At 63.2% G+C, this 105,997-nt stretch carries 136 protein-coding genes, 1 tRNA gene and 3 pseudogenes (1 of these 140 cut by a window edge); 85 read left to right on the top strand and 55 right to left on the bottom strand.

Features of this window, described 5'->3' with window-relative positions; translation table 11 throughout:
- The first annotated feature begins 457 nt into the window (after positions 1 to 457).
- The gene (locus tag NKH36_RS16465; RefSeq protein ID WP_352963273.1) at positions 458 to 625 is read left to right on the top strand and encodes a DUF3606 domain-containing protein; all 168 of its coding nucleotides are present in this window, start codon (positions 458 to 460) and stop codon (positions 623 to 625) included.
- A gap of 434 nt (positions 626 to 1,059) precedes the next feature.
- Here NKH36_RS16465 and NKH36_RS16470 read toward each other — a convergent pair whose 3' ends face one another.
- From NKH36_RS16470 to NKH36_RS16510, 9 genes are all read right to left on the bottom strand, one after another.
- Positions 1,060 to 1,923, bottom strand: a complete 864-nt coding sequence (locus tag NKH36_RS16470; protein WP_352963274.1) for a hypothetical protein — start codon at positions 1,921 to 1,923, stop codon at positions 1,060 to 1,062.
- Complete coding sequence (locus tag NKH36_RS16475) at positions 1,924 to 2,442, bottom strand: hypothetical protein (RefSeq protein ID WP_352963276.1); 519 nt, start codon at positions 2,440 to 2,442, stop codon at positions 1,924 to 1,926.
- An 8-nt stretch (positions 2,443 to 2,450) separates the two neighbouring features.
- Positions 2,451 to 2,714: a hypothetical protein gene (locus NKH36_RS16480; protein WP_352963278.1), complete on the bottom strand. Its 264-nt coding sequence runs from the start codon at positions 2,712 to 2,714 to the stop codon at positions 2,451 to 2,453.
- Entirely contained in the window at positions 2,711 to 3,106 is a 396-nt protein-coding gene (locus NKH36_RS16485; protein WP_352963280.1) for a hypothetical protein, read from the bottom strand. The genes NKH36_RS16480 and NKH36_RS16485 overlap by 4 nt, the downstream gene beginning before the upstream one ends.
- Before the next feature lie 243 nt (positions 3,107 to 3,349).
- Positions 3,350 to 5,797: a phage tail protein gene (locus tag NKH36_RS16490; RefSeq protein WP_352963283.1), complete on the bottom strand. Its 2,448-nt coding sequence runs from the start codon at positions 5,795 to 5,797 to the stop codon at positions 3,350 to 3,352.
- Positions 5,797 to 6,396 (bottom strand): phage connector family protein, encoded by a 600-nt coding sequence (locus NKH36_RS16495; RefSeq protein WP_352963284.1) that lies wholly within the window; start codon positions 6,394 to 6,396, stop codon positions 5,797 to 5,799. The genes NKH36_RS16490 and NKH36_RS16495 overlap by 1 nt, the downstream gene beginning before the upstream one ends.
- 296 nt (positions 6,397 to 6,692) lie before the next feature.
- Positions 6,693 to 6,944, bottom strand: a complete 252-nt coding sequence (locus tag NKH36_RS16500; protein WP_352963286.1) for a hypothetical protein — start codon at positions 6,942 to 6,944, stop codon at positions 6,693 to 6,695.
- Positions 6,945 to 7,400: 456 nt separating this feature from the next.
- Positions 7,401 to 7,712: a hypothetical protein gene (locus NKH36_RS16505; RefSeq protein WP_352963288.1), complete on the bottom strand. Its 312-nt coding sequence runs from the start codon at positions 7,710 to 7,712 to the stop codon at positions 7,401 to 7,403.
- 221 nt (positions 7,713 to 7,933) lie between these two features.
- Positions 7,934 to 8,614: a LexA family transcriptional regulator gene (locus NKH36_RS16510; RefSeq protein WP_352963290.1), complete on the bottom strand. Its 681-nt coding sequence runs from the start codon at positions 8,612 to 8,614 to the stop codon at positions 7,934 to 7,936.
- Positions 8,615 to 8,854: 240 nt separating this feature from the next.
- On the opposite strand from NKH36_RS16510, the gene NKH36_RS16515 reads away from it, so the two are divergent.
- From NKH36_RS16515 to NKH36_RS16815, 61 genes are all read left to right on the top strand, one after another.
- Positions 8,855 to 9,160, top strand: a complete 306-nt coding sequence (locus NKH36_RS16515; RefSeq protein WP_292672563.1) for a helix-turn-helix domain-containing protein — start codon at positions 8,855 to 8,857, stop codon at positions 9,158 to 9,160.
- A gap of 61 nt (positions 9,161 to 9,221) precedes the next feature.
- Positions 9,222 to 10,058 carry a ParB/RepB/Spo0J family partition protein gene (locus NKH36_RS16520; protein ID WP_352963291.1) on the top strand — a complete coding sequence of 279 codons (837 nt, stop codon included), beginning with the start codon at positions 9,222 to 9,224 and terminating at the stop codon, positions 10,056 to 10,058.
- The gene (locus tag NKH36_RS16525; protein WP_287151708.1) at positions 10,058 to 10,519 is read left to right on the top strand and encodes a hypothetical protein; all 462 of its coding nucleotides are present in this window, start codon (positions 10,058 to 10,060) and stop codon (positions 10,517 to 10,519) included. The genes NKH36_RS16520 and NKH36_RS16525 overlap by 1 nt, the downstream gene beginning before the upstream one ends.
- A gap of 139 nt (positions 10,520 to 10,658) precedes the next feature.
- The gene (locus NKH36_RS16530; protein WP_352963292.1) at positions 10,659 to 10,823 is read left to right on the top strand and encodes a hypothetical protein; all 165 of its coding nucleotides are present in this window, start codon (positions 10,659 to 10,661) and stop codon (positions 10,821 to 10,823) included.
- A complete protein-coding gene (locus NKH36_RS16535; RefSeq protein WP_352963295.1) occupies positions 10,820 to 11,131 on the top strand; it encodes a hypothetical protein in 312 nt (103 codons plus the stop codon). The genes NKH36_RS16530 and NKH36_RS16535 overlap by 4 nt, the downstream gene beginning before the upstream one ends.
- Entirely contained in the window at positions 11,124 to 12,035 is a 912-nt protein-coding gene (locus NKH36_RS16540; protein WP_352963297.1) for a phage Gp37/Gp68 family protein, read from the top strand. The genes NKH36_RS16535 and NKH36_RS16540 overlap by 8 nt, the downstream gene beginning before the upstream one ends.
- On the top strand, positions 12,032 to 14,284 hold the full coding sequence (locus NKH36_RS16545; RefSeq protein WP_352963299.1) for a DDE-type integrase/transposase/recombinase: 2,253 nt from the start codon (positions 12,032 to 12,034) through the stop codon (positions 14,282 to 14,284). The genes NKH36_RS16540 and NKH36_RS16545 overlap by 4 nt, the downstream gene beginning before the upstream one ends.
- 79 nt (positions 14,285 to 14,363) lie before the next feature.
- Positions 14,364 to 15,113, top strand: a complete 750-nt coding sequence (locus NKH36_RS16550) for an AAA family ATPase (protein WP_352963301.1) — start codon at positions 14,364 to 14,366, stop codon at positions 15,111 to 15,113.
- Positions 15,110 to 15,712, top strand: a complete 603-nt coding sequence (locus NKH36_RS16555; protein WP_352963303.1) for a MarR family transcriptional regulator — start codon at positions 15,110 to 15,112, stop codon at positions 15,710 to 15,712. The genes NKH36_RS16550 and NKH36_RS16555 overlap by 4 nt, the downstream gene beginning before the upstream one ends.
- Complete coding sequence (locus NKH36_RS16560) at positions 15,709 to 16,098, top strand: transcriptional regulator (RefSeq protein WP_352963305.1); 390 nt, start codon at positions 15,709 to 15,711, stop codon at positions 16,096 to 16,098. The genes NKH36_RS16555 and NKH36_RS16560 overlap by 4 nt, the downstream gene beginning before the upstream one ends.
- Positions 16,099 to 16,100: 2 nt before the next feature.
- Positions 16,101 to 16,421 (top strand): hypothetical protein, encoded by a 321-nt coding sequence (locus tag NKH36_RS16565; RefSeq protein WP_352963307.1) that lies wholly within the window; start codon positions 16,101 to 16,103, stop codon positions 16,419 to 16,421.
- A complete protein-coding gene (locus NKH36_RS16570; protein WP_352963309.1) occupies positions 16,418 to 16,705 on the top strand; it encodes a hypothetical protein in 288 nt (95 codons plus the stop codon). Before NKH36_RS16565 ends, NKH36_RS16570 begins: the two co-directional genes overlap by 4 nt.
- A complete protein-coding gene (locus tag NKH36_RS16575; RefSeq protein WP_352963310.1) occupies positions 16,692 to 16,994 on the top strand; it encodes a hypothetical protein in 303 nt (100 codons plus the stop codon). The genes NKH36_RS16570 and NKH36_RS16575 overlap by 14 nt, the downstream gene beginning before the upstream one ends.
- A 2-nt stretch (positions 16,995 to 16,996) precedes the next feature.
- The gene (locus NKH36_RS16580) at positions 16,997 to 17,644 is read left to right on the top strand and encodes a DUF3164 family protein (RefSeq protein WP_352963311.1); all 648 of its coding nucleotides are present in this window, start codon (positions 16,997 to 16,999) and stop codon (positions 17,642 to 17,644) included.
- A complete protein-coding gene (locus NKH36_RS16585; RefSeq protein WP_352963312.1) occupies positions 17,641 to 18,003 on the top strand; it encodes a hypothetical protein in 363 nt (120 codons plus the stop codon). Before NKH36_RS16580 ends, NKH36_RS16585 begins: the two co-directional genes overlap by 4 nt.
- Positions 18,004 to 18,006: 3 nt before the next feature.
- Positions 18,007 to 18,267 carry a hypothetical protein gene (locus NKH36_RS16590; protein ID WP_287093171.1) on the top strand — a complete coding sequence of 87 codons (261 nt, stop codon included), beginning with the start codon at positions 18,007 to 18,009 and terminating at the stop codon, positions 18,265 to 18,267.
- Positions 18,267 to 18,611, top strand: a complete 345-nt coding sequence (locus NKH36_RS16595; protein ID WP_352963314.1) for a hypothetical protein — start codon at positions 18,267 to 18,269, stop codon at positions 18,609 to 18,611. The genes NKH36_RS16590 and NKH36_RS16595 overlap by 1 nt, the downstream gene beginning before the upstream one ends.
- Positions 18,608 to 18,874: a hypothetical protein gene (locus NKH36_RS16600; RefSeq protein ID WP_292672598.1), complete on the top strand. Its 267-nt coding sequence runs from the start codon at positions 18,608 to 18,610 to the stop codon at positions 18,872 to 18,874. Before NKH36_RS16595 ends, NKH36_RS16600 begins: the two co-directional genes overlap by 4 nt.
- Before the next feature lie 262 nt (positions 18,875 to 19,136).
- On the top strand, positions 19,137 to 19,322 hold the full coding sequence (locus tag NKH36_RS16605) for a hypothetical protein (protein WP_292672600.1): 186 nt from the start codon (positions 19,137 to 19,139) through the stop codon (positions 19,320 to 19,322).
- 21 nt (positions 19,323 to 19,343) lie between these two features.
- Positions 19,344 to 19,949 (top strand): phage protein GemA/Gp16 family protein, encoded by a 606-nt coding sequence (locus NKH36_RS16610; RefSeq protein WP_352963316.1) that lies wholly within the window; start codon positions 19,344 to 19,346, stop codon positions 19,947 to 19,949.
- Complete coding sequence (locus NKH36_RS16615) at positions 19,949 to 20,389, top strand: ASCH domain-containing protein (protein WP_352963318.1); 441 nt, start codon at positions 19,949 to 19,951, stop codon at positions 20,387 to 20,389. Before NKH36_RS16610 ends, NKH36_RS16615 begins: the two co-directional genes overlap by 1 nt.
- Positions 20,386 to 20,631, top strand: coding sequence for a hypothetical protein (locus tag NKH36_RS16620; protein WP_287093177.1), 246 nt, complete (start codon positions 20,386 to 20,388; stop codon positions 20,629 to 20,631). Before NKH36_RS16615 ends, NKH36_RS16620 begins: the two co-directional genes overlap by 4 nt.
- A complete protein-coding gene (locus NKH36_RS16625) occupies positions 20,628 to 21,002 on the top strand; it encodes a hypothetical protein (RefSeq protein ID WP_352963320.1) in 375 nt (124 codons plus the stop codon). The genes NKH36_RS16620 and NKH36_RS16625 overlap by 4 nt, the downstream gene beginning before the upstream one ends.
- Positions 21,003 to 21,106: 104 nt before the next feature.
- Positions 21,107 to 21,628, top strand: coding sequence for a peptidoglycan recognition protein family protein (locus tag NKH36_RS16630; RefSeq protein WP_352963323.1), 522 nt, complete (start codon positions 21,107 to 21,109; stop codon positions 21,626 to 21,628).
- Positions 21,628 to 21,915 carry a hypothetical protein gene (locus tag NKH36_RS16635; RefSeq protein WP_292672615.1) on the top strand — a complete coding sequence of 96 codons (288 nt, stop codon included), beginning with the start codon at positions 21,628 to 21,630 and terminating at the stop codon, positions 21,913 to 21,915. The genes NKH36_RS16630 and NKH36_RS16635 overlap by 1 nt, the downstream gene beginning before the upstream one ends.
- A gap of 103 nt (positions 21,916 to 22,018) precedes the next feature.
- Complete coding sequence (locus NKH36_RS16640; protein WP_352963325.1) at positions 22,019 to 22,438, top strand: hypothetical protein; 420 nt, start codon at positions 22,019 to 22,021, stop codon at positions 22,436 to 22,438.
- The gene (locus NKH36_RS16645) at positions 22,416 to 22,709 is read left to right on the top strand and encodes a hypothetical protein (RefSeq protein WP_352963327.1); all 294 of its coding nucleotides are present in this window, start codon (positions 22,416 to 22,418) and stop codon (positions 22,707 to 22,709) included. Before NKH36_RS16640 ends, NKH36_RS16645 begins: the two co-directional genes overlap by 23 nt.
- A complete protein-coding gene (locus NKH36_RS16650) occupies positions 22,706 to 22,942 on the top strand; it encodes a TraR/DksA C4-type zinc finger protein (protein ID WP_352963330.1) in 237 nt (78 codons plus the stop codon). Before NKH36_RS16645 ends, NKH36_RS16650 begins: the two co-directional genes overlap by 4 nt.
- Positions 22,942 to 23,307, top strand: coding sequence for a DUF2730 family protein (locus tag NKH36_RS16655; protein ID WP_292672623.1), 366 nt, complete (start codon positions 22,942 to 22,944; stop codon positions 23,305 to 23,307). The genes NKH36_RS16650 and NKH36_RS16655 overlap by 1 nt, the downstream gene beginning before the upstream one ends.
- Positions 23,304 to 23,603 carry a VpaChn25_0724 family phage protein gene (locus tag NKH36_RS16660; RefSeq protein WP_292672625.1) on the top strand — a complete coding sequence of 100 codons (300 nt, stop codon included), beginning with the start codon at positions 23,304 to 23,306 and terminating at the stop codon, positions 23,601 to 23,603. Before NKH36_RS16655 ends, NKH36_RS16660 begins: the two co-directional genes overlap by 4 nt.
- A gap of 1 nt (position 23,604) precedes the next feature.
- Positions 23,605 to 24,198, top strand: coding sequence for a DUF3486 family protein (locus NKH36_RS16665; RefSeq protein ID WP_352963334.1), 594 nt, complete (start codon positions 23,605 to 23,607; stop codon positions 24,196 to 24,198).
- A complete protein-coding gene (locus NKH36_RS16670) occupies positions 24,195 to 24,413 on the top strand; it encodes a PH domain-containing protein (protein WP_352571303.1) in 219 nt (72 codons plus the stop codon). Before NKH36_RS16665 ends, NKH36_RS16670 begins: the two co-directional genes overlap by 4 nt.
- Positions 24,410 to 24,619 carry a hypothetical protein gene (locus tag NKH36_RS16675; protein ID WP_352571304.1) on the top strand — a complete coding sequence of 70 codons (210 nt, stop codon included), beginning with the start codon at positions 24,410 to 24,412 and terminating at the stop codon, positions 24,617 to 24,619. The genes NKH36_RS16670 and NKH36_RS16675 overlap by 4 nt, the downstream gene beginning before the upstream one ends.
- Complete coding sequence (locus NKH36_RS16680; protein WP_352571305.1) at positions 24,616 to 24,810, top strand: hypothetical protein; 195 nt, start codon at positions 24,616 to 24,618, stop codon at positions 24,808 to 24,810. The genes NKH36_RS16675 and NKH36_RS16680 overlap by 4 nt, the downstream gene beginning before the upstream one ends.
- A complete protein-coding gene (locus NKH36_RS16685) occupies positions 24,807 to 25,121 on the top strand; it encodes a hypothetical protein (protein ID WP_352963338.1) in 315 nt (104 codons plus the stop codon). The genes NKH36_RS16680 and NKH36_RS16685 overlap by 4 nt, the downstream gene beginning before the upstream one ends.
- Positions 25,118 to 25,345 carry a hypothetical protein gene (locus NKH36_RS16690; protein ID WP_352963341.1) on the top strand — a complete coding sequence of 76 codons (228 nt, stop codon included), beginning with the start codon at positions 25,118 to 25,120 and terminating at the stop codon, positions 25,343 to 25,345. The genes NKH36_RS16685 and NKH36_RS16690 overlap by 4 nt, the downstream gene beginning before the upstream one ends.
- Complete coding sequence (locus NKH36_RS16695; protein WP_352963344.1) at positions 25,342 to 27,024, top strand: terminase large subunit domain-containing protein; 1,683 nt, start codon at positions 25,342 to 25,344, stop codon at positions 27,022 to 27,024. The genes NKH36_RS16690 and NKH36_RS16695 overlap by 4 nt, the downstream gene beginning before the upstream one ends.
- Positions 27,024 to 28,595 (top strand): DUF935 domain-containing protein, encoded by a 1,572-nt coding sequence (locus tag NKH36_RS16700; RefSeq protein ID WP_352963346.1) that lies wholly within the window; start codon positions 27,024 to 27,026, stop codon positions 28,593 to 28,595. The genes NKH36_RS16695 and NKH36_RS16700 overlap by 1 nt, the downstream gene beginning before the upstream one ends.
- A gap of 11 nt (positions 28,596 to 28,606) precedes the next feature.
- Positions 28,607 to 28,759, top strand: coding sequence for a hypothetical protein (locus NKH36_RS16705; protein WP_352963348.1), 153 nt, complete (start codon positions 28,607 to 28,609; stop codon positions 28,757 to 28,759).
- Positions 28,760 to 28,763: 4 nt separating this feature from the next.
- A complete protein-coding gene (locus NKH36_RS16710; protein ID WP_352963351.1) occupies positions 28,764 to 29,564 on the top strand; it encodes a phage head morphogenesis protein in 801 nt (266 codons plus the stop codon).
- A gap of 298 nt (positions 29,565 to 29,862) precedes the next feature.
- Positions 29,863 to 31,017 carry a phage protease gene (locus NKH36_RS16715; RefSeq protein ID WP_352963354.1) on the top strand — a complete coding sequence of 385 codons (1,155 nt, stop codon included), beginning with the start codon at positions 29,863 to 29,865 and terminating at the stop codon, positions 31,015 to 31,017.
- Positions 31,017 to 31,751: a hypothetical protein gene (locus NKH36_RS16720; protein WP_352963356.1), complete on the top strand. Its 735-nt coding sequence runs from the start codon at positions 31,017 to 31,019 to the stop codon at positions 31,749 to 31,751. The genes NKH36_RS16715 and NKH36_RS16720 overlap by 1 nt, the downstream gene beginning before the upstream one ends.
- A 14-nt stretch (positions 31,752 to 31,765) precedes the next feature.
- On the top strand, positions 31,766 to 32,659 hold the full coding sequence (locus NKH36_RS16725) for a Mu-like prophage major head subunit gpT family protein (protein ID WP_352453348.1): 894 nt from the start codon (positions 31,766 to 31,768) through the stop codon (positions 32,657 to 32,659).
- 110 nt (positions 32,660 to 32,769) lie between these two features.
- The gene (locus tag NKH36_RS16730; protein ID WP_352963358.1) at positions 32,770 to 33,090 is read left to right on the top strand and encodes a hypothetical protein; all 321 of its coding nucleotides are present in this window, start codon (positions 32,770 to 32,772) and stop codon (positions 33,088 to 33,090) included.
- A gap of 98 nt (positions 33,091 to 33,188) precedes the next feature.
- Complete coding sequence (locus NKH36_RS16735; protein ID WP_352963360.1) at positions 33,189 to 33,674, top strand: HI1506-related protein; 486 nt, start codon at positions 33,189 to 33,191, stop codon at positions 33,672 to 33,674.
- A gap of 23 nt (positions 33,675 to 33,697) precedes the next feature.
- Entirely contained in the window at positions 33,698 to 33,889 is a 192-nt protein-coding gene (locus NKH36_RS16740) for a hypothetical protein (protein WP_352963363.1), read from the top strand.
- Positions 33,890 to 33,899: 10 nt separating this feature from the next.
- Positions 33,900 to 34,331, top strand: coding sequence for a gp436 family protein (locus NKH36_RS16745; RefSeq protein WP_352963366.1), 432 nt, complete (start codon positions 33,900 to 33,902; stop codon positions 34,329 to 34,331).
- Positions 34,331 to 34,921, top strand: coding sequence for a phage virion morphogenesis protein (locus tag NKH36_RS16750; RefSeq protein WP_352963369.1), 591 nt, complete (start codon positions 34,331 to 34,333; stop codon positions 34,919 to 34,921). Before NKH36_RS16745 ends, NKH36_RS16750 begins: the two co-directional genes overlap by 1 nt.
- On the top strand, positions 34,918 to 35,355 hold the full coding sequence (locus NKH36_RS16755) for a phage tail terminator protein (protein ID WP_352963372.1): 438 nt from the start codon (positions 34,918 to 34,920) through the stop codon (positions 35,353 to 35,355). The genes NKH36_RS16750 and NKH36_RS16755 overlap by 4 nt, the downstream gene beginning before the upstream one ends.
- A 1-nt stretch (position 35,356) precedes the next feature.
- Complete coding sequence (locus NKH36_RS16760) at positions 35,357 to 35,539, top strand: hypothetical protein (RefSeq protein WP_352960767.1); 183 nt, start codon at positions 35,357 to 35,359, stop codon at positions 35,537 to 35,539.
- 3 nt (positions 35,540 to 35,542) lie between these two features.
- Positions 35,543 to 36,466 carry a phage tail tube protein gene (locus NKH36_RS16765; protein ID WP_352960768.1) on the top strand — a complete coding sequence of 308 codons (924 nt, stop codon included), beginning with the start codon at positions 35,543 to 35,545 and terminating at the stop codon, positions 36,464 to 36,466.
- Between the two features lie 52 nt (positions 36,467 to 36,518).
- Positions 36,519 to 36,893 (top strand): hypothetical protein, encoded by a 375-nt coding sequence (locus NKH36_RS16770; RefSeq protein ID WP_352960769.1) that lies wholly within the window; start codon positions 36,519 to 36,521, stop codon positions 36,891 to 36,893.
- Between the two features lie 38 nt (positions 36,894 to 36,931).
- Complete coding sequence (locus tag NKH36_RS16775; protein ID WP_352960770.1) at positions 36,932 to 37,300, top strand: DUF1799 domain-containing protein; 369 nt, start codon at positions 36,932 to 36,934, stop codon at positions 37,298 to 37,300.
- Positions 37,297 to 40,527 (top strand): phage tail tip lysozyme, encoded by a 3,231-nt coding sequence (locus NKH36_RS16780; protein ID WP_352960771.1) that lies wholly within the window; start codon positions 37,297 to 37,299, stop codon positions 40,525 to 40,527. Before NKH36_RS16775 ends, NKH36_RS16780 begins: the two co-directional genes overlap by 4 nt.
- Positions 40,524 to 40,955, top strand: coding sequence for a hypothetical protein (locus NKH36_RS16785; RefSeq protein ID WP_352960772.1), 432 nt, complete (start codon positions 40,524 to 40,526; stop codon positions 40,953 to 40,955). The genes NKH36_RS16780 and NKH36_RS16785 overlap by 4 nt, the downstream gene beginning before the upstream one ends.
- Entirely contained in the window at positions 40,952 to 41,470 is a 519-nt protein-coding gene (locus NKH36_RS16790; protein WP_352960773.1) for a hypothetical protein, read from the top strand. The genes NKH36_RS16785 and NKH36_RS16790 overlap by 4 nt, the downstream gene beginning before the upstream one ends.
- Positions 41,467 to 41,898 carry a C40 family peptidase gene (locus tag NKH36_RS16795; protein WP_352960774.1) on the top strand — a complete coding sequence of 144 codons (432 nt, stop codon included), beginning with the start codon at positions 41,467 to 41,469 and terminating at the stop codon, positions 41,896 to 41,898. The genes NKH36_RS16790 and NKH36_RS16795 overlap by 4 nt, the downstream gene beginning before the upstream one ends.
- Complete coding sequence (gene gpJ, locus NKH36_RS16800) at positions 41,895 to 44,609, top strand: TipJ family phage tail tip protein (protein ID WP_352963378.1); 2,715 nt, start codon at positions 41,895 to 41,897, stop codon at positions 44,607 to 44,609. The genes NKH36_RS16795 and gpJ overlap by 4 nt, the downstream gene beginning before the upstream one ends.
- A gap of 9 nt (positions 44,610 to 44,618) precedes the next feature.
- Positions 44,619 to 45,335: a hypothetical protein gene (locus NKH36_RS16805; protein ID WP_352960777.1), complete on the top strand. Its 717-nt coding sequence runs from the start codon at positions 44,619 to 44,621 to the stop codon at positions 45,333 to 45,335.
- A gap of 66 nt (positions 45,336 to 45,401) precedes the next feature.
- On the top strand, positions 45,402 to 47,843 hold the full coding sequence (locus NKH36_RS16810) for an SGNH/GDSL hydrolase family protein (RefSeq protein WP_352960778.1): 2,442 nt from the start codon (positions 45,402 to 45,404) through the stop codon (positions 47,841 to 47,843).
- 173 nt (positions 47,844 to 48,016) lie between these two features.
- Entirely contained in the window at positions 48,017 to 48,589 is a 573-nt protein-coding gene (locus NKH36_RS16815) for an SGNH/GDSL hydrolase family protein (RefSeq protein ID WP_352960779.1), read from the top strand.
- On the opposite strand, the gene NKH36_RS16820 is transcribed toward NKH36_RS16815, so the two are convergent.
- On the bottom strand, positions 48,586 to 49,311 hold the full coding sequence (locus NKH36_RS16820; RefSeq protein WP_352960780.1) for a hypothetical protein: 726 nt from the start codon (positions 49,309 to 49,311) through the stop codon (positions 48,586 to 48,588). The two genes, NKH36_RS16815 and NKH36_RS16820, sit on opposite strands and share 4 nt — an antisense overlap.
- A 160-nt stretch (positions 49,312 to 49,471) precedes the next feature.
- Here NKH36_RS16820 and NKH36_RS16825 point away from each other — a divergent pair, with 160 nt between their 5' ends.
- Complete coding sequence (locus tag NKH36_RS16825) at positions 49,472 to 50,191, top strand: class I SAM-dependent methyltransferase (RefSeq protein WP_352960781.1); 720 nt, start codon at positions 49,472 to 49,474, stop codon at positions 50,189 to 50,191.
- Between the two features lie 86 nt (positions 50,192 to 50,277).
- Here NKH36_RS16825 and NKH36_RS16830 read toward each other — a convergent pair whose 3' ends face one another.
- The 4 genes from NKH36_RS16830 to NKH36_RS16845 all read right to left on the bottom strand — a co-directional run bounded on the left by NKH36_RS16830 (position 50,278) and on the right by NKH36_RS16845 (position 53,293).
- Positions 50,278 to 50,529, bottom strand: a complete 252-nt coding sequence (locus tag NKH36_RS16830; protein ID WP_352960782.1) for a DNA -binding domain-containing protein — start codon at positions 50,527 to 50,529, stop codon at positions 50,278 to 50,280.
- A 189-nt stretch (positions 50,530 to 50,718) separates the two neighbouring features.
- The gene (locus tag NKH36_RS16835) at positions 50,719 to 51,390 is read right to left on the bottom strand and encodes a hypothetical protein (protein ID WP_352960783.1); all 672 of its coding nucleotides are present in this window, start codon (positions 51,388 to 51,390) and stop codon (positions 50,719 to 50,721) included.
- 277 nt (positions 51,391 to 51,667) lie between these two features.
- Positions 51,668 to 52,576, bottom strand: coding sequence for a hypothetical protein (locus NKH36_RS16840; RefSeq protein WP_352960784.1), 909 nt, complete (start codon positions 52,574 to 52,576; stop codon positions 51,668 to 51,670).
- A 144-nt stretch (positions 52,577 to 52,720) separates the two neighbouring features.
- Positions 52,721 to 53,293: a hypothetical protein gene (locus NKH36_RS16845; protein WP_352963385.1), complete on the bottom strand. Its 573-nt coding sequence runs from the start codon at positions 53,291 to 53,293 to the stop codon at positions 52,721 to 52,723.
- Between the two features lie 342 nt (positions 53,294 to 53,635).
- Here NKH36_RS16845 and NKH36_RS16850 point away from each other — a divergent pair, with 342 nt between their 5' ends.
- Positions 53,636 to 53,950: a YMGG-like glycine zipper-containing protein gene (locus tag NKH36_RS16850; protein ID WP_029351756.1), complete on the top strand. Its 315-nt coding sequence runs from the start codon at positions 53,636 to 53,638 to the stop codon at positions 53,948 to 53,950.
- 233 nt (positions 53,951 to 54,183) lie between these two features.
- The gene (locus NKH36_RS16855) at positions 54,184 to 54,498 is read left to right on the top strand and encodes a hypothetical protein (RefSeq protein ID WP_352960786.1); all 315 of its coding nucleotides are present in this window, start codon (positions 54,184 to 54,186) and stop codon (positions 54,496 to 54,498) included.
- Between the two features lie 23 nt (positions 54,499 to 54,521).
- Here the strand turns inward: NKH36_RS16855 and NKH36_RS16860 are convergent, their stop codons facing one another.
- The 9 genes from NKH36_RS16860 to NKH36_RS16900 form a co-directional block, all read right to left on the bottom strand.
- Positions 54,522 to 54,845, bottom strand: a complete 324-nt coding sequence (locus NKH36_RS16860; RefSeq protein ID WP_352960787.1) for a Bbp19 family protein — start codon at positions 54,843 to 54,845, stop codon at positions 54,522 to 54,524.
- Complete coding sequence (locus NKH36_RS16865) at positions 54,842 to 56,566, bottom strand: portal protein (RefSeq protein ID WP_352960788.1); 1,725 nt, start codon at positions 56,564 to 56,566, stop codon at positions 54,842 to 54,844. Before NKH36_RS16865 ends, NKH36_RS16860 begins: the two co-directional genes overlap by 4 nt.
- 254 nt (positions 56,567 to 56,820) lie before the next feature.
- Positions 56,821 to 57,756: an acyltransferase family protein gene (locus NKH36_RS16870; RefSeq protein ID WP_352960891.1), complete on the bottom strand. Its 936-nt coding sequence runs from the start codon at positions 57,754 to 57,756 to the stop codon at positions 56,821 to 56,823.
- Entirely contained in the window at positions 57,644 to 57,985 is a 342-nt protein-coding gene (locus tag NKH36_RS16875; RefSeq protein ID WP_352960789.1) for an acyltransferase family protein, read from the bottom strand. The genes NKH36_RS16870 and NKH36_RS16875 overlap by 113 nt, the downstream gene beginning before the upstream one ends.
- Before the next feature lie 334 nt (positions 57,986 to 58,319).
- Positions 58,320 to 58,889: a hypothetical protein gene (locus NKH36_RS16880; RefSeq protein WP_352963390.1), complete on the bottom strand. Its 570-nt coding sequence runs from the start codon at positions 58,887 to 58,889 to the stop codon at positions 58,320 to 58,322.
- Between the two features lie 29 nt (positions 58,890 to 58,918).
- Positions 58,919 to 59,674, bottom strand: a complete 756-nt coding sequence (locus NKH36_RS16885) for a phage terminase large subunit family protein (protein WP_352960792.1) — start codon at positions 59,672 to 59,674, stop codon at positions 58,919 to 58,921.
- 208 nt (positions 59,675 to 59,882) lie between these two features.
- Positions 59,883 to 60,539 carry a terminase large subunit domain-containing protein gene (locus NKH36_RS16890; protein ID WP_502912052.1) on the bottom strand — a complete coding sequence of 219 codons (657 nt, stop codon included), beginning with the start codon at positions 60,537 to 60,539 and terminating at the stop codon, positions 59,883 to 59,885.
- A complete protein-coding gene (locus NKH36_RS16895; RefSeq protein WP_352960794.1) occupies positions 60,517 to 60,912 on the bottom strand; it encodes a hypothetical protein in 396 nt (131 codons plus the stop codon). Before NKH36_RS16895 ends, NKH36_RS16890 begins: the two co-directional genes overlap by 23 nt.
- A gap of 3 nt (positions 60,913 to 60,915) precedes the next feature.
- Positions 60,916 to 61,614, bottom strand: coding sequence for a hypothetical protein (locus NKH36_RS16900; protein ID WP_352960796.1), 699 nt, complete (start codon positions 61,612 to 61,614; stop codon positions 60,916 to 60,918).
- Between the two features lie 148 nt (positions 61,615 to 61,762).
- Here NKH36_RS16900 and NKH36_RS16905 point away from each other — a divergent pair, with 148 nt between their 5' ends.
- On the top strand, positions 61,763 to 62,068 hold the full coding sequence (locus NKH36_RS16905; protein WP_352956148.1) for a hypothetical protein: 306 nt from the start codon (positions 61,763 to 61,765) through the stop codon (positions 62,066 to 62,068).
- A 38-nt stretch (positions 62,069 to 62,106) separates the two neighbouring features.
- On the opposite strand, the gene NKH36_RS16910 is transcribed toward NKH36_RS16905, so the two are convergent.
- Positions 62,107 to 62,541, bottom strand: a complete 435-nt coding sequence (locus NKH36_RS16910; RefSeq protein ID WP_352960798.1) for a DoxX family protein — start codon at positions 62,539 to 62,541, stop codon at positions 62,107 to 62,109.
- 125 nt (positions 62,542 to 62,666) lie between these two features.
- On the bottom strand, positions 62,667 to 63,413 hold the full coding sequence (locus tag NKH36_RS16915) for a tryptophan 2,3-dioxygenase family protein (protein WP_352960800.1): 747 nt from the start codon (positions 63,411 to 63,413) through the stop codon (positions 62,667 to 62,669).
- 159 nt (positions 63,414 to 63,572) lie between these two features.
- Here NKH36_RS16915 and NKH36_RS16920 point away from each other — a divergent pair, with 159 nt between their 5' ends.
- Positions 63,573 to 64,046 carry an Lrp/AsnC family transcriptional regulator gene (locus NKH36_RS16920; RefSeq protein WP_352960802.1) on the top strand — a complete coding sequence of 158 codons (474 nt, stop codon included), beginning with the start codon at positions 63,573 to 63,575 and terminating at the stop codon, positions 64,044 to 64,046.
- 682 nt (positions 64,047 to 64,728) lie between these two features.
- A complete protein-coding gene (locus NKH36_RS16925) occupies positions 64,729 to 64,977 on the top strand; it encodes a hypothetical protein (protein WP_352963396.1) in 249 nt (82 codons plus the stop codon).
- A gap of 212 nt (positions 64,978 to 65,189) precedes the next feature.
- On the opposite strand, the gene NKH36_RS16930 is transcribed toward NKH36_RS16925, so the two are convergent.
- Positions 65,190 to 65,576 carry an ester cyclase gene (locus tag NKH36_RS16930; RefSeq protein WP_352960806.1) on the bottom strand — a complete coding sequence of 129 codons (387 nt, stop codon included), beginning with the start codon at positions 65,574 to 65,576 and terminating at the stop codon, positions 65,190 to 65,192.
- Between the two features lie 123 nt (positions 65,577 to 65,699).
- On the opposite strand from NKH36_RS16930, the gene NKH36_RS16935 reads away from it, so the two are divergent.
- From NKH36_RS16935 to NKH36_RS16950, 4 genes are all read left to right on the top strand, one after another.
- Positions 65,700 to 65,773: transfer RNA gene (locus NKH36_RS16935), tRNA-Gln, on the top strand.
- Between the two features lie 159 nt (positions 65,774 to 65,932).
- Complete coding sequence (locus NKH36_RS16940) at positions 65,933 to 66,115, top strand: DUF3606 domain-containing protein (RefSeq protein WP_352960808.1); 183 nt, start codon at positions 65,933 to 65,935, stop codon at positions 66,113 to 66,115.
- A 530-nt stretch (positions 66,116 to 66,645) separates the two neighbouring features.
- The gene (locus tag NKH36_RS16945) at positions 66,646 to 66,831 is read left to right on the top strand and encodes a hypothetical protein (RefSeq protein WP_352960810.1); all 186 of its coding nucleotides are present in this window, start codon (positions 66,646 to 66,648) and stop codon (positions 66,829 to 66,831) included.
- 249 nt (positions 66,832 to 67,080) lie between these two features.
- Positions 67,081 to 67,410, top strand: a complete 330-nt coding sequence (locus tag NKH36_RS16950; RefSeq protein WP_352960812.1) for a GYD domain-containing protein — start codon at positions 67,081 to 67,083, stop codon at positions 67,408 to 67,410.
- A 203-nt stretch (positions 67,411 to 67,613) separates the two neighbouring features.
- On the opposite strand, the gene NKH36_RS16955 is transcribed toward NKH36_RS16950, so the two are convergent.
- The 3 genes from NKH36_RS16955 to NKH36_RS16965 form a co-directional block, all read right to left on the bottom strand.
- Positions 67,614 to 69,704 (bottom strand): EAL domain-containing protein, encoded by a 2,091-nt coding sequence (locus tag NKH36_RS16955; RefSeq protein ID WP_352960814.1) that lies wholly within the window; start codon positions 69,702 to 69,704, stop codon positions 67,614 to 67,616.
- Between the two features lie 258 nt (positions 69,705 to 69,962).
- The gene (locus NKH36_RS16960) at positions 69,963 to 71,168 is read right to left on the bottom strand and encodes an NAD-dependent formate dehydrogenase (RefSeq protein WP_352960816.1); all 1,206 of its coding nucleotides are present in this window, start codon (positions 71,166 to 71,168) and stop codon (positions 69,963 to 69,965) included.
- 273 nt (positions 71,169 to 71,441) lie between these two features.
- Positions 71,442 to 72,041, bottom strand: coding sequence for a YdeI/OmpD-associated family protein (locus NKH36_RS16965; RefSeq protein WP_352960818.1), 600 nt, complete (start codon positions 72,039 to 72,041; stop codon positions 71,442 to 71,444).
- A 213-nt stretch (positions 72,042 to 72,254) separates the two neighbouring features.
- Between NKH36_RS16965 and NKH36_RS16970 the strand changes: the two genes are divergently transcribed.
- Positions 72,255 to 72,905, top strand: a complete 651-nt coding sequence (locus tag NKH36_RS16970; protein WP_352960820.1) for a hypothetical protein — start codon at positions 72,255 to 72,257, stop codon at positions 72,903 to 72,905.
- A 51-nt stretch (positions 72,906 to 72,956) separates the two neighbouring features.
- Here the strand turns inward: NKH36_RS16970 and NKH36_RS16975 are convergent, their stop codons facing one another.
- Positions 72,957 to 73,859, bottom strand: a complete 903-nt coding sequence (locus NKH36_RS16975; RefSeq protein ID WP_352960821.1) for a S1C family serine protease — start codon at positions 73,857 to 73,859, stop codon at positions 72,957 to 72,959.
- Positions 73,860 to 74,146: 287 nt separating this feature from the next.
- Between NKH36_RS16975 and yghU the strand changes: the two genes are divergently transcribed.
- A complete protein-coding gene (gene yghU, locus NKH36_RS16980) occupies positions 74,147 to 75,013 on the top strand; it encodes a glutathione-dependent disulfide-bond oxidoreductase (RefSeq protein WP_352960823.1) in 867 nt (288 codons plus the stop codon).
- Positions 75,014 to 75,371: 358 nt separating this feature from the next.
- Here yghU and NKH36_RS34840 read toward each other — a convergent pair whose 3' ends face one another.
- The gene (locus tag NKH36_RS34840) at positions 75,372 to 75,563 is read right to left on the bottom strand and encodes an exopolysaccharide production repressor protein (protein ID WP_502912053.1); all 192 of its coding nucleotides are present in this window, start codon (positions 75,561 to 75,563) and stop codon (positions 75,372 to 75,374) included.
- 307 nt (positions 75,564 to 75,870) lie between these two features.
- On the opposite strand from NKH36_RS34840, the gene NKH36_RS16985 reads away from it, so the two are divergent.
- Positions 75,871 to 76,611 (top strand): sulfotransferase family protein, encoded by a 741-nt coding sequence (locus tag NKH36_RS16985; protein WP_352960825.1) that lies wholly within the window; start codon positions 75,871 to 75,873, stop codon positions 76,609 to 76,611.
- A gap of 403 nt (positions 76,612 to 77,014) precedes the next feature.
- Here the strand turns inward: NKH36_RS16985 and minE are convergent, their stop codons facing one another.
- The 4 genes from minE to NKH36_RS17005 all read right to left on the bottom strand — a co-directional run bounded on the left by minE (position 77,015) and on the right by NKH36_RS17005 (position 79,584).
- Positions 77,015 to 77,287 carry a cell division topological specificity factor MinE gene (gene minE / locus NKH36_RS16990; protein ID WP_029351320.1) on the bottom strand — a complete coding sequence of 91 codons (273 nt, stop codon included), beginning with the start codon at positions 77,285 to 77,287 and terminating at the stop codon, positions 77,015 to 77,017.
- On the bottom strand, positions 77,284 to 78,099 hold the full coding sequence (gene minD / locus NKH36_RS16995) for a septum site-determining protein MinD (RefSeq protein WP_352960827.1): 816 nt from the start codon (positions 78,097 to 78,099) through the stop codon (positions 77,284 to 77,286). The genes minE and minD overlap by 4 nt, the downstream gene beginning before the upstream one ends.
- Positions 78,100 to 78,215: 116 nt before the next feature.
- Positions 78,216 to 78,977 (bottom strand): septum site-determining protein MinC, encoded by a 762-nt coding sequence (gene minC, locus NKH36_RS17000; RefSeq protein WP_352960829.1) that lies wholly within the window; start codon positions 78,975 to 78,977, stop codon positions 78,216 to 78,218.
- Positions 78,978 to 79,143: 166 nt separating this feature from the next.
- Positions 79,144 to 79,584 carry a hypothetical protein gene (locus NKH36_RS17005; RefSeq protein ID WP_352960831.1) on the bottom strand — a complete coding sequence of 147 codons (441 nt, stop codon included), beginning with the start codon at positions 79,582 to 79,584 and terminating at the stop codon, positions 79,144 to 79,146.
- A gap of 270 nt (positions 79,585 to 79,854) precedes the next feature.
- Here NKH36_RS17005 and NKH36_RS17010 point away from each other — a divergent pair, with 270 nt between their 5' ends.
- A complete protein-coding gene (locus NKH36_RS17010) occupies positions 79,855 to 80,574 on the top strand; it encodes an SOS response-associated peptidase (RefSeq protein ID WP_352960833.1) in 720 nt (239 codons plus the stop codon).
- On the opposite strand, the gene NKH36_RS17015 is transcribed toward NKH36_RS17010, so the two are convergent.
- Positions 80,564 to 80,824 (bottom strand): hypothetical protein, encoded by a 261-nt coding sequence (locus tag NKH36_RS17015; protein ID WP_352963405.1) that lies wholly within the window; start codon positions 80,822 to 80,824, stop codon positions 80,564 to 80,566. The genes NKH36_RS17010 and NKH36_RS17015 overlap by 11 nt on opposite strands.
- A gap of 3 nt (positions 80,825 to 80,827) precedes the next feature.
- Positions 80,828 to 81,088, bottom strand: coding sequence for a hypothetical protein (locus NKH36_RS17020; RefSeq protein ID WP_352960837.1), 261 nt, complete (start codon positions 81,086 to 81,088; stop codon positions 80,828 to 80,830).
- A 137-nt stretch (positions 81,089 to 81,225) separates the two neighbouring features.
- Here NKH36_RS17020 and NKH36_RS17025 point away from each other — a divergent pair, with 137 nt between their 5' ends.
- Positions 81,226 to 81,405, top strand: a complete 180-nt coding sequence (locus NKH36_RS17025) for a hypothetical protein (RefSeq protein WP_352960839.1) — start codon at positions 81,226 to 81,228, stop codon at positions 81,403 to 81,405.
- Positions 81,406 to 81,507: 102 nt separating this feature from the next.
- On the opposite strand, the gene NKH36_RS17030 is transcribed toward NKH36_RS17025, so the two are convergent.
- The gene (locus tag NKH36_RS17030; protein WP_352960841.1) at positions 81,508 to 82,329 is read right to left on the bottom strand and encodes a competence protein CoiA; all 822 of its coding nucleotides are present in this window, start codon (positions 82,327 to 82,329) and stop codon (positions 81,508 to 81,510) included.
- A gap of 59 nt (positions 82,330 to 82,388) precedes the next feature.
- On the opposite strand from NKH36_RS17030, the gene NKH36_RS17035 reads away from it, so the two are divergent.
- Positions 82,389 to 82,670, top strand: coding sequence for a hypothetical protein (locus NKH36_RS17035; protein ID WP_352960843.1), 282 nt, complete (start codon positions 82,389 to 82,391; stop codon positions 82,668 to 82,670).
- A gap of 195 nt (positions 82,671 to 82,865) precedes the next feature.
- Here NKH36_RS17035 and NKH36_RS17040 read toward each other — a convergent pair.
- From NKH36_RS17040 to NKH36_RS17050, 3 genes and pseudogenes are all read right to left on the bottom strand, one after another.
- Positions 82,866 to 83,200: pseudogene (locus tag NKH36_RS17040) on the bottom strand (DUF2934 domain-containing protein).
- A gap of 123 nt (positions 83,201 to 83,323) precedes the next feature.
- Positions 83,324 to 84,010 (bottom strand): BA14K family protein, encoded by a 687-nt coding sequence (locus NKH36_RS17045; protein ID WP_352960845.1) that lies wholly within the window; start codon positions 84,008 to 84,010, stop codon positions 83,324 to 83,326.
- A gap of 160 nt (positions 84,011 to 84,170) precedes the next feature.
- Positions 84,171 to 85,289, bottom strand: a complete 1,119-nt coding sequence (locus NKH36_RS17050; protein WP_502912055.1) for a KamA family radical SAM protein — start codon at positions 85,287 to 85,289, stop codon at positions 84,171 to 84,173.
- A 621-nt stretch (positions 85,290 to 85,910) separates the two neighbouring features.
- Between NKH36_RS17050 and NKH36_RS17055 the strand changes: the two are divergent.
- Positions 85,911 to 86,341: pseudogene (locus NKH36_RS17055) on the top strand (SAM-dependent methyltransferase).
- 67 nt (positions 86,342 to 86,408) lie between these two features.
- Here the strand turns inward: NKH36_RS17055 and NKH36_RS17060 are convergent.
- Positions 86,409 to 88,031 carry an ABC-F family ATP-binding cassette domain-containing protein gene (locus NKH36_RS17060; protein ID WP_352960847.1) on the bottom strand — a complete coding sequence of 541 codons (1,623 nt, stop codon included), beginning with the start codon at positions 88,029 to 88,031 and terminating at the stop codon, positions 86,409 to 86,411.
- Positions 88,032 to 88,243: 212 nt separating this feature from the next.
- Between NKH36_RS17060 and NKH36_RS17065 the strand changes: the two genes are divergently transcribed.
- Together NKH36_RS17065 and NKH36_RS17070 are read left to right on the top strand one after the other, a co-directional pair.
- Positions 88,244 to 88,552 carry a hypothetical protein gene (locus tag NKH36_RS17065; protein WP_352960849.1) on the top strand — a complete coding sequence of 103 codons (309 nt, stop codon included), beginning with the start codon at positions 88,244 to 88,246 and terminating at the stop codon, positions 88,550 to 88,552.
- Between the two features lie 167 nt (positions 88,553 to 88,719).
- Positions 88,720 to 88,845, top strand: a complete 126-nt coding sequence (locus NKH36_RS17070; RefSeq protein ID WP_352960851.1) for a hypothetical protein — start codon at positions 88,720 to 88,722, stop codon at positions 88,843 to 88,845.
- Between the two features lie 95 nt (positions 88,846 to 88,940).
- Here the strand turns inward: NKH36_RS17070 and NKH36_RS17075 are convergent, their stop codons facing one another.
- From NKH36_RS17075 to NKH36_RS17120, 10 genes are all read right to left on the bottom strand, one after another.
- A complete protein-coding gene (locus NKH36_RS17075; protein ID WP_352960853.1) occupies positions 88,941 to 90,683 on the bottom strand; it encodes an amidase in 1,743 nt (580 codons plus the stop codon).
- Complete coding sequence (locus tag NKH36_RS17080) at positions 90,671 to 90,946, bottom strand: hypothetical protein (protein WP_352960855.1); 276 nt, start codon at positions 90,944 to 90,946, stop codon at positions 90,671 to 90,673. Before NKH36_RS17080 ends, NKH36_RS17075 begins: the two co-directional genes overlap by 13 nt.
- 53 nt (positions 90,947 to 90,999) lie before the next feature.
- Complete coding sequence (locus NKH36_RS17085) at positions 91,000 to 92,166, bottom strand: tetratricopeptide repeat protein (protein ID WP_352960857.1); 1,167 nt, start codon at positions 92,164 to 92,166, stop codon at positions 91,000 to 91,002.
- Positions 92,167 to 92,247: 81 nt separating this feature from the next.
- Positions 92,248 to 93,885, bottom strand: coding sequence for a WD40 repeat domain-containing protein (locus NKH36_RS17090; RefSeq protein ID WP_352960859.1), 1,638 nt, complete (start codon positions 93,883 to 93,885; stop codon positions 92,248 to 92,250).
- 128 nt (positions 93,886 to 94,013) lie between these two features.
- Positions 94,014 to 94,784 carry an exodeoxyribonuclease III gene (locus NKH36_RS17095; protein ID WP_352960861.1) on the bottom strand — a complete coding sequence of 257 codons (771 nt, stop codon included), beginning with the start codon at positions 94,782 to 94,784 and terminating at the stop codon, positions 94,014 to 94,016.
- A gap of 9 nt (positions 94,785 to 94,793) precedes the next feature.
- Positions 94,794 to 95,438: an alpha/beta hydrolase family protein gene (locus tag NKH36_RS17100; RefSeq protein ID WP_352960863.1), complete on the bottom strand. Its 645-nt coding sequence runs from the start codon at positions 95,436 to 95,438 to the stop codon at positions 94,794 to 94,796.
- 230 nt (positions 95,439 to 95,668) lie between these two features.
- The gene (locus NKH36_RS17105) at positions 95,669 to 96,763 is read right to left on the bottom strand and encodes a tetratricopeptide repeat protein (RefSeq protein ID WP_352963414.1); all 1,095 of its coding nucleotides are present in this window, start codon (positions 96,761 to 96,763) and stop codon (positions 95,669 to 95,671) included.
- The gene (gene ku / locus NKH36_RS17110) at positions 96,760 to 97,674 is read right to left on the bottom strand and encodes a non-homologous end joining protein Ku (protein ID WP_352960867.1); all 915 of its coding nucleotides are present in this window, start codon (positions 97,672 to 97,674) and stop codon (positions 96,760 to 96,762) included. The genes NKH36_RS17105 and ku overlap by 4 nt, the downstream gene beginning before the upstream one ends.
- An 89-nt stretch (positions 97,675 to 97,763) precedes the next feature.
- Positions 97,764 to 100,241, bottom strand: coding sequence for a DNA ligase D (gene ligD / locus NKH36_RS17115; protein ID WP_352960869.1), 2,478 nt, complete (start codon positions 100,239 to 100,241; stop codon positions 97,764 to 97,766).
- A 109-nt stretch (positions 100,242 to 100,350) separates the two neighbouring features.
- Positions 100,351 to 100,575 carry a hypothetical protein gene (locus NKH36_RS17120; RefSeq protein WP_352960871.1) on the bottom strand — a complete coding sequence of 75 codons (225 nt, stop codon included), beginning with the start codon at positions 100,573 to 100,575 and terminating at the stop codon, positions 100,351 to 100,353.
- A gap of 289 nt (positions 100,576 to 100,864) precedes the next feature.
- On the opposite strand from NKH36_RS17120, the gene NKH36_RS17125 reads away from it, so the two are divergent.
- Positions 100,865 to 101,962 (top strand): acyltransferase family protein, encoded by a 1,098-nt coding sequence (locus NKH36_RS17125; protein ID WP_352960873.1) that lies wholly within the window; start codon positions 100,865 to 100,867, stop codon positions 101,960 to 101,962.
- Positions 101,963 to 102,017: 55 nt separating this feature from the next.
- Here the strand turns inward: NKH36_RS17125 and NKH36_RS17130 are convergent.
- Positions 102,018 to 102,167, bottom strand: a pseudogene (locus tag NKH36_RS17130) (sodium-independent anion transporter); the annotation flags it as partial.
- A 181-nt stretch (positions 102,168 to 102,348) separates the two neighbouring features.
- On the opposite strand from NKH36_RS17130, the gene NKH36_RS17135 reads away from it, so the two are divergent.
- Positions 102,349 to 103,356: an aldo/keto reductase gene (locus NKH36_RS17135; protein ID WP_352960875.1), complete on the top strand. Its 1,008-nt coding sequence runs from the start codon at positions 102,349 to 102,351 to the stop codon at positions 103,354 to 103,356.
- Positions 103,357 to 103,362: 6 nt separating this feature from the next.
- Here NKH36_RS17135 and NKH36_RS17140 read toward each other — a convergent pair whose 3' ends face one another.
- Together NKH36_RS17140 and NKH36_RS17145 are read right to left on the bottom strand one after the other, a co-directional pair.
- Positions 103,363 to 104,796 carry a LuxR C-terminal-related transcriptional regulator gene (locus NKH36_RS17140; RefSeq protein ID WP_352963419.1) on the bottom strand — a complete coding sequence of 478 codons (1,434 nt, stop codon included), beginning with the start codon at positions 104,794 to 104,796 and terminating at the stop codon, positions 103,363 to 103,365.
- A gap of 27 nt (positions 104,797 to 104,823) precedes the next feature.
- Positions 104,824 to 105,045, bottom strand: coding sequence for a hypothetical protein (locus tag NKH36_RS17145; protein WP_352960879.1), 222 nt, complete (start codon positions 105,043 to 105,045; stop codon positions 104,824 to 104,826).
- Here NKH36_RS17145 and NKH36_RS17150 point away from each other — a divergent pair.
- Positions 105,029 to 105,235 carry a hypothetical protein gene (locus tag NKH36_RS17150; protein ID WP_352960881.1) on the top strand — a complete coding sequence of 69 codons (207 nt, stop codon included), beginning with the start codon at positions 105,029 to 105,031 and terminating at the stop codon, positions 105,233 to 105,235. The two genes, NKH36_RS17145 and NKH36_RS17150, sit on opposite strands and share 17 nt — an antisense overlap.
- Before the next feature lie 48 nt (positions 105,236 to 105,283).
- Positions 105,284 to 105,997, top strand: partial view of a DMT family transporter gene (locus tag NKH36_RS17155; protein ID WP_352963423.1) — the 5' portion only. Its footprint extends 174 nt past the window's final position; the window shows 714 of its 888 coding nt (coding positions 1-714); the start codon lies at positions 105,284 to 105,286; its stop codon lies off the right edge, out of view.

The raw sequence follows: 105,997 nt of genomic DNA on the forward strand, positions 1-105,997 counted from the left end.
ACAACATCACGCCGGAGCAGGTGCGCGAGCTTATGCGCAAGCACGGCAGCGATCGGGCAACTCTGACCGAGTCCGCGAAGGCATTGCCGACTCAATGACCAAACTCTCCGACCTGGGGCCGCCGATCACTGGCACGCGACACGGCGAACCCTTGAACGATGAGCAGGAGCATTTCTATTTCTGCCCAACCTGCGGCCAGGCAGTTGATCGGCGCGATCTTCGACAGGTCATTTGGCACGAACAGCCTTGTCACACTCGATTGGAATTCGATTCATGAGGAGCGCGCAGGATCGAAGGCTGCCCATGAGGGGATTCGGTCCGATCCTCCACCGGACCTAAGTCTTATCTGTTCGCAAAACAGGCAAAGACGTATCGCCACGAGGAACCGCGGCTGCGCGCAGTCGTTGCTATGGTCCTTTCAACGTGCCGTTCGCTTGAACCCTGGTAGGAATACGGAATGGAAGACAATCAGAATCGTTTGTCGGTCGACGAGTATTACGAGGTAGAACATTTCGCGCGAGAGAATGGCATCTCGCCAAGCCAAGTCAGCAGGCTGATCAAAAAAAACGGTAATGATCGGTCAGCCCTGACAAAAGCCGCGAGGACGCTGCGGGAGCAGAAGTGAGATACCGGATATCGAGGCCATTGACTCGCAAAACCGCAATTCAATTAGCACGCGCTTAATAGTTCCGATTTTAACGAAACGTTGACCGCGCTGTCCTATTCTGGGACAGCGCGGTTAACCCCAAGGGCTGCGCAAGCGGCTCCGGCAATTCAGCACCCCGCCTCACTGCCGGAGCCGCTTCCACACTCCTCTAGAATACCAGCAATGGTTGAATCAACTGTTACCGCACGTGCTTTCCAGTGCGCTTTTCCAGTCGTTAAACTTTGATGGCACAGGCCTCGCCTTCACGGCTTGACGCTGAGACAGTCGATCTCAGCGAGGAAGCTTGAACGGCCAAGATAAAATCTGCAGCGCCAGGGCCGCCCTCAAGCTGGTTCGCGTGGCTATTGAACAGACCTGCCCAGCTGGTGTGTTGCCGAGTGAGGACATCAGTTTTATGCCAACGAGACGCCAGCCTTCGAGGCGAGCGCAACCCTGTCGTCGGGCGTAAGATCAGAAAGGCGGTCGTCGCCCGAAACGGGAGAATTCGCCTCTTTCGCCGACAGATCAGTGCCACCTTCAGCGCCGGTGGTTTCACCGTCACCGGCCTGCGCGGCAGGCACGGCGCCAAGCAGTTCGACAGCGCGGCCCGGGTCTTTGGCGATCATCGCCTGGGCGAGCGCCTTTGCCGTGTTGCTGCGCCAGGCAGTTTCGGCCGCTTGCCTGGCGACCGGGTTGCCCATCTTGCCGATGAAGTCGAACCCGCTCTGCCTGATCGCCGCGAACGCTGCGGTGTCGTCCGGGTCGCTCTGTGCGATGGCGCTTGTGTAGGAATCCTGCGCCTTGGACCATTCGGCCTGCTCATAGTCCTGGCGGCGCGCATATTGCTGTGCGGCCATGCGCGCCGAGCCAGCTTGCCTTAAAGCTTCTTTTTTTCTGATGAAGTTGGCGCGTTCGCTCTCCGGTACTTTCGGCACGGTGCTGTCGAATATCTTGTCGAACAGGCCGGACTTGACGACGCCGTCCGTGCGCGGGTCGACCTGGCCATACATGCTGTCATGCAGGCCGCGACCGTCGGCCGGCGCATTCTGGATCGCGTCATTCTCGGCCTGAGCGATCTGCCCGTTGAGCTCGCGGCCGATGACCTCGGCGTCGAACGCGTCCTGCTGCTCTTTCTGCTGCCGGAAACGCTCGGCGACCGCCGAGAGCTCGTCGCCAAAGCCTTGCATGGCGGTGCCGACCGGCGAGCCACCGGGATAGGAGACCACGCTGCCGGTGTCGAGCCGGCGTTGAGCAAGCTGGAGAGGTATGGTCGCCATCTAGTTGTTCCCTGCCCACGGGGCCCTGAGGGCCGAACTGCCGAAGATCACGGCGCGGGCGGGCGTCGCGCTGGCTGCCGTCATCTTGGTCGGATCGGAGATCTTGGAGAGGCCGCCAACGAGATTGTCGCCGGCCTTGAAGATCGAGGCAGCCACCGCCTGCTTGCCGGAAAAGCGCGAGATGGCGGCCTGCGTAGTCAGATTGTTCTGGCGCAGCTGCGAGCCGTACTGGATCGCCTTGATGTCGAGCTGGCCCTGCCTTGCATTGGCGGCCAGCACCTCGGTCGGAGAGCCTGCCATGCCGACGCCCGAGGCGCCGGCCTGGGCGCGCGCCTGCGCTTGCAGAAGATCCTGCTTGTGGCGTTCCTGGCCCTGCTCGAAGGCCGCGGCTTGCGCGTCGGCCCGCGCCTGCTGCTCATAGGCCTTGGCCTGATAGTCGGCCATCTGCTTCGACTGCTGGCCCTCGACCAGCGCCCCGCCGACCGAAAGAGCCGTGCCGATAAGGGCAAGTGTGCACATGGTCAGCCTCACTCGCTGGCGGCGGGAATGAATTTGCTTTTGACGCCTTTGACCGGCGCGCCGAGCGCCGGGCGCGCCTCGAGCGCGCCGCCGGGACTGAGGAAAGAGAGAAGCAGTCTGTCGGCCTGGATCGCTGGCCGGCTGAGACGGGCCGGTACAGCCGCGCGCGGCTTAGTCATGGCGGCGCGGCGGGTGATGGTCAGATTGATCTTGAGGTCGGCAACGCCGGCGGCATCGAACAGGCCGTTGGCGGTGGCAATGGCGCGGCTCAAGGAATCGGCCTCGAACAGCTCCTGGCGCAGCGTTCGATCAGCCGGTGGACGGTGCGCCATCGCTCGCCGAGGGAAGCGGCCTTGGACCTGATCTCGTCCCCCAGGGCGACGATGTCGGCCCGAGCTTCGCCTTGCGCAGCGGCGGCGCGGCGGCTGTCCGCCGCCTCGATGGTTTTCTCCAGCAGCGCGATCGCAGCGTTGCAGTCGTCTAGCGCGGCGCGCACCTCGCCCAAGTCGCCGTCGCCGAAGATCGCGCTGTCCTCGGCCTGTTCCAGTTCCTGTTTGCGGGCGGCAGCATTGTTGAGGTCGGTGTCGAGCAAGGCGATGACGGCAGCAAAATCGGCAGCCGTCCGCGCCCTGCCGAGATCTTCGGCATGGGGGATCGGGGTCACGGGAGGGTCCTTTTGGGAGGCAGAAATAGCCAAGGCCGCAGGGACAGCACCCCTCTCTGTCCTGCCGGACATCTCCCCCTCTAGGGGGAAGATTGGCAGTTCAGGCGTGGCGGCTATTCCTGCAACGTTTGGTGGTTGGCGAAAGCGGCAATGAGGGCCATCTCCCCCCTCGAGGGCCCTTGAGGGGGAAGATGGCCGGCGGGCCAGAGGGGTGGGCGGGAACGCTACGTTGGTGTTGAGGGCCTACGGCTCGGCATCGAACACCGGCGTGAACGCCCGGATGGTGCATGGTGTCGGGTTGACGTGGCGGATCTTCACTCTGCCCTGGCCTTCCCAGCTGTCGTCGATCGGCACCTCGACATTGCCGGTGAACAGATTGGCCATGCCATCGGGCGAGACGATCGAGGGGATACGGACCGGCTCCCACCGACCGCGCATCAACGACGTGATCTCCAGCCCGGTCGTATCGGTTTCCAACAGGGAGAGGATCACCGCCGCCACCTTCTTTCGACGTCCGACGATCGACCCGTCCTTGCCGCCGACATCAAGCTCCAGCGTGTCGGCGCCCGCCTCATAGGGTAGCCCGACCTGCCATTTGGCCGCCGTTGCCCCGCCGGGCAACGAAACCGCTCCAGCCGCCACGACAAGGCCCTTGTAGACCTTGCCATCCGCCAGAGCGTCGACGCTCTCGCCTTCGAGATGACCTAGGCCTGTGACCATCCCCACGGCCGCGCCGGTGTAGGTCAGGCCGCAATCGACTTCGAACGCGTCGGCGATCTCGCCGTATTCGAACGGAGTGGCCTTGATTTCGATAGTGCGCTTGGTGACTCCGCCGATGGTGCGCTTGACGAACAGCCAGAGGTCATCATTGCCATCCTGCCCCGGCGTGACCACGGCGCTTTCAACGATGCCCCAATTAGAACTGGAGAAAGTGCCGGCGATGCGATGCCGGTGCATGCCGCGGACTTCCTGCGAAGGCTGGTGCGTATAGCCGCCAAGTTCTCCGTTATCCAGCGGGAACCACAGCAGCGGATCGGGATCGGTCTGGAACGCCAGTTCAACGACACCCTTCTTCGGGATGTGCTCGGAAATCTGTCCGACATCATCCGACGTGAAGCGGCCGGTGGCGCTCTGGGTAAGTTCGGCGATCGATTTGCGGGAGCGCGTCACGTAAAGGAACGACTGCCCGGCATCCACCGGACGGACCTTGGCGCAGCCAAACGTGCGAGACCGACGGTTCTTGAAGGACGAAGGGGTCAGTGCTTCGTCGAGGCCCGAACCCGACAGCGCGCGGACCCCGCCAAGCGTTCCGATCAGCAGAGCACCATCGGAATCGGCGATCCACGTAATATCATTGGCCTGCCCGCCGCCGGCCTGGATAAATTCAAGAGCATCGTCGTGCCTTTCCCCAAGCGCGAAATTGTCGAAGTCGCCGGTCGCGGATGCGTAGACGGAGAACTTCCGGCTGAAGGCCAGGCGTTCCTCGTATAGGGAACCGCTCTGGACATACTTGCCGGGAACGAAAGTGCCGAGGCGCCAGCGGGCGATCGGGCTGAGATTGGGAAGCGCATGCCCATACAGCCTGACTTTGACCACAGTCGCGCTGGTGCGGCTCGTGATGCGCGCCCAGCGCCAGATGGCATCCGAGCCGAGCAGCCGAATGGCGCGGCCAACATCGCTGGTTTGGAAACCGGTGCCGTCATTGATGCCGACGATCGAGGACGCCGTGAGATCGAATGGCATCTGTGTATCGCCATCCTCATGCCATCCCATTTCCGCGATCGTAAGATTGGTGTCGTCCTCCGAACCGGTGATGTTCAGCCGATAGGACTGATAGGCCGTCTCATTCTGAAATTCGAAGAAGCGCACCTCGCTACGCGACCAACTTGTCTCTGCTGTCCTGCTGTCAAGCGAGATCGAGTTCGTGCCGTCGAAGGCCTGGAAATCCCATGCGATGGGTGCCTTTGTACCGCCAGTGGAGTTTGCCCGAAGCCAGTAGCCGTCACAAACCTTGGTCGCTGTACCGGCGAAGTCATAGGACAAAAAGCCGATGGTCGTGCCGAACGAAAGGTTTGACCCATTGTCCCGGTCAAACACCTTGTAGGCGTCGGCGGAGCCGCTGCTGTCGGCAGCAGTGCCGCTTGGAGCGGTATTGTTGGTCATAAGAGGATGGACGGCGCCGGTCTCGGCAGGCGCCATCGTAGTCGCGGTTGTGTTGATGTCGTCATAGGGGCCGTCGAGAAAGACGAACTCGGCCAGCGTCCATGTCGTGTGCGCCGTGCGGGTGAGAACCTGCGGCGGGTAATCCTCGTGGGTGATCCACATCTGGTCGGCGGATTGGACGAATTGCAGGTCGAACAGATCGGCTTCGAGATAGGGTGTCGGCACTTCCACCGTGCCGACCCGCGCGCCATAGGCATAGACGCGGATGTAGAGATCGCCGAATTCAAGCATGTAAGCCTGATCTGCCGAGAAGATGAACGGGATGCCGCGCGTCTTCTTCGACGAATCCTTGACCTCGCCGACGAAATACGACCCGCCGCGTTTGCGGATGCCGCCATGCGGCAAGGTGACGAAGTTCTCGCATTTGGAAAGCGCTGCTCGATAGAGATCGAGCGACGCGCGGGCGTGTAGCCGCGGCGAGATCTCGCCACGGGTGAAAACGTCCTGGACTGGATAGAGCGTCGTCATCAGCGCACAAACCTGATATCGCCGCGCTGGATCGCCCAGGACGACGTTGAAAGCCCGCCGCCACGCTGGATGGCGTTGGCGTGGAACGCCGCGTCGAGCGCCCGGTCATAGGCACCGGTGGCGATATCGATCATGCCCGACTTGTGGGTCAGCGGATGCGCGATCTTGATGGCGAGCGCTGCAACCAGCACTTCGGTGAACAGCGCGTCCCAGTCGTTCGGATCGGTCAGGTTGGCGATGTAGCGGATGAGGCGCGGCCCCGACTGGTCGCAATAGATCAGCCCGGCCTCCTGGCGCCACGCGATCGGCATTCCATCCGGCTCGCCATTATGGGTCAGCGGCAAAGGCCGCAGGCAGTCCACGGGCAACTCATAGGCAAAGTTCAGCGTGCCCGCGCCACTGCCGGTATCGGCCCCGGCGACGGCGGCCGCCAGGATTGCGAACACCCAGGCGTGTTTCGTCAGCTCCGCCTCGCGGGTCAGGTCGAAATGCAGGTTGAGCAGGCGGGCCGGTTTCACATCCTGGTCGAGGCTGTCGATCGGCGCCTCGTCGAGAACGCCAAGCGCCATGTTGGCGATGTCGAGCGGGGCAATGGCCATGGTTTAGGCCTCCGTCTGTGTGGGTCGGAAAAGCAGGGCATAGGCCCAACGGCAAAAGCCGCTTCGCAGCGGCTGAGGATTTGGCGATTTTTGCTTGAGCAAAACGCTCGCACGTCTCGTGCGTGGAAACCGCCGCGGGGCCAACCACCACCCGTCAGGAAGCGGGTGGCGTACGCGGCGTTGTCTGTCTCCTGTGCCCGTTCGAGCAAGGAAACGACGATAATATTGTGGCTATTGCAGTTTCACGATATCGCCGCGCAACGCGGCGATGACTTGCGGCCTGAATTCCTGCGGCATCAGCCGAAGCGTGCGCCCGTCGAGATCCGCCGCCCTGTTTCGGGCGACTTTGCAATGGCGCTTGCTTGCTGCTTTCCGGCACTTCTCGCCATCACCAAACCCCGGTCCAGGGCTTCCTGAAGACTTGTCGTATAGTAGGCGGTGTTTTCCAGACCGCTGAAAAAGTTTATGCGGTGAAGTTCACCCTTTTTGCTTATGACAATGCCCGCTTTTCGGAGCACTTCCTGAACTGCCTTGTATGTCATATTCATGGTTACCCCTCTTGCCAAGACAAAGCAGCATCGCTCATATCTGTAACCATTTGGTGACGGCGATTGATTAAAGTGCAACATGGATATGTTGCGAACCCCAAGTCTTGTTTCACTCTGGTGCAGCCCGGTGGGGAATTTGGGATTCGCCACATTGACGACCGGGCCTCCAGAAAGGGCGGGAGTTCTTCACCCCGCCCCTTTCCGGTCCGCTCAGAGAACTGTTTCGAAATTCGCTCTGGCGAGTCATATGGTGGTGGTTTCGAGAACCGGCGCGCAGCGGACATTAGAGCGCCGCGCGTCCAATTGGACGCGCAAAGGACGCTCCAACACTTGCATTTGCGCATGATCCTTTCCGGGAAACGAAATCGGTTTCCGGGGTCATGCGCTGGTCCGTGAGCACCGGAAGCGCAGAAAACGCCATCAGATGGCCGCCAGAGAGAGTTTCCAAACGGTCTCTCAGGCTTCGGTCGTCTTCAGCGCAATGAACGTCATGTTCTTGACGCTCGACGCCGTGCGGTCCCAGTTCGCCGCCAGCGCCAGCTCGGCGTCAGTGGCGAATTCGCCGGCCGAGGAGGCGTCGAGGAAGCGGGTGCCGGGCAAATGCGGAACGAAATGCCGGCGGGCGACCATTTCGGTGACGCCGCCGCCATGGCCCTGGCGCGGCTTGCGGTCGAACTCCAGCGGCCCGCCTTCGGTGTTGACCGGCAGCTCGTTCCACAGGATCGCCTTGTCCTTGAACATGAACGCCGTGTAGACGCCCGCCGCCACCGGGATGTCGTCGTCGTGTAACGCGCAAGATCAGATGGCATCAGCCGCCTAATCCTGGGAAAAGGTGATAATCGCCGGGAAGAGCCGCGAGAAGCCCGGAAAACAAGGCCTTGAGCGGTAATCGGCGGGGCCAGAAAGCCAGAAGGCCAGAAAGCGGCCGCGCAACTTCACTTGGCACCAAAACGGCCGGCGGCGCGAGACCGCGCAAGATCGGATGGCACCTAAACCGAGCCGCCTACCCAGCGAACCCGGCCGCCGATGATCAGCTCTGGCTGCTCGGCCAGCGGCACCTCCTCGGTCTCATAGTGAGCATTGTCGCTTTTCAGCAGCAGCACGCCGGAACGCAGCATTTGCAAGCGTTTGAGCCGCACCAAGCCGCCATAGACCAGGACGTAGATCGCCTCGTCGATAAACTCGCGGATTGAGATGTCGACGATCATCAGGTCGCCATCATTGATTGTTTCCCGCATCGAATCGCCCTGGGCGACCATGAGGCGGGCGTACTTCGGGCTGATACCTAACCGGCGCAGCCAATCCTCACGAAAAGCCACGATATCGGGCTCGCCATCATCATGAAAGGCCATGGTGCCCGCGCCGGCGCTCGGCCGGATGTCGAGTTTCGGAACCGCAAAGAAGCCTTCAGGCGCCTCGCCCGTCACCATCAATCCCGTGGCTGGCTCGCCAGCGCGCATCGGCCCTTTGCCAGTCGCAAGCCAGTCGAGCGTAGCGCCAGTGCCTTCTGCGATCTTAAGGAGCATGTCGAGACCCGGCATCGATCCGAGCTTCAGGTACTTTTGCACCATAGTGTTGGAAATCTCGACGCGCTGGGCGAACGCGTGAGGTGATTCGGCCCCCAGCGCCTGCCTGAAGCGGTCGGCGAAAGTCTCTTCGGTGGTCCCCAACGAACTCCGAACGCCGTTCGGAGTTCGGAGTTCAACGCCGTGATCTGAAAATACCATTTATTTTCCGATGCTTAGCAGTTCCGGACACAAAAGTGTCGAAAGACAAACTCCGAAGTGGAAACGACCGCCACCTAGGTTGCTTTTCCGACACCATCGTGCAACACTCGTCGCCACTAAAGTTGTTTCAAATTTGAACCCATCCGGCCTTCTGCGAAAGGTCGGAAGATCGGTGGAGCCGCCATGAACACGCCGCAGGTGTGGGACCGACACGCCATCAATGCCGAAATTCGGCGCCGTGGTATGACACTGACCGGGATCGCCATTGACGCAGGACTTTACTCCAGCGCCTGCAGGCAAGGCATCATCGGAATGAGCCGCCCTGGCGCGGAGGCCATCGCCGCCGCCTTGGACATCCCCTTCCGTACCCTTTTCCCGACCCTCTACACCCGTGGTCGTCATGACGAGGTCGAGACTACCAGCACGGCCCGTGAGTCTGGAAGTGCAAAAGTTGCACTCATTTTAGACACCGCATCCGGCGCGCCCTGAGGCCACTGTCTAACGCGATCGCATTCGCGGACAGCCGAAAGCCAATGAGGGACCTGCCGACGTGACACCGACCAAGATCAAGATTGCCGACATTAGGGTGCCTGCGAACCGGCGCCGGCTCGATCCCGCGTGGGTCGCGACGCTCATGGCAGACATGCAGACCGGAAACGGCCACATGGTGCCGATCGAGGTCGTCCCCGAGAAGACCGAAGGATATCAATACCGGTTGATTTTCGGTGGCCATCGTCTCGAAGCCGTTGCTCGCCTCGGGCGTACCGAGATCGACGCTTTCGTCAAAGACCCGAAAGAGGTCGGCACGGAGGCGCAGATCCGCAAGCGCGAGATCGCCGAGAACTTAATCCGTCGCCAGCTCTCTGTCCTCGATCGTTCGAAGGATATCGCCGACTGGCGGGACATCTACGATGCTGAGCACGGCACCGGGAAAACCGGCCGCAAGCGCAAGCCCCGCGACGAGGCCGAAGACGACGAGTTGAGTGCAAAGTTTGCACTCAATTTCTCAGAGGCTGCGCAGGCGGTGCTCGGCATTTCGCGCCGCAGCGTGTTCCATGCGCTGAAGATTGCCACCATCCCTGAACAGATCAGGCAGAGCATCTCGCTTCACGCGATCGCCAACAGCCAGACGGACCTTCTGCTGCTCGCCGCCGAGCCGACAGACCGGCAGGCCGAGATCGCCAACCTTTTGCTCGCCGAGCCCGCAGAGGTCTCGACTGTCGCTGACGCCATCGCGCTGCTCGACAAGGTGCCGGCGTCGTCCAAGGAGCCGCGCTGGCAGAAGCTGGCAGGCGATTTCTCCAAGATGAAGGCAAGCGAACAAGACCGGTTCTTCGAGCTGCACGAAGCGGCCATCCAACGGTGGCTGAAAGGCCGGCAGTCCTGATGGCCAAAACCCGCCGTGACCACCCGACACTCGATCTGTTCCGCGACTATCAGCCGGCCCCGGTGGTCGAGCGTTTTGACGCGGACGCGGTGCAGGCTTGGTCGCTGGCGGGCCGTTTGTCCAAAGCCGTGAGCCTCACCCTCAACGAAGCGAAAATGAGCCGCGCGGAAATCGCGAAGGCCATGTCCGAACACCTGAAGGACGAAGTGTCGAAGGCGACGCTCGACGCCTACGCCAGCCAGGCCAAGGAACAGCATTCAATCTCTGCCCTGCGGCTCGCCGCACTCGCGTCGGTCACTAGCGACGTGCGGGCACTCAACACCCTTCTGGAAGATGCCGGGATGATCGTCGTCCCCAAAAAATTCGAGGCGCTGATCATGCGGGAAATGGCCGACGAGGCCATCGAGCGGGCGACCCGAGACAGGCAGGCGTTCGACGCACAGTGGAAAGCAAAGCGATGAAAGGCTTTCACATGAGACGCGCATTTCTCGACCTCGCACAGGACTGTTTGTCGTTGCTGGCAATGGCCGCATTCGTCGGCTTTGCCACCTTCGGCAGCGCTGGCATTTCCGCTGCCGTGATTGCTTGGAGGCTCGGCCAATGAGCTTCCTCGCAATCGCCCTTGGCGGCGCTTCGCTCTACGCCGCATTTCTCTACGGGCTGCACGTATTTTTCACGCGCCAGCAAGGCGCTCGCATCGCGGCCGGCGCGGTGTTTCGTCGCCGCGTGCGCAAGCATGTCCATCGCGGAGGCATCTGGTCATGACCCCGCATCACTGTGCCATGCCGGAATGCCCCGACGTCGCCACCGGCATCTTCTGCCCCGATCACTACATCGCGCTGCCGCCAAAGCAGGCGCAGTGGCTGGTCCGCTGGCAAATCAAGATGATGCGGTGCGAGGACGCCGACACCAAGCAGCACATGCGCGAGCAGCTGCACGGCTACACGCAGGAAGCCGTGCGGACCCTTCAGAATTCCGGGGCGAAGTCCTCCCAAGCCGCTCCGGAGAGCGCCCGCCATCTAAGCCCCACTGCGGTGGCGGGCGCCAACCAACAGGCACACCCGAATGGCTGACGGCACGAACATCGAATGGACCGACGCTACGTGGAACCCGATCACCGGGTGCCAGGTCAAGTCACCGGGCTGCAAGTTCTGCTACGCGATGAAGCTCGCCGGCACGCGGTTGAAGCATCATCCGAGCCGCGAAGGCCTGACGATCGACACCAAGAACGGCCCGGTCTGGAACGGCCGCGTCCGGCTCAATCGCGCGTGGCTCGGACAGCCGAGGAAATGGACCAAGCCGCGCATGATCTTCGTCTGCGCGCATAGCGATCTGTTCTACGAGGAAGTGCCCGACGAGTGGATCGACTGGGTGTTTGTCGCCATGGCGCTGTCGCCCCAGCACATCTTCCAGGTGCTGACGAAACGGCCCGACCGGATGCTGCGGTACCTGAACGCCAGTAGCCGGCTCTACCAGGCCCACGAGCCCCTCAAGAACGTCTGGCTCGGAACCTCGGTCGAGGACCAGCTGCGTGCCGACGAGCGCCGCGCTCCGATGGCAGCTCTGGCCGAGCTCGGCTGGACGACATGGGTCAGCTACGAGCCCGCCATCGGCCAAGTCGACTGGACTGGGTGGGAGTTCCTCCGCTGGATGGTCTCCGGCGGCGAGAGCGGCGAGCACGCGCGGCCTTCATCGCCGAGCTGCCATCGGCAAGCCCGCGATTTCTGCGCGGCAAGCGCCATCCCCTACCTGTTCAAGCAGTGGGGCGCATTTAGGCCAGCCACCGAGGCCGAGTTGGTGGGCGGCAACCGTCGCGCGAAGCTCGTCGATAAGCGGAAGGAGTGTGGTTACTACTGCGATGAAGATGTCGGCCACGTCGACCACGGCGGCGAATGGATGGTGCGTGTCGGCAAGAAAAAAGCCGGCCGCGCGCTCGACGGCGTCATCCATGACGGCTTCCCGCAGGTGCCCGCATGAAAGACTGGCTGACCGCTCGCGAGATCGCCGCCGAGGCCCTGCCGGATATGCCGCGCACCGAGCGCGGCGTCCAGGTGCTTGCAGAGCGCGAGGGCTGGGCAGATCGTCTCACCCAGGCGCGGCCGCGTGCCGGTCGAGGCGGCGCCACCGAGTATCACGTCTCGCTGTTCCCGACGCTCGCCCAGGTCGCCTACCAACAGAAGCACGTCGTAATCCAACTGCCGGTGCAGCCTGCCAAGCCCGCGCCGGATACCAGCCTGACGGCGCGCGCGCAGAAGGAACGCGACGCACGCCTGGCGATCGTCGCCGCCTTCGAGAAGTTCAGTCGCAGCCTGCAGCTCGGCTATGCCACCCGCGTCCAGGTCTTCACCGACAAATACAACGCTGGCTCACTCAACATCGACGAGTGGGTGCGCGAAATCATCCCGAACCTGTCCAAGCGGTCGCTGGCCCGCTGGCAATCGCAAAAACGCGACGGCAAGGTCAACGCGCTCGGTCACGATCCAGCCCAGGCGCGCAAGGGGACCGGCATTCTCGAAACCGCCAATGACGGTGCGGTTAGCGCCTTCATGCTGGCGCTGATCGCGCAGCAGCCGCATTTGTCCGGCCACCATGTCCGCACCCTGTGCCGGTCGGAGTTCGGCGACGAATTGAAGGTGGTTTCAAAGGGCGTTGAAACGGTCATACCGATGCCGCCCGTCCGGACCTTCCAGCACGCACTGAAAGGCCTGAGGGAAAGCCACAAGGTCGAGCTGATCAAGCTTACGAACCCCGACCGCTATCGCTCGCACATGGCGCCCGCCGGCGTTGGCATGCTGCGCCACATCACAGAGCCGAACCAGCTCTGGCAGATCGACGCCTCGCCGGTCGATGCACTCTGCACGGACGGTCGGCATTCGATCTATGCCTGCATCGACATCGCCACCCGCCGTAGCATCTGGCTGCTGTCGCGGACGCCACGCGCCTCGGCCGTCGCACTGCTGATCCGCAAGGCGATCATCGCGTGGGGCGTGCCCGATGTCGTCAAGACCGACAACGGCTCCGACTTTGTCGCCCAGGACACGCAACGGCTGTTTGCGTCGCTCGGCATCGAGGCCGAGACGTCGGACGCCTACTCGCCCGAGCAGAAGGGCCATGTCGAGCGCGTCATCAAGACGTTCCAGCATGATGTCGGGCCGCTGCTGCCGGGCTTCGTCGGCCATTCGGTCACCGACCGCAAGGCGATCGAAAGCCGCAAGAGCTTTGCGCAGAGGCTCGGCGAGAGCGACGCGGAAGTCTTTGGCGTCACGCTCACAGGCCCGCAGCTGCAGAAGCACGTCGATGATTGGGCATCGACTGTCTATCAGCACAGGCCGCATGCCGGCCTGAAGAAGGCCACGCCGTTTGCCACTGCGCTCGCCTCGACAAAGGAACAACGCAAGGTCGACGAGCGCGCCCTGGACCTGCTGCTGATGCCAGTCGCCGGCTCCGATGGCCAGCGCATCGTGACCAAGCTCGGGATCCGCATCGACGGCTACCACTACATGACGCCGACCATCCTGCCTGGCACCGCGGTGTTCGTGCGGCAGGACCCGAACGATGCCGGCCGCGCCTATGCCTTCGCCCAGGACGGCGCCGAGTTCCTCGGTGACGCGATCTGCCCCGAGCTTTCCGGCATCCATCCCGAGACGTTGGTGCGCGCCGCCAAGGAGATCCGCAGCGAGCTGGTCAATGAACTAACCCGCGACCTGAAGGCGGACATGAAGAAAATCGCCAAGGGCGCGCCGCTGATCGAGCGCGCCCTGGAAGTCGCCCGTCGCGATGCGCCGAACGTCATCCCGCTGCCGAAGCGTGAACAGACCCACACCACGCCGCAGATCAGCGCCGCGATCGAGGCCCTCGGCGAGCGGCTTAATCCGACCCAGCCGCTCGACCCGCGCGCCGCCGCCGCCCATCGCCGGCTGATCGAGGAGATGACGCGGCAGGACGAGGCCGAGTTGTTTGCGCGAACGGACGCGAAGCTCCAGCGCCGGCAGGACGAGATCGAGGCGTTGCGCACGGCGCATCTGCCTAAGGACACCAATGTGGTCGCGCTGCCGGAAACGGCCAAGGAACGGTACCGGCGCGCCTTTTTCCTTCGCCAGCGCATCGAAGCCGAGGAGCCGGTGGTTGCTGCCGATGCCCATTGGCTCGGCGGCTACGAACACTCAGCCGAGTTCAAGGCCCACCAGGGCATGCACGAAGAATATGGGGACGCGTACCTGTCCTGAGTAACGGAAAAGCCCGGTCTGCAAACCGGGCTCTCCGACAGAACGGCCGCTAGAACGGCACAGCACAACGAGGAAAATGATGACAGAACCACTCAAAGTCAACCGGCCGGCGCCGCTGAAGAACGTCGCCGCGTTTTCGACCCTCCTCGCCAAGATGGTCGATCGCCACCCCGATGATCCGGGCCTCGCCGTCTTCTCCGGCCCGTCCGGCTGGGGCAAGACCAAATCCGGCATCTATGGCGCCAACAAATATCGGGCTGCCTATGTCGAATGCGGCCAGTTCACCTCGGCCCGCTCGCTGCTGATGCAGATCCTGATCGAGCTGGGCGAAACACGCCCGCGCGGCTCGATCGAGGATCTGAAGACCGATGCAATCATGCTGATGGTGGCCGACCCTCGTCGGCCGCTGATAATCGACGAGGCGCATTTCATCGCCAAGAAGCGCTTTGTCGACCTGCTGCGAGAGCTGTCTGACAAGTCCGGCGCCGCCGTCGTCCTGATCGGCGAGGAGATGCTTCCCAAATACCTCGAGGAGTTCGAGCGCGTGCACAACCGCGTGCTTGAATGGCTGGCGGCCGTGCCTTGTGACGCCGAGGACTTTGCCCTGCTCGCCGCCAGTCGCTGTTCCGGCATCGAGATCGCCAACGACCTGGCAGCCGCTATTCTCGACAAGACCAAGGGCAACACGCGTCGCATCGCCGTTAACCTGACCAAGGTTGTCGAGGCCAGCCAGATCCTCGGCGCCAGGCAGATCGACCTTGCCGCCTTCACCGGAGCGGTTGGCGCGATCTTCAGCACCCCGAAATTCACGCCGAGGAAGGTCGCGTGATGGGGCGGTCTATCGTCGACATGGTGGAGATCAGCATCGCCGTGCCGCGTGGCGAGGCCGGCTACTGGTCGATCATCCGCGATCTCGACCGTGACGGTCCCTGGACAGTGCGGCAGATTTGCCAACGGACGAATGTCAAAACTCAGGCAGTCGGCACATTTGTCCGCAAGCTCCGGCTCGCCGGCATTGCCCAGGTCGTCGACAAGCAAGCTTCAAACGAGGGCGCCCGCCGCGACAATCTCCCGGAAGCCGTGGTCTACCGTCTGGCCAAACGGCCTCTACTAGCGCCTCGGCTGACGCTGGACGGCAAGGTGCGGCCTGAGATGGCCATCGACCGTGTCTGGCGCGCCATCAAGATGTCCAAGGTGTTCAGCCTTGACGATATCAAAGAGAGTTGCCCTGACGTTCACCCGCGCGCAGCGGAGGCCTATCTCCGGGCGTTATGCAGGGCCGGCGTCGTTGTCGGGACGCCCAGAAGCTACCGGCTAGCGCGCAATCTCGGCCTCCAGGCACCGAAGATCCTTGCCACCAAGGTGGTGTTCGATCCGAACAGCAAGACCGTCATTGGCTGCCCCGTCGCCAACGAGGCGAAGCCATGAACCGGGGACCCATCAAGAACAGCAGGCCGGACGGCAAGTCTTTTGTCGAGAAGGCCATGGACGCCCACGGCTCGCCGCTGCCCGACTGGCTGGACGAGCTGGCCCGACTCGCCGACGCCCATGACCTCGGCGTCGCCGGCCAGCGCATCGGCTACTCCAGGTCGGCCGTCTCGACCATCATCAGCGGCAAGTATCTGGGCGACCTTGCTCGCGTCGAGCAGATGGTGCGCGGGGCTCTGATGTCGCTGGTGGTCGATTGCCCGGTCCTTGGCGAGATCGGCCGCGACCGCTGCCTCACCGAACAGAAGGAGCCGTTCCGCGCCACGTCGCGGCATCGCGCCCAGCTTTTCCATGCCTGCAAAACCTGCCCCCAAAGGAGAAAATAGCGATGGGCGTAAAGATGTCTCTAGAACTCTCGGACGGCCTGTTCGACTTGCGCCGCCTGGTTGCCGACTACGAGCACGAGGCGCGCGTTCTCGCGCCAGAGGACGCGCGCATCCTCGCCAGGTGCATCAAGGAACTCGGCATCAAGGCCCGCGAGATGGAAAACCGCCTCAGCCGCCTCCTCTGGAATGAGCAGGCGCGCGCGGAACACGCGGCCGAAGCCGAGCGGATCGCCGAAGCCGCCTGCCGGCCGGGGTCGAATGTGATGCTGTTCCCGGTCATCCCGCGTCCGTTTTCGGACGGCCAGCCGGGAGGTGCCGCATGAGCAGCCTTCAGGAAGCCGAGGCCCGCGCAGCAAAGATCGTCAAGCAACTGCTGCCGGTTCTTACGGCCGAGCTGATCAAGAAGCCGGAGCCCCGGCCACTGACGCCGCAGGAGCAGGCGATCATGATCGCTTGCGGCGAAGTCGGCCGCGCGATCGATCGCTACGATACGACCAAGTTCTCGAACACCGCAGCCGAGCGTCGGGCGCGAGCCACACTTGAGACCACTGCCCGAAACCTTCGCAAGCTCATCGACCTGCGGGAGGGCAAGCATGCCCGCAAGTGAGGCGCTTTTGGCGGCGGTTGCCAAGCTCGACATGATCGAGCTTTGCGGTCGCATCATTTCAAATCCCGAGCGCAATGCGCCCAGGGCGACGGCCGCCGAGGTGTTCGCCCTGGCGAAGGCCACCGAGGGTCTATGGGCGATCGCCCTTGAAGCCAGCCTGCTGGTTAGCGCACTCGAACGGTCGATGGTGCTCGGCGTCCGAGCCGAACGGGTGGACCTGCAGGTGGCCAACTTGCGCGACCTTCTCGCGTTCATGCCCAGCCCGATCCCGACATCAACAGGAGAATGACCATGCAAGCAGCAACTGAAACCCGCGCCACTGGCAAAGTGCTGGTTGGTGACAAGGCCTACATGCCCGACGCCAAGGGCAATCTCGTGCCGGTCGAAATGATCAAGGCGACCGAGATGCTGGAAGACGAAACGGTCCGCACGATCCTCGGCTACGCCACCGATCTTTCCGCGCAGATCGGCCGTTTCAAGGAACACACGTTCAACGACCTCGGCGCGTTCGAAGCGCTGCTCGCCCAGGAGTACGGCGCGACCAAGGGCGGCGCCAAGGGCAACAAGACTTTCATGACCTTCGACGGCATGAAGATGGTCAAGGTGCAGGTCGCCGACACGATCGACTTCGGCGCCCAGCTGCAGATCGCCAAGAGCCTGATCGACGAGTGCCTGACGGAATGGTCAGCCGACAGCCGGCCGGAAATCCGCGCCATCGTCACGCGTGCCTTCAACACGGACAAGGAAGGACAGATCAACCGCGCCGCGATCTTCATGCTGTTGCGGCTCGACATTGCCGACGAGCGCTGGCAACGGGCCATGGCGGCCATCCGCGACGCCATGCGCGTGGTTGGCTCGAAGATCTACGTCCGCTGCTATGAGCGTGACCGCCTCGACGCCGACTGGCGGGCGGTGACGATCGATCTGGCGAAGGCATGACGCCGATGACGCTCTGGATCGAAACCCTTGAGCGCCTTGTCGCGCTCGTCGAAGAGAAGCTGCTCGCCGCCCATCTTGCAACCGGCGATTATAGCCATGCCGACTATGACGGATGGCGCAAGCGCTCCAGCGCTGCCGAGGCCAAGTTGATCGCCTTCTTCACTGACGAGGAAGGCGCCCGGTTCAACAGCAGCACCGAGCACTCGGTCCGGATGGGCGGCATACGCGCCAGCTCGACCACCGGCACGATCGGCGCACTTCAGAACTGGCGCACTGCAGCCCGCAAAAAGATCGGGGCCCACGACGGATTCAACCCGCATGGCAGCGGCCCGGTGCCGATCGAACGAAAGGAGGCCTGAGAGATGGCGACCCAGCTCAGTGAAAAGCAGGCCCACGCGCTTGCTGCAGCCAGTCAGGCCAGCGAAGCCGTCGCCGAGTTGCTTCGATACGCTCGCGAGGGCGAATGGCTGAACTCGGAATTCCATCCTGACGTCGAGCCCCTGGAGAAGCTTTGCGACGCGGCCAAGCTGGCGGCCGAGATCCTTTCCGATGAACCCGATCCAGACGGCGACCGCAACCAGCTCGCGGGCGCACTGGAAAAGTTCCTTTCGGGGTGGGCATGATGGGCGTCCGCAAAGAAACACTCGGCTATGAGAGTCGCACGGCGGCGGTCTTGGCCTATCGCAAAGAGGGCCGTACGCGCGACTGGATCGCCCGGCAGATCGGCGTCGACGTCAAGACGGTCTCGGCCCTGGAATGCTCGGCACGCCGGCATCGTGAGAAGGCGCCCGACTTCGTCCGGCCGAGCTGCGGCTCGTTCCCGATCGGCGTGCGTGAGCGCCTCCGTCCTCACGCCAGGGCGAGAGACATCTCGGTCGACGCGCTGATCAGGCGACTGGTCGAGACGATAGCGCTCGGCAACCTTGTCGACGCCGTGCTCGACGACGCTGAGGAATTGGCGCCATGAGCACCATCTGGCTAAACCCCCAGTACGCCCGCATCCGAGACTATGGTGCGACCGTCAAAGGACCCAAGGCGATCGTGAGGGTCGAAATCGAGGTCAGTGAGCCTGGAGCACTCGGTTTTCTGCTTGAGGAACTGGCTCAGGCAAAAAACGAACTGGCCGCAGCTCGACAGACCCCTTCAAAGAAGGCTGCCAGCCGCTCCGAGCCGCCCGCAATCGAACGGGAGGCGATGCTCTCACTGCCATACTACGGAGGTGCGAAATGAAATCTGGGGACCTTCTCGTAGAACCTCTTAACCATCCCGCTGGTAGCCGCTGGACAGGCCAAAATTTCTCTTGGTGCCTCCAGCTTTTCGTGCCACTCGTCCGGCTGCTTCGCGAAAAAGGCGAAGCCGGGTTTGGAAGCCCGACATGGAGCGTCCTGGTCGGACGGCGCGGGAAGCCGAAAGGCTTGCCGTCTCCATGCGGTCTTCCAACCCGCGTTTGTCCGGCCACCAGGGCGGTCGGAAATCCCGTTCGGGGGGAAATATGTCTGGAAATTGGCAGCCGATTGATCGGCTGGATTCTGCCGTTCTTGCGCTTGAGGGGCTCGTCGACCTGGTCGCGTCTGCCCCTAAGGCTCAAGACGTTCAGCGCGAAAAGCTCTTCATGCTGGTTAGCCTCGTCACCGACGAAATCAAGCACTGCGCTGAGGCACTGCGGCGCGAGCAATGATGGCTTGTTCGGGGTCGCGTCATGAACGCGATCGCCGCCATCCACGTCGCCAATAAACAGCTCGGCCTGGACGAGGACACCGCCCGCGATCTCTACAATCGCGTGACGGGTAAGCGCAGCCTGCGGCAGATGAACGACCGCGAGCTGCAGCTCATCGTAACTGAGCAGCGCCGGCAGGGTTTCAAGCCGGCTGAAAAGGGCCTTCAAGGGCCATTCGCCAAGAAGCTCCAGGCGCTGTGGATCGCCGCCTGGAACCTCGGCATCGTCCGCGAACGGCACGATGCCGCGCTGCTCTCCTTCGTCAAGCGCCAAACCGGCATCGAGCACACCCGGTTCCTGCTCGACGCCGAGGACGCGGCCAAGGCTGTCGACGCGCTGAAAGCCTGGATGACGCGAGAGGCCGGCGTCGACTGGAGCCAAAGCGTCAACACGGCCGAATGGCTCCGGTCTCCAGGTGCACAGATTGCACTTGCCCAATGGCACCGCCTGAGCGTTGCGAAAGCCGTCGACCCGAAGGGCTTCCGCCAGTTCGTCTGGGACACCGCAAAGCCGCTCGACCAGATGGCCGACCGTGACTGGCCGGCGGTCATGAACGCGCTTGGCGAGCAGATCCGGAAGGTGCGCTGATGGTCGCCTATAGCTTCAAGGCGATGTTCGGCCCGCAGGTCTCGGGTCTCACCAAGCGGCACACCGTGCGCGCCGATCGCAAGCGGCATGCCCGACCGGGAGAGCTGGTGCAGCTCTATCAGGGCATGCGGACCCGCAACTGCATCAAACTTGTCGATCCCGACCCGATTTGCGTCCGCGTCCGGCCGATCGCCATCGTCACCACATGGCTGCTGGAGGAGTTCATCGCCTCGATCGTCATTGACGGCCGGTCGCTCCATCGCGACGAAATCGAGGCCTTCGCAGCCGCCGACGGCTTCGGCATCGAGCATGTTGGCGACTGCCGTATGAAGCAGATCGGTCGCGTCGGCTCTGCACGTTGGAATATGGGCGCCTTTTGGAATGCCGAGCATGGCCAGGGTCTGTTCGAAGGCAAGCTGATCGAATGGGAGCCAGCATGAGCATGCGTCGTCGTCACACAGGGCGGGTCAAGATCGACTTCGCCAAGATCGAGACATTGGCGGCCTCGGAACTGGCGGCAAGCGCGCTTGCCGCAGCCAAGGGATGCGACTGGACGCTAACGAAGCACTCCGCCCTCTACCGCTGCCGCAACGGCCTCTACACGCTCTGCCTAATCTGGCATGGGCCGAACCGCGAGACGCTCACCACGACCATGCGCAACCTGCGGCTGGAGGTTGCGTGAGCGACGAGCTGCGATCCGCTGAACTGCTGGGCCTCTTGGGCAAGGATGATTTCCTTCGCCTGGTCGAAGCCTTCGGCGGAACGCGGCTCTACGTGCCGCGATCCGGTGATACGACTGCCATTGCCAAGATGCTCGGCACCGCAGCGGCCAACAGGCTCGGCAACCGCTACTCCGGCACCTATCTTCGAGTGCCTCTTGCACGAGACCATCGCGCGCGGCACTATCGCAGCCTCGGTCACTCAAACGCCGACATCGCCCGGCGCCTCGGGATGACGGAAACCGGCGTGGACAAGCTGTTCAGCCGAATGCCGGCCAAGCCCGCCAAGGGCAGCTGCGACCCGCGCCAAATCGACCTCTTCTCCAGCAACTGACAGACCGCCCGCCATGGCGGGCATGATTGCCGCCTGCCGCCAAAGGCATGGTGTTGCGAAATGGCCGGGGCATCTCCCGGCCGATTTCACAGGCGGGCTCTACGATGACCATCCCCGGCGGCTGGCTGCCAGACGCGACCATTCAGCGGGTGATCCTTCACTGGACGGCCGGCGCCCACAAGGCGACCGATTTCGACCGGAAACACTATCATCTACTGATCGAGGACGACGGCAAGCTGATCCGTGGCATTCCGTCGATCGACCTCAATTCGCTGCCCAGGGCAAAGGCCGGCTATGCCGCGCACACGCTGAACTGCAATACCGGCTCGATCGGCGTCTCAATGTGCGCGATGGCGGGCGCGATCGAGCGGCCGTTTAAAGCCGGTTCGCAGCCCCTTACGAAGGCTCAGTGGGATGCCGCCTCCACGGTCGTCGCTGAACTTTGCCGCCGCTACACAATCCCCGTAGGGCCAAAGACCGTGCTTTCGCATGCGGAAGTCCAGGCCAACCTCGGCATTCAGCAGCGCGGCAAATGGGACATCGCCAAGCTGCCGTTCGATCCCGCTTTCGACACGGCGCGCGAGTGCGGCGACCGCTTCCGGGCCGAGGTGAAAGCGAAACTTTGATGCCGCTTGTCCAGAAGAGCCGCCGTTTCTCGAAAGGCTTGGTCATCGCCAACTGCGCCTTGGCCTGGGCGGCGGTGTTTGCCTCGATCGTCTATGCGCAGGCCGCTTACGTTGCTGCGACGGCGATCGGCCTCATCCTGGCAGTGAGCGGCGCCTACATGGGCATCGGCCATATGGATCTGAGGCAGATCGTCCGCGCCATGGTGGCCGGACAGTCCCCCACATCTTTGTCAGTGACAGACGGCGGCGAGCCAGCCGAGCCGTTCAGCGAGGCGAACGTACAATGATTGATCCGCGCATCTTCTGGTCAAGCTTCGTGGGCTCGGCATCGGGCACCGGGGCGGTGTTCGTCCTGGTGAGCGTGGTTCTGCTTTGGTGGTGGTTGGCGCAATGAGCGGCGCAGCGATCGGCCTCTTCTTGAAGAGATGGGTGCTGCCGGTGCTGACGTTCGGCATCACGCTGCCGGTGTGGTTCTTTCTCGCCGCCGGGATCTGGCTCTGCTTCGACAAAGCCTCGGCCGTGCGCCAGGCGGTCGACAAGGCCGTGACGGAACTCGTGGCCGGTGCCAGGCTAGACGCGCTCAATGCCGAGCTGGTCGAACAGCGTCGGCTGCGCGCCTGGAGCGACGGCAAGGCCGACGAGGCCAGCAAGATGGCGACTGATGAACGGGCGGCCCGCGTCCACCTGGAAACCACGCTCACACTTACCGACACCGAAAAAAGGAAAGCGGAAGATGAACTCGCCGTGCTTCAAGCCCGCGTTGACGGCCTTGTTGATCAGCAGCTGCTTGACAGCCTGCACAACCGATAAGGCCGCCCTGGGCAAAGCCTATGCCGACAAGGCAAAGGCCAGCGTAGTCGTAGAGGCGTTGACGCAAGCCGATCGCGCGGTCGCGGAAGCGCGGCGCATGCCCGACTATCCTTCGGAGTGCCGCCGCCACCACCGCAGCGGCATCAAGCTCGGCGATAAGCTCGGCGTTGCCAACAAGAAGGCTGATATCGCCTTGGGCAATGCCAACGACCAGATCGACGGTTGCGCCGGCTGGTATGACGAGCGCAAGGCCGCGAGGGAGCCGAAATGACGGCCGGCAACGCAGCCATCGACTTGGCCGAGCGGCGCGTCGAGCAGGAGTGTGCCGCCGGCGTCGCTCGCATCCAGGCGGCGATCCGGGAGCAATACGCCGCCGTCGAGGTTTCGCCGTTCTGCGACTGCGGCGAGCGTATCCCGGATGCCCGGCGTCACGCGGTCCCGAACTGCACCAGGTGCATCGACTGCGAAACCTTCATCGAACGACAGAGCCGGAGACGAGCCTGATGGACATTACGCCCTTGATGCCCTGGCTGGTCGCCATCTCCACAATCCTATCGCTGGGAACGACGGTGTTCACCTTGGTGACATCCGGCGCCAAGAAGACGGCTACCGATCTGTCGACGCACAAGAAAGAGACCGGCGAACGCTATGCCGAGCTGGAGAAGACGCTGGACGGCCATGGCGCTCGCATCCAGTCGATCGAAAGCGAAATGAAGCATCTGCCCGATGCGACGGCTTTCATGGATCTGCGGCTCGCGGTGTCCGAGATCAAGGGCGATGCGGGCAAGCAGGCCGAGGTGGTCAATGGCATCGCCCGCACCGTCCACCGCATGGAGAACTTCTTGCTATCAGGATCGAAGAGCGAATGACCGATTTCGACGCCTACCTGACCTACGATGCCCGGCTGGTCATCCTGCGGGAACTGAACAAGCAGACCGACGGTCGCCTCAACGAGGCGCTGCTGACGAAGACGCTCGACACATTCGGTCACAACCGCTCGCGAGAGTGGGTCCGCACGCAACTGCGCAAGCTCGACGAGTTGGGCGCGGTGAAGGTGACTGAGGTCGGCACCTTCATGGTCGCGGCCATCACGCGCGCCGGCGTCGACCATGTGGAACGCCGCGCGATCATCGAAGGCGTGGCCCGACCCTCGCCGGAGGCCTGACATGGCGCGCAAAGGCCGTGGTCAGCTTTCGGCGATCGAGCGCCTGCCCGAGGAGTGCGGCCCGATCATCACGTGGGCGGCCACCGCCCTGCAGGACCGCGATCGTACGCAGAGCGAGATCTACGAGGAATTCTTCCTGAAGATGCAGGCCCTTCAGGCTGAGCACAAAGGCGAGCTGGAATTCGTCATCCCCTCATTCTCGGCGTTCAACCGCTATTCGATAAAGCTGGCGATGATGACGCGCCGGCTGGAAGACACCCGCGAGATCGCTGCCACCATCTCCAAGCGGTTCGATGCGCAAAGCTCTGACGATCTGACGCTGATTGCAGCCGAGGCGATCAAGACGCTGGTGTTCGAGCTGCTGACCGACGCCGGCGAAAGCGGGCTGGCGCCGATCGGCACCATGCAGCTCGCCACGGCGCTGAAGATGGCGACCCAGGCGCAGAGCGTTTCCAGCGATCGCCGGACCAAGGTGGCAAAGGAATTCAAGGCCGATGTCGAGAAGGCCGTCGATACGGTGGCCAAGGCCAAGGGCATGTCGGCTGATACGGCCGAGGCGATCAAGGCGCAGATCCTTGGTGTGAGGGCATCATGACCAAACCGACCGTGACAGTCACATTCTCGGCGTACGACTTCGGCTGTTTGCAAGGCCTGCTCACGCATGAGATCGCCAACGTCGAGCGCCGCATGACCGTTGTCGGCTATCCCGTCGCGCCGGCCGACAAGGAAATGACCGACGCTTACCTCCGCCAGCTCCGTTCAGCGCTGGCAACGGTTGAAGAGGTCTATGACGGGATCGGCTCGACATGAACGACCGTGCCCGGCAGAAGGTCGCCAAAATTGCCTTGCCGCTATCGACTGCGCCGGGCGACAGCGGCACGACCACGGTCATTTTCGACGGCAACGGCATCCCGATCGGCGGCACGACCGGCGACAACCATCCCGCCAACGCCGAGCTTCTGGTTCACACCTTCAACTTCGCCTGGTCGGACAGGTCTGAAGGAGGCCTGCATTGAGCAACACGATCCGCCTCGAGCTGTCGACCGACGAGGCGTCCTGCCTCAACAACGCCTTGCGGCGTGAGATGGAGGCCGCCGAAAGGCAGCGCGGTAAACCGGCCTGGATCGGCGTAGACGAATACATCCGCCGGCTCGACGCCTGCATTCAGAAGGTGACCAAGGCCTTTGAGAAAGCGACTGGCGCATGATCACCGCCACACTCCCAGCTCGGCGCGCCACGCGGGTTTCCGGCGATCGCAACGATGTCGATTTCTGGCGCAACCGATCGAAGACGCTGCCGATCGTCATCCTTGATGGCAAGGTCTGCGACCGGAACATCTGTGAGGCGTTTTCCGGCACCGATGGGTATGGATACGTCCGGGTCGAAGTGCTCGGCGAAAACGGGCTGCCGCTTCTGGCGAACGTCGTGTTGCCTGATGGGGAGATACTCGACCAGGTCATAGCGCGCCGAACAATTCATGGAGCGGTGACCATCATCTGGCCGGAGCCGACCGAATGACCGGCCCGATCTTCAACTATGAAGGCGAGAAGGATTCATGGGCGAAAGTCGTGACATGCCGCGACCTCGCTTCTGATCTTTCGTCGCTTCGCCCCAATATTGGCGGCCAGATCGTTGCGCCGCTGCATCCCTATCAGCGTGACTTGCTTGTCGCCATTCTCACGCGGGAGTCAAACCGTGTTGCGGATGCGCTTGTCGATCTCTTTAACCGGGGCATCTCATGACCGGCCCGATCTCCAAAGAGGAATGGGAAAGGGTTCGCCGCGAGAGCATGGCGAACCTCGACCATGTCATCGAGAGCGTCGGGCTGCCCAAGGTGTTGCTCGGCTACCAGGGCCGCACGGTCTCGCTGCTCGAAAGCACGGCCGTCCGCGTGCTGTTCATCGAGAAGAGCCGGCGCATCGGCGAGACCTGGGCGCTGGCCTCCTATGCTGTGCTGCGCGCCGGCCGCGCCAAGGATGCCGGCGGCATGGACGCCATGTACATCTCCTACTCGCAGGAGATGACGCGGGAGTTCATCGACGCCTGTGCCATGTGGGCTCGGGCGTTCACGCACGCGGCTGTCGCCCAGGAAGAGTTCCTGTTCGACGACACGGACCCGGCACACCCGGAAGAGACGCGGCAGATCAAGGCCTTCCGCATCCAGTTCGCATCCGGCTTTGAGATCCTGGCCTTGTCGTCGGCGCCGCGCACCCTCCGCGGCAAGCAGGGCCTGGTCATCATCGACGAGGCGGCATTCGTCGACAGCCTGAAGGAGCTGCTGAAAGCGGCGCTGGCCAACCTGATGTGGGGCGGCCAGGTCGTCGTCTGTTCGACCCACAACGGCGCCGACAACGAATTCAACGTCCAGGTCCAGGACATCCTCGGCGGCCGATCGAAGTACAGCCATCTCAAGATCGATTTCGACCAGGCGCTGCTGGAAGGGCTTTACGAGCGCATCTGCCTGGTTACCGGCCGCGAATGGTCGCCCGAGGCCGAGGCACAGTGGCGCCAGGACATCATCGACTTCTATGGCGACGGCGCCGACGAGGAGCTCTTCTGCGTTCCGTCCATGGGCTCCGGCGCGTGGCTGACCAGTCCGCTCATCGAAGCGCGCATGACGCTGACGCCCGAAGAGGCGCCGGTCATCCGCATCGATCTGCCGCTCGACTTCCTGCATCGTCCGGAGCTGGAGCGGCGGCATTTGATGGCGCCGCACCTGGACGCGATCAAGAAAGCGGTCGACGGCCTTGACGAAAACCGCCAGCACGCCTTCGGCTACGATCCGGCCCGAAAGGCCGACCCGGCGATCATGTCTCTGCTGTCGATCGACAAGGTGCTGCGCCGCCAGGCGGCGCTCACCGTCGAGTTGCGCAACGTGCCCTTCCAGGAACAGAAGGAAATCGCCACGCTGATGCTGAAGGGATCGCCACGGCTCTGCGGCGCGGCGATCGATGCAACGGGCCTCGGCATGAACTTGGCCGAGGATCTCGGCCGCGCGTTCGGCCTGCACACCGAGAAGACACCGGGCGGCCTTGTCTGGCAGATCACGCTCAGCCAGAACTGGTACAACGAGAATTTCCCGCCCCTTAAAACGGCGTTTGAAGACGCCAATATCGCGTTGACCAGGGACGCCGAGCACGCGGTGGATCTTCGCCTGGTCAAGATCATCCGGGGCATTCCGTCAATTCCGCCCGAGCGCGTCGGCGTGGCCGGCGCCAAGCGGCACGGTGATTTCGCGGTCGCGCTCGTCCTGGCCTACTTCGCCAGCCGCATGCAGTGGCACGAATACGACTATGTGCCGGCAGCGATCGCCAAGAGCCGCTTCGAAGAAAGCTCGGAGGGCGCATGGCGCAATCGGGCCGATGACATCGAGGGCGGCTTCCGCATGGCGTTCGCCCGCCGCAACCGTGGGATTTTCTGATGGCTGAAGAATTCAAAGGGATCATCGACCGCTACGGCCGCCCGATCGCCAAAGCCGCCCTCAAGGTCGAGCAAGCCGCGCCGACCGGCAGTGGCGTACGCCGTCATGACGCTCTTCACCCGGCGGCTGGCCTCACCCCCGGCCGGCTGGCCGGCATCTTGCGGGCGTCGATCGACAACGATCCCGAGAGTTACCTCGCCCTGGCTGAAGACATGGAGGAGCGCGATCCGCACTATGCCGGTGTGCTTGGCGTCCGCAAGCGGCAGGTTTCCGGCCTAGACATCACCGTCGAAGCGGCCGGCGAGGATGCCGCCAGTGTCGAGCATGCCGACCTGGTGCGTGAAGTCATCGAGCGAGACGGCTTCGAGGACGAGCTGTTCGACATCCAAGATGCGGTCGGCAAGGGCTTCTCCTGCACCGAGATCCTGTGGGACACCTCGGAAAGCATGTGGTACCCGAAACGGCTCGCGTGGCGCGACCCGCGGTGGTTTGTCTTCGACCAGGTCGACGGGGAAACGCCACTGCTGCGCGACGCGGGCCAGAACGTCCCGCTCAACCCGTATCAGTGGATCTACCACTCGGCGAAGGTCAAATCCGGCCTGCCGATCCGGGGCGGCATTGCCCGCGCTGTCGCCTGGACGTTTTTGTTCAAGAGCTTCACCATCAAGGATTGGGCGATCTTCTGCGAGGCCTATGGCCAGCCGCTCCGGCTCGGCAAATACGATGCCGGCGCGTCCGAGAAGGACAAGCAAATCCTGCTCGAGGCGGTGAGCAACATCGGCGTCGACTATGCCGCCATAGTCCCGGCGTCGATGGCGGTCGAGTTCATCAAGGCCGATATTTCGGGGTCGCATGGACTCTATAAGGAGCGCGCCGACTGGCTCGACCAGCAAACGTCCAAGGTCGTGCTCGGCCAGACAGCGACCACGGACGCGATCGCGGGCGGCCACGCGGTCGGCAAGACCCATGATGGGGTGCGGGAGGATATCGAGAAGGCCGACGCCCGCCAACTCGCCGGCACGCTTAATCGGGACCTCGTGCGCCCGCTCGTCGATCTGAACCACGGCCCGCAGAAGAAGTATCCGAGGATCTTGATCGGGCGGCCGGAGCAGATTGACATCACCGCCCTGGTCAACAACGTGGCCAAGCTCGTCCCGCTCGGCCTGAAGGTCGGCATGTCGACGATGCGCGATCGCATCGGCATTCCGGACCCGGCTGATGACGAGGAGCTGCTCGGCGCTCCCAAGGAGCCGCCGCCGGTCGACCCGCCCGAAGACCGGCCATTGCCGAAACCCGGCAAGACCGAACAGACGGTCCACTCCACCGCGGGCACCGGCAACCGTGACGCGATCGAGCGCTCGACCGACGCCATGCTGACCGATTGGGAGCCGCTGGTCTCGCCGATCGTCGCCGGCCTCGACGCCGAGATCGCGGCCGCCAGCTCCGTTGCCGATGTGAAGGCGCTGCTGTCCAAGCGCTTCGCCGGGCTTGACGCCGCCGCGTTGACCGAGCTGCTCGCCCGATCGGCCTTTGCAGCCCAGCTCGCAGGCCAAGTTGACGACACGCTCTGAAAGGAACTCCGATGGTCTATTTTTCCGCGCTCTGTTCGTTCCTCGCCCTGCTTGGCTTTTTCATCAACTCCAAACGCCGAAATGGGCACGGCATGGCATACAGCGCCGCCATGATCGTGATCTGGATGCTCGCGGCGCTATGGTGGTCGGGCAGGATCGGTTGAGCCTGTGGCCGCCGATCTGAAGCCACTCCCGCCAGTCGACGCAATCGCGGCGCTGTTTGCGCGCGGCCAGAGGCTCGATCCCGAATTCTCCTGGCTCGACACATGGCAGGACGTGCATGCCCGCAGCTTCACGGTAGCGAAGTCGGCGGGCTTCGACATCCTGGACGAAATCTATAAGGCGCTGCTGGTCGCGCTGTCCGAGGGCAAGACCTTCCGCCAGTTCGCGGCCGAACTGACGCCGCTGCTTCAGACAAAGGGTTGGTGGGGTCAGCAGCCGGCCTTCGATCCGCTCTCCGGCGAAACCCGCTGGTCGCAGCTCGGCAGCGTCAGGCGCCTCACGACGATCTTCGATGTGAACATGCGCGTGAGCTATGCCGCCGGCCACTGGTCATCCTTCGAACGCAACAAGGCCACGCGGCCGTTCCTCCGCTATGTCCATCTGGAAGGCCAGGAGCATCCGCGCCCTCTTCATGCGCTCTGGCACAACACGGTGCTGCCGGTCGACCATCCCTGGTGGAACACCCATGCATGCCCGAACGGCTGGAACTGTCATTGCACTCTGCAGAGCCTCTCGCAGCGCGACATCGATCGGTTGCAGCGTGAGGGCGAGGTTCTGAAATTCGAGCCGGTATCCGGCACGATGCGCAAGTTCGTCAACAACCGCACCGGCGAGGTCACGACCGTTCCGGATGGCATCGATCCGGGCTGGGCTTACAATCCCGGAAAGGCCGGCTACCTGTCTGTCGTCGAGCAGGATCTGGCGCGAAAGTCCGGGGCGTCCGACTGGCTCCCACCTCCATCCTGACCGTCCCCACAGGATCGCCGCACAGCCGCACAGGAGGCCAGTGGGGCGTGGCACTGGTGCGCGAAGCGCCGTTTGGCGCTGTAGACCCGTTCAAAACCGATTTTAGGGGCTATCTGACCCCTGAACGAGGTGATCGTAACGCAGCCTTGCCGGTTGCCCCTCGCTCGGCTACCGTTGCCTTGCGAATTCGGCGGCAGACCTGCCACCATCGGTCCCGCCAGTTCGCTCTCCCAAGGTTAGACCACCGCCCGCCATGGCGGGCATGATTTGAAGGCGTCTGCCGGGCCAATGTCCGGCGATGCAAAACGCACTTGCCGCACTTCTTTCGGCCGCCCTGGTCGCTTCGCATTCCACGGCCCTGACGCCGGCGGATGCGAATGGTTCGTGGGTGCAGCTGACGCCGGCCGGGACTTTTTCCGGGCGCACCGGCCAGGGTCCGTGGGTGACCGGCGACAAGGCGTCGATGGAAACCATCGTCGCCAACACCCAGCGCTACGCCGGCTCGACCGACCTCGTCATCGACTATGACCACCAGGCTGTCTTTGGCGCCGTGCCGGGTGTTGGCGGAACAGCGAAAGCCGCCGGCTGGATCAAGGAGCTGCAGGCGCGCGACGACGGCATTTGGGGCCGCGTCGAATGGACTGCGGCAGCGGCCACCGCGATCAAGGCCAGTGAGTACCGGTACCTGTCGCCCGTCTTCTTCCACGACAAGACCACCGGCCGCGTGCTCGCCATCCGCATGGCCGGCCTGACCAACACGCCGAACCTCGACCTGGTCGCGGTCGCGGCGAGTGCCCTTTTTCCCCTCAACAACCCAACCGGAGACAGCATGGAAAAAATCCTTGCAGCCCTTGGCCTTGCCAAAGGCACGACCGAAGACAGCGTCGTCGCTGCCATTAACACCATGCAGACCAGCAGCAAGGCGATCGCCAAGGCCGCCGGTCTAGCCGAGACGGCCAATCAGGCCGAGATCCTGACGGCGGTCAATTCCATCGTCTCTGATCGGACGAAGCTCGCCGCCGCCGCTGGCCTGGCGGCCGACGCCAAGCCCGACGACATCGTCACGGCGGTCCAGTCGGCGATCGCCGGCAAGGTGGACCCGACCAAGTTCGTTCCGATCGCGATGGTCACCGAACTCCAGGGTGACCTGAAGAAGCTGCGCGAGGATCTGACCGCCGACAAGGCGACCGAGGCAGTCAACAGCGCGATCGAGGCCGGCAAGATCGCGCCGGCTCAGAAGGAATGGGCGCTCGGCTACGCCAAGGCCGATCTCAAGGCCTTCGACACCTTCGTCGGCAACGCGCCGGTGATGACAGCCTCGCAGATCCGCACGTCCAAGAAGCCGGACGGCGACGCAGGCCTGTCGGATGCCGACATCGCCGTCTGCAACGCCATGGGCCTCGATCCGAAGAAATTCGCCGAGACCCTCAAGCTCAATAAGGAAACCGTCTGATGGTCGCGTCCAAGGATCTCGAAATCCCGGCTCGCTCCGGCGACCGTTTCGGTTACCCGGTCAATGCCGCCACCCGCATCTATCGCAAGACGCTGGTCGCGCTCCTTGCGACGGGCATGGCGGTCCCGGCCGGCACCGCCAACGCCGTCTCGATCGTCGGCCTCGCTGAAGGCAACGTCGACAACCGCGACGGGGCTGCCGGCGATCTGAATGTCGAGGCGCTTCGCGGCTGCTTCGGCTTCATCTTCGCCGCCGACGAGGTCGATATCGGCCGACCGGTCTATGCGGTCGACGATGAGACGCTGAGCTTTGACGGCTCCGGCGGTCGGCTCCTGGTCGGCACGGTTGCCGGCATCAGCGACGGCCGCACTTGGATCGACATTCCGGTAGCGGAAAAGGTGCTGATCCCTCTGGCCACCCGCATCGCGACGCTGGTCGGCGCCGGCGTCACCAGGACGGTCGCTTCGGTCAAGGGCCGCATCACCCGTCTGCGCAGTGTCATCGACGGCGTGCTGACCACCGGCGACGCCACGATCACCTGCGCCATCAACGGCGTGCCGGTGACCACCGGCGTCATCACCATCACCCAGGCCGGCTCGGCCGCTGGCGATGTCGACACGGCGGTTCCGACCGCCCTGAACTCGGTCAATCCCGGCGACGTGATCAGCTTCACGGTCGGCGGCACCAACGCAACCGCAACTCCGGCGACCGTCGTCGCCGAAATCGCGCAGTAGGAGAAAAGCTTCAGATGGACATTAATGCTTCCACGCTGCGCAGCGTCTACACGGGGCTCAGCACCGCGTTCAACGCGCGGCTCGAAACCACCACGACCCTCTACAAGACGGTCGCCATGGACGTGCCTTCGAGCACGGCTATGAACGAGTATCCGCGCATGGACGATCTGCCGGGCATCCGCGAATGGGTCGGCGATCGCCTCGTCCACGATCTGTCGGCACAGACCTACATCGTCCGCAACAAGGAGTTCGAGGGCACGATCGGCGTCAAGCGCTCATCGATCGAGGATGACCAGTTCGGCTTCTACACGACCATCGCCAGCCAGATGGGCCAGGATGCGGCCGAATTTCCTGACCAGCTCGTCTGGCCACTCTGGAAGGCGGGCGACGCCACCCTTTGCTACGATGGCCAGAACTTCTTCGACACCGACCATCCCGGCTTCGACGAGAACGGTGCGGAGACCTCGGTCTCGAACTTCACCGCCGGTGCCGGCCCAGCCTGGTACCTGGTCGACGACACCCGGGTGATCAAGCCGATGGTGTTCCAGAAGCGCAAGGCCTTCAGGCTTGTGCCGATGGACCGCGAGACCGACACCAACGTCTTCATGAAGGGTCAGTTCATGTATGGCGTCGACGGCCGCTGCAATGCTGGCTTCGGCCTGTGGCAGCTCGCCCACATGTCCAAGGCAACCCTGACCCCCGCCAACTTCCAGGCGGCGCGAGAGGCCATGGCAGCGATCCGCAAGAAGAACGGCCAGGTCATCAACATCAATCCGACCAAGCTGATCGTCCCGCCCTCGCTCGAAGCCGATGCCAAGCAGATCGTCGAAACCATGCTGATCAACGGCGGCGACAGCAACATCTGGTTCAAGGCGGCGGAAGTCGTGAAGGTCCCGCTGCTCGGCTGATCGAAGCCGATCGCACCTTTGGCCTGCCGGCACCGCCCAACGGGTGCCGGCGGGTTTTTCGGAAGCAGCCGAGCCCGGCTCCTTCCGCAAGACCCTAAAGAGGAAATCCGATGAAGCTTTTCCGCCCTCTTCTACTCGCCTGTCTCGCCTTCGCATCCGTCAGCGCTCTGTGGATCGTGCCGTCGATAGCGGAGAGCCAGTCGGCTGCCGTCTACACCGCGTCGACCGCCGACGACATGCTGACGGCCGTCGTCGTCGCCGGTGTCATGAGGATCGCCGTGCTCGCCCTCGCGCTGCTCGCCGTCACGCTCCTGGTGATCGCCCTCGTTGCCGCTGCCGACAGATGGTGGAGCCGCCGCCGCGCCGATCGGCGTCTCGTCTTCCATGACCCGTGGCGCCTGTCCGAACCGTATCGACGAACGCCCGGCTGACCGCCTGCCCGAATTCGCACCGCCGGCTTCGGCCGGCGGGTTTTCGAAAAGCAGCCGCGAAGGCTCCTTTTCAAAGACCCGGAAACGAGGATTGAACGATGGCGAAAGCCCCGAGAACCCGCAATGCGAAGTCAGTAGTCGCGGATCAGAATGTCGCGGCCAATGCTTCGCCTGAAGCCGGCGCCACCGTGTTGGCACCGGCCGCTCCGTCGCTGGGGGCAGCGACGGAGAACAGCTTCACCGATAAACCCCCGGAGAGTGAGGGCCAGGGCGGAGCCGGCAATGCGGCCGGCTCCGCCGAGTCGCTCACCCTGGAGGACTTGGACAAGCGCCTCGGCACGGCAGAGAACGAGTTCCGCTCCAAGTTCCCGCGCCTGGCCGCCGTGATCGACGCCTGGCAGGCAGCCAATGCCGACGGAGATGTGCCGAGCGGCGTTCGCATCCGGTCGAAGGTCGACGGGTTCCGCCGTGCCGGCATCGCCCACTCCAAGGCGCCGGTCGAGCACCGCATGGAAGCGTTCAAAGGCCCCGAGCAGCTGGAGGCCCTTTTCGCCGAGCCGAACCTCACAATCGAACTTTTCTAACGAGCAACTAGGGAAACGCAAACATGACGACGACGGTCAAAGTCCACGTGAACGGCAACTACCGGGCGGCGGTGCAACACATCGTCGACGGCAAGCCGAATGGCGAGCCGGTTCAGGTCAATCCTCAGGAGGAGAAGTACTTCACGCTCTATCATGGCAAGGCAAACAGCTTTGACGTGACCGAGGAATATCTCGGCGAAAAGGTCGCGGAGTAGCCGCCGCCTTATGACCTACGCCGTCAAACAGGACCTGGTCGACCGCTTCGGTGCCACCGAGCTGATCCAGCTCACGGACCGGACCAACATGCCGCCATCGACAATCGACGATGTCGTGGTCGGCCGGGCCCTCGCCGACGCCGACGGCGTCATCGACGGCTATATCGGCAAGCAGTTCAAGTTGCCGCTTAGCGTCGTGCCTCCGGTCCTGGTCAAGGTCGCTGCGGATCTCGCGCGCTACTATCTGCATGGCGAGGCGGCCGACAAGGACAGTATCGTCTCGCGCAACTTCGCCGCCGCGATCTCCTGGCTGAAGGACGTTTCGAAGGGTCTCGTCCTGATCGAGGAGGAGGGCGAGACCCCCGAACAGGCCGGCGGCGGCGCCATCAAGACCAGTGCGCCGAACCGCGTCTTCACCCGCGACAAGCTGCGGGGCTTCTGATGGCGACCGAAGGCATCCAGATCCGCCTCGTCGACCAGGCCGTGCTGGCGACACTCGATCGCATCGAGCGCCTGGCCGAACATCCCAGGACGATCATGTCGGCGATCGCCGCATACCTGGTCACCTCGACCCAGCGGCATTTCGAGCGCGAGACCGGCCCGGCCGGTAAGTGGCAGCGGCTCAGCCCGCGCACGGCCGCCAAGCGCATCGGGCGCGGCCAGCGCGGCTACGGCCACATGCTGCGCGTCACCAACCGGCTCTACAGCTCGATCACCGGCGAAGCGACCGACACTGAAGCGGCGGTCGGGACCAACCTGATTTACGCCGCCATCCAGCAGCTCGGCGGCGCGGTGAAGATCCCGGCGCGCGAGCAGGATCTCCACTTCGGCAAAACCAATCGCGGCCGGCGCTTCGTCAAGGCCTCACGCAAACGCAAGGAAACTGTCCGGGTCTCGATCGGCGCGCACAGCATCACCATTCCGGCGCGACCGTACCTCTATGTCGACGAGGATGACCAGGCCGAGATCCTGCGCATCGCCGAGGATACGTTCCGGGCCGAGGCCGACAGCCAGTCGGGCCCGCAGCCATGACGCTCTCGTCCGAATTCCAGCAGCGCCTGCGCGATATCGACCCGCCGCTCTTCCGGCTGGTTGCAGGCGCCGCCGCCTGGGCTTCGCTCAACGGCGAACCGAAGACGACGCCGGCCGCGTTCGTCCTGGTCGAGGAAGAGCACAGCGGTGAAAACGAGCGCATGACGGGCAACGTGCTGCAGCGCACCGAGGCTGATGTCGCCGTCATCATCGTCACCCGCAACGTCTCCGATGGCACCGGCGGGGCCGCTGCCGACGACATCGAAATCCTCAAGGACGCGGTACGCGGCGCCTTGATCGGTTTCGAACCGACCAGCGTCAACAATGCCGACGTTGTCGAGCACATCTCGTCGAACCTTCTCAAAGCCAAGAACGGCCACGTCTGGCAGCGCGAGCTGTTCGGCGCTGGCTACTACCTCGTGGAGAAAACCTGACATGGCCAAGATCGAAACGCCGATCGCCGGCGGCGCCTACATCCGGAACAAGGACGGCAGCCTGGAACGGGTCGAGGGCACCGAGCCCGCGCCGCCGCCCGGCACCGTGCCTGAAGCCGCCCAGCCGGCCGGCACCGAGGAGCAATCCTCGATCGAGCCCAGCACGTCCAAGAAGGGGAAATAGAGCATGATCCGCCGTTGGAAAAAGCTTTCCGCGCTTATCAAATTGGACGCCACTTACGGCGTCGACGCCGTGCCGACCGGAGCCGCCAACTATATCCAACTCAGCGACGCGGCCTTCACCCCGCTAGCCGGTGACGAGGAGGCGCGCAATCTGATGCAGCCATTCCTCGGACATCAGGGCGTCTTGCTGACCGGCGACTATGGCCAGTTCAACTTCTCGGTCGAGATCGCCGGGGCCGGCGCGCTCGGCACGGCGCCGGCCTATGGCCCGCTGCTGCGCTCCTGCGGCTTTGCCCAGGTGATCTCGGCCGGCGTGGACGTCCAGTATGATCTGATCCACGACGCCTTCGAGAGCAGCGGGCTCTACTACAACTCCGACGGGGTCAAGCATGTGCTCCTCGGCATGCGCGGCAGCGTCTCGCTCGGCTTCACGCCTAAACGCATCCCGCGCTTCCAATTCTCGATGAAAGGCCTCCTAGGCACGATCACCGACGAAGCCTTGCCCGTCGTCACCAAGACGATGTGGATCGACCCGGTGGTGGTCTCCAAAGCCAACACCGTGATGGCGCTGCATGGCTGGACCGCGATCGCCGAGAGCCTCAACATTGACACCGGCTCACAGGTCGTGCCGCGCCACCTGATCGGCGAGGAGAGCATCGAGATCACCGACCGTTCAGTGACCGGCACCGCCGTCGTCAAGGCGCAGTCGCTTGCGACAAAGGATTGGTTCGCGATCGCACGAGCCCACACCAAGGGGGCGCTGGCGCTGACCCATGGCACGGTCGCCGGTAACACGGTGGCGATCGACAGCGACGCCGTCCAGATCGGCCGGCCCTCCGAGGGCCAGAGCGACAACATCCGCAACTATTCGCTGCCGCTGATGCTGACCAGCCTCGGCACTAAAGAGCTGAAGATCACCGTCAAATAGGGGCGGCTTCAACGCCCTTTAAACCGCCGTTCAAACCCGCAGGAAGTGCCCCATGAAATTCGTTCTCACCAAGGAATATCGCTACTGGTGGCCGGTCAAGATCGAGCGTCCCGACCCGGTCAATCCAGGCAAGTGGCAGGTCCAGAGCTACATGCATGAGTTCGTCGGCGTCAGCGAGGACGAGGCGAAGGCGCTCAACAAGGAAATCGAGGCGCTGTCGACGGCAGAAGACAAGCGGGCGCACGAGCACGACCTGCTCATCAAAGCCAGCCGCAACTGGCGCGACGTCATCGACGACGACAAGAACCCGGTCGAATTCAGCGAGGAGCTGCTGCGCCAGGCGCTCCAGGACACCTGGTACCGGGTCGGTCTCTACAACGCCTACGCCAGTTCGCTCGCCAGCCCTGCGGCCCGAAAGGGAAACTGAAAGAGGCCGCGCGCGCCTGGGCGCTGGCACGGGAAGGCTTGACCGACCCGACACGCCCTTCGCGGCCCGACGAACAGGCGCGGCAGGATGCCGAGGCGTTGGGCGTCCCGCCCGAGAACCTGCCCGGTGATGCAGACGACGACGAAGAGAGCGAAGTGTTCAAGGTTTGGGACATCAACATGCCGTCCATGCTGCTGTTTCTCGGCTGCGAGACGCAATGGCGCGTCGTCGCGCGCGGCATGTCCGGCCTCTTGTATTGGCTCGGCATCGACTATGCCGCTGCCGCTGTCTTGCTGAAGGCGCGGACGAAGCGGGAAAAACGGCGTTATCCGGCCGCCCAGCTGCTCGATGATCTGCGCGACATGGAGATCGAAGCGCGCGCCATCATGAACGAGGTGCGCGAGTGAGCCTCAATCTCGCCCTCGTCATCAGCGGCAACGCCGCCGGCGCAAAGGCGGCGGCCGAGGAAACCACGACGGCGGTGCGGCAGATTGGCGTTACTGCCAGCCAATCCGCCGCCGTTCTGGCTGCGGCGAATGACGAAGCCGTCGCCACTTCCCGTCGTGTGACGGAAGCGCTCACAGGCCAGGACGCGGCACTGCGTGCGCGCGGCACCGCCGCTGCAGCCAGCCTGAACTCGGTGGCAGGCGCAGCTCGGCTGACCTCTTCGCAGCTGCTCAACCTGTCCCGGCAAGGCAACGATGTCGTGACGATGTTTGCGCTTGGCGCCCCGGCTATGCAGATTTTCGCATCGCAGGCCGGCCAGATTTACGATGTCTTGGAAAGCGGCCCGAAAGGGTTGCGCGGTTCGCTCACCGCGATCAGGGCATCGCTGGCGGCGGCGGCCGCGTCCTTCGTTGGTTTTGTCGGTCCTTTGGGGCTGATGGCGTTGGGGGTTGCCGGCGTCGGGGCCGCGTTTGTCGCCTATGACGCCGTCACGCGTGAAAAAACCAAGTCGACGGATGACCTGCTCAAGGCCCACAAGGCTGCGATTGAAGCACTGCGCGATGTGTGGGGCCAGGCGGCCGATGCAAAGAGCCGTTATGGCCGCGAGAGCATAGGCTCTGCCGCTTTTGGCGTCGAAAGCAGCATCACGGACCTGACCAAGCGGCTGCGCGAAGCCAATGCGCCGACGACGTTCGGAAAGGGCGCGATCAGCGAGGCGATCCTCGGGGCCGTCGAGGACAACCGCGACCTGGTGGGCATGAGTGTGTGGGAGTTCCGTGGAACATCCCTCTTCAAGGCCCTGCAGATGGACTTCGAGGCGTTGCAGGCCACTACGATCAAAGGTGAGCCCGATGTCCTGAGAGTCATCCGCAACCTGGAAGGGATTGGCCAAGCGTCCGACAACGCCGGAATTAGGGCTATCGTCACCGATGCTGTCGCAGCTCTTCAACCGTTTCGGGATCTCGCAACCGCGATCGAGGATGCGCGGCGAAAGCTTGATGCGCTGTCAAAGGACGTAGGCACGCGCGGCCTTCCCGGCTTTCTGCTTTCCCAAGGCACCACGAACCGGCAAGACGCCGGCAATCTCGCGCTCTTTGAAAGTCAGCAGGCCGTAGCCGGCGCAAGGTCGCAAGCGGCCTTCGACGCCGAGATCCAGGCCTTGCGCGCTCGCTCCCCTGAGGAACGCGCGGCGGCCGCCAGATCCCAGGCGTCATCGACCTACAACGACAGTGAAAGCGCCGCCGATCGCCGGCAGCGTATTGAACTGGCGGGCACCAGGGCGCTCATCACCGCCCAGCACACGCTCGACGAAGCGCAGAAGGAGCGTCTCCGCTCGCTCGACCAGACGCTGGCGTCGCAGCAGCTCGACATCAGCCTGATTGGCAAGACGGCCGGCGAGACCGCCCGGCTTAGGATGGAGTTCGAGCTGACCTCGCAGGTCCGCGCCGAAGCAGCCCGCAACAATGTCGCCGTCGACGAGGCCGAGATCCAGCGCATCCGGGAAAAGGCGGCCGAGTATGGCAGAGTGGCCGAGGCGGCAGCCCGCGCCAATCTGGGCAGGGATCTGCAATTCGAGCGCGACCAGCTCGGCCGCTCGCCGATCGAGGCCACGGTTGCCGATCGCCTGAAAAGCGCCGGCCTTGAGGTCGACCTCAATTCCGAGGCGGCGGCCGCCATCCGCGTCAACGAGCTGCTCAAGCAGCAGAAGGATATCTGGGAAGACATCCGCGACACCGGCGTCGACGCGATCGGCAGCATCGTCGACAGCGCGCTCGGTGGCTTTTCCGATATCGAGGATCTCGGCAAGACCCTGACTTCCGACCTGTTGAAGCAGTTCACCGAACTGGCCATCAAAAACCCCTTGGCCAATGCGCTCTACGACAAGGGCCTGCCGACGCTCGACGGGATCGGCGGCATCGGTGGTTTCATAAAGACCCTTCTCGGCGGTGGCGCGCCCGAGGCCGCGGGCGGCCAGGCCCTCGCCACGGCGGACATCACGGCTGGCGTTGTCAATGTGAATGGCGCCCTCGGCCTGGGCGGCAGCGAGGGCGGGCCGCTCGGTGCCATTACACGCCTGCTCTCGGGCGCCAACGACAACAGCGCTGGGGGCGCGGCGCAAACTTCGGCCGGAGGTGTCGGCGGGCAGATCTGGAACTACTTCGCCGGCAAAGGCCTGAAGAGCCACCAGATCGCCGGCATCCTCGGCAATCTCACCGCCGAGAGCGGCCTCAACCCCAACGCCGTCAACCCGAACGGTGGCGCCACCGGCCTGCCGCAATGGCTGGGTTCCCGGCTTACCGGCCTTCTGTCCGACAATGGTGGCAAGGTGCCCGGCGTCAGCGGCCAGCTCGACTATATCTGGAAGGAGCTGCAGGGTTCGGAGAACGGTGTGCTGAAGCGCCTCCTGGCTTCGACCGATGTTCGGTCGGCCACCGGCGCATTCGCCGGCTTCGAACGGGCCGAGGGCTGGTCGCAGGCCAATCCGGAAAACATCGCGCTCTGGCAAAGGCGGCTCACCGCCTCGCAGGATGCGCTCGCCAGGTTCCAGGGCACGGCCACCGCCGCCACGAGGGACCTCGGCACCTTCGGCGGCGGCCTCGGCCAGCTCGGCAATGCGCTCAGCCAGTTTCCAGCCGCGCCCGCCGGAGCCGGTGGTGGCGGCCTTTTGAGCTGGCTTGCCGGGCTGTTCGGCGGCGGCGCCTCCTTGTCCCCGAACGCCTGGGCGGCGATCCAGTCGGGTACTGGCGGCCTCTACGACGTGGGCGGCGCTACCGGCGGCAGCGACCCGCGCAAGGTCGCCGGCCTCGTCCATGAACAAGAGTACGTCATGGATGCGCCGGTGGTCCGCGCGCTGGGCGTGCCGTTCCTGGACAATCTGCGGCGGACAGCAAAGTCCGGCCGTGGCTACTACGAGGGCGGCTACGCCATGCCCGGCGGCGGCAGCTCCGGCTCCTCCTCGAACGGCGGATGGTCGTCGCAGCAAAGCCAGCCGACGCGCATCGAACGGCACTACCACAATTACGCCGGCGTCAGCGTGCGCGAGGAGGAAAGCGACGATGGCAAGGGTGGCCGCCGCGAGGACATTATCATTGAGGAGAAACTGACGGCCGCCGCCAATCGTCCAGGCAGCTCGTTCAATAAGACGCTCAGCGGGCGCGGCGCCAGGCAGCCGGTGAAACGCCGATGACACTGGCCTGGTATCCCCCCGAGCTGCCACGACCGGAACGCGCGCCCTACCAGGTGACGCGCGGCGATGGTCGCACTCGCAGGGCGGAAGATGCCGGGCCGCCGAATGTGCGGCGTCGCTTCTCAGCCGTCGCCACCACAGTCGCGTTCTCGACGATCCTGACCAGGGCACAGCTCGCCCGCTTCGACCGCTTCTTTGACGAGGAGATCAAGCAAGGCACGTTGCCGTTTCTGATGCCGGCGCCGGATACAGACGGCCTGCCTCTACTCACCGAAGACGGCACGCCGCTGCTGACCGACGGAGGCGTGCCGATCCTGATCGCCGAGACGTGGCTCTGCCTTATCGGCCAGCAGATGCCGGCACGCGCGCCGAGCTCGCCAGGCAGCATCCAGTGGCGGGTCTCTTTCGACATTGCGGTGATGCCATGAGGCGCGTCTCGCTCAACGCCCGTCTCGCCATCGACCAAGTCGCCACCGACGAGCTGGAGGTGGTGCTGGTTATGATCGAGCATCCGCTGCTCGATGCGCCGGTGCGGCTTTCGTCCGATAATGCCGACCGGATCTCGGTTGAGCCGCTGATGTACGGCACCCGCTCGACCTGGCGCACCGCCGACGGCTCGCCGTTCCTGTTCATCATGCTCGATGCGCTCGTCCCCGATGAAGAGGACGACGCGCCGGCACAGGCGTCGCTTGTGCTCGAAATCCTTGACAGCGGCATCGCCGATATCCTGACGTCGACCACCGTGCAGGCGACGTGCCACATGGCGATCGTGCTGGCGTCGAGCCCAGACACCGTTGAGGCCGAATGGATCGGCCTGCTGATGACCGGGGCGGAGGGCGACAGTGGCCAGGTCAGCCTCAAATTCTCAATGGAGCCGATCACCGAAGAACCCTATCCAGCCGACCGCATGACCAAGGAACGGTTTCCGGGGCTGCACAGATGAGCTTGATGGCAGCCCAGGGCGATCTCCGCTGGACGCAAGCCTTCATCGGCGTGCCTTTTGCCGACAAGGGCCGGGACTGGACCGGCTGCGATTGTTGGGGCTTCGTGCGCCTGGTCCACGCCGACCATGCCGGCAATGACCTGCCGTCCTATGCAGGCCTTTATCCCAGCTCGGCCGAGCAGCGCGAAGTTGCCGCCATCGTCGCCCGCGAAGCCCAATCGCCGCTCTGGCTGAAGGTGGATGCGCCGCAGCCGCTCGACATCCTCTGGTTTCGGCGCGGCCGCCTCGACGCCCATTGCGGGCTCTTCCTGCGGCCAGGCCTGATGATGCACATGGTCGAGCAGGACTGCTCGAAGATCGAGCGTTTCGACGACGGCTCTCCGTGGGCGGGAAAGCTCACCGGCATGTACCGCTGGAGGGGAGCATGAGCGTCCATGTCACGGCCGCACCCATCGCATTCCAGCCCGACCGCGCCCGCATCGAGCTGACTCTGCCGGCTGGCATGACGATTGCCGAGATGGTGGCACTGGCCCTGCCTGGCGCCAGCGACCCTGTGCTGGAGCGCACCCGCGTGGCGCTGGTCAAGGGTGACGGCATGCAAGTCGTTCCGCGCCCGCTGTGGCACTGCGCGCGGCCGCATGCCGGCGTTCATGTGGTCATCCGCGTTATCCCCGGAGGCAGCGGGCTCAGATCAGTGCTACAGATTATCGTAGCGGTCGCTGCCGTCGCGATTGCCGGCTTCTTTTTCCCTCCCGGCGCTACTCTGCTGGGCTCGGAACTGCTGGCTACGGTGACGAAGACCGCGCTAACCGTTGGCCTGACCGCGCTCGGCGGGCTGCTGATCAACGCGCTTCTGCCGCTGCCCAGCCCTGAGAAACAGGAAAAGCCGGCCTTCGCCATTGCCGGCTGGCAGAATCAGTTCACGCCCGACGCGCCGGTGCCCATGATCATGGGCACGCACCGCTATGCGCCGCCGTTCGGAGCGATGTCCTATATCGAGGTGGTCGGCGATTGGCTCTACAGCCGCGCCGTCTTGCTGCACGGCTATGGGCCGCTGGAAATCAGCGAAGAGAAGCTCGGCGACACGCTGCTGACCAAATTCGACGAGGTCGAGATCGAGACGCGCTACGGCTATACCGATGACGCTCCGCTCACGCTCTACACCAGCCAAGTCATCGAGGAGCGCATCGGCACCGATCTGGAGCGGCCGTTGCAGCACGACGACACTGGCAAGATCATCAAGGGTGAGCCATCCGAACCCAAACCGGTCAGCCGCTTTACCGCCCGGGACACCGCCTGGTCGATTTCGATCCTGTCGTTTCCCGCCGGCCTGATGAAGATCGAGGAGGAAGACGGCGACGAGAAATCCTGGGAGGTCGTGCTCAAGCGGCGCTACCGGCTGGTCGGCACCGACGCATGGACCGACCTGCCGGACCTCACCATCCGCGCCAAGAGAAAAGTCGGCTTCTACCGGGCCGACCGCATCGATTACCCCGTGCGCGGCGCCTACGAGATCGAATATGAGCGGCTGACGCAATCCGAGGCTGAGCCGGGAAACGGATCGCAATTCCTCATGACCTGCACGTGGGTTGTGCTGCAGAGCTTCCGGCCGGAATACCCGTTCAACTTCAGGAAGCCGGTGGCGCTGAGCGCGCTCCGGATCAAGGCGACAGCCCAGCTCAACGGCACGCTCGACACTTTCAACACAATCGACAAGCGCATCGCACCGGACTGGGATGCCGGCAGCGAGACCTGGATTGCGAGGACGACCAAGAACCCGGCCTCCCTGGCGCTGTTTGTATTGCGCGGGCCGGGCCTCTACCGGCCTGTTTCCGACGATGGCATAGACTTCGAGGCGTTCAAGGACTGGCACGATTTCTGTGTGGCCAAAAGCCTGGAATACAACCGCATCCACGATTTCGAAGCGACGCTCGGCCAGACGTTGGCGGCGATCGGCGCCGCCGGCCGCGCCGTCGTCAAATGGAATGGCCGCAAATGGACCGTCGTCATCGACCGGCCGCGTGAGCTTGTCGTCGACCACGTCAATCCAAGGAACTCTTCAGATTTCCGCTGGTCGCCCTCCTACTTCGAGCCGCCGCATGCACTGCGCGTGCCGTTCATCGACGAGACCAACGGATATCAGCAGGCCGAGCGCCTGGTGCCGTGGCCCGGCCATGTCGGCCCGATCGACATCACCGAGGAACTGAAGCTGCCTGGCAAGACCAATCCGGACGAGATCTGGCGTGAGGCCCGCCGGCGGCAATACGAGATCATGAACCGCGCGGTCAGCTACTCGGCCGTCCAGCAAGGCACCGCGCGCACGGCGACAACCGGCGACCTGGTAGTGGCTTCGCGCGACGTTCTGAAGCGCGCCATGCATTCGGCCAGGGTCAAAGCGGTGCGCGGCGACCATGTCGAGACCGATGGGGTCTTCACCATGGCAGCCGACGAGAGCTACGCGATCCGCTTCCGCCAGTTCGACGAGGACGACACGATCGGAACCAGTGTCGTGCGGACGATCGCCACGGTGCCCGGCGAGAGCGCGGCTGTGCGGATGACCGGCAGCGGCGAAAAACCCGTAGCCGGCGACATCATCCATTTCGGTCCCGCCGCCCTCGACAGCATTCCGCTGATCGTCTCCGGCATCACGCGCGGAAAGAACAATTCCTCGGTACTGTCGATGCTGCCGGCGGCACCGATGATTGACGAACTGACCGATGCCGAAGTACCGCCGGCCTGGAGCGGCCGCGTTGGTGCGGAGATCGACCTCTCCCTGGTTCCGCCGGCAACACCGGTGTTCACCAGCGTCGAGACCGGCACCGTCGACACCGGCGACGCCAACGGGCTGATCGTCACGATTTCCCGCGGCACTGCCAACGCCATCCCGGTCGCCGCCTTCAAGCTGCAGCACCGCCTTGTGGGCGCTGTGGTCTGGCAGCCGCCGCTGTCCAGCTCGCCGGCCGACGGTGCGATCGCAGTCACCGGCTACGTGTTTGGCGACGAGGTGGAGCTGCAGGCCTGGGCGGTCAGCATCGCCGGCGTCGACAGCGATCTGACCGACATCGTTTCAGTGACCATCGGTGCCGACGACTTCGTGCCGCCACTGGCGGCGAATTCCTTCCTTTTGCTCGTGCTTTAGAGGACACAAATGGCCGAAAGCCAGATCAACACGACAGACAGTGTCACCGGCGCCGCCGCCGCTATCGACAGCGAACTTGTCGCCGGCAAGCATCATCCCATGCATGGCGTGCGCGACGGCATGGACGAGGCGCTGGGCGGAACGGCCGATGCGGCCGCTACGTCCGACGTCGGCACGTTCTCCCTGATCGCGTTGGTGAAGCGGCTGCTGTCGGTCAAGCTGCCGTCGACGCTTGGCGCAAAGACCGCTGCCAACAGCTTCAGCGTCACGCTTTCGACTGACGACGATGCGCTGCTCGGCTCCGTGACCGAAGCGGCACCAGCCAGCGATACGGCCTCGTCCGGCCTCAATGGCCGGCTGCAGCGCATTGCGCAGAACCTGACCGCGCTGAACCTGCCAGCGGCCGCCACCTGGCGCTACCCCGCTGCTGCTGGCGGCGAGACCGGGGCCGCAGATGTCCCGGTGAAGGCAGCGGTGGTGGGCCAGCGCAACCACATGACCTGGCTGACGGCCGTAAATGCCCATGCCACCGTCGACACCGAAATTCTGGTCAAGGATGGCGCCGCGACTGTCCTCTATCGCGGCTTTCTGAAGGCCGCCGGCGGGCGCCTGGACATCGAGTTCCGATCGCCGCTGTCGTCGAGCGTCAACACGGTCCTGAACGTCGCCAACGTGACCACTGGCGCACAGGTCTACTTCAACTGCGGCGGCTACGTCGCGCCTTAACAAACAGGGAAACTGACAATGGGTATATACAGTACCGACCTCCCGCTGGTTGCCGCTCTGGATGAGGTGATCGGCAACGCTACGATCGAAGGCATTAAGCGCTCGGCACGACAGTCGATGGCCGACCACGCGGAGCAGATCGCGGCTGACGGGCCGATCGCAGATGCGCTGGCAGCCGAGGCGACGGCGCGGGCCAATGCGGATACAGCGCTCGACCAACGCGTCGACACTGTCGAAACAACCGTCGCCTCGCTACCCGGAGAAGTCGCCGAGCGCGGCGACCGCGTCGACGATGTCGAGGCGCTGGCGCTCAGCGGCGTCAAGCCGGCCAAGCAGTCGGTGCGTCTGCTTGTAACGACCGCCACCGATCCGGCCACCATGACCTCCGGCTCGACACTGGATGGCTTGACGCTGGCCGCTAACGACCGAGTCGCGCGTGCCACCCCATCCGGGGCTGCGGCCGACGGCGTGTATGTAGTGCAGGCCTCCGGAGCAGCTATCCGATCAACCGACATGGACACGGAAGCAGATCTGATTGGTGCGCGCTTCGATGTCGATGCGGGAACCCACGCAGCCGAGACCTGGGCTGTTAGCACTGCGGCACCTATCACCGTGGGCACAACCGTGCTTACGCTCATCAAGACGAGTTCTGCCAACGCCACGACAGCCGAGGTGCAGGCGGCAAGGGGAACGTCACCAAACTTGGGAGCTCGGCTCGATCTGTTGGACAGTTCCAGTGGCGTAGCTAGTACGCTGGCGCAGATCGAAGGCCTAAGCATTGCCACGGCAAAGATCACCGAGGGTAGCGGATCCGTCACGCCATATGTCTACAGGACATATGCCTTCGCCAATGCCACCACTTACGAAATTGTCGTTACGGCGAAGGCGGCCGAGAGGGGTGCACTGCAGATATTCAGCAATGGTGCTGGGTCTGGCTGGACAGTCAATTTCGATCTTAACGACGCAACCTTCGCCGGGAGTGGTGCCAACTTCGTAAGCGCCGGCATGACCGCCATTGGCGCAGGCTGGTACGAGTGCAAGGTGGTTGTGCTCACGTCTGCGGCGATATCGTCGCAGCTTCAGGTCCGCATCTCGCCCGACAGCGTCTTCCCGTACACAGGAGATGGCGCCTCGGGAATGTACGTTCGCAGCATCGTCCTGCAGCTTCCGAACACGACGACGAACCTGCTGCCAAGTTCCGACCCTAACAATGCCAACTTCACGAAGTCGGGGAGCACCGCACCGCTCACGACGACACCAAGGGTTCCAGTGCTGCCGCCTCTCCAGACGCTTACCGACAGCATCGACATCCTCGTTAACGGCCGCTTGATCGCCGACAAGATCATCGAGCCCAACGTCTCCGCCAGTCCTTCGGTCTACCACTCGGTCTCGATTGCCAGCGGGGATACCTTTGTCTTCGATGTCGTGGCAAAGGCAGGCGAGAGGACTAGACTAAACCTGTTCGGCCAGACGCCCGCCGCATTCGACTGCACGTTCGATCTGGTGAACGGAACCGCTGTAGGTTCCGGCGCGGCATTAGGGTCTGTTTCAATCACGAAGCTCGGGAACGGCTGGTATAGATGCCGCGTCACCGGTACAGCCACAGGCGCTGGCACCACCACCAATTTTCAGCATCGCATCTATCCTGCGGCGGGCGGTCAGCCCTATGTCGGGGACGGTGCCTCCGGCCTATATCTATACTCATCGTCGATTAAGAAGAACGGAGGCGCGAACCTCTTTGCCTTCTCGACTGACTATTCCAAGGCATACTGGACCAAGAGCACGGGCGTCACTGTATCTGCGAACAGCGGTCGTTACCTGGGCCTGCTCTACGATCCGACCAGCCTCGGTAGCAATTACGACGACGGCAGCGCCGCGCTGGTCGGCAAGAAGTGGACGGCGCTCGGGTCGAGCATCACCATCGGTGCCTATTATGCCGCCACGTTGGCCAGCCAGACTGGGATGGTCCTCACCAACCTCGGTGTCAGTGGTTCATGTCTGGGACTGAGCACCACCGGCTACGCGAGCTACGGCATGTCCGCGCCAATCGCCACCATGCCTACAGATGCTGAGATTGTTACCTTGGAGCCGGGTCCGAACGCCTTCGGGGCTCAGGAGACGCCTCTTGGTGCCTTCGGCGACACGACTTATGCCACTCACTACGGCTCGATCTGGAAAGCCATCCTCGACATCCGTACACGCGCGCCTAGTGCCAAGATCATCGTATTCGGCACTTACAGCGGTGGCCCAGGCCATGCGACCCATCGGCTTGGCCGCACCAACGGACAGGGCAACACGATGGACCAGTTCATGAAGGCGGAGCGCGAAGTGTGCCAGGCACTCGGCGTCCGATACATTGACATATCCCAGAGCGGCATCGGCTACATGACCTCGACGCTGTATATGAGCGATGAACTTCATCCCAATGCAGCCGGTTTCTTGCGCTATGCCACTTATGTTGCTGGCAGCCTTCGGGACATGGTTCGTCGCGGACTGTTCGTGAACTAGCCGTCGTCTGTCGCCTGACCCGGCCTAGACTGACACGACCCGGTGTGGCAGATGTGCTCTGGGGAAAAGATGGGGTACTAAGATTGGATCATCTACTTTCGCCGTTCATAGGCGCGGTCAGAGTGGCCCTGGGAAGGTCGAGAACCGACAGAGAAGCTGAGTTGATGACTCGGTTGAGCAAGTCGCCCAGGCCTTCCATCCTTCTGTTGGGCGATAGCCTGGTGGCAACGTCGCAAGCGCAGATCGGCAAACGCGACCTTATAATGGGTGCAGTCGGCAGGTCTCGCATTGCCGATGTTGTGGCACTCATCAGCCGGATCAAGTCTGGTGGCCTATGGGATAAGGCTGGCGGTTTTGTTGTTGGAGTAGGAATCAACGACGCGGAGTGGCGCGAAGGGGAAGACCTCCAATCGAGGGCAATCTACTTCAGGTCGATGCTGGACGCGCTTGTGCGCGCCTGCTTGGATCGTCCCGTCGCAATTCTCACCATAACGGAGCCGGACAAGGAAGGGGCTCAAGTCGACAGGTTTAGCAGGGAGCTGATCGAACGCCAGAATGCCGAGATCCGCGCGTTCAACCAGCGGGCCATCGTCTTCGATATGGACGCGAAGTTCAGGGCCTCAATGGCCAAAGCCGGGCTGCCAGTTTCGTTCGGCTTTTCGGACGGTGTCCATATCTCAGAGGTTGGCTATCAGCATTGGAAGCCCTTGTTGCACGAGTGCATCCAGGCGATAGGCTCGCGCTAGATCTCGACGAATGGCATGTCTTTAAGGGTTTCCCACTGCTGCTGGGGCGTGGTGCCGGACCACTTTGCCCTTAGCTCGGACGGCTTCCACGCTGTCTTCGGGTCCAATGTTCCGGTCTTGGTGAAAAACGCATTCACACCGCCATCCGATACGGCCGCCAGACCATATCCCTTGGTTGCGCAGAGTTTCGACGTCGCGACCAGGGAAGCGCCGTGATACCACGCGCGAGGGTGCTTCTTGTGGCGATCGAATGCAGGGTCGTAGACAACAGAAATTGAGCGGTCCAAGAAGCTCGGGTTGTATTCGACCGAGATAACCGAGGGTTGGATGTCGAGCAGCTTCTCCAGGAACCAGTAGTCGTTGCCGTCGATATCAATTGAAAGTACGCCGACCTTTGGAAAGGCCGTCCGGATGAAGTCCAGGTTATCCAAATCCAGGAAGCGTTCTTCGATGCGGATGTTGGACGGAAGCACTGCTCGCGCGTCGGCTATCTGGCGGCTGTTCGCGTCGACGAGCAGTCCTTTAAACGAGCCCATCAGCGCTGCGCAATTGAACTGGATCGGGTGAAATCCGAATTCGATAAACGTCTTCGGCGCTCCGGTCTCCTTTGCCAGCCTCAAAAGAATCTGTCCCTCGTCGGATTGGCCGCCGATGCCCTTGGCGATCAAGGACCGATAGTACATGCGCCTGAGGGGCGTAAATTTCTTGATCAGCCTGAGCATCGGTGTCCCTTTTTCCTAGAGGTAGTTGGGTGAGTATCACGGGACCATGACGCATGGAAAGGTTCAGCAGGCGGGCGCTCTACCCTCCGAAAGGACGGTCTGCTAGACGCTGATCGGAGAACGTGGCACCGTCGCCAAAGGGATCGAAAGGGGATGATTGATGGCCAGCGCTGACAACATTATTGCCATGTACGACGATTACTACGCTGATGGCAAAGTGGCTGCCAAACGGGAGATCGCTTCCAAGCAATCGGTCGGGCACATCGAGGCGATCGTCCAAGGCCAGTCCTTCGAGAGGATACTCGACATTGGGGCTGGCGAAGGCGCCGTGCTGGACAAGCTGAACAAGAAGGGTCTCGGGAAGACTTTGGGCGCCGTAGAGATATCGACCAGCGGCATCGAAGCGATCAAGGCGAGAGAAATCGGCAACCTAGCCAGCCTGGATGCCTTCGACGGCTATCATATCCCCCATGCTGACAAGTCCTTTGACCTCGGTCTTGCGATCCATGTCGTCGAACACGTCGAGCACGAGCGGATGTTTTTGATGGAGGCCGTGAGAGTCTGCAAGAAGCTCTATATCGAAGTGCCGTTGGAGCATACGAGGAACCTGGAGCGCGCTATCCGGATGTCCGGGCCATATGGGCATATCAATTTCTACACCCCACTGACATTCGAAAACCTGCTCAAGACGTCCGGCCTCAAAGTTGAAAGGCTGATGACGTTTGCCCACGATCTCGCTTATGAGCAGCACCTGGCCGGCCCGTCGAAGGGATGGTTGAAATACAAGCTGCGAACCGAATTTCTCAGGTTCGCGCCGAAGACCGCAGTGCGCAACATGGCGTACATGGCCGGCGCGCTTTGTTCGAGCCCTTCGAAATAGCGTAATCTTTGGGTTCGGGAACCCTCAACTAGGGTGCCTCTCGGCAACTTGGTCCGGCCTGAGAATGTCCGCCTGTTCGCAATGTGTCAGCTGGTGAACAATTCCTTGTAGCCAGTCGTTACCATCCAGTTCGCCCGGTCGATATGGCTGCGAAGAGCCTGGCGAGCGCGGACCGGCTCAAGGACGGGGTCGATGCCGAGAATGAGCTTGGCCATCTCCTCTTCGCTGGCATTGTCAGCGCAGGCGTCCAAGATCTGCAGGTAGATGGTGAAATGCTCTTTGTCGTAAGCCGTGATGGAGTCCGACCACGGGACTTCTTCAAAGATTCCATGCTTCATAACGAACATGCCTTTCGGATTGCTCCATGCGCCTGGGGGCCGGCGCGCTCGCTGGGGTTCCATTCTCAGGAATTCTGGCGCTGCTGGCGGTCTCGTCAAGAGGCCGGCGCTGGAACCTTTAATGGCCGTTGAAAGCGCGCGATTTGGTGCCAACTGAAGTTGCGCGGAGGTGCCAAGTGATTTTGCGCGCTACACGTCGACGAGGGCCCGCAGCCCCATGTAATACGGGATCAGCGGCCCGCCCTGCTCGGACGGCGGCACATAGTCGATGAGGTCGGCGAGCTTCAACGCCTTCATCTGCTTGGAGTGCATCCAGATCGTCTTAAACTTGTCGGCGCGGTCGCCCATCAAATAGGCAGCCTCGATGATGTCGGTGTCGACGATGGACGCTCCGGTGACGCGGACCAGGTCGCCGGCATCATTGGCGATGTTGTCAGCCAGCACCCCTTTCAGGATGCCGAGCAGCGTCAGCTTGTTGGCACGCTGCCAATAGTCGGTCTGGCGGCGCACGATCAGCTTCTGCGGGTCGTCGCCGGCCAGGATCGACGTCAGGTCCGGAATGCCCCAGGCCTGGGCGCGGACATTGCGGGCGGCCACCTCGCGGCGCGCGCCGATCTTCTTCATCTCGATCGAGTCGGCCGGATCGTCATTGACCGGCTCGGACGGGTCGTTGCCGAGATCCTTCCAGCCGGGCATGTCGACGGAACGCCCGCCCATCGAGAGCTTCAAGGCGATGGACGGGTCGGAAAACAGGATCCCGGCCTGGTAGATCTCAAGCGACTGGACGTGCTCCTCGAACGAGTATTGTGCATAGACGGACGGAACGATCGCGTCCGCGATACGGGTATAGGCGTCTGCCATTTTTCTTTCCTTCAGGGGTTGATGGGCGGAGAAGAGGTGTTGAGATTCAGGTCAGGCCGCGCCGAAAACGATGGCTTTTCGAGAACCGGAGCGGAGCGGACATTAGAGCGCCGCGCGTCCATTTGGACCCGCAAAGGACGCTCTAACACTTTGCATTTGCGCATGATCCTTTCCGGAAACCGAAATCGGTTTCCGGGGTCATGCGCTGGTCCGTGAGCACCGGAAGCGCAGAAAGCCGTCGTTTGCAGGCCGGCATCACCTGAATATCGACACAGCTTTAGAGGGGGTTGTTCGGCATCCACAGATCGGGGTTTTCGCCGGCCTCGCGTGCCAGCCGCCGGGCGCGGGCGGGGTCGCTTTTGACGAGGGCTGAGATATCGGTCAGGTTGCGTTCGCCGGCGGCGTTGCGCTTGAAGGGATTGCCTCCGCTCAAAGCCGCGCCGCCGTCGATCGTGTCTTCCCTGAACATCGCATCGCCGATGGCGTGGAATGCCTTGGCGATCTGCGGATCGGTCAACGCGCCGTCCGGCAGAAGGATGCCCTTCGCCTTATAGGCATCGACCAGGCCGAGCTTCTTCATCGCCCGGTTGGCGACCTCCAGTCTCCGGCGAAAGCCGTCGCTGTCGGTCGGTCCCCAATCCCTGACCAAATCATCGTGAGTGGCCTCCACCGACCGGGCAAGGGCAATCTGCTGCACCTTGGCCTGTTCGGCCATGTAGCCGACGAAGCGGTCGTGATAGGCCTGCGCCACTTTTGGGGTTGCGCCGGCCTCGACCGCCCAGGCCTTGGACGCGTTGGCGAGCTCGTCCGAATAGGCGAAATCTTCGGGAAGCCCGTCGGGGCGCCTGTACTCGACCTTGTCGGGCGATGTCAGCGGGCGCATCGCCTCAGGCAACCGGGCATGGAACCTGTCCCAGTCTTCGCCAGGTGCGTCCGCTGCGGGAACGCGCAGGCTCTCGCCCTGCCGCCGCTCCAGCTCCGCATAGGATGTGAAAACCCGATCGAGGCTTTCAGGTTTGGTCCAGCCCTTGGTTTCAGCGAGCTTGCGGTTGTCTTCGGAAAGACCGTCAAACCAACTTTCTGCAGCCGGAGGGGCGGACCCATTGTCCCCGTTGGCCGGTGGCCGTGCAAGGTTGCCCGCCGGTGGCGAAGCCACCACGGACCCGGCGTCTGCCAGATCTGTCATGAGAAAGATTCCTTTGTTTCCCTTCTCCCCTCGTGGAAGAAGGTGTCGTCAAAGCGACGGATGTGGGTGTCGGAAGAACGAGGCGCCGGCGATCGACTCACCGATTCGGACGAGGTGGTGCGCCAGCTGGTAGAAGGGAGGACCTTAGGCGTTATCGCCCCAGTTCTCCCACAGCAGCGTGATCGTTCCGGTAACGGCCAGCATGCCGTCGGCGTCGATATCGGTGCCGGTGGCGAAGGCGAGGTTGAGATAGAGGTCTGCCGGCGTCACCGTGCCATCGAGCGTCAAAGCCGCCGCCACATCGGCGGTCGACGCGGTCGACAGTGCAGTACCGGCACCGTCCAGCGTGCGGCCGGTGGCGGCCAGCACATTGACCATGGTGGAGGCGAGCGTCGCACTCGACGCCGCCGCCGAGCCGAGCGACCAGGTGAGCGCTGCATTGTCGTTGATGGTCGAGGCGCGAGTGGTCAGCACCGCGAACTGCAATGTCGCGGTTCCGCCCTTGATGCGCACCTTGCCGTCGAGGAAGTCGAAAATCTTTTGCCCGGCAAAGGCCTGCGCATCGGCGACAGGCACCTGCATGGCATTGAACGAAAAGACGGTGCGGAAGGCGCTGCCCTGCCCGGTGGTGACGGCCTTCAGGCCGAGCCTGGGCGGGGCAAGGCCGGCTTCGCGAGCAGCGGTGCGCGCGAGCGTCCGGGGAAGACCTCGGGTCATCTGGTATCTCCATTTCAAAGAGTTCGGCTCAACTCGCCGTGGGAAGGATTGTTGCGGCCGCGGCCTGAATCGTTTTGATTGAGGCCGCAGTATATCGCCTTGTTTCGGATGCTCTTTGCGATCCCTGCCAGCTTTGGGCCAGCGCCATCGCATCACTGGCCAAGCGCCGTCCGGTCAAAGTCGTTCGGCCTCGTCCAGGCCACGACCGTCAAGACGAAGGAAACCATGTCTCATTTCGTGAGGCATGGTGCCGCTGTTCCGCCGCAATGCGACCGCACTTGGCAAATACTTGGCAAAACCAGCCAGTGTATTAGTTCATAGGCTTCAACGGAGTATCAGACGATGACCATGTACAAAGCCATTGCCGCCCTGCTTGTGACTGCCGCGCTGGCAGGATGTGCGCAGACCGAAGGCCAGCAGAGGGCGACCACGGGCGCTCTGGTCGGCGGCGCGGGCGGCGCTCTCGTCGGCCAGGCCCTGGGCCGCGACACCAAGAGCACGGTTATCGGCGCAGCCAGCGGCGCCCTGCTGGGGGCGGTCGTGGGCAGCGCGACAACGCCGCAGCGGCGCGGCGAACAGCTTTGCCGCTATCAGGATCGCTACGGCCGCATCTACACCGCGCCTTGCGACGACCGCTACTATAGCGGCAACTATTGAGCCTAGCCCCTTCTCCCCGTCCTGACGGGGAGAAGGTCCGGGCAGGGGGATGAGGGGCAGCGCAAAGTTCTGAAATGCTGGCACCGCCCCTCACCTGCCCGCCGGCATCCTCTTCAAATACGACGGGGAGAGGGGCGCAGCTTCAGCCTCGGCGCGCTCTCATCTACCCGATGGTTTGGTCCTTACCCTCAGCGCGGTTAGACGCTATCATCTGCTATCCAGGGGGAGCGACGATGCGATTTTTGATCACTTCGCTGCTGGTTGTTTGTTCGGTTTCCGCACACGCCAGACAGGCTGTCAGTGTTGAGCGGATCGGCGATTGCCTGGTCTTGCCGGTGGCCGCTGTCGACCATTACGTCAAATCCACTTTCGAGGTGACATTGGACAATGCCGGCAAGGTCAAGTCGGTTGCCGTTATATCCTATGATCCACATTCAGAGGCGGCGGCGGAAGCGGCCCAGCAACTTTCGAAATCGGTCCAGAAGTGTTGGCCGCCAGGCATCAAAACCAGCCCGATGCGGATCACCGTAGATTTGAGCAAGACTTAGCCATAAGGCAGGTTCATCACCCCCTACCTCCCCTCCAGCCTCGCCGCCTTCTCCAGCGCCGCCAGCTGCGCCTCGTCCAGCGTCAGGAACCCCATGATGTGCTGCAGCACTTCGGCGCGCGCATTGCTCAGTGCGCTGTGCAGCTCGAAGCCGTGCGGCGTCTTGGTCTTGGCCAGCCACTCGCCATAGGACGGGCGGCGGTAATAGCCGGTCGCCGCCGTCAAGTCGGCCAGCACCATCTCGCCGTCCTGGCCTGAGAACACCCTGAGATAGGCCTTTGTCAGCGCATCCTGCGCCTTGGCCGGACCGCCGGCCTGGGTCGAATGGGCGAAGCGTTTGCCGCTCATGCGACGCCGCCCTCGCCGCCCTGCGGCATCAGCCCGCCGAGACTCTCGAGCAGGCCGTTGTCACGCGCCTGCACGGCGGCGGGCACAGCATCCTTGGCAACCTTGCCGGCAGCGGCGATCGCCGCCATGCCGGCCTGCGCAGTTTGCGCCTTGGCTCTGGCATCGCGGATGCCGGCCACCTCGTCGTGGCGGCGAAAAATGCGCTGCGGGCTGCGGCCGGCGTTCTGCACGATCTTGAGCGCCTCGTCGCCGTCGATATTATCCATCACGCCGGGGTCGAACTGGGCCATCTGCATGGCGGTGGTGACCACCTGGATGGTGTCGCGCGCCTCGGCCGAGCGGCGCAGCACGTCGAGCGGGCCGGTGAAGGTCGGCCGCACCGCCTTGCCGGCAAGGCTGGCCGGCGGCAGGAAGCGGCTGTCTTCCTCGTACAATCCTTTGTCCTCGAGGATCCCGAGCTCGCGGTCGAGATTCGAGGCAAAACCGGCCTGGATGATCGAGCCCGAGGGGCCGAGCAGCGCGCCTTTCTCCTCTTGCCGGATCAAGGCTTCGGTGGCCGTCATCTGCGGGTTCTGCACCAGCGTCTGGAACAGGTTGACGAACATCATGTCGCGGATCTCCTCGGCCCGACTTTCCGCGTAGTTGAACGCATAGGTCGGGTTCTGCCCCGTAGCGATCGGCGCAATCAGCGGCCGGCCATTGTCGTCGATCAGGCCGGGATAGTTCTCGCCGGGATTGAGCACCGGCACATAGTCGAGCCGTGCCTTCGACGCCGTCGCCGGATCGGTGATCTGCTGCAGCGCCCTGAGACCCGAGCGGCGCACGGCGTTTTCCTCGCGCACGGTCGTCAGCGCCTCGATGGTCGGCGAGATGCCATAGGGGTCGCCCTCGTAGCGGCGCCAGTTGAAGCACGACACCGGGAAGGAGCGGAAACCGCTCTCCCTGACGATGACCTCCTCATCCTCGATGACGTGATAGGAGGCGAAGGCCGTGTCGAGATACTGGTAGGATGCGCCCAACCGGTACATCTTGCGCTCGTCGCGCGGCTGGATGCACTGGATCAGCGAAATCTTGGTCTCGCATTTGGCCGGGTCGTCGACCAGCATTTTGATCCGCGCCGGCAGCTTCTCATAGCCGAGCAGCTGCGCCGCCTGCCGCGCCGTGCGCTCGTAGCGGCGGTGGAAAATGTCGACCTGGCCCCAGCGGTTGCGGCAGAGATAGCCCTCGACTACCGGGATCGAGGCATAGCGGATCAGCGTGCCGCCAAAGCCCTCCTCGGCGTAGAGATAGGCCGGGCCGTAGCGCACGACGTTGCGCAGGCAGGCCTGCGTTGCCGGCACGAAATTCGAATTGGCGGAATAGCGCAACGAGAACAGGAAATCGCGAAGCGCTTCCGCCCACTCCTTTTCCTCATCGGTCTCCTCGTCGTTCATGGCGGCAGTCGACAGCCCGTGCCATTTTTCCGACTGCGGGATGATCAGGCTTTCCAGCCCGGCGGCCAGCCGGTTAGCGGCCGAGTTGATGGTGTTGGCGTAGACACGGGCGCCGCGCCGCTCCTGCCGCTCGGCCTGCGAGTCCGCGCCCCGGCGGCCACTCCAGACATCGGGCGCGTCGGGGTCGCAGAATTCCGACACCGCCTCCCAGACAGCCTCATACTGGCTGCGCTCGCTCTCCAGTTCCGCCTGTCGCGACAGGATATCGTGGGCACGGGAATCGCTCATGGTCAGCCTCGCGTGATGGATGAAATGGGAAACGCTGAAGAATGGCGGGGATACAGAAGCTGCCAATCTCCCCCCAAGTGGGGAGATGTCCGGCAGGACAGAGAGGGGCGCTGTCCCGCCGACTTCTCAGTCCAACAGCGCGTTCCGGCTCACCGCCGGCAGGAAATACTCAAAGGGCGACGATCCTTCGCGCCCTCTCTGCCCTGCCGGGCATCTCCCCACCCTGGGAGATCGGCAGCTTCACCCTCTGCTCTTTACGCGCTGGGCTCGAGCGCCGGCGCGGCCTTGCGCCCAAAACGCTGCACAACGAAACGGCCCATCTTCTGGCCGGGAACTTCGATCAACGTGTAGGTGATCCAGGACAGCAGGCAGACGACCGGCAAGACAAATGCAACGACGATCGCGAAGCGCAGCGGCGCCGACAGCTCGTGGCCGTACTGGGTGATCACGAAAGCCGCGACGGGCTGGAGAACCAGGAGATGGATCAAATAGATGCTGAAGGAAAGCTCACCCATCAGATGAAAGAACCTGTTGGCGAGCGTCATGGCTAGGCGTCTTGCCACGGTGCCAGCTATTCCCGGCAGCAGCCGGTAGAGAACCAGGGCAAAGAAACCCACCACCAGCGCTTCGCGCATCAAAAGCTTGCCCAGCCCGTTGTCGCCGCCGAAGGGCAGCGCCGCCAGCAGCATGGCCAGGGCCAGATGCGCGAAAGGCCGTTTCTGCCTTTGATGGACGACGCCAGCCAGCAGCATCCCGCACAAGAAAATCTGCATTTTGAGCGGCAGGAACGACGGCATCGGAAAATGGACCGACAATTGTCCCATCAAAAACACGATCGCGCTGCCGGTCGCCGCGACCAGAATAGTGCTCCACATCCAGTCAAGCCGGCGCACCAGCAGCATCACGGCCGGGAACACCGCGTAGAACTGCATCTCAAGCCCGAGGCTCCAGTCGGGCAGCGGCGTGCGATCGGCGAAATTCGGCACCAGGCCGAACAGAAACAGCAGATGGGCACCGATATTCTTCAGGCCGCTGTCGAGATAGCGCTCGGGCGCCTGCGGCACCCTCAGCAGGGACTCATCGATGACCATCCTGGACTGGTAAAGATAAGGTCCGAGCGCCAGGGCAATGAAAAGCATGACATAAAACAGCGGCGCTATCCTGAAATAGCGACGGGTCCAGAATTTCAGCCAGGTTTCCGGCCTTTTGCCAAGGCTCCTTGTCCTGGCGCAACTGGTAGTGGAACACCATCAGGAAGCCGGACAGCATGATGAAGAGATCGACGCCGAGATCCGGCTCGCCGAGCACAGGAATTCGCCAGCCGGTCAACAGCAGGCAGTGCCCGATCAGCACCCAGATCGCGGCGAGCGCCCGGAGCCCGTCCAGGCACTCGATACGCGACGACCGGACTTCCATCATGCCGAACTCCTCGATAGCAATGTTGCAGTGCAGCATGGCGGCTGAGGGGGATTGTCAACCGTGCCGAAGCAACACGATTTGCGCCCGATTGTTACGCAACGCGGAAGCTGCCTTGACCTTCTCCCCTTGTGGGCCCCTTGTGGGAGAAGGAGGAATCCTCACCCGCCCCGCTTCTTCATCGACCGCGCGCCGGCGCCACCAGCACCCGGTTACGAGACACTCTTCTCATCGCCTCCGTCATCATACCCCCAGCAGCACGCGGCGCTGGCCGGTGAGGTCGCTCGGCGATAGATCGGTCTTGACCGTGCCGGCGGTGCCCTGGCGCTGTTCGAGCTCAGCCCTGAGCGCTGCCTCGCGCGCCTGCACGTCCTTGTCGGCGATGGTCGGTGTCGGTGGCAGCGGCTTCAGCGCCGGCGGCTTTTGGAAGAGGCACATGGTTCCAGCTTTCTCTTGTCCAGTCGTAGAGTAAAAAATCTTCGCCGTTCCGGCCGTAACCCGGCAGGAGGCAGCGTTGCGTGGCGCCGAGCCGGCCGAGCCAGCGCAGCGCCAATTCATTGGCGGCCAGCGCCCGCGCCTCGACCCGCCAGGCGCCGCGCGCGGCAACTTCCGGCCCGAGCGCGGCGTGAAAGAACGCCGTGACCCCAGGCACGCAGCGCCTCATGCGGCGCGTGCCCCAACTCCAGGCGATCCACAACCCGCCGCGCTGTTCGGCGGCGCCAAAGCCGGCCTCCGGATTGCCGTCCAGCTCGGCGACATAGGCAAATCCCTGCAGCGCCGTCAGCGCCAGCAGAGCGGGAGACCAGTCGTCCAACTGGCAGTCGATCTCGGCCCGGTCCTCGGGCCTGAGGTTGGCGGCGATGTAGCTGAGGTCGCGCAACGTGGCGGGGATGATGCGGAGGGTCATGAGGCGGTCATGGTGTCTGGTTGCCGTCGTTACCGAAACGCCCCCAGCGGGTCGCTCTGCCCCGCCTGCCGCCGCGCCGCCTTGAACTCCGCCGGGTCGACCACCGCTTCCCTCAGCATCATCACGCCGTACCGGGTCGCCGCCATCAGATCGTCGCGCAGCTTCACCACCTGGCCATCTTTGCGGTGATAGAGCCGGAATTCCTCGAACCAGGGCAAAAGCGTCGAGAACACCTTGAAGCGGCCGCTCTGCATGCGGTCGAGCATCTCCATCAGCCCGGCCTCGACCGAGACGGAGCCGTCCGGGAATTGGGCATGGCGGGTCAGGATGTTCAGCCCATGCGCGGCGTATTGTTTGGCGAGCGCTACGCCCGCACCTTCCAGCGTCTCGCGGCGGCCGTCGCGCGGCCATGCCCAGGGCAGCCATTCGCCCCAAGGTTTCAGGGTCAGCGCCTGCATGGAGGGAGTCTGCTGCGACGCGCGGCAGGCTTTGGTGACATAGACGACATCGGTCTCGGTATCCCAGGCGAGCTCGACCGCGGCCGACGGATGGTCCCAGCCGAAATCCAGCGCACCGAGCCGCGGCCAGTAGCGCGGAAGCCGGAACGGCTCGCAGGCGATCAACTCCTCGGCCACCGGAAAGATGCGGCCGGAGCCGAGCACCGGAATGCCCTTGGCGCGCGCCTCGCGCTCATGCGCGGGATATGCGGCAACGATCGCCGCGCGCTGCTCGGGCGAATAGTGCCCGGCATCGTCGATGGTCATGAAGGTGACGTGACGGGACATGGCTGGCCTTGGAAAGCTTGGGTTCCTCGCCCCACGGAGTGGGGGTGGCTCGGCGAAGCCGAGACGGAGAGGGGGACGCCCGTCCCTCCAGATGGGAATGGTAAAAAAAAGTCTCGCTTACCGGAAGACGCCTGCGAAAGCCCCTCTCCGGCCGCTGCGCGGCCACCTCTCCCCACTCCGTGGGGCGAGGAACCCATGTCCTGCGATGTCACCCCCTCCCCATTCCCTCCACCTCTTCCGCCGACAGGAACAACAGCACCACATCCGACATGCCAAGCAGCGGCGTAAAAGTGACGATGGTGATGCCGCCTGTCGCGTTGGTGCGGGTCAGGCCTTCGGAATAGATGTCGAGCGGCGGTTCCTCGTCGAACCAGACGCCGTGCAGCGTTTCGCCCTGCCACTTTTCGCGGCCCTTCTCAAAACTCTTGAACGACAGCACCGATTCATCGGCCTGCACATCGCCGCCGCCGCCATGGCGCACCACGACGCTGTCCAGCCCATGCGGCGCGCCGCGCCCCATGATGGTGCTGACAATAGCGTCAGCCGGGATCATGCCGGTGCCCCACGTCGGCGGCTGCTGCGGCGGGCCGATCAGGATGCGCTGCGGGTTGTCGCGCGTGCCCTCGGCGGTGACGCCGGCCGCCCACAGCCGCACGGGCGTGTCGAAAACCTTGCCTTGCCACCAGGCGGGATAGCGGCCGGTGAGATGCATCGCCCATTCCGCACCGCCGGCCCTTGTCTTGCCGAGCTGGTTGCCGGCCATGAACAGCCGCTCGCGGTTGATCGCGCCCGCCGCATGGAACTCGGCCTGCCTGAGGTAAGGCCGATAGGCGGCAAGCTGGTTAGTGCGGCGTCTGCGGTCCAATTCCCTGAGCAGGCTCAGATACTCGGTCTTTGCGGTCGAGACCCGGCTTTTCGAGGTCCGGCTTTTCGAGGAATGGCCGGAGGACGGCTTCGAGGCCGCGGATGCGCTGCCTGATTTCGTCATCGCTCAATGCATCCAGACTGTTGATGTTGACGTGCAAATCCTTGGGCAGCACCGACAGCACGATCTTCAGATACTGGTCGGGCTTTTCGGTGCGAACCTCGGCGATGACGCCGGCGCCATGGGCCCGGAAATCGGCGCGGATCGCTTCCAGAAAGCCATCGGCCAGCGTTTTTTTCGCTCGCCTCGGCCGGCCGGAGGGCCTGGGTTCCGTCGCATCAGGCGGTTGGTCATCGAAAGAATCTTCGGCCATGCCCTACCCCACGGCCCCGGCGACCGCCGCGAGCTTGGGCTTCGCCGCTTTCTTGAGTGCCGCTGTGGGTTTCTTGCGGGACTTCGCCCGCTTGCCGGGGCGCTTTGCTTTTGGCTTCCGCGGCCGGCTTGCCGCATCGGGCCTTGCCGCGCCGGCTTCGGGGAGGGCCTTGAGCGCCGCTTTGGCGATGCTCACCGCACCGGCGCTGACGCCCATTTGCGAAGACCCGAAGCCGCCAGCCGCATCGACGGGACCGCCCCGGACCATGCCGATCCGCACACCGGCCGCGACCGGCTCGACCCGGCCGTGGCGCGCATCGGGCGCGCCCTCGAACTGGCCGATGGCGCTGACGACCTCGCGGCCGTCATCGTCAGTGATGATGGTGGCATAACGGTTGGACATTGGGGGTCTCTTGTGGTTGCAGTTCGTTCCGGGAAGGCCGCGTTCCTTCGCGCCCCCCTCTGGCCTGCCGGCCATCTCCCCCACTTGGGGGGAATTGATGCCACCTTCGCTTTCGCCAATCTTTGACGTTCCAGGATGGGTGATATGGTCAAAGCTGCCGATCTCCCCCCAAGTGGGGGAGATGTCCGGCAGGACAGAGGGGGCGCTGTCCCGCCGACAATTCAATCCAAGCAAGCGAAGATGGTCCGAAAACAAAAAACCCGCCTCGGCGGGCGGGTCGTTGGCGCAAATCAGCACCATGACTATATTCCTAGCATAGCTGCCGTCACAAAGCAAGCGAAATCTCGTGAGCCGGCCTAAAATTCGGCCGCGCGCCGCGATATGGTGCAGCTGTCCGGATCGGAACCAACGTTCGCGCGTTTGCAATTTTGCCAATGGGAGCAAAGCCATGAATGTCGCCAATCTGCAACTCGAGGGCCTGCTGATGGCCATCGCTTCGATCAATCAGGTCCTTGTCCGCAAGGGCGTGTTGACGGTCGAAGAGATAGATATCGCCTTGCGCAAGGCCGAAGCCAGCGAGACCAGCGAGGAGCGGTCCGAAGGCATGTCGGCGTCCAGCCGCGATGCCGTCAACTTTCCGATCCGGCTGCTCGAACTGGCCAATCAGTGTCAGCCGGAGGCGGATATGCCGTCATTCTCGAAACTGGCGCGCATGGTCGGCCAGATGAAGGAACCCTACAACGACCAGATGTGACGTTGCGATCGCCTCCCCGCTTGCCGGACGAGGTACAATCAGCTGGCCGATACAGGCTTCCAGGTCAGCACGCGGCCCGGCCCGTGCACGGCGGCAAACAAGAGCCCGGCCAGGAAAGTAAAATGATCGACGAAGAAGCCGAACTCGGCCTGGTTGCCGGCCCAGTGCGACGGCCCGTGGAAGGCAAAACCGAGGAACAGCACATAGGCGCCGGCGACAAGCGCGGCCTGCGAGAAGAAGGCGCCGGTCAGGAAGCACACGACGAGGACGACCTCGAGCAGGGCCGCGCACCAGGCCAGAAACAGCGGGAACGGAAATCCGGCGGCGGCAATGTAGCCCGCGGTGGCGCTCATATCGATGAACTTGAAGCTCACCGCCATCAGGAACACGGTCGCGAAGATCAGGCGGCCAATGAGAATTGCCGCGGTCTGCCACGGCGTTTGAACGGGTGATCGAGCGGTTTCCAACGACATGACGTCCTCCAGGGTTGCGACGGGTTTCGCCCCAAGGACGATACACCAGCCGCAAACCCGACAATCATGCCTTGAGAACCTGCTGGGTCAGCAACTGGCGAGGCCGCCCAGGTCCTGGTCCAGATCTACTCCGCCGCGTGGTGGCTGATCGAATCCCGCACCGTCCCGTACTGGCTGCCCCAGCGGTCGGTCATATCGCAGCGTATGTCCCACAGCTCCGGGAAGAAGCGATGAAGGGCGCCGGCCTGCAGCAGTTCGACCGGGCGGCCCTTCAGGGATTTCGAGCCCAGCCCGATCGAACGGTGGATGAGGTAGAGGTGGTTGGCGCGGAATTTCTGGAACAGCTCATCGAATTCGATCAGCGCCTCGGCGACGACATAGCTGTCGCCGTGATCATACCCGATATCGTAGACATCCTCGACAGTGAGCCCGCGACCGTCGAGATAGGACGCCTTGAAGGCCCGCCACAGGTCCGGCGGCATGCGCAGCAAGAGCTTGAAGCCCGGCGATTCCTGGCCGCTGCCATTGCCGAGCTGCAGGCGAATCTCCTGGTATTCCTTGGGCGACATGGTTTCGAGCAGGTCGAGCTGCGCCGTCATCATGCGCATCAGCCGATGTACGCGCCCCATCAGCGTAACGACGCGATGGGTGTTCTGCTGTTCGAGGAAGTCGACGACATCGACCAGCGTGTAGGTGATGAGCTTCATCCACAGCTCCTCGACCTGATGGACGATCTGGAACTGCAGCTCGTCGGCATTGACCATCTCGGCCAGCGGCTTCTGACAGGCGAGAAGCTTGTCGCACCTGAGGTAGACGCCGTAGTCGCGCATCTCGGGCGCTTCGATGCGGGCATAATAGTCCGGCTTGTGCATGGCAGCTGCTCCTCTGCCCGGCCCATCGGCTCAGGCATCTGTTCGGTCAGAGCCTGAAGGATAAGCGTTTTTGGCTTGAACATTGTTCCTTTCTGTTATCCAAATGGCAGAAAGTGAAGGACGAAAGCCCATTCATAAAACGATTTTGGAGAACGTTTTATGCTTGATCCCATCGATCGGAAGATCGTCGCGGCGCTGGAACGCGACGCGCGTACCTCCTTCGCTGTGCTCGCCGACCAGGTCGGCCTAAGCAAGACGCCATGCTGGAAGCGGGTCAAGGCGCTGGAGGATGCCGGCATTATCCGCGGCTACTCGACGCGGATCGACCCGGCAAAACTTGGCTTCGGCATCGAAGCCTTCATCCAGGTGTCGATCGATTTCGAGCTTTCCGAAGCCTTCGAGGCCGCAGTCCAGGCACACCCGCTGATCCGGCGCTGCCACGCCACGACAGGCGACGCCGACTATCTCCTGCAGATCGTAACGGTCGACATGATGGCGCTGGACAGGATGCTGCGCGTCGAGCTCAGCCGCCTGCCCGGCGTGCGCCGCACGATCACCTCGATGGCCATGCGCGAGATCAAGGGTCACATTTCTTTCGCCAATGCCGTTGGGCATACGCAGCAGAAGCGATAGGCGCTCGGCAGCGGCTGGGGTTCGTTCGATTTGGAGCCAATCAGCTGCATGGTTCAGGCTGCGGTTTTGTCGGGCTTGTCTATCCGCGATGCCGGGCTTGGGGCTGGATCGACCTTCGGCTCCTTCTGCTGTTCGGCGTCAGCTTTCCGCTTCGGGCAGTCCTCGTAGCCATGGTCGCGCCCGCCGCAATAAGCGCAGCATTTTGCAGGGATATCGGGGCGAAACATCGTCATGCATTGAAATGCACGTGACGCCGGTCTGGTTGCGTCGCACCATCACTTTTCGCTTACATTAGGGAATTTGGGTACTAAATCCGCAGCTTAAGGCGTGTAGCCCAGCGCGGCCAAGGCCGACAGCCCTGCAACCAGGCCAATTGCGATAACAATGCCGAAATGCCGTTCCAGGAATTTGCGCCCCTGCCATTCGTATCGCATATCTGAAACTCCGCCGCGGCGTAATCTGGGGCAGTGTGTTCAGGCGTCAAGGCCGGGGTTCTTGACAGGCGGTAGACAGGCAGCTGCCATTGTTCATATCGTGGTTCATATCGGAACGCGGAACGACACATTATGGCCGAGCATTCTTCATCGATACGAGAGAACCACTCCCAGCCCGCTGCGGCATCTGACCCCCGCCTGGCCTTCGTTTATGCCGAGGCGGTGCGGGGTCTCTGCATCAGCAGAACGTGGTGGAGAGCCTCAATACGCAAGCCGGCAAACTGATCTTTGCAACCGCGTCCGTGAGTTCTCTACTCGGCGGCAGGGCTCTCCTGGATGGGCTGGGGCTGTGGGACTGGCTGGCGCTGGCGCTGCTTTTCCTGATCGGGCTGCTGGTCGTGATCATGTTGTGGCCCTACTACAATTTTACGTTCCGCTTCGATCCAGAGCAGCTGCTCCAGGACTTTGTCGATAAAAACCCTTCCGGAAGCATGTGATGCACCGCGCGCTTGCGCTCCGCATTAAAACGGACATGGCCAGCAATTTGCGGATCATTCAGCGCCTTCGCATGTCGCTACAGCTTGCCCTGTTTCTGTTGTTGCTTGAACTTCTGGCGTGGCTGTTGGCGATAACCCGAGTCTAGGCTCAGGGACTATCAAGCCAGCAGGGTAAAGACTGCTTTGAGACGAGTTACGTGAAAATCCCTGCGCTAAAGCTGAGATTCGATAGCCGCCTTGTCTATAGCAGACCATACTTGTACAATCTTTTTGTCGCGAAATTCATAGATAACATTTTCAGCAAAGGAAACTCTCCTCCCATTTACAGGGAGGCCAAGGAACCTTTCTTTCGGCGTACAGTCGAAGCCTAGCCGGCTCGCTATATAGGGCGGATCGGAAATCAGCATCTGGACGATGAAGGAAAGGTCCGGAATTTGAGCAAAGTCTCTCTCCAGCATTTCGAGATAACCTGATAACCCGAGCCGCCGACCGTTGTGGATCACCTCATCATCAACGAAATGTCCCAGCTTCGGCCAGTCCTGCTTATTCAGACAGGCAATGTAGTCTCGGTAAACGTCGGAGAGGTCGGTTTTAGCCACGGTGATTGCTCATATCTCTACAAGGCCCTGCTGAAAGGGCGTGTCTCATGCTCAAGCAGATGGCGGCATGAAGCGGCTTCATGCGCGGATAAGAAAGTGTTAGACAGCGTTCACTTCCTCTACTCCCGCTTCGTCTAATGGTAGGACAGCGCCCTTTGAAGGCGTGAATCGTGGTTCGAGCCCATGAGCGGGAACCAGCAGCTCCCCAGCCGGCAACCGATCGGTCTTGATCCGCTCAGGCTGCTGCAACGCGCAGCAATGCCCAGGCGGACCGGCGTGCCATTCCTTTTCCGACTGGCAAGGATGGTCGGCCGGACCAAGGAACCCTATAACCACCGGATATGACGGAGGACGACATGGCCGACGACAAATCCAAGAGCAAGCAGGACCGCAAACCGGCCTCCGGCGAGGAGCCTTACGACGTTGCGGCTTTTGCGAAAAAATACGGCATACCGCCGAGCGAGGCCGCGACCATCATCAAGCGGTACGGGCCTTCGAGAAAGAAGCTCGATGCGCATATGGCGAGCCGCAACGCCTGATCCGCATCCAGCGGCGTCGACCCGGACCACCACCGCAGCCGGATCATCATCGCGGCCGGATCCATTACTGCGGCTTGACCATGCCGCGTGTTTCCGGCCTGCCAGCGCTATCGGCCGGATTCAACGCTAGGTTTCAGGAACGCAATAACTCGTTTACTTTGACGCGGTACCCACCTCGCGGGCAATCGTTGGGGGACCGAATGTCGGACGGTGCATTGCGCTTTGATGTGTCATGGAGCCAAACGGCAGATGGATGGTGTGGGACGTCAGGCTCGATCTGCCGGCCCAGTTTTCGGCGCTTGCGCTGATCGGCCTGTGTCACGATGAGGCCGTTTCGATCTGCAGCCTCTTGAACGAGACAGGCTCCGAGACAAGCTCGGCCGAGGCCCGGCAGAGTCGGGCCTCCTGATGATTGCGCTGCCCAGCGCCGGGCCTGAGGCGGCTGGCGCTCCGTCGACGCAACCAGGATTTTGTCTTGGCAAACAAAGGTGACATTAGCTGACTAATCGATTCACAGTCGGTGAACCGGCATGGCCAAGAAAAAGTCGAAACTGGAACCGTCCGGCATTTCTGCGGCCTCTTCGGCGGAAGCCTATGAGGCGACCTATTTTGCCCGAAGGTGCGGCCTGACGCCGGATGAAGCGCTGAAGATTATGCGCGAGGCGCAAGGCTGGGTGAGCACGACGATGCCGTCCAGCGTCAAGCGGAAGAATTAGGCCCACAAGTGCAGTGGGCGGCAAGGCATCGGCTGCCAGCAAATGTCCAGACGCTTGGAACCCATGCCCTAAGATCGGCCTGATCTACCTCGGAGCGCGGATTTACGCGGATTTATAGGTGTTGCTCTTACATTAGCTTAAGAGCATATTTCGTCAGCCGGCGAACTACCCAAGCCGGTTAGGCTCGGCGCCATTCCCCTCGATCCCTTGACGCCGAGCCGCGGGGATCGGCAGCGCTGGAGGCGAACCATGCCCATGTATCTCTCACGATTCAGCTATACGCCCGAGACCTGGGCGCGCCTGATCGAAAACCCCGAGGATAGACGCGAGGCAGCCCGCACCTACATCGAGTCGGTGGGCGGAAAGCTGCACGGGTTCTGGTACGCCTTCGGAGAGCACGATGGCTGGAACCTGTGGGAGGCGCCAGACAACGTTTCGATGGCATCTGTCATGCTTGCCATTGGTGCGGGAGGAGCGCTCAGCTCGTACGAGACCACCGTTCTCCTAAGCGTCGAAGAGACGATGCAAGCCCTTGGTAAGGCGAAGTCAGTCCGCTATCGCCCGCCGGGAAAGCTCTGACTAACTCGCGCAGTGTGAGCGCCGGACCTATTTCCGGACTTTCTCGCCGCTGCTAGAAGCATTTTTCAGCCGAGTGGAATCACTCGGCGTCGCACAAATGCGACTAAAACAAAGGGGCTTTCTCACCTTCGACCGACGCAAATCCGATCTTGCGCGTGACGGATCGCTGGCCGTCCTGCAGCCTCGCATCCGGCCAGCGGATGCTATGCTTGCCGTCCCATCGGCAAAGCCGCTCGCCCGCTCGCCCGTGTAACGATCGCTTGCAGCGGCTCCGGCTGGTGCAGCAGAAATCCCTGGCCGAAGGCAACGCCCATATCCCTGAGGATGTCGAGCGCGTCCTGCTGTTCGATCTTCTCCGCCACCACGGAGCAGCCGAGGCTTCTGGCGATGCCCGATATGGCTGAGACGATTTCGCGGTCGAAACGGCTCTCCGCAATATGCTCGATGAAGGAACCGTCGATCTTGATCGCGTCGACGGGAAAGCGCCGGAGATATTCGAACGAGCTCATGCCCGCCCCGAAATCGTCGAGGCTGACGCGGCAGCGCCGCTCGCGCGCCTTGCGGACGAACTCTTCGGCAGCAGTGAAATTGGTGACCGCGGCGGTTTCCGTGATCTCGAAGCCGATGCCGGAATGCGGCGCCCCGGTCTCATCGATGACGGCGTCGACGAAATCCCAAAGCTGCGGATCGCTCAGCGTCTGTGCCGACAGGTTAAAGCCGAGCGTGAGCGCCCCTGACTTCAGCGCCGGACCATGAAGCGAGAGCGCCGTCCTGATGATCCAGCGATCGAGCCGCGAGGCAATGCCGAACCGCTCCGCCGCCGGGATGAACTCGCCCGGCGGGATCAGCCGCCCGTTGCGCCCGGCGAGCCGCGCCAGGACCTCGACATGGCGGCTCTCTTGCCAGGGTCTTCCGAGCCGGTGGATTTCCTGGCCGAACAGTTTCAGCCTTCCGTCTTCCATGGCATCGACGGTGTCGGCCGCCAGCCGTGCCGCATTGAGGCCCCCGGATGTTGTCTCAGAGGAGAACACCGCGAAGCGATTGCGCCCGGCGGCCTTGGCCGCATAGCAGGCGTCGTCGGCGCAGGCGAGCGCGTCGGCCACCGCGGTATTCTCGTCGGCGACAAAGGCGATGCCGATGCTGGCCGAGAGCTTGCGCGACGCCGCCGTCGAGCCGAGGTCGGCATCGCGAACCGCCGCCAGAACGGCGCCGGCGAGACGCTCGGCTTGCGCTGCGTCGCAATCAGGCACCAGCAGCGCGAACTCGTCGCCGCCGAGGCGCGCGGCATGCGCCGGCGGCGGCAGACAGCCCAGAATGCCCTCGGCAACGCTCTTCAGCGCGAGATCGCCGGTGGCGTGGCCGGCGAAGTCGTTCATGGCCTTGAAGTAGTCGAGATCGACGTAGAACACCGCGAGCGGGCGCGCCGTTGCGATATGCTCGGCCAGCAGCCGGTCGAACGCAGCGCGGTTCAGAAGGCCGGTCAGGCCGTCATGGCGGGCCGCATGGGCAAGTTCCTGCTCGCGTTGCTTCGCCTCGGTGACGTCGCGCACCGTGCCCAGGATCTGGCCCGACGACTGGGCGTCGGCGATGAACCGTATCAGCGATTCGACATGTCTGATGTCGCCGTCCCGCTTGATGATACGGTATTGCACGGCGACGACCTTTTTAGTTTGCAGCGGCGCCAAGTGGGCCCGCTCGGCGTCGGCCTTGTCGTCCGGATGCAAATAGCTGTGCCAGAGGTCTTGCGACACCTCTTCGGTTCCGGCGACAAGCCCGAAGATTTCCCGCGTGCGCTCGTCCCAGTAGCTTTTGCGTGCAGCAATATCGTGATGCCAGATGCCGGTGCCGCTGGCCGCCAATGCCAGGCGAAAGCGGACGTTCACCTGCGCAAGCTCTGCTTCCGCTTGCTTCTGCTTGGTGATGTCGGTCTGGACCCCCATCAGCCGGACCGGCCGGCCTTCCGCGTCGCGCTCGACCACCCCGCCGCGATCGAGAACCCATACCCAGTGACCGGATTTGTGCTTCAGCCTGAGCTCGGTCTCGATCGAATCGGTCAGGCCGGCAATGTGGCGTTCGCCGCTGGCCACCGCCCGCTCGCGATCGTCGGGATGCGTCAGCTGCAGCCAGAGATCGCTCGCCTCGACAAGCTCACCCTCGCCATAGCCGAGCATTTGCGACCACATTGCCGAGTAGAAACACTCGCCGGTCCTGAGATCCCAATCCCAGACGCCAAGATGCGCGCGTTCGAGCGCCAGCTCCCAGAACTCTCCGTTGCGATTCTTCTTGTTAGCCATGCCCTGGACTTCGCCTGCCCCGTCGCGGCCATTGTGCGGCAAAAGCAAAGAAGAAACCGTTACTGCGCAAGGAGCGGGCGAAGGGGCCTATAGGAGGCATCACGGCGGGCGGTTCCTTCTACGACGACAGGCACGTTGACCCCTGCCGGTCGCTGCAACGAGGATGCGGAGGCCATCCAGCCCATCGCTATAGCCCCCGCGAACTGTCGCTTTCGACCTGCGGCAGACCTGATCCCGCTTGGCTCAGGCCTTGTTGGATCACGCCTTGGCCTTGAAGCGCGCCGCCTCCTCCGAACCGCTTGTGGCGTCGCCTGCGCTATAGGAATGCGCGCCGGCGCCCGCCAGCTTGCCGCCGTCGACGATCAGGTATTCCTCCCGGATCGGCCGGCCTTCGAACCAGCACTCCAGGATTTCGCGCGTGCCGGCGGCGTAGCGCGTCTGGGCCGAGAGCGACGATCCTGAAATATGCGGCGTCATGCCGTGATGCGGCATCGATCGCCAGGGATGGTCCTTGGGGGCCGGCTGCGGGAACCACACATCGCCGGCATAGCCCGCGAGCTGGCCGCTCTCCAGCGCACGGGCGACGGCGTCGCGATTGCAGATCTTGCCGCGCGCCGTGTTCACCAGATAGGCGCCGCGTTTCATCCTGGCGATCATCGCCTCGTCGAACAGGTTCTCCGTCTCCGGATGCAGGGGGGCATTGATCGTCACCACGTCGCAGATGCCGACCATGGACGCGGCGTCTGGGTGGAAGGTGACGCCAAGGTCCTTCTCGACCGCCTCGGGCAGCCGGTGGCGGTCGGTGTAGTGCAGCTTGACGTCGAACGGCCGCAGCCGGCGCAGCACCGCGCTGCCGATCCGGCCGGCGCCGACGGTTCCGATCTGCATCCCCTCGACATCGTAGGAGCGCGCGACACAGTCGGCGATATTCCAGCCGCCCTTGATAACCCACTGGTAGGAGGGGATATAGTTTCGCACCAGCGCCAGGATCATCATCACCACATGCTCGGACACGCTGATCGAGTTGCAGTAGGTCACCTCGGCGACGGTGATGCCGCGGTCCATCGCGGCCTGCAGATCGACATGGTCGGACCCGATGCCGGCCGTGATCGCAAGCTTCAGTTGGTTTGCCTTGGCTATCCTTTCCCTAGTCAGATAGGCCGGCCAGAACGGCTGCGAGATGACGACTTCGGCGTCAGCGAGCTCGCGTTCGAAAACGCTGTCGGGACCGTCCTTGTCCGAGGTCACGACCAGGCTGTGCCCGGCGCTTTCCAGATATGGCCGCAGGCCGAGCTCGCCCGACACGCTGCCGAGCAGAACCCCCGGTTCGAAGTCGATGGCCTTCGGCGTCGGAAGCGTCTGGCCGCCGGGATAGCGGTCGAGCTTCGGCAGCCCGTCCCGCGCATAATTTGACGGGTAACCGTCAACCGGATCGTCATAAAGGACGCAAACCACCTTTGCCATTTTGGTTCTCCCTTCGTTTGACAACGAGGAAGACGCTCGATTGTTAAGGCTGCCCGCCAAAAACGAACTGGCGGCCATTCTGGTTTGTCGGAGGCCAGCAACTCCTGGCGCTTCCTCGGAAAGTTGCGCGCTATTGCGAATTAAATGGAGGAGCCGGACGTGGCTTCAAGGCCAGCGGCAGGCAACGGCCGCATTCCTCTTCGGACCTTGAGCGTACCGAGGACGACGTTCCGCCATCGCAGCCACTGCCGCGAGGGCCCGAGCCAAAAAGCCTCATTTCTTCCCTTGCGGGTAGATCGTCTCGCCGCGCTTCAGCATCTCGACAAACGCCGCAATCTTCTTCTTGCGGCCAGCCTCGGTCTTCATGTTGTGGATGCGGAAGGCGAGCGCGAACCGGTTCTGCGCGCTGAGCGTTGCCAGCATCGCCTTGGCCTTAGGCTCGGCATCGATGGCCGCCTGCAAATCCCCGGGGATTTTCATGTCCTTACCGCTTCCGTAGGCGCGCGCCCAGCGGCCGTCGGCCTTCGCTGCCTCGACCTGTTTCAGCCCATGCTCGGTCATCCGGCCCTCCTCGATCAGCCGGGCGACGTTGTCGACGTTGATCTGGCTCCAGATGCTCTTCCTGCCGCGCGGCGTGTAGCGCTGCAAATAGCTCTTGTCGTCGAGCCCCTTGCGCACCGCATCGATCCAGCCCCAGCACAGCACGATGTCGATGGCCTCCTTGGGCGTGATCGAGGGCAGCCCCGAACCGACCTTGTGGATCTTGATCCAGACTTCTGTTTCGGTGTCGTGGTGCTTGCCGAGCCAGGTGTAGAAGCTTTCGGCATCGCTGAATTCGCGCACCTTGGCGGGATCGACCTTGACCGGCGCCATTAGCGGGCCTCGCCTTCTGCGGTCGTCATTGGTTTCCTCCTGTCGCTGCTTAGCTCCAATCGAATGGAGCAACGGTAACCTCGTTGCAAGGCTGGCGGGACAGCAAAGCCGCCGATCTCCCCTCGTGGGCGAGATTGGCAGCGTCGCTGTCCCCGCCCAGCCCATGGCGGTTCTTCCAATCGTGATGTAGGAATCTCCCTGGCAGAACCGGCCATGGCGGACACGGCGGGCTTCAACTTGGGGGATGTTGCCATGCGAGCAATGCTGTTCGGTCTTGCCCTGCTGGCGCCAACCGTGGCCCTGGCGGAACCGATAGAAACCCAGAAGATCATCACCGCGCTGACCGGCGACTGGAATGGCGACGGCGGCACCGACCTTGTGATGATCGTCGAGACCAAGCCCGGCGACCCGATGGACATGTACTTCTTCCTCAGGGACCGCGACGCCAATTTTCTCAAGCCTGCCGGCATCGTGCGTGAGCAGATCACCGGCGAGTGGAACGGTTACGACCGGCCCGGCTACGAGGCCTCAGACACTGAGCCGGAGCTGACCGCACTGCCCAACGGCTCGATCAAATTGTATTTGCCGGCAATGCCGGTCGGCAGCATGCGGACCAACCAGACGCTGACGCTCGCTTATCGCGACGGCGCCTTCATCGTCGCCGGCTTTGCCTATGACTATCATGATTATCTTGAGGACAATGTCGCAAGGGACTGCGATTACAATGTTTTGACCGGCAAGGGCAAAAGCAGCAGGATGCAGCCCGATGGCACGACCAAGCTGAAAACTGTGGCGGGGGAAGGCAAGGTCATCGCCTTTTCGGAGTGGAACCCCGGAACAGGCTTCAGCGCCTGCGGCGAGTGAGGCACGCCGCGTCATCGGATTATCAGGAGGATCTGACCAGTATTGACTGCTTCACTGCAGCTGCGGTTTTTTGAGAAAGCTGTTCCGGTCGGCCGACTTGACGCGCAGCCAGGTTTCGCGGCCGTCGCGCACCACCCGCAACGGAATCTCCGCGCCTGCCGGATTCTGCCATAGCTTGCGGTAGAAATCGGCGAGCCCGTCGACTTCGCCGTCGCGCACATCCGAGATGATGTCGCCCTGGCGCAGGCCGGCTTCGGCGGCCGGGCTGCCTTCGGCGACGCTCATCACCACGACTTCGCCATTGCTTTCGGCGGAGAAGGCGCCGAGCCATGGGCGCGGTGGCTTGGCAACCTGGCCGCGTGTCAGGAGATCGTCGAGAATGGGCGGCAGAAGGTCGATCGGCACCACCATGTTGATATCGGCGATCTCGCCGGCGCGGCTCATCTGCAGGCGCAGCGAACCGATACCGAGCAGCCTTCCGTCCTGCCCGATAAGTGCCGCACCTCCCCATGACGGATGGGCGGGCGCGGTGAAGATCGCCTCGTCCAGGAGATACTCCCAATAGCCGGCGAATTCCTGCTTGGTGACGATGTGCGCCCTGACCGCCTGGCCGATGCCGTCGGCGAGCACCACGGGGTCGCCGGCCATCGCCCTGGCCGCATCGCCGAAAGCCACCGCAGGCAGGCCGAGCGGGGCCAGCGCCTGCACCAGCCCGAAGCCCGAATCCTGGTCATAGGCGAGCGCGTGCGCGGGAACCACGCGCCCGTTGTGGTCGGTCAGCCAGACTTCTTCCGCCTCGGTGATGAGATAGCCGATGGTGAGCACCAGCCCGTTATCGCGAATGACCACGCCGCTGCCTTCCCGGCTCGTGCCCAGCGCATTGGCGGTGAAGGCGTCGTCGGGGATCGAGGCGCGCACCGCCACGATGGACCGCAAAATCGTTTCGATGGTCATGCTCTCAATCCCGGCAATATTCATGACGGCCGCCAAAGGCGCGGTATCTTCTATAGGTATGGCGCACGTGACGAGGCGCAAGGGCATCGGTGAGCCCTTCTCCCCCGAGGTCCATTGGGGAGAAAGGGCATGCGGCGTCGACTATAGTTCAACATAAGTTGAACTTCCTGCTGACCGCACTACCTGTATCAATGTGTAGATGAACCTGCCCCACGAATCTCCCGCTTCCATCGCGCAAGCTGATCCTCCCCAAGACCCTCCCCGCTCATAGCACAAGGCCTCCCAAGATGAACCAATACACACCGCCGAAAGTATGGACTTGGAATAAGGAAAATGGCGGCGCCTTCGCCAGCATCAACCGGCCGATCGCCGGCCCGACGCATGACAAGGAGCTGCCGGTCGGCAAGCATCCGCTGCAGCTTTATTCGCAGGCGACACCGAACGGCGTCAAGGTGACGATCATGCTGGAGGAGCTCTTGGCGCTCGGCCACAAAGGTGCCGAATATGACGCCTGGCTGATCAGGATCAACGACGGCGACCAGTTCGGCAGCGGCTTCGTCGAGGTCAATCCCAACTCCAAGATCCCGGCGCTGATGGACCGCAGCGGGCCAAAGCCGATCCGCGTCTTCGAATCCGGCTCGATCCTGGTGCATCTGGCCGAAAAATTCGGCGAATTCCTGCCGATCGAGCAGCCGGCGCGTGCAGAAACCCTGTCGTGGCTGTTCTGGCAGATGGGCTCGGCGCCCTACCTCGGCGGCGGCTTCGGCCATTTCTACGCCTATGCGCCGGAAAAAATCGAATATGCCATCGACCGCTTCGCCATGGAGACCAAGCGCCAGATGGACGTGCTCGACCGGCGGCTGGCGGTAAGCGAATATCTCGGCGGCGACGCCTACACGATTGCCGATATCGCCGTGTGGCCCTGGTATGGCGGGCTGGCCAAGAGCCGCATGTATAACGACGCCGGCGATTTCCTGGCAGTGGACGAGTACAAGAACGTGCAGCGCTGGGCCGAAGCAATCGACGCACGGCCGGCGGTGCAGCGCGGCCGCATGGTCAACCGCGCCTTCGGCGAGCCGGCGATGCAGCTGCACGAGCGCCACGACGCCAGCGATTTCGACACCAAGACGCAGGACAAGCTGGCGGCGGAGTGATCTGAGCGACGGAGCTCAGCGGATGACGCGCTGACCTCCCCCACGAGGGGGGAGATCGGCAGCTTCAACCGCCCCGTCTCGCCGGCGGATCGGATTTGCACAAGCCGCAGGCAGGCTTCCGCGTTGCCCAATCCCAGGCATATGTATCCAGGAATATATACTGGTTGACTAAAGTAACGGAACGTCCAATGCACATTCCCAGAACCGAACAAGTCCGCTTTCAAAAGGCTTAGACCATATTATCTATTTCGGTCAATCATGATCTAAGCACATCGATATTCTGCCGGCGCGTGACCTGAATCTCGACACGTCGTAAAACCGCATACCGTCTCGACGGTCCAGCACTCGCGGTCGCGGATTACCTGTGTGTCTTTCGCCCGGCTCTGTAGATCAGCTGGACGACGAACAAAAAAAATCCAACCTGCGAAACGATCAAGGTAAGGACCGTCCAGCCCAGCGCCTTCCAGATTGAACCCGTTGCCAAAAAAGTCGAGAGCGCCACGACGAATGACGCGGTGGTCATCCCCACCAGGAACTGTGGAAAATTCATCGTTTTTCAAGGCCGCCCCGGAGCTTCTAACAGCCGCGACGACTAACCTTGCCCATTTACCCCGGACCAACGTTTTCACCCTTTCAGTGGTTGCGCAAGTGGCAAATCGATCAGAGGTGTGCGCATGCTTAATGCATCTTCTGGTTGAGATGCTTCCTGGCTGGTGCTGTTCCATCCAAAAGAGCTGACCTATTGCGGAAAGGCACGATGGAAATTTGTTGCGCGCCGGATGCGCCGGGCGCAACGTAGGCCCTGCGGATTGCGATAAAAAAGAATATCAGTCCAGGGGGCCGAGGGGGAGGATGACATGGCGCTCAAGGTAATCGGCGCGGGATTCGGACGCACGGGCACATGGTCGACCTTCGCCGCGTTGAACAGGCTCGGCTTTCCCTGCTATCACATGCAGGAAGTGATCCTCAACAAGGCCAACAAGGGCCACCTCGACTTCTGGCGCAAGGTGGCAAACAGCGAGCCCGGCACGCCGCACGACTGGGACCGGGTGTTTGCCAACTACACGGCGACGGTCGACAATCCCGGCTGCTGCGTGTGGCGGGAGCTGCTGGCCGAAGACCCTGATGCCAAGGTACTGCTGACGCTCCACCCGCGCGGCGCCGAAGGCTGGTACGACAGCACGATCGATACGATCTACTTCACCGAGAATCTCTGGCAGTTCAAGATTTTGGAGTGGCTGACGCCGTTCGGCCGAAAATTCGGCGACATGTCGCGCAAGCTGATCTGGGGCCGCGTGCTGGTCGGCGTGATGGACGACCGTGAGCGGGCGATCGCGCGCTACAACGCCTACACCGAGGAGGTGAAGGCGGCCGTGCCGCCGGAAAAGCTTCTGGTATTCACGGTGACCGAAGGCTGGGGGCCGCTGTGCCGCTTTCTCGGCGTGGCAGAATCTCAGGAGCCGTTCCCGAACCTCAATGACCGCGAAAGCGTCAAGAAGGTGATCCGCGACATCATCAAGGGATCGTACGTCATGCTCGGGCTGTCGATCGCAGGGGTGGTGGCGGTGCTGGGCGGGGTTTTGTGGTGGCTGGGGTAGTGGCCAGGAGATCACGCCAGGCAATCACGCCAGGCAATCGCTTCAGACAAAAAATGGCTCCAACCGGGTGTTGGGATGACCACTGTCGATGTCGGCGCCGCCCCTCATTGCCCTGCCGGGCATTTCTCCCCGTATAGTGACGGGGAGGAAGACACCTTCAGCGAGGATTTCGCCAGTCTCCAGCGTTGCAGAAACGTGCCGAGGTTGCGGCCAGCCCCTTCTCCCCGTCACTATACGGGGAGAAGATGCCGGCAGGCAGATGAGGGGCAGCGCAAAGCGGAAGGGATGGCCCTGGGTAAAACCCACCAACGCTGGACAGCCGCGCTCAACCCCATGGAACCAGTTGCAGGATCGCCGCGCGACGCCGGAATTTTCTGCGCTTCTCTGGCCGCAACACTGCGGCTCAGGCCGACATCGCCAGCGGTCTTGCGCTCTTGTTGGGGATCTGGATGTCGATCTCCAGCGTCGACATCGTCTCGCCGCGATCCATCGAGACCTGCAGATAATCCTGATCGATCTGCACATGCCTGGCGATGACGGCCATGATCTCCTCGCGCAGCACCGAGACGAGATCGGGCTGGCTGCGGTTGCGGCGCTCATAGGCGAGCAGCACCTGCAGCCGCTCGCGCGCCACCGGCGCGCTGCCGCGTCGCTTGAAGAGGTCTAACAGGTTCATGCTGCCCTCCTTCCAAAAAGCCGGTCGAGAAAGCCCTTGCGCTCGAATGGCACGACGACCGGCAGGTCCTCGCCCTCGAGCCGTTTGGCCGCCTCGATATAGGCGCGGGCGGCGGCATTCGTGGGATCGCTGAGCGTCACCGGCGAACCGAGGTTGGAGGCCTTGAGCACGTCCTGGCTCTCGGGAATGATCCCCAGGAGCGGCGTCGACAGGATCTCCAGAACGTCGTCGATCGAGAGCATTTCGCCGCGAGCCGCGCGGGCGGCATCGTATCGCGTCACCAGCACGTGCTTGGCGATCTGCTCGCCCCGCTCGGCCTTCACGGTCCTGGCGTCAAGGAGGCCGATGATGCGATCGGAATCGCGCACCGAGCTGACTTCCGGGTTGGTGACGATGACCGCCTCGTCGGCAAAGCGCATGGCGAGCTGCGCACCGCGCTCAATGCCGGCCGGACTGTCGCAGAAGACGTAGTCGAACACCGAGCGCAGCTTGTCGATCACCTCGCCGACGCCCTCCTCGGTCAGCGCATCCTTGTCGCGCGTCTGCGAGGCCGGCAGCAGGAACAGCGTCTCGACGCGCTTGTCACGGATCAGCGCCTGCGAGAGCTTGGCCGTTCCCTGGATGACGTTGACCAGGTCGAACACCACTCGCCGCTCGGCGCCCATGATCAGATCGAGATTCCTTAAGCCGACGTCGAAGTCGACCAGGGCCACCTTCTTGCCGGTCCTCGCGACCGCGGCACCAAGGGCGGCCGTCGAGGTCGTCTTGCCGACGCCCCCCTTGCCCGAGGTGACCACCACTACCTTGCCCATATATGCCTCCATTATTGTTGTTGGTATTGCTAAGCGTCTGAATTAGGCGATGCGCTTAAGTCATTGTTTTCATATGTCGTCATTTCAAAACCACTGCGTACTTTCGGGCGACTGCATTAGCTGAACGGCGCGATGCGCAGCGTGTCTTTTTCGAGAAACGCCTGGACGGCTTTTCCACGCAAGGACGGCTCCATCTCTTCGGCGGTGCAATACCAGCCGTCGACCGACAGCAGCTCGGCCTCGTTTTTGCGGCAGAAGATGCGCGCTGCCGAATGGCCGAGCACACCGGCCGACGCTCGCCCGCGCAGCGTGCCGTAGACGTGGATGGAGCCGGCGGCGACGATCTCGGAACCGGAGGCGACGGAGCCGAGCACGATGACATCGCCATGCGCGTGGAAGACCGACTGGCCCGAGCGGATCGGCGTCTTGACCATCAGCGTGGCCGGCGCTTCCGGCTGCCTGTCTTCTGGCTGCTTGGCCTGTTCCGCCTTGCCTTCTTCCGCCTTGCCCGCCTCTTCAGGCCTGCCCTTTGCGTCGGCCTGCATCAGCAGCCCGGCGGTAGCCTCTTTCGCACCGATCAGCACCGGCGGCAGATTGGCCTCGAGCGCCGTGCTGCCGTCGAGTTCGATCGCATAGATGCGGATGCCGCGCAGGCCAAGCTCGGCGACCAGCGTTTCGATCTGGCTGACCTCCGGCTTCAGCGTGTTGAGGTTGAGCACCACCGGTCGGCCGGCAAAATAGCCGGGAGAATTGCCGATCCAGCGATCAAGGCTTTCCAGCCACTCCGAAAGCGGCGCTTCCGGGGTGAGCGTGAAGGCGACAAAGGAGCGGGCGCGAAAGCGAATGGATTTGGTCTCGACAGGGGCGGCGAAGGTCACGGACAGCGATTCCTTACTGATAGGTAAACGCTAGCCAGCCATGGTTAACGAAAGGTTAACGGAGGGGTGTTTGCGGCATCCGGAAAGCTGTTACTGACAGACCCGGGTGTCAGCAGCCGAGCGGACAATGCTGGAGACTGCCTGCTCTTCCTCGACACCTTGCTGGCTAAGTGCCCTTCGCTGCGTCCTCGATCAGTTCGGCTAGCAAGGTGGAGAACCGCTCGTCAGTCTTATCCCCTATGGTTCCCACTTCTCTCGCCACGATCCCGGGCGAAGAGACCGACACTTGCCCACTCAGCTGAACGTTGACCGTGAACGTCCTCCCGGCTGCCTCCTTCTCCATTCCCCCCTTTCTGTAGATTCTGAACCGAATGGACGGTGTTGATGCTTTGGCCTGGCGGCATGGCGTGGTGTCCATCTCGACAGTCACCTCGCCCGCCACGTCAGCCTTGGCCGCTTCCAGCGACGCAACCACGACGTCATTTAGCCAGGCCCGTGCTTGCGCGCCGAAGTCCACCCCCTCGGCCTTCTCACTGCCGACCTTCTCCTCTTGCTCACGGCGAGCTTCCTTCCCGCGATCAAGGGCATCTTTGAACTTAGACATCATGGTTTGCCTCCGATTGTGAGCGCATGAGACCAGCCGCCATGCTCCTCCTAATGAGTAGAACGCGCACAATCGGCGTCCGTTGCGTAAGCGGAGCCCGCGGTTCGCCGTTGCGCACGGTATTTTCCTTCTGGCGCGGTCGATCGCCCGGGTGGCGGCGGTGATCGCGGCGCTGGTGGTGGTGGCTGGGGTAGCGTGTCAGCAGCCGAGCGACAACGCTGGAAATTGTCTGCCCTTTCCCACAAGATGCCTGAACATCCCTGAGGGCTCGACATGTGCAACCTCTACAACATCACCACCAGCCAGGAGGCGATCCGCCAGTGGACCCGCGCCCTGCGCGACATCCTCGGCAATCTCGAGCCCTCCATCGACATCTACCCCAACCAGCCCGGCCCGGTGGTGCGCAACGGGCCGGACGGGACGCGCGAACTGGCCAATCTGCTGTGGGGCATGCCGACGCCGATTGAGCGGGTTAAGGGCAAGGCCGACTACGGCACCACCAACATCCGCAACCCGCAATACGGCCATTGGCAGCAATATCTCGGCGTCGCGAACCGCTGCGTGGTGCCGGTCACCAGCTTCGCCGAACCAAGCCCGACGCCCGGCGACAAGGACCCGGATACCGGTATCCAGAGGAACTACTGGTTCGCACTGAGCGAGGAGCGGCCGCTGTTCTTCTTCGCCGGGCTGTGGACGCGCTGGCAAGGCGTGCGCAAGGTCAAGGACGGCCCCGGCGACTTCGAGCTCTACGGCTTCCTGACCACCAAACCCAACGCCCTGATCGCGCCGATCCACGAGAAGGCGATGCCAGTCATCCTGACCACGCAGGAGGAAACCGAGACCTGGCTGACCGCGCCATGGTCGGAGGCCAGGCACCTGCAGCGCCCGGCGGCGGACGACGCGCTGGTGATCGTCGAGAAGCCGGCGACGCAGATCAAGTTTCCGCCGCAGGCGCCACAGGCGCCGGTACAGGCTCGCTGTTCTAAAGCTTGAACTTCTGCAGCACCCAGATGTAGCCCTTCGGCGGATGGTCCTGGTCGATGAACTGGGTCTTCACCGTCGTGTCCGTTCGGCTGCACCGCTTGCACTTGAACCGGATGGTCTCCAGCGGCTTATTCCAGCCCACCACCTTGGCCACGTCGTTGGCCCGGAAGCGTCCGACATGGTAGCAGTGGCCGCACTCGACTATGAGCAGCATGTTGGCCTTCGCGGCACGTCCAACGCTGTCCATCGGCCCGGCCATGGCTCATTTCCGGGTCAGGTAATCCTCGGGAAGCGGGAGCAGGCCAAGATTCGGCATTCGGAAATCCGGCTCCTTCTCCGCTAGGCTGGCCATCACCTCATGCAATTTGTCGACGAGCCCGCTAAGCTGCCAATACAGTTCGCCATGCGCCTTCAGATGCAGTTGCGACGAAAGCACCGTCCTGCGCAGCCTCAGAGCGTCCCTGATGATCGCCTCCGCATCCCTCGTCGACAGCCTGTCAAACCGGCTTTTTCGTCTGCCCATCGCGGCTCTCCCCAATTCGTGAGCAACCGCCCCACCCACTGACAAATAGGAAGGTATTCCTCGCGGAGTCAATTAACTCTTGACATTTTTGTTCCCGTTTTGTTCAATTTGTGACAGAAACTGTTGGAGGCATCGCCATGGACCACATCGTGACGCTGGACAGCCGCCAGGAGGCCGCCCTTCAGGCAGTCGCCGACAAGTTCATTGCCCGGCACAAGGGCGACGCGGTGAAGGCGCTGAAGGAAATGATGGTGCTTAATGGGCACTTACAGGAACGGCTTGATGCGGTGGAGGGCCGGCGCCGGGCGACGCGCTAGGAATTAAACGCTCAACTTTAACTTAAGGTTGATTGATGAGGCCGATAATACGCGAGTAGCCTCCTCCCTCAGCGCCCCCACTCGCGATCGACTAGCCGCAGCCTAGTATCTCGAACGGGGATGCTGGCGGAACGGTCGAGGCTTCCATTTCGGGCGCGGAGGATATGCATAGGCCCAACGCCGAGCGTTGGGTTCGGCAATGTCCCGCTCACGCCTCAAATCGGCAGCGATCATTTCCATTATTACTTGACTAGGGATGATCTGGGCGCGCTTCTCAGCCGCGTCCAGGAACATACTTCGAGAAATTGCCGCGACTACGGCGCGCCCCTCAGCACGTCCCGGCAATAAGCACCAGAGTATATCCCGATTTGGCCCCGACACTTCCTTTGCCGTTCCGAAATCCTCGAAATCAAAGAAGACCGGCACAGCGCAGTTAAGCCACGTAGAAGGGAACCCTTCCCTTGGCCAGAGCACAACGAAAACGCGCTTCATCAAAGTAGGTCTGAAAGAGTTTCGAGCTTGAAGAAACCGCGACAGGTCTCTTTTCAGCCGCGTTCCATCCACGACCCAGACCATATTCCGATGGAACGCCTCGCGTACAGCCATCTCCCGCGTCGGCAGGTGTGAGTGCTGGAACTCGATAACCAAGCCATTTTCGGTCATAACATCCGCAATATGCTTCTCACCTGCCTCGTCACGCCGGATCACTTCCTGCCATTCCGACGGAAAATGGTCTTTCCAACCGCGATGCCACGCGGTTTCCGGCTCCCACCACGGATCGCAACTCCGCTTGCCGCGATGCGCCCAATGCGAGACCCTTTGCGTCCCGCACTTTGCGATCATCGGCGCCGAGCATCCCGGACAGCAACCGATCGATCCAGGCGAGGCCTCACACCGCGCGTTGTTCACCAATGCGAACCGCATGACGTTCTCCAATTGAGGTTAGGACCGCACGCCATCGCAGGCAGCAGCCAGATTCTTGTTTGGGAAGTTATGTCGGCAGCGCGGCCAGCCCGAGCTGGTGCTGTTTCTTTTTATCTTCGACGCGAGGTCAGACCGTCGTCGGTTATCATGCGGCTGGCGAAAATGCCCGGCACCGCTTTTTCTCAAAGCACGCAACAAAAGTATCTGAACCGCTGGTTCAGTCAAGTTTGCGGTTCATCGCAATCGGCAGCTTCACGCTGTCGTGGCCAAGCCATTCGCACAAGGCGTCGCTCAGCGCCTACCATGTTCTCGCAGAGATGCAGGCCGTCGTCGCAGGCTAAGGTCCGCCAGGCCATCCGGCGCGGCTGCCTGGCAGCGACGGCACGCCGCCTCAATGCCTCTTGAAATACTGCACCTCGCGTTCGTGCTTCTCCGCATCCTCGCGGCTGTCAAACGTCCGAGATTGCGGCGCTTGCCGGTCTTTTCGCCCTTCTTGCGCGAAAAGGCTCGGTATTTTCCGTCTTGGAGTTTTCTGATCATCTGTCACTCCCCGAACGGCTGCTTCCCTTGAGGTTGCGCGCGGCTTGCTCGATCGCCGCCCGGTCGTTTCCCAGCCTGTCGATCAGCTCCTGCGCCTGATCGCCCGATATGCCGGTGCGCACCGCCAAGGCCTCCACCGTCAAGACGTCGGAGCTCGCGACCTCGCGGGTTTCCGGCAGGGCATCGCCAGCCGTCAGCGGCAGGGCTGCCTCTCTGTCGATCTCGGCCTCGGCCCGGTGCCAGTGCCGCTCGGGATCGCCATGGATCCCACCTTCACGTTCCAGATCTGGTGTGCGCGCTCACGAATCTTGTCTTCCCGGTCGTCGCCCATGTTGATTCCTCCTTTGGGTATCGGATGAACGCCACGCCGCCCCGAACGATGCAAGAAATCTGCGTGATCGTTGGTCGCACAACGCGCCATGCACTTGCGGCCGCCAGCCCGTCCCGCCCTCGCCTAATGGCACTGCCTCCGCGGGCCGCCGGAATAGGGCTGGTAGGTGTTGTCTTCCGGCCGATAGGAGCGGTAGCGGCTGAAGCAATATTCTATGTGGTCGGGCGGAAGCCAGGCGCCGCCGGTTTCATCCGCCGGAACGTTCCCATCGATTGACCACCTCTCGGTCGCCTCGACATAGCTGGCGCTTTCGTCGGCAGGCTGTGCGACGCGCTTGGCCGCGCCGGCATCGAGATAGGGCGAGATGCAGGGACGCTGCTCTCCACTGTAGGATGTGTAGTGGTCGTCGCTTGGCCTGTAGGAGCGGTAGCGGCTTGCGCACCATTCCACATGGGCAGCAGGCATCGCCTGCTGCTCGTCGGCTGCCGGCTTGATAGAGGCGGTAGCGGTGGGGTCGGGTGCCGAAGATGGGACATCGGCCGGTTTCGAGGTGCGATCGCCAAGGGCCTGATCAACTGGGACCTGATCAACTGGGACCTCCGGGACCTCGCGGGCGGGAAGGCGCTCAAGCTGCTGCGAAGCAGGGTCCACCTTCCGCGGCTCCCTCGGCCACAGTTCGGCAACGCTGGAGGTCGGGGCGGCCTGCCGCACCGGCTCGGCGGAAAGAATCCAGATGGCGAAAGCCAACCCGCTGGCGAACACCGCCAGTGTCAGCACAAAGCCGCCAAGTATCGCCGATAAGGCTTTCACACCACGCTCCTTTACCCCGTCATCTCTAAAATGCGAGGCATTGGATCCGGTTCCAACCAGGCGGGACAGCAGCAGCTTGCGTGCTCAAAGGAAGACCCTCTCCGTCTCGGCTTCGCCGAGCCACGTCTCCTCCCGCTTCGCGGCGCGCGGAACCAAGGTTTCAGAGGTCGCCGACAAGCTCCGTATAGGTCCTCATCTCGCCATCCTGCCCGCGTATCAACCACCTCTCGCCGTCCTGCGCCTCGACATAGCACGGGCCGAGCGGCACTTTGCCGCCGCCGTCCGGCAGGTCCAGCACATAGACGGGGTTGCAGATGCCCGACAGGCGCGCGCGGAGCGCGCTGGCCAGCGCCTGGCCGTCGGCGATCGTGGTGCGCCGGTGCGCCATGCCGCGTGCGAGGTCGCCGTGGTGCAGGTAATAGGGCTTGACGCCGAGGCGGTACATCAGCTCGCGGCACAGCTCCTCCAGCACCTCGACCGTGTCGTTGACGCCTTTCAGCAGAACGCTCTGGTTCAGCAGCACGAAGCCGCCTTGCCGCAACGTGCGGCAGGCCTGCTCGGCCGCCGCCGTGATCTCCCGCGCGTGGTTGAAATGGGTGACGACCGTGACTATCAGCCGGCCCTGCAGGGAGCGAACCAGCCCTGAGGTGACGCGCGACGGCAGAGCGACCGGCACGCGGGTGTGGATGCGTAAGAGCCGCACATGCGGAACCGCCTCGACGCGGGCACGGATTTCCGCCAGCGCCTTGTCCGGCAGCGACAGCGGATCGCCGCCGGTCAGGATCACCTCGCGGATTTCGGGATGGGCCTCGATATAGGCGAAAGCCGGCTCCAGCGCCTCGCGCGAAAAACCGCGGCCGATCGAGGTCAGCGACTCCTTGCGAAAGCAGAACCGGCAATAGACCGCGCATTGATAGGTCGGGAACAGCAAAACCCGGTCGGCATGGCGATGCGTCAATCGCGGCACCGGACTGAAGGCGTGGTCGGCGATCGGGTCGTCAAGCTCGCCTTCCAGCTCTGCCAGTTCTTCGAACGACGGGATGACCTGCGCCCGGATGGGGTCGGCGGGGTCGCTCCAGTCGATCAGGTCGAGATAGGCTTTCGGGATGCGAACCTTGTGGCGCGTGGCCGCTGCTTGAGCCGCCGCGCGCTCGGCTGGCGACAGCGGCAGGGAATCCAGATCGCGAACATGCCGCACGCCCGCGCGAACATCGTCCTGCCACGCGACGTCGTCGGCGCTGGCGCGCTCGTCATCGGCCGCCATGCCGGCCGCAGCCATGCTGGCGTCAGGGATGTCGAGGTGTGAGGTCATCGAAGGCTCCTTGAATTGGGGCTGAATACAGCATTGGAGCCAGGGCTTGAACCCTTGCCGGGATGGCTCAGCGGCGAAGCTGCCAATCTCCCCCCAAGTGGGGGAGATGTCCGGCAGGACAGAGGGGGCGCGAAGTATCGCCAACCTTGTTCGTTCTGAACGCGCAAAGGACATTCTAAGCTAATGCGCGTGAGAGCGGATTGTGATCGGTGAGAGAAATCGGCGGTCTGAGCGCGCCCAGGAAGCGGTCAGCCGAAAGCATCCACTGATCAGAAACAATCTCGCGCTCGCTAACGCATAACATTAGCTTGCGCTTAAATTAGCTTTATCGTATCTATCTTGATGGCCGGTGATCTACCCCCCAACCGGTTAGGCTCGGCGCCAGTCCCCCCCTCAGGCCAACGACGCCGGGCCGCTCGGGGTTTTTCGCTCAATCCGGGAAGAGCTTTTTAAGTACCTCCTGTTCGCTTTCGCCGGCAGCCGGTCGTCGAGGCCGGTGAACACATCGGCTATCCCCCTCAGGAGTCGACCTTCCCGTCGCCAGCCATGGTCGCTAATCTCGGCTCACGGAAAGGCTGGAGAAGAGGAATGGCGAACGGCTTGTCGCCAAGGCTTTTGGCGATAGTTGACGCGCTGCCTTTGCGGCAGGGCATGCGCGTGCTGGAGATCGGCTGCGGTCCGGGTGCTGCGGCGCGCGAGATCGCGCGCCGGATTGGCGACGGCCACGTGCTGGCGATCGACCGCTCGGCCAGGCCATCGCGCAGGCCAGAGCCGCCTCGCGCGCCGAGACTGCAGCGGGCCGGCTGAGCTTTCGTCAGGTTGCCATCGAGGACTTCAACCTTGAGGCGGAGGAAAAGCGCTTCGACATTGCCGTTGCGGTACGCGTCGGCGCGCTGGACGGGCGCTATCCCGAGGCAGAAAAAATTGCCTTGCAACGGCTCAAGGCCGCGTTGACGGCGCAAGGCCGGCTGTTCATCGACGGCGGCGATCCGCTGCGCGAAATTGCGATACACAACTGAGCAGCCCTTCGCTTCCTTTCGGAATCGAGCGCTTGGGTGACGGTGAGCGGCAACGCCGCTCTGCGCCTCAGCTCCGCAACCCAGGCGCTTCCTGCCCGGTGCGCTCGACATACTCGGTATAGCCGCCGCCATATGAATGAACGCCCTCGGGCGTCAGCTCCAGCACGCGGTTCGACAGCGCCGCCAGAAAATGCCGGTCGTGCGAGACGAACAGCATGGTGCCTTCGTATTGCGAGAGCGCCGTGATCAGCATCTCCTTGGTCGCGATGTCGAGGTGGTTGGTCGGCTCGTCCAGCACCAGCAGGTTGGGCGGATCGAACAGCATCAGCGCCATCACCAGCCGCGCCTTCTCGCCGCCCGACAACACCCGGCATTTCTTCTCGATCTCGTCCCCGGAAAAGCCGAAGCAGCCGGCCAGTGCTCTGAGCGGCGCCTGGCCTGCCTGTGGAAACGCGTCTTCCAGCGTCTGGAACACGGTGCGCTCGCCCTCCAGCACCTCCATGGCGTGCTGGGCGAAATAGCCCATCTTCACGCTCGGCCCGCGCGCCACCGTGCCGTTGTCCGGCTCGGAAGCGCCGGCGACCAGCTTCAACAGCGTCGACTTGCCGGCGCCGTTGATGCCCATCACGCACCAGCGCTCGCGGCGGCGCACCTGGAAATCCAGCCCGTCGTAGATCGAGCGGCTGCCATAGCCCTTGTGGACGTTCTTCAGCGTCACCACGTCCTCGCCGCAGCGCGGCGCCGGCTGGAAGTCGAACGACACTTTCTGGCGGCGCTTGGGCGGCTCGACGCGGTCGATCTTCTCCAGCTTCTTCACCCGGCTCTGCACCTGGGCGGCATGTGACGCCCGCGCCTTGAAGCGCTCGATGAAGGCGATCTCCTTGGCCAGCATCGCCTGCTGGCGCTCGAACTGCGCCTGCTGCTGCCGGTCGGCGATTGCCCGCTGCTGCTGGTAGAATTCATAGTTGCCGGAGTACGCGGTCAGCGAGCCGCCATCGATCTCGACCACCTTGTCGACGATGCGATTCATGAACTCGCGGTCGTGCGAGGTCATCAGCAGCGCGCCATCATAGTTCTTCAGGAACTGCTCCAGCCAGATCAGGCTTTCCAGGTCGAGATGGTTGCTCGGCTCGTCGAGCAGCATGGCGTCAGGCCGCATCAGCAGGATGCGGGCCAGCGCCACGCGCATCTTCCAGCCGCCGGATAGTTTCCCGACATCGCCGTCCATCATCTCCTGGCTGAAGCCGAGGCCGTCCAGCACTTCGCGGGCGCGGCCATCCAGCGCATAGCCGTCGAGCTCCTCGAACCGCGCCTGCAGGTCGCCGTAGCGGGCGATGATCGCGTCCATCTCGTCTGCCCGCTCCGGGTCGCCCATGGCGGCTTCGAGCTCACGCATCTCGGCCGCCACTTCGCTCACCGGCCCGGCGCCGTCCATCACTTCGGCGACGGCGCTGCGGCCTTCCATGTCGCCGACATCCTGGCTGAAATAGCCGATGGTGACGCCGCGATCCACCGAGACCTGGCCCTCGTCGGGCTGCTCCTCACCGTTGATCATGCGAAACAGCGTCGTCTTGCCGGCGCCGTTGGGGCCGACCAGCCCGACCTTCTCGCCCTTCTGCAACGAGGCGGAGGCCTCGATAAAGACGATCTGTCGGCCGTTCTGCTTGCTGATGCTTTCCAGTCGAATCATGCTTCCACGCGTGCCCAAGGGATTTCCCCGCGCCAATACGCGATAGGCCGCGCCTGCGGAAGCCCGCAAATCAATGGGAATACGCCGCCAGATTCGAAGTTCGAACTGAATTAGCGGAACCTCAGATAGTGCAGGCAGTTTAGAAAGATGACCTCGAACACCGAAAGGAGCACGATATGAAGACGCTTACTGCTATTTTGCTCGCCACCTCTATGATCGGCCTGACCGCCGGCACGGCAAGTGCGACCTGCCATGACACGACTGCATCGGTCAAAGCTCAGTCAGGCATCGCAAAAGACGGAACGCATGCACCTCTCGAAACTGATGCGAATGCCGGCAGCAAGGTCGAGGGCGGCCCGGCCAATAAGGACGGCAACACCATGCCGCTTGCCAACCAGGAAAGCGGCGGGAACAAGAACCTCGCCACCTCGCAGCAAGATGCACAGGCTCAGCAGGAGGGCGAGAAGACAGCGGCGGCCAAAGCCGACGCCGGCAGCAGCGATCCCTGCAAGCCGGACTAACGCGGATTGAATAGCTGGCCGCAGACGCCGCACTGCATGCCGCCATCGACCATCGGCGGCCTGCAGGCGGACTGCTCGGCCCGCGATGCCCCAGCCGCGAGGACCCTCTAAGGCAGAGGTTGTGCTCTGTTTCGAACGCGATGGCGGCATGGCCACTCTGCGCCGCAATGAATGTTTATCCCGAAGGAACGGTGATCGAGATGAGTCGCGGATTGATCGCCTGCAAGGTGAAAATGGGGCAGCTCCCTCAAAATGCTGATTTAGTCGATATCTTTGCCGAGGCCACGACGTGATGCCGGTCTTCGTCCACCTGCAGCAGGAATTTTGGGACGAATGGCTGGCCTCGCTGCCGTCATAGCGGCCAGCAACTGCCTCACCTGCCGCAACCTCATCCGATCCCACCCGTCACCGCATAGGCGCCGGCGACGCGTCGGTCCTCAAGACGCACGACGGCGGTGACGATCGAGCCGTGCGAGCCACGCCAGACGCTGTGGATTCTCTCATGCTCTTTGGCCGGTACGACCGCTCGCCCGGTAAAGCGCGCACCGGTCCGCTGCATGCGAATGGGCTCGCCGTTTACATGGACTTTCACGCTGGTCTCGGTTCCGACCTCGCCATGCACATCAAGCGTGACAGTTATCTCGTCCTGATCACCCGCAAAGCGCGTCTCGGCGGCAAGCGTGACGGTCAGCGGCGGTGCCTCGCCGGGCCGGCCGGCGGCAGGCCGGGCGGGAAAGACGTCGTCGGGAAGTTCCGGCGTGCGCGGCGGGCGGGTGCGGCGCTGGCCAAAGTCGCCGGCCAGCCGAAGCAGCCTGGTGTCGTCATAGGCCTTGCCGGCGAAGGTGAGGCCGACCGGCATGCCGATATCGGCCATCGTGCCCATCGGCACGGTGACGGTCGGAATACCGAGATGCCGCCACACCAGATTGCCGTTGGCGACCCAGGTGCCGTTGCGCCAGGCCAGCGCTGCGGAAGTCTCGTTGACATCCGCATCGGCCGGACCGACATCGGCGACGGCGGGAAACACCACCGCATCGAGCCGTTGCGCGTCGAGCCAGTCCTCGAAGTCGATGCGCCGCGTCGCCTCCAGGCCTTTCAGCCCAGCCTCCAGCTCGGGAATGGCCAGGAATTGGGTGACGCCGCGTTTGGCCCGCTCTACATATTCCGCCAGGTCGAAGCTGTCCCCATAACGGTCGGGCAGCGTGCCCGGCGGATGCGGAAAGATCTTCGCGCCGTCGACCGAGGACAGATCGGGGATAGCGGGGTCGGCATTGGCGCGCAGGAAATCGTCCCAGGCGAAGACGCACAGGTCCCAGATCTCGCGCTCGGCGAATTCTTCCGGAACCAGCCCGCGATCGACCATGTTTTTGGTGCCCGGCCGGTCGCGCTCGTAATTGGAAACGACGGGGAAATCGACCTCGACCACATCAGCGCCAAGCCGCCGCAGATCCGCTGCCGCCTGCTCCCACTGGTCGAGCACCGACGCGCGGGTCTGAATCGGAACGTCAGCCTCCGTATCGCGGCCGATATACATGCGGGGCACGCCGAGCCGCACGCCTCGCAGCGCCCCCTCCAGTCTAAGGTCGGTGTAGCGTGGCGGCCGCACGGCCGAGCTCTTCGGCAGCGCCACCCAGGGCTGCGCACGCCAGAAATCGCTTCTGGTGTCGGGGTCGTCGGCGACGATCACGTCGAGCAGTTCGAGCATATCCGGCACGCTGCGCGTATGCGGCACCATCACGTCCATCGTCGGCACCAGCGGCCAGTTGCCGCGCACGGAAATGACGCCGCGCGACGGCGTGTAGGCGACCAGCGCATTATTCGACGCCGGCGCCCGGCCGGAAGACCAAGTTTCCGCGCCGAGCCCGAAGGCGGCGAAACTGGCGGCAGTCGCGGTGCCCGAACCGTTGGACGAGCCGGATGCGAAGGCGGCGGTCAGGTAATCGGCATTGTAGGGGCTTTCCGCCCGGCCGTAGACGCCGCGCTGCATGCCGCCATTGGCCATCGGCGGCATATTGGTCAGCCCGATCAGCACCGCGCCGCCTGCCCGCAGCCGCGCGATGGTGAAGGCGTCCTCGCTGGCCGTGAGATGCTCGAAGGCCGGCGACCCGGCGGCCACCGTCAGGCCCGCCACCTTGTAGCTGTCCTTGGCGGTGTAGGGGATGCCGTCCGCGGCCCGAGGGTTGCGCCGTTCCTCCGGCGCCGGTCGGACGCAGCGGCCTCCTCGAACATTTTGGGATTGAGCACGGGAACGGTGTTGAGGGTGATGCCATGGCGGTCAAATCTGGCGATCCTGCGCAGGCAGGCGCCGACCAGCTCGACGCTGGTGACCGTGCCGGCCTCCAGCGCCCGCCGCAGCTGTTCGATCGACGCTTCGACGATGTGGAGACTGGTCACTTTGGGAAAGCCAAACGTCTGTTACCCGCAACAGTTTCAAATATGATCTTCACCTACAATGTTTTGGTGTCCAACAGACCATCCTCCTTCATCATATCCAGATAAATCTGGACAGCGGGATGGCCATGAGACGAAGCCTTGAGCAGCCATTTGGCGGCCTCTTTATAGTCTGGTTGTCCATTGATGCCGCGATAGTACAGCATCCCAAGACCAGCTTCGGCATCGACATTTCCGAGCTTTGCCGCAGCCAGCCACCAGAACTCCGCGGATTTGTCGTCTCTGGCGATGCCTTCACCATTGGCATAGGCGTACGCCAAACCGAGTTGAGCATCGACATTTCCCTGCTTTGCGGCTTTGCTCCACCATATGAATGCTTGGCCGTCGTCCTCGCCGACGCCTCTTCCTGTGCTGTAAAGGACACCAATATTGTATTGCGCTTCCGCAAGACCGCTGACTGCGGCCTTCATCCACCATTCGAATGCCAAACCGTCGTCCTGCGCCAGCCCTCGACCTTCATTATGGAGAATGCCAAGCAGATATTGGCCGGCCGCATCCCCGTTTTCCGCAGCCTTTCGCGCCCAGATGACGGCCAGCCGATCATCCTGCTCAACGCCTTTGCCATAGTGAAAAGCCTGGCCGAGACCGCTGGCGGCCTCTATATTTCCTGCCACTGCAGCCTTGCGCCACCAGGAAACCGCTTGGTAGTCATCCTGAGCAACCCCTTCGCCTCTGGAATACAGAAGACCAAGCATGCATTGAGCAGCCGCGTTCCCGTCGTCCGCTGCCTTTCGCGCCCACTTCACGGCAAGCTGATCATCCTTTTTGACGCCTTGGCCGAGATAGTATAGCCGGCTGAGAGCGAAGGCGGCTTCCATATTTCCTGCCTCGGCAGCCTTGCCGAACCAGTACACTGCCAGCCCGTCATTCTGGGCAACGCCGTGGCCCTGCCCATACATCAGACCAAGATCGAACTGGGCGACGGGATCGCCTGCCTCGGCCAAAACCGTCAACGGACCAAGCGCCTGGACATAGTTCTCGGCCAGCAGCGCGGTTTTCGCCTTATGCGCAGCCGACCAGAGGACATAGAAGTGGCGTGTCGGGAAAAACAGCACCGTGGCGGCCAGCACAAGAAAAACCGCCGCGATAACCTTCCGACGATAGGGCTTGGGGGAACTGGCAAAGGATGCTGTCGCTACAACCAGTCCGTTTTCATTGTCCACGTGAGCTGATCCGTCCATCCCCATCAGCAATCATTAGCGCGGAGCTTTTCCTTGCGAAATATCCCTAGCTTGAAAATCTGTTCAATCCGGCGCACCGGCGAAAAGCACCACGCCGTCTCCGCCGCCCGCCGGCCAGTCCCGGATGGTGCGGTCATAGCCGCCGGTCAGCACCGTGCCGTCCGCGGCGAACGCCACCGCGTAGACTGGGCCGGACCGGCTGTCGAACAGAGCGATCTCGTTGCCGGCGTCCATGTCCCATAGCCGTGCCGTGCCGTCGAGCGATCCGGACAGCAGCCGCTTGCCGTCGGCCGACAGCGCCAGCGCGTAGACCGTGCCCGAATGGCCTTCGAGGCGGCGGACTTCGCGGCCGGTGTCGAGATCCCAGAGCTTGATCGTATAATCGCCGCTGCCGGTGATCAGATGGCGCCCGTCGGCCATGAACAGGACGCCATAGGGGCCGCGCTCATGCCCGTGCCAGCTGCGCAGCTGCTTGCCGGTGCCGATATCCCATAGTTTTAGCGTGCCCTCGATACTGCCGCTGATCGCGCGTGTGCCGTCGGGCGAGACGGCGACCCCGCTGATCGACCAGTCGTGCCCCGGCATCACGTGCAGCACCGAGCCTTTCTCGATATCCCAGACGATGACCCTGCCGGTGTCGTGCCCGCTGACCGCACGTTTGCCGTCGGGGCTGATCGCGAGCTTGTTGACGCCGCCGTTCTGGCCTGACGAGAACACATGCAGCACAGCGCCATCGGAGAGCTGGCGCAGCACGATCTCGCCATCGTCGCCGGCCGTCAGCGCCCGCGCCCCATCCGGCAGGAAAAGCGCGGTACGCGCCATGTCCTTGTGGACGCCGAGGGTGCGGATGAGGCGCTTGCCGTCGATATCCCAGAGCTTGACCGTGCGGTCGGTGCTGGCGCTCATGATCGAGTGCCCGTCGGGCGCCACCGCCAGCCAGACGACGGGCTCGCGATGGCCATCGGGCTGCGTCGGCAGCGGCGGCGGAGCCTGGGGCAGCGGCGCGACGGTTTGCGGTGGCGCGGCCGGGGCTGGAGCAGCCTCCGGCGAGACTGATGGGACAAGCACGACCTCGGTTGGCGAGGCAGGAGCCGGCGGCTGTGCCGGTTCCGCGCTGACGCCAGGGTCTGTATCTTGCGCAATCACATCGCTGGACTGATTGCCGTTGTCGCTCGGCGGCGGAGGCGCAGTCGGTTGTTCAGGCGGCTTGGCCGCTTGCTCAGACAGTGGAACCGAATCCGACGCAGTGGGCGCTTCCGGCGCGGGGGCTGGTGCGCTGGCGACGTCTTCGCCGTTCGGCGCGCTCGGCGCGGGCTGCTCGGCGGTCAGGCTTTTGCCGGCGTCCTGTGGCTGCCCCAACCAGGGACCGAGCTGGTCGATCACCAGAGCGAGCACGACAAGAAACGGAACGACAGCGAAGAGCCGCCGCAGGCGTGGTCTTCCGCCGGGTTCCGTTTCGGCGCCCCTGCCGAACAGGGGCTTCTTCGGAGCGAGCGTCGATCGGCCCGGCAACAGGCCGGCCCAGAACAACAGGGCTGCAAGGGCTGATACGACGCCCGCCGCCCCGAAAAAAGCCAGGCGCACGGACGCGAAAGCGTCGCCGGCGCCCTCGTCGCCCAGCGCGAAATACACCCGTATAAGGCAGAGCATGCCGATCGCCAGCAGCAGCGCCGCGAGCAGCCTGTCGACAAGCCTGGTCATCGGTCTCCCCCTCGCACCGCTTTCGCTTTGCCCGCAATGATGCCGTCCATTGCCGGGCTTGTCGATGCCCGGTTCAATTCAATGACGGCCAATCTCTCCCCACAAGGGGTGGAGATGGCTCTCCGCCCTCACCGCAATTCCACCCACACCGGCGCGTGGTCGCTGGCGCCGGGCTCGCCGCGGACGTCGCGGTCGATGCCTGCCCCGATCAGCCGGCGCGCCAGCTTCTTCGAGAGCAAGATATGATCGAGCCGCAGGCCGGCGTCGCGCTGCCAGCGGTTGCGGCGATAATCCCAGAATGTGTAGAGCGTCTCCTTCGGATGCTTCTTGCGCAGTGCGTCGGTCCAGCCCTGGTCGAGGAGTGCTGCAAAAACGGCCCGGCTTTCCGGCTGCACCAGTGCATTGTCGTCATAGGAGCGGGTCGGATAGATATCGCGCGGCTCGGGCACGACATTGTAGTCGCCGACGAGTGCCACTGGCAGGCCGGTGTCGAACAATTCCGCCGCATGCGCGTTCAGGCGCTCGTGCCAGGCCAGCTTATAGGTGAATTTCGGACCCGGCTGCGGGTTGCCGTTCGGCGCATAGAGGCAAGCGACGACGATACCGTTGACCGCCGCCTCGATGTAGCGGGCCTGGTTGTCGCTCTCGTCGCCGGGCAGCGCCTCGCGGGTCAGAACGGGTTCTGACCCCCGCGCGAGTATGGCGACGCCGTTCCAGGTCGGCTGCCCCACCCACACCGCGCCATAGCCAGCATCCGCGAGCGCGGTGCGCGGAAACTGCGTCTGCCTTGCCTTCAGCTCCTGCAGGCAGACGATGTCGGGCTTGGCGACAGTCAGCCAGGCCAGCAGGTTTTGCAGCCGGCTGTTGATGTTGTTGATGTTGAAGGTGGCGATCTTCATCGGCCTGCTTCAGCGCACGATGCGTTCGGTCCACGCCATCACCGCATCAGCGAGTGTCTTCAGATGATCGGCGGCGGAGAAGCCGGAGATGCTCTTGCGCGGCTTCAAATCGTGGTCGCCATCCTCCAGCCAGAGGATTTCGATGCGGTTGGAAAGATCGTAGGTCGCGACCTCGCCCCTGGTGCCGAACTCGTCGCGTGTGCCCTGGAAGATCAACGTCGGCGTCCTCAGATCGGCGAGGTGTCTTGTCCGAAGCTGCGTCGGTTTCCCCGGCGGGTGGAAGGGATAGCCCAGACAAAGCAGCCCTGAAATCTCATACTTCGAAAACATCTCGTCGGCGATCATCGAGGCGACGCGTCCGCCCATCGACTTGCCGCCGATGATAAGCGGCCCCTTCACGCCCTCCGCCCTGAGGTCGGCGATCGCGTGGATATATTCGGGGGTCACCGTCTCGGCCCGTGGCGGCGGCTTGCGGTGACCGTAGCGGCGAGCGGCCATGTAGTGGAATTCGAAGCGCGCGACGCGGAAGCCGGTCTCGGCCAGCGCTTTTGCCGTGGCGTTCATCGAGGCCGAGTCCATCGGCGCCCCGGCGCCATGCGCAAGCAGGATGGTGATGGGAGCGGTGTCGGGGCCGTCGAAAAGGAAGGCGGTCATTGGGTGGCCCATTTATGGGGGCTGCGTTCCGTCCCACCCCCCTCTGGCCTGCCGGCCATCTCCCCCGCAAGGGGGTGTTTGGACCGGGGGGAGATCGGCAGCTCGAGCGCTCCGCTCACTCTTGCAACGTTTGAAAATGACGAAAGCAGCTGAGCGCTTGATCTCCCCCCTTGCGGGGGAGATGTCCGGCAGGACAGAGGGGGGTGTTCAAGCACAGACATTGAACCACCTCATCCCGCCGATTTCTGCGCCAATTGCAAATCGATGAACTGAATACCCTTGGCCGCCATCCGTCCCCATTCGGAATCCGCATCGAGCTCGATATAGCGCGACCAGTTCCGCCGTGCCTCGGCAAGGTTGCCGGCGTCGAACTCCAACCGTGCCAGGTTGAACACCGCATCGGCATAACTGGCATCGAGCGCGATCGCCTTTTGCAGATGCCGCCGCGCCGAGGCGTCGCGGGCCTGCTCGGTCATCAGCCCGGCCAGATTGAACCAGGCCTCGACGAAGCCGGGGTCACATTTGATGGCGCGGGCATAGTCGTGCGCCGCCTCGACCGCATGTCCAGCGGCGCGCAGGCAGTTGGCGCGGTTGAAGGCGGCGATGGAATCGGTCGGATCGATGGCCAGACAGCGCCGGTAGAGTGCCGCAGCCCGCTCGTGGTCTTCAGCCTCTTCCGCCGCCTCGGCGTCGGCGAACAGTTCTTCCAGCGTGTCGTCATCCGGCGACCCCAGGTCGAACAGCAATTGCCCGTCGAGTTCGCTCTGGCCGCCTTCGAGGTAGATCTGATCCGCGCGCCCATGCTGCGAGCCGACATTGAGCGACTTGGCGGTGAGCGAGGCGACCGGACCGGAGCGGTGCACCGAGCGTGCGATCGCTCCCCATGAAGCGCCGCCGGCGACAAGTCCGGCATATTTGCGGGCCAGGATCAGATCGCGAAACGAATAGGGTTCGCAATCATGCTCGAAGGCATCGAACAGACTGAGAAGATCGAGGTCGGGTGCGGCTAGCCGCGATTGATCGAGAAGCGACTGCCGCGACAGGGCCGAGGCCTCCGGCGCCTTCATCAGCCCGAGCAGGCGCAAAAAACCGTTTTCGCTGATCAGCTTTCGGCCGGCCGCGCGCTCGGCGCCGACACGGCGCTCGATCTCGGCATCCCCCGCCTTGGCGAGATACAAGCGGCCGAACACCACATGGCTGGTGCGCCGCGTGACGCCGCGCCGCAGCTGGCCGTGCTTGCGTTCGACCTCGCGCACCGCCAACCGAAGCGGGAACGCCGCCAGCGCGCCGATGCTGCCGAAGACGGTGCCGGCGAGAGCCGTCACGCCTTGCTCTTGCCGACGGCCTTGAGAAGGTTGGCCTTGAGCGGGTTTTCCTTGGCCGCGCCGGCGCCAGCCTTGGCGGATTTCGCTGCAGGCTTGGCCGCTTCATCGGCCTTGCTCTTGCTCTTGGCCGGCGGCTTGGCCGATTGCGACAGGCTGGCCTTCAGCGCATCCATCAGGTTGATCACATTGCCGCGCTCCGGGGCGGCGGCAATGATCGGCTTGTGGCCCTTGAGCTTCTCGCGGATCATCGCCATCAGCGCGATCTCGTAGCGATCCTCGTAGTTCTTCGGGTCGAAGGTGGTTTCCTTCTGCTTGATCAGCGCTTCGGCGAGCTCAAGCATTTCCGGGTCGGGCTTGCCGGCCGGGATGTTGCCGAAATATTCAGCCGTGCCGCGCACTTCGTTCGGGTTCCTCAAGGTGCAGACGAACATGCCGTTCTCGCGCGCGCCGATCGTCACCACCCGTTCGCGGCTGGACAGCACCAGCCGGGCGATCGCCAGCTTGCCGGATTTGCGCATGGCTTCGCGCAGCACGGCGAAGGTTTCCTCGGCCATCGCGCCATCCGGCGCCAGGTAGTACGGCGCGTCCTGATAGATCACGTCGACCAAATTCTCGTCGACAAAGGCCTCGATGTTCATTGTGTGGTTGGATTCGATGCGCACCGCCTCGAGGTCGGCGTCTTCGATGATGATGTATTGCTTGTCCTCGTATTCGTAGCCCTTGACCAGATCCGAGCGCTCGACCAGCCCGAGCTCGGGGTCGACCGGCTTCATGTTGATGCGGTTGTGGGTGTCCTTGTGCAGCTGATTGAAGCTGATCCGCTCGCTCGCACTCGTCGCCGGATAAAGCCGGACCGGACAGCTGACGAGACTGAGCTTGAGATAACCTTTCCAACTTGCCCTGGGCGCCATGAAACTCTCCTACGCGGCCGTGCACTGTCGAACTGTTCGCAGCGCTTCGTCCAAAGGACGAACGACGCTGCGCAAAACCTACATCGCCCTCACAATACCGGCAAATCCCTAGCGAAATCTTCCATGTCGGCCCAGGGATCGCCGGAGGTGGCCAGAAGGCCCGGCAGCGAAGAATAATTCAAATCTTCCGGAGCGTCGATGGATTCCAGATCGGACCAACTCACCGGCGTCGAGGCCGGCAGGTTGGTGCGGGCGCGCAGCGAGTAAGGTGCGGCCGAGGTGTGGCCGCGCGCATTGCGGTGGTAATCGATGAAGATGCGCCGCTTGCGGTTGTCCTTGCCCATGGTGGTGGTGAAGGTGTCGGGCGCGGTGGCGGCCAACGCCGAGGAGATGGCGCTGGTCGCCTGGTGCAGCTTCTTCCAGTTCTGTTTTTGCGTCACCGGCACTGATATGTGGATGCCCTTGCCGCCGGAAGTTTTGGCGAACGGCACCAGCCCCATCGCCTCCAGCTCGGCACGGATATGCACCGCCGCTTCGACCACCTCGCGCCAGGCAATGCCCTCGCCGGGATCGAGGTCGAAGACGATCAGGTCGGGCTTGTCAAGCCGCGTGCGATGGGTGCCCCAGGTGTGGAACTCGACGACGCCGAACTGCGCCAGCGCCAGATAGCCCTTGGCATCTTCGACCGACAGATAGGATTTGGTCTCGCCCTCGGAATTGGTCGCCTCGAAGGTCGCCACCGATGAAGGCATGCCGGTGAAAGCGTGGCGCTGGAAGAAACAGTCCTGCGGCCTGCCGGTCGGGCAACGCACCAGCGACACCGGGCGACCGAGAATGTGCGGCAGCATGAAATCGCCGACCAGTGCGTAGTAGACGGCGATATCGAGCTTGGTCGGTCCGGTCTTGCCGAACAGCCGCCGCGTCGGGTTGGTCACCCAGATCGTGGCGAGGTCGGCCTCGGCGATCAGCCGCTTGCGCTTGGCCGAAACCGGCGTCGACAGGCCGACATCCCTGAGCCCGCGGAACACCGCATGGCGCAGCGCATTGTCCGCCGTGCGGTTGGCATAGTGGATATGGGCCGAAAGCAGCGGCCGCACCCAGTTCATCTCGCGCATGATCTCGCGTGGAACCCCTTCGGGTGCAGACGCGCCGGCGCGCAAGGGCTTCAGCCGGGCCAGCAGGTCGGCGGCGGTGGCGGCGTCGAAACCGGTGCCGACCTTGCCGCGATAGTGCAGTTCGCCATCCTCGAATTCGCCGAGGCCGAGTGCGGCCAGTCCCTCGGCTGCATCGGAGGTGGTGTAGCCGGCGATGACGAAGTCGCCGTTCTTCAGCGCCTTGATCTTGGTCCAAGTCTTGGTGCGGCCGCTCTGGTAGATTGCCGTGGCGCGCTTGGAGACGACGCCTTCCAGTCCCATCTCGGAAGCCTGGTCGTAGAGCGCCTGGCCATCGCCTTCGACGTGGTCGCTGAACTGGATGGCGGAGTTGGCGCCCAAGCCGGACACTAAATGCGACAGCAGCGCCTTGCGCCGGCCGAGCGGCGCTTTTCTCAAGTCCCAGCCGTCGAGATGCAACAGGTCGAAGGCATAGAAGTGGAGCTTGCTGCCGGCGCCTTGCGCCAGTGCATCCTGCAGCAACGCGAAGCGGCTAATGCCCTTGGCGTCGAGCACGACGATCTCGCCATCGATGACAGCCTCACGGCATGGCAGCCTGGCGAAGGCATGCGGCAGGTCGCCATAGCGCCTGGTCCAGTCGAGGCCGGCGCGTGTGATCAGCCGCACCTCGCCCCCAGCCAGATGCGCCATGGTGCGATAGCCGTCGAACTTGATTTCGTGCAGCCAGATTTCGCCCGTGCGGTCCGCTTGATCATCGCCGCCCGGCGGCTTCGGAACCTGCGTGGCCAGCTGCGGCCCGATCCGGGAAGGCGGCGGCGCCTTGACGGCGCCCGGCAAAGCGCCGGGCTTCGGCACGACCGGTTTCGCAGGTTTGGGAACTGGCTTCGGCGCTTCGACCAGTTCCTCGATGCGGCGGCCGGATTTGACGCTTTCCGGCCGGGCTTGCAGTATGTCGAGCTTGGCGTCGGCGGCGAGATCGCGCTCCTTGAACAGCAGCCAGTTCTTCTTCTCGTCGTCGCCGGGCTTGGCCTTTAGCCTGGTCAGCATCCAGCCGCCATTTAGCTTCTCGCCGGCGAGGCGGAATTTGAAGGAACCGGTGCGCAAGCTCTTTTCGACGTCGTCCATCGGCGCCCACACGCCTGTGTCCCAGACGATCATCGGCCCGCCGCCATATTCGCCCGCGGGAATGACGCCCTCGAAGTCGATATATTCCAGCGGATGGTCCTCGGTCTCGACCGCCAGCCGCTTGTCGGCCGGGTTGAGCGACGGGCCGCGAGGCACCGCCCAGCTCTTCAGCACGTCGCCGACCTGCAGGCGGAGGTCGTAGTGGTCGGCGGTGGCGTGATGCTTGTGGACGACGAAGCGGTTGCCTTCTCCGGCAACCAGCCCGCCGGCGGGTTCCGGCGTCTTGCTGAATTCGCGCTTGGCGCGATAGGCCTTGAGTTTCGGCGTCATGTCCGCATGCCAGGCCGGATGCAGCGGCTGCGCAAACACAAGGACTTGACCCGCATCGCTTGAATCATTTTGTCAGCATGCGGCAGGCCGATGTCGTGCCTCACACAGCTCAATCGTCGGTGGCCGGCATTAGTTCGAGCTCGGCTGGCGACAGACCCTGCTGGAGCTGGCTCAGCCGGAATTCGTCGACCCAATAGGCCTCGCCGTCAACGAGGACACGCGCTTTGTAGGCGCCGGCGGAAAAGCTCTGAGCGGTGATATAGACCTTGTGGCGGTCGAGCGCCTTGCGCACCGCGGCACGCTTGGAATTCTGGCTGGTGACGGAACTGGCCATGGACTGCTCATACACACGCGGCCGCAGGAGAAGGCGGCTGGCATAAGGATGGCCGAGACTGGGTGTTCTGTCAATTTCCGGGCATCAACCAAGCTACCTTCCACCCAGTCAGCCGGCGCGTCAGCTTTCGACTGCGCCTGTCGTCGAAGTCCGGCACCTTGCGCTCATCCCCGGTGCCGGTCGCCTGACACTCGCCGCAGCCATCGCCGTCCCATGGTGTAATCCATCCGGCTTAATTGCCTCCCGCTTCCCCCGCGCCTAGCGTGTCTGCAATCGGACGGGTGGTGCAATGGCGTCTGGATCAACAAGCCGCAAATCCGAGCGCATGGGCTCGCTGGATCTGTTGCGGCTGGTCGCGGCTTTGGCTGTTCTATTCTTCCACTATTTTTTCCACGGATCTCACCTGCCGCCACTGTTGGTGCAGGGTTACCCCGAAGCCGGCTCCTTCGCCATCTATGGCTATATGGGCGTCAATCTGTTTTTTCTGATCAGCGGTTTCGTCATCGCCTGGTCGGCAGAAGGCCGGAACTGGACCGAATTCGCCGCGGCAAGGTTCGCGCGGCTTTATCCTGGCTTCCTTGTCTGCATGACCGCCAGCTTCGTCGTGCAAACGTTGGCGGCCAATCCGACGCTTCCATATGACCCAAGCACGTGGATCGCCAATCTCTTTATCGTCGCCCCGGCCTTCAACAGATCCTTCGTGGACGGTGTCTACTGGTCAATCGTACTTGAGATCGTTTTCTACGGCTGGGTCGCGATCGCTCTGTTTTTCGGCGTCTTCTCGCGCTGGAAGCTGCAGCTCGTGGCGGCATGGCTGCTGATGTCCGTCCTCAACGAGTCGGTCGTCCACAGCACAGCCCTGCAGATGGTGTTCATCACGCAATACGCGCCGTATTTCGCCGGCGGCATCATCGCCCAGCACATCGTCGCCAAAGGTTCGTCCACCGAGGCATTGCTGCTGCTCGCCGCGGCGTTCCTGCTGTCATGCAAGGAAGTGATCGCCGGCGCCGATTGGATGCAGGCTCATTTCGGATTCTCTCCGCCGCTTTCAAATCTGCTTGCCGCAAATGTCGCCGTCTATGCCCTGTTCGGTGGGGCTCTCCTGTTGCGTCGCCGCATCGCACCGACGCCACTGGTGCTTATTTTGGGCGGGCTCACCTATCCACTCTACCTCCTGCATCAGGAGATCGGCACGCTCTGGCTCAACGCGCTGTCACCGGCGGTCGGCCGGTGGGTCGCCCTCGCAATTGTGCTGACAGCGTTGCTGTCGGCCTCCTTCGTGGTTTCATTCTTCATCGAAAAGCCAATACGCAAGCCTTTGATATCGTTGCTGCTTCCCCGGTTGAACATGATGGCAAGCAAATTCAGGCTTGATCGGCCGGCATAGATCGGGCGAGCCGCACCGACTCCTGCGGTCGCTCCCGCGCTGCATCAACTTGCAGGCTGACGTCGGTTGTCACCTTTTCAAGCGCTTCCTTGAAATTGAAGGCGGCGGTGAGGTCGTCAGCCGACGCAAAGAAGACCCGGCCTTCGACGACGTAGGTCCGCGCCCTACCGTCCTGAGACAGCGTAGATGTGACTCGGAAGATTCGCAGGGGCTGGCCGGCATAGCTTCGAAGAGCGGCAGGAACTGGTCATCTTCCTCTTAACCTCACGCGATCGTGCGGCCGGCCCAGAGCCGAGCGACTGTGGAAACTGAGCGGGAGCTCTATATGGGCCTGACGCAATAGTCCTGACGTACACGAACCCTGACATTATCCGGAGATCTCATCTATGACCTTGAGCACACGCAAGCTCGGCAGCCACGGGCTGCAGGTATCGGTGATCGGCCTCGGCTGCATGGGCATGAGCCAGTCCTACGGCCCGGCCGACGAGGCGGAATCGATCGCCACACTGCACCGCGCCATCGAGCTCGGCTGCACCTTCCTCGACACGGCGGAAGTTTATGGCCCGCACACCAATGAGGAACTGCTCGGCCGCGCGCTGAAGGGCCGGCGCGACAAGGTGACGATCGCCACCAAATTCGGCTTCCGTATCGAAAACGGGCAGCAAATCGGCACCGACCGCAACAGCCGGCCCGAGCATATCCGTGAGGCGGTGGACGGCTCGCTCAGCCGGCTCGCCACCGACCATATCGACCTGCTCTATCAGCACCGCGTCGACCCGGCGGTGCCGATCGAGGATGTGGCGGGTGCTGTTGGCAAACTAATCACTGAAGGCAAGGTGCGCTTCTTCGGCCTGTCAGAGGCCGGCGCCGCCAACATCCGCCGGGCGCACGCCGTGCATCCGGTCTCGGCGGTGCAGAGCGAATATTCGCTGTGGGAACGCAATCTGGAGCCGGAGATCATCCCGCTGCTCAGCGAACTCGGCATTGGCCTGGTGCCGTTCGCGCCGCTTGGCCGCGGCTTTCTCACCGGTGACGTCAAGCGCGCCGAAGACTATCCGGAAGGCGACTTCCGGCGCGGCGACCCGCGCTACCAGGGCGCCAACTACGACGCCAATGTGCAGGCGGCCGGGATTGTCCGCGACATCGCGGCGGCCAAGGGCGTCAAGCCCGGCCAGATCGCGCTGGCCTGGCTGCTGCACAAGGGCAGTGATTTCGGCATCGACATCGTGCCGATCCCCGGCACCAAGCGCCGAAAGTACCTCGAGGAGAATGTCGCCGCCGCGGCGATCAAGCTCGACGCCGCCGCAATGCAGGCGCTCGACGATGCGCTGGCGCCGGGCAAGATCGCCGGCGAACGCTACAACGAACGCGTCATGGTGACGATCGACCGGTAGGAGTGTCTACATCAGCTTCGCCAGTCCGGCAGCGTGGCGGATGGCAAGCAGGGCGTCCCGGTTCGTCACGGGATAGCCTGCAATGAAGCCTTCGACCGAAAAACCTGGAAATTCGGCTCTCAAGCGGGCCGCGGCGCGCGCCGCCTCGCCGGCCTCGCCCATGGCCGCATGCGAAAGCGCCAGGAACATCAGCACGTCCGGCGACTCCGGTGAACTCCTGCGGAGCGCCGCAACGGCTTGCCCGTGCCTGCCGACGACGAACAGGATGCGCCCTTGCATGCCGAAATACCAGGGCGGGGCCAATGGATTGAGGCGCATGGCACGCTCGATGAGCGGGATCGCCTCGGCCGGATCGCCGACTACAAGCGCCTTGCTGCCGGCCAGCAGCAGCAGTATGCCAGCGTGGTTAGAACCGTATTCGAGAGCCCGCCGGTGCGCGCGCTCCGCTCCTTCGAGATCGCCAAGGCATGCCCTGACATTGCCAAGGCATGCGTGGGCGCAGCTATCCGTCGGGTCGAGGCGCAAGGCGTTTTCGGCCACCGTCCGCCAGTTTTCGATCGACGTCAGCACGTCGTCGCCAAAGCCGTTGCAGGCCTCGACCGAATAGGCATAGGCGAGTTCGGCCCAGCAGTTGGCGAAAGTAGGGTCAAGCTCCAGCGCGCGTGAAAACAGGCGAATCGCCTCGGCATTTCCGGCGCGGCTGAACGTAGTGTGCTGTTCGACGCCAAGCAGATAAAAATCATAAGCCCGCAAGCTGGCCGGCGGCTTGCGGCGAACCGCATTGCGGCCGACGGTGGCCAGCGTTCCATAACTGCCGGCGAACACATTGATGATGCTTTCGGTCAGGCTGTCCTGCAGCGCGAAAATGTCCTCGACCGGGCGGTCGTAGCGCTCCCTCCACAGGCTGACGCCGCTACGGGCATCGGCAAGCTCTATCGTCAAGCGAATCCTCTGGTCGTCCGCACGCAACCGGCCCGACACGAAATAGGTGACGCCGAGCGCCTTGCCGTCCGCCGCGAAATCGGCCGGCTTGCTGCCCAGTGATTTCATCGTGTGGTAGGCGATGACAGGCAAGCCCGCGTATCGTGCCAGGTCGATGGTGATGTCCGATGACAGGCCGTCGGCAAAGCGGCGCCAACGCTCTTCGGAATTGAGGCATTCGATCGGGAATATGGCGAGCACCGGCGGGGCGCCGGACAAGGACGGAGCCGGCTGCGCGCCGGAAGCGCCGGCAAAATACGCCGCAAGCCCGATCTTGGTGCGCACCCCAAGTTTTTCGTAGATGGACGCAAGGTGGGTGCGAACGGTGGTTGGGGCAATGAAAAGTGCATTGCCGATTTCTCGATAGGTCATGCCGGCTGCGAATTTTTCCGCGACCGCGCGCTCGCGGCCCGACAAGGCATCGAGCGTCTGCGCTTTCGAAGCGTCGTTGAGCATCATGGTGGAACCCGTCCCAGGGGCAGAATACTACAAATGCAGGAGGCCGAATACTGCATCTGCCCGATCCCGCCGCAGGCGCACAAATTGCAAGGTCGTTTGCAGCAAAAAGCTGCAATCGGGGGAGGTTTCCATGCGTCCTGTTTCCATAATGCTGGCATGCACGATCTTGAGTTTTTCCGCCGCCCAGTCGCCGTCGTTCGCAAGAGGATGCAGGCAGGTGCTGGAATCGGATGTGAAAATCGCGAGCATGCGCGTCTATGCCGACATCCTGGCCAATGCCGCCCGCAACGGCTGGGACTATACGCCTGAATTGATCGTCAGCGGTTCAAAGCGGCATTTCGAGGAGATGAAGCTCCAGTTGAACGACGCCGGCTATGAGATCATGCCCCTCGGCGTCCGCCTGTATTGCAAGCGGTCGGACAAGCTCGCCGCCCGCTAACAACCAGCGACCCGCCCATTGCGGCGCAAGCTTTGTCGAGACATTGATATGTCGAGGGTGCAGGCCAACTGTCTGCTTCTGCTTGCTGCTGCCTTTTGGGGCTTCGGTAATGTTGCGCAGAAGACTGTGCTGGATCATCTCGATCCGTTCAGCGCCGTGGGCATGCGCTGCCTGATCGCGGGGCTCATGGTCGCGCCGCTGACGATGCTCGAGTGGGGAAGGAAATTCGGGGCCGGCTACTGGATGAGCCTCACCAAAGTCATCGTTCTGTTTTCAATTTCAATCATCATCCAGCAGGTCTCCTATCTCGACACCTCGGTTACCAATGCGAGCTTCCTGGTGAGCACCGCAACGGTGATGACACCGCTCGCGGCCTGGTTGCTGATAGGCGAGCGCCCGACTGCTGTCTGCGGGCTTGCGGCTGCCATGACATTGGCCGGTGTCCTGCTGCTGTCCGGAGGCTTGACCGCCAGCTTCAGCCAGGGCGATCTCGCTGCCATACTTTCGGCCGCGTGCTACGCGCTTTGGATGGTGGAGCTTGGCCGCCACATGCAGACCTACGGCGCGCCGGTCGCGGCGGCTGCCGCGCAATTTCTCGGCGCCGCCGTCCTCACCCTGCCGCTCGGCGCCCTTCAGGGTAATCTGTCGCTGGCCGCCGTCAGCGATGCAGGCCCGGAACTCGCCGTGCTCGGCATCTTCTCGACCGGGGCCGCCTTCGGCATCCAGACGATCGCTCAACGCTTCACGTCCGCCAGCCATGCT

Origin of the sequence: Mesorhizobium sp. M1312, from assembly GCF_040318115.1 — a bacterium.
Lineage (GTDB): Bacteria > Pseudomonadota > Alphaproteobacteria > Rhizobiales > Rhizobiaceae > Mesorhizobium.

Excerpts from the sequence above, each read along its gene's own strand:
- NKH36_RS16465 (WP_352963273.1), top strand. The coding sequence starts at position 458 with ATGGAAGACAATCAGAATCGTTTGTCGGTCGACGAGTATTACGAGGTA.
- NKH36_RS16470 (WP_352963274.1), bottom strand. The coding sequence starts at position 1,923 with ATGGCGACCATACCTCTCCAGCTTGCTCAACGCCGGCTCGACACCGGC.
- NKH36_RS16475 (WP_352963276.1), bottom strand. The coding sequence starts at position 2,442 with ATGTGCACACTTGCCCTTATCGGCACGGCTCTTTCGGTCGGCGGGGCG.
- NKH36_RS16490 (WP_352963283.1), bottom strand. The coding sequence starts at position 5,797 with ATGACGACGCTCTATCCAGTCCAGGACGTTTTCACCCGTGGCGAGATC.
- NKH36_RS16495 (WP_352963284.1), bottom strand. The coding sequence starts at position 6,396 with ATGGCCATTGCCCCGCTCGACATCGCCAACATGGCGCTTGGCGTTCTC.
- NKH36_RS16500 (WP_352963286.1), bottom strand. The coding sequence starts at position 6,944 with ATGAATATGACATACAAGGCAGTTCAGGAAGTGCTCCGAAAAGCGGGC.
- NKH36_RS16515 (WP_292672563.1), top strand. The coding sequence starts at position 8,855 with ATGAACACGCCGCAGGTGTGGGACCGACACGCCATCAATGCCGAAATT.
- NKH36_RS16525 (WP_287151708.1), top strand. The coding sequence starts at position 10,058 with ATGGCCAAAACCCGCCGTGACCACCCGACACTCGATCTGTTCCGCGAC.
- NKH36_RS16530 (WP_352963292.1), top strand. The coding sequence starts at position 10,659 with ATGAGCTTCCTCGCAATCGCCCTTGGCGGCGCTTCGCTCTACGCCGCA.
- NKH36_RS16535 (WP_352963295.1), top strand. The coding sequence starts at position 10,820 with ATGACCCCGCATCACTGTGCCATGCCGGAATGCCCCGACGTCGCCACC.
- NKH36_RS16540 (WP_352963297.1), top strand. The coding sequence starts at position 11,124 with ATGGCTGACGGCACGAACATCGAATGGACCGACGCTACGTGGAACCCG.
- NKH36_RS16545 (WP_352963299.1), top strand. The coding sequence starts at position 12,032 with ATGAAAGACTGGCTGACCGCTCGCGAGATCGCCGCCGAGGCCCTGCCG.
- NKH36_RS16550 (WP_352963301.1), top strand. The coding sequence starts at position 14,364 with ATGACAGAACCACTCAAAGTCAACCGGCCGGCGCCGCTGAAGAACGTC.
- NKH36_RS16560 (WP_352963305.1), top strand. The coding sequence starts at position 15,709 with ATGAACCGGGGACCCATCAAGAACAGCAGGCCGGACGGCAAGTCTTTT.
- NKH36_RS16565 (WP_352963307.1), top strand. The coding sequence starts at position 16,101 with ATGGGCGTAAAGATGTCTCTAGAACTCTCGGACGGCCTGTTCGACTTG.
- NKH36_RS16570 (WP_352963309.1), top strand. The coding sequence starts at position 16,418 with ATGAGCAGCCTTCAGGAAGCCGAGGCCCGCGCAGCAAAGATCGTCAAG.
- NKH36_RS16575 (WP_352963310.1), top strand. The coding sequence starts at position 16,692 with ATGCCCGCAAGTGAGGCGCTTTTGGCGGCGGTTGCCAAGCTCGACATG.
- NKH36_RS16580 (WP_352963311.1), top strand. The coding sequence starts at position 16,997 with ATGCAAGCAGCAACTGAAACCCGCGCCACTGGCAAAGTGCTGGTTGGT.
- NKH36_RS16585 (WP_352963312.1), top strand. The coding sequence starts at position 17,641 with ATGACGCCGATGACGCTCTGGATCGAAACCCTTGAGCGCCTTGTCGCG.
- NKH36_RS16590 (WP_287093171.1), top strand. The coding sequence starts at position 18,007 with ATGGCGACCCAGCTCAGTGAAAAGCAGGCCCACGCGCTTGCTGCAGCC.
- NKH36_RS16595 (WP_352963314.1), top strand. The coding sequence starts at position 18,267 with ATGGGCGTCCGCAAAGAAACACTCGGCTATGAGAGTCGCACGGCGGCG.
- NKH36_RS16600 (WP_292672598.1), top strand. The coding sequence starts at position 18,608 with ATGAGCACCATCTGGCTAAACCCCCAGTACGCCCGCATCCGAGACTAT.
- NKH36_RS16605 (WP_292672600.1), top strand. The coding sequence starts at position 19,137 with ATGTCTGGAAATTGGCAGCCGATTGATCGGCTGGATTCTGCCGTTCTT.
- NKH36_RS16610 (WP_352963316.1), top strand. The coding sequence starts at position 19,344 with ATGAACGCGATCGCCGCCATCCACGTCGCCAATAAACAGCTCGGCCTG.
- NKH36_RS16615 (WP_352963318.1), top strand. The coding sequence starts at position 19,949 with ATGGTCGCCTATAGCTTCAAGGCGATGTTCGGCCCGCAGGTCTCGGGT.
- NKH36_RS16620 (WP_287093177.1), top strand. The coding sequence starts at position 20,386 with ATGAGCATGCGTCGTCGTCACACAGGGCGGGTCAAGATCGACTTCGCC.
- NKH36_RS16630 (WP_352963323.1), top strand. The coding sequence starts at position 21,107 with ATGACCATCCCCGGCGGCTGGCTGCCAGACGCGACCATTCAGCGGGTG.
- NKH36_RS16635 (WP_292672615.1), top strand. The coding sequence starts at position 21,628 with ATGCCGCTTGTCCAGAAGAGCCGCCGTTTCTCGAAAGGCTTGGTCATC.
- NKH36_RS16640 (WP_352963325.1), top strand. The coding sequence starts at position 22,019 with ATGAGCGGCGCAGCGATCGGCCTCTTCTTGAAGAGATGGGTGCTGCCG.
- NKH36_RS16650 (WP_352963330.1), top strand. The coding sequence starts at position 22,706 with ATGACGGCCGGCAACGCAGCCATCGACTTGGCCGAGCGGCGCGTCGAG.
- NKH36_RS16655 (WP_292672623.1), top strand. The coding sequence starts at position 22,942 with ATGGACATTACGCCCTTGATGCCCTGGCTGGTCGCCATCTCCACAATC.
- NKH36_RS16660 (WP_292672625.1), top strand. The coding sequence starts at position 23,304 with ATGACCGATTTCGACGCCTACCTGACCTACGATGCCCGGCTGGTCATC.
- NKH36_RS16665 (WP_352963334.1), top strand. The coding sequence starts at position 23,605 with ATGGCGCGCAAAGGCCGTGGTCAGCTTTCGGCGATCGAGCGCCTGCCC.
- NKH36_RS16670 (WP_352571303.1), top strand. The coding sequence starts at position 24,195 with ATGACCAAACCGACCGTGACAGTCACATTCTCGGCGTACGACTTCGGC.
- NKH36_RS16675 (WP_352571304.1), top strand. The coding sequence starts at position 24,410 with ATGAACGACCGTGCCCGGCAGAAGGTCGCCAAAATTGCCTTGCCGCTA.
- NKH36_RS16685 (WP_352963338.1), top strand. The coding sequence starts at position 24,807 with ATGATCACCGCCACACTCCCAGCTCGGCGCGCCACGCGGGTTTCCGGC.
- NKH36_RS16690 (WP_352963341.1), top strand. The coding sequence starts at position 25,118 with ATGACCGGCCCGATCTTCAACTATGAAGGCGAGAAGGATTCATGGGCG.
- NKH36_RS16695 (WP_352963344.1), top strand. The coding sequence starts at position 25,342 with ATGACCGGCCCGATCTCCAAAGAGGAATGGGAAAGGGTTCGCCGCGAG.
- NKH36_RS16700 (WP_352963346.1), top strand. The coding sequence starts at position 27,024 with ATGGCTGAAGAATTCAAAGGGATCATCGACCGCTACGGCCGCCCGATC.
- NKH36_RS16705 (WP_352963348.1), top strand. The coding sequence starts at position 28,607 with ATGGTCTATTTTTCCGCGCTCTGTTCGTTCCTCGCCCTGCTTGGCTTT.
- NKH36_RS16715 (WP_352963354.1), top strand. The coding sequence starts at position 29,863 with ATGCAAAACGCACTTGCCGCACTTCTTTCGGCCGCCCTGGTCGCTTCG.
- NKH36_RS16720 (WP_352963356.1), top strand. The coding sequence starts at position 31,017 with ATGGTCGCGTCCAAGGATCTCGAAATCCCGGCTCGCTCCGGCGACCGT.
- NKH36_RS16725 (WP_352453348.1), top strand. The coding sequence starts at position 31,766 with ATGGACATTAATGCTTCCACGCTGCGCAGCGTCTACACGGGGCTCAGC.
- NKH36_RS16730 (WP_352963358.1), top strand. The coding sequence starts at position 32,770 with ATGAAGCTTTTCCGCCCTCTTCTACTCGCCTGTCTCGCCTTCGCATCC.
- NKH36_RS16735 (WP_352963360.1), top strand. The coding sequence starts at position 33,189 with ATGGCGAAAGCCCCGAGAACCCGCAATGCGAAGTCAGTAGTCGCGGAT.
- NKH36_RS16740 (WP_352963363.1), top strand. The coding sequence starts at position 33,698 with ATGACGACGACGGTCAAAGTCCACGTGAACGGCAACTACCGGGCGGCG.
- NKH36_RS16745 (WP_352963366.1), top strand. The coding sequence starts at position 33,900 with ATGACCTACGCCGTCAAACAGGACCTGGTCGACCGCTTCGGTGCCACC.
- NKH36_RS16750 (WP_352963369.1), top strand. The coding sequence starts at position 34,331 with ATGGCGACCGAAGGCATCCAGATCCGCCTCGTCGACCAGGCCGTGCTG.
- NKH36_RS16755 (WP_352963372.1), top strand. The coding sequence starts at position 34,918 with ATGACGCTCTCGTCCGAATTCCAGCAGCGCCTGCGCGATATCGACCCG.
- NKH36_RS16760 (WP_352960767.1), top strand. The coding sequence starts at position 35,357 with ATGGCCAAGATCGAAACGCCGATCGCCGGCGGCGCCTACATCCGGAAC.
- NKH36_RS16765 (WP_352960768.1), top strand. The coding sequence starts at position 35,543 with ATGATCCGCCGTTGGAAAAAGCTTTCCGCGCTTATCAAATTGGACGCC.
- NKH36_RS16770 (WP_352960769.1), top strand. The coding sequence starts at position 36,519 with ATGAAATTCGTTCTCACCAAGGAATATCGCTACTGGTGGCCGGTCAAG.
- NKH36_RS16785 (WP_352960772.1), top strand. The coding sequence starts at position 40,524 with ATGACACTGGCCTGGTATCCCCCCGAGCTGCCACGACCGGAACGCGCG.
- NKH36_RS16790 (WP_352960773.1), top strand. The coding sequence starts at position 40,952 with ATGAGGCGCGTCTCGCTCAACGCCCGTCTCGCCATCGACCAAGTCGCC.
- NKH36_RS16795 (WP_352960774.1), top strand. The coding sequence starts at position 41,467 with ATGAGCTTGATGGCAGCCCAGGGCGATCTCCGCTGGACGCAAGCCTTC.
- gpJ (WP_352963378.1), top strand. The coding sequence starts at position 41,895 with ATGAGCGTCCATGTCACGGCCGCACCCATCGCATTCCAGCCCGACCGC.
- NKH36_RS16805 (WP_352960777.1), top strand. The coding sequence starts at position 44,619 with ATGGCCGAAAGCCAGATCAACACGACAGACAGTGTCACCGGCGCCGCC.
- NKH36_RS16820 (WP_352960780.1), bottom strand. The coding sequence starts at position 49,311 with ATGCTCAGGCTGATCAAGAAATTTACGCCCCTCAGGCGCATGTACTAT.
- NKH36_RS16825 (WP_352960781.1), top strand. The coding sequence starts at position 49,472 with ATGGCCAGCGCTGACAACATTATTGCCATGTACGACGATTACTACGCT.
- NKH36_RS16830 (WP_352960782.1), bottom strand. The coding sequence starts at position 50,529 with ATGAAGCATGGAATCTTTGAAGAAGTCCCGTGGTCGGACTCCATCACG.
- NKH36_RS16835 (WP_352960783.1), bottom strand. The coding sequence starts at position 51,390 with ATGGCAGACGCCTATACCCGTATCGCGGACGCGATCGTTCCGTCCGTC.
- NKH36_RS16840 (WP_352960784.1), bottom strand. The coding sequence starts at position 52,576 with ATGACAGATCTGGCAGACGCCGGGTCCGTGGTGGCTTCGCCACCGGCG.
- NKH36_RS16845 (WP_352963385.1), bottom strand. The coding sequence starts at position 53,293 with ATGACCCGAGGTCTTCCCCGGACGCTCGCGCGCACCGCTGCTCGCGAA.
- NKH36_RS16850 (WP_029351756.1), top strand. The coding sequence starts at position 53,636 with ATGACCATGTACAAAGCCATTGCCGCCCTGCTTGTGACTGCCGCGCTG.
- NKH36_RS16855 (WP_352960786.1), top strand. The coding sequence starts at position 54,184 with ATGCGATTTTTGATCACTTCGCTGCTGGTTGTTTGTTCGGTTTCCGCA.
- NKH36_RS16860 (WP_352960787.1), bottom strand. The coding sequence starts at position 54,845 with ATGAGCGGCAAACGCTTCGCCCATTCGACCCAGGCCGGCGGTCCGGCC.
- NKH36_RS16865 (WP_352960788.1), bottom strand. The coding sequence starts at position 56,566 with ATGAGCGATTCCCGTGCCCACGATATCCTGTCGCGACAGGCGGAACTG.
- NKH36_RS16875 (WP_352960789.1), bottom strand. The coding sequence starts at position 57,985 with ATGATGGAAGTCCGGTCGTCGCGTATCGAGTGCCTGGACGGGCTCCGG.
- NKH36_RS16880 (WP_352963390.1), bottom strand. The coding sequence starts at position 58,889 with ATGACCCTCCGCATCATCCCCGCCACGTTGCGCGACCTCAGCTACATC.
- NKH36_RS16885 (WP_352960792.1), bottom strand. The coding sequence starts at position 59,674 with ATGTCCCGTCACGTCACCTTCATGACCATCGACGATGCCGGGCACTAT.
- NKH36_RS16895 (WP_352960794.1), bottom strand. The coding sequence starts at position 60,912 with ATGGCCGAAGATTCTTTCGATGACCAACCGCCTGATGCGACGGAACCC.
- NKH36_RS16900 (WP_352960796.1), bottom strand. The coding sequence starts at position 61,614 with ATGGTGCTGATTTGCGCCAACGACCCGCCCGCCGAGGCGGGTTTTTTG.
- NKH36_RS16905 (WP_352956148.1), top strand. The coding sequence starts at position 61,763 with ATGAATGTCGCCAATCTGCAACTCGAGGGCCTGCTGATGGCCATCGCT.
- NKH36_RS16910 (WP_352960798.1), bottom strand. The coding sequence starts at position 62,541 with ATGTCGTTGGAAACCGCTCGATCACCCGTTCAAACGCCGTGGCAGACC.
- NKH36_RS16915 (WP_352960800.1), bottom strand. The coding sequence starts at position 63,413 with ATGCACAAGCCGGACTATTATGCCCGCATCGAAGCGCCCGAGATGCGC.
- NKH36_RS16920 (WP_352960802.1), top strand. The coding sequence starts at position 63,573 with ATGCTTGATCCCATCGATCGGAAGATCGTCGCGGCGCTGGAACGCGAC.
- NKH36_RS16940 (WP_352960808.1), top strand. The coding sequence starts at position 65,933 with ATGGCCGACGACAAATCCAAGAGCAAGCAGGACCGCAAACCGGCCTCC.
- NKH36_RS16945 (WP_352960810.1), top strand. The coding sequence starts at position 66,646 with ATGGCCAAGAAAAAGTCGAAACTGGAACCGTCCGGCATTTCTGCGGCC.
- NKH36_RS16950 (WP_352960812.1), top strand. The coding sequence starts at position 67,081 with ATGCCCATGTATCTCTCACGATTCAGCTATACGCCCGAGACCTGGGCG.
- NKH36_RS16955 (WP_352960814.1), bottom strand. The coding sequence starts at position 69,704 with ATGGCTAACAAGAAGAATCGCAACGGAGAGTTCTGGGAGCTGGCGCTC.
- NKH36_RS16960 (WP_352960816.1), bottom strand. The coding sequence starts at position 71,168 with ATGGCAAAGGTGGTTTGCGTCCTTTATGACGATCCGGTTGACGGTTAC.
- NKH36_RS16965 (WP_352960818.1), bottom strand. The coding sequence starts at position 72,041 with ATGGCGCCGGTCAAGGTCGATCCCGCCAAGGTGCGCGAATTCAGCGAT.
- NKH36_RS16970 (WP_352960820.1), top strand. The coding sequence starts at position 72,255 with ATGGCGGACACGGCGGGCTTCAACTTGGGGGATGTTGCCATGCGAGCA.
- NKH36_RS16975 (WP_352960821.1), bottom strand. The coding sequence starts at position 73,859 with ATGACCATCGAAACGATTTTGCGGTCCATCGTGGCGGTGCGCGCCTCG.
- yghU (WP_352960823.1), top strand. The coding sequence starts at position 74,147 with ATGAACCAATACACACCGCCGAAAGTATGGACTTGGAATAAGGAAAAT.
- NKH36_RS34840 (WP_502912053.1), bottom strand. The coding sequence starts at position 75,563 with ATGAATTTTCCACAGTTCCTGGTGGGGATGACCACCGCGTCATTCGTC.
- NKH36_RS16985 (WP_352960825.1), top strand. The coding sequence starts at position 75,871 with ATGGCGCTCAAGGTAATCGGCGCGGGATTCGGACGCACGGGCACATGG.
- minE (WP_029351320.1), bottom strand. The coding sequence starts at position 77,287 with ATGAACCTGTTAGACCTCTTCAAGCGACGCGGCAGCGCGCCGGTGGCG.
- minD (WP_352960827.1), bottom strand. The coding sequence starts at position 78,099 with ATGGGCAAGGTAGTGGTGGTCACCTCGGGCAAGGGGGGCGTCGGCAAG.
- NKH36_RS17005 (WP_352960831.1), bottom strand. The coding sequence starts at position 79,584 with ATGATGTCTAAGTTCAAAGATGCCCTTGATCGCGGGAAGGAAGCTCGC.
- NKH36_RS17010 (WP_352960833.1), top strand. The coding sequence starts at position 79,855 with ATGTGCAACCTCTACAACATCACCACCAGCCAGGAGGCGATCCGCCAG.
- NKH36_RS17015 (WP_352963405.1), bottom strand. The coding sequence starts at position 80,824 with ATGGCCGGGCCGATGGACAGCGTTGGACGTGCCGCGAAGGCCAACATG.
- NKH36_RS17020 (WP_352960837.1), bottom strand. The coding sequence starts at position 81,088 with ATGGGCAGACGAAAAAGCCGGTTTGACAGGCTGTCGACGAGGGATGCG.
- NKH36_RS17025 (WP_352960839.1), top strand. The coding sequence starts at position 81,226 with ATGGACCACATCGTGACGCTGGACAGCCGCCAGGAGGCCGCCCTTCAG.
- NKH36_RS17030 (WP_352960841.1), bottom strand. The coding sequence starts at position 82,329 with ATGCGGTTCGCATTGGTGAACAACGCGCGGTGTGAGGCCTCGCCTGGA.
- NKH36_RS17050 (WP_502912055.1), bottom strand. The coding sequence starts at position 85,289 with ATGGCTGCGGCCGGCATGGCGGCCGATGACGAGCGCGCCAGCGCCGAC.
- NKH36_RS17060 (WP_352960847.1), bottom strand. The coding sequence starts at position 88,031 with ATGATTCGACTGGAAAGCATCAGCAAGCAGAACGGCCGACAGATCGTC.
- NKH36_RS17065 (WP_352960849.1), top strand. The coding sequence starts at position 88,244 with ATGATCGGCCTGACCGCCGGCACGGCAAGTGCGACCTGCCATGACACG.
- NKH36_RS17070 (WP_352960851.1), top strand. The coding sequence starts at position 88,720 with ATGAATGTTTATCCCGAAGGAACGGTGATCGAGATGAGTCGCGGATTG.
- NKH36_RS17090 (WP_352960859.1), bottom strand. The coding sequence starts at position 93,885 with ATGACCAGGCTTGTCGACAGGCTGCTCGCGGCGCTGCTGCTGGCGATC.
- NKH36_RS17095 (WP_352960861.1), bottom strand. The coding sequence starts at position 94,784 with ATGAAGATCGCCACCTTCAACATCAACAACATCAACAGCCGGCTGCAA.
- NKH36_RS17100 (WP_352960863.1), bottom strand. The coding sequence starts at position 95,438 with ATGACCGCCTTCCTTTTCGACGGCCCCGACACCGCTCCCATCACCATC.
- ku (WP_352960867.1), bottom strand. The coding sequence starts at position 97,674 with ATGGCGCCCAGGGCAAGTTGGAAAGGTTATCTCAAGCTCAGTCTCGTC.
- ligD (WP_352960869.1), bottom strand. The coding sequence starts at position 100,241 with ATGACGCCGAAACTCAAGGCCTATCGCGCCAAGCGCGAATTCAGCAAG.
- NKH36_RS17120 (WP_352960871.1), bottom strand. The coding sequence starts at position 100,575 with ATGGCCAGTTCCGTCACCAGCCAGAATTCCAAGCGTGCCGCGGTGCGC.
- NKH36_RS17125 (WP_352960873.1), top strand. The coding sequence starts at position 100,865 with ATGGCGTCTGGATCAACAAGCCGCAAATCCGAGCGCATGGGCTCGCTG.
- NKH36_RS17135 (WP_352960875.1), top strand. The coding sequence starts at position 102,349 with ATGACCTTGAGCACACGCAAGCTCGGCAGCCACGGGCTGCAGGTATCG.
- NKH36_RS17140 (WP_352963419.1), bottom strand. The coding sequence starts at position 104,796 with ATGATGCTCAACGACGCTTCGAAAGCGCAGACGCTCGATGCCTTGTCG.
- NKH36_RS17145 (WP_352960879.1), bottom strand. The coding sequence starts at position 105,045 with ATGCTCGCGATTTTCACATCCGATTCCAGCACCTGCCTGCATCCTCTT.